The sequence below is a fragment of the Psychrobacter glacincola genome, assembly GCF_965118485.1.
GTDB lineage: Bacteria > Pseudomonadota > Gammaproteobacteria > Pseudomonadales > Moraxellaceae > Psychrobacter > Psychrobacter glacincola_D.
The window spans coordinates 1-84,145 of record NZ_CBCPJH010000013.1; the positions used below are offsets into that span (position 1 = coordinate 1).

Below are 84,145 nucleotides of genomic sequence, written 5' to 3' on the forward strand. Positions count from 1 at the left end.
GTTAAAACTAATTTAGTTTAAGTTAGATGATATGCCGCTCATTTTGTCTAAATAGCGCAATCTCGTATTGGTTATTGATTAATAAGGTGGATGTAATTTAAAGGTAATTCTAAAAAGTCGTTGATGCTATCAACGCTAGATTAGTGCCCTGCTTTATTGTACGATACGCCACCATAAACCTTACGATATAGACAGCTCTTTATGCCAACTAATCCTCAAGATACTAACCATAACGAACCCTCAGAATCTACAGAGAATCCGACAATACAAGTAATAGAAGAAGCTGCGCGGACAGACCGTAGCTTTGATGCAATTGCCGATCATTTTGAAAAAAAGGTTTATGGTGGCTTAAAGGGAGATATTCGACTGGCGGTATTGCGCCGTGATATTTTTAGCTATGTTGATGGGATGAGTCGTACACTTGGGCGACCGTTACGTATCTTAGATGTGGGTGCAGGACTCGCGCAAATTGCCATTGAGCTTGCCGCTCAAGGACACATACTAGTTATCAATGATATCTCAGCCAATATGTTGGAGAAAGCGCAAGTAACCGCTGCACAATGTAGTGAGAATCTAGACATTACGTGGCATATATGTCCATACCAAGAGCTTGCAGAAAAGTTAATGGATAAGACAGAAAAATTCGATTTGATTATGTGTCATGCACTGCTCGAATGGTTGGCAGAGCCTGCTTTAGTGATGGATTTTTTTGATCAGCAATTGACCGATAATGGAGCACTATCACTATGCTTTTATAATCCAGCGAGTTTCGATTATCGTAACTTGATAATGGGTAATTTTAACTTACTCGATAACACGGACTATAAAGCCGACAATAAAAAAAGCTTAACCCCCAATCATCCGGTTGCCAAAGAAGAGGTTAAAGCTTGGCTAAAGGCACATGATTATCAAACTTTGGTTGCCAGCGGTCTGCGGGTATTTCACGATTATTCACCGCTGAAACGTGGTGGTCATAATGATCCTGAGGCAGTCATACGCATGGAGCTACGCTACTCACAATTGGAGCCGTATAAATGGCTTGGACGTTACTTACATCTACTAGCGACGCGTGTCTCTTAAACACATATCGCTTAAAAAATGTAAAACTTAAGTATCTAGCATCCTTTTGATAAAGACAACTTGATAAGCGCTATCAGATGTCTTCAAGTCGCTCAGACCTATCATACTCTGACCATGTAGTGGCATTGATGTCTTTTTCATCAAAAACTACCACATGCTCGAGTATCGGTAAGATACCGATTTGTGTACCGATTTCATGGTTGTGATGGCTGGCGACTAAGGATAAGACCGTTTGACCATCGGCGAGCTGTAAGCGATAGAGATAGTTGGCACCGCGAAACACCCGACCAACGACCAATGCAGTTTGTATGCTTTCATCATCATGAATGATGTCATCGGGACGCACCAATATCTTAATCGGTGTGCCGTTAGGGTAGTCATATTCACAATATTGCGGCTGACCTGACGCATCATAGACTTCCATACGTCGATAAATATCACCAAGCGCCGTTTCGACATGACCTTCTTTAATGATGCCGTCTATCATCGCGCCTTCACCAACAAACTCAGCGACAAACGGGCTGACAGGTTTATGATATAGCTCACTTGGGGTTGCCCATTGTACCAGTTTACCTTTATGCATCACCCCAACTTTATCCGCAAGCGCAAATGCTTCATTTTGATCATGAGTGACCAAAATAGCAGTGGTATTGGTACGTTTGAGAATATCGCGGACATTCATAGCCAATGATTCACGCAATACCACATCTAAGTTCGAAAACGGCTCATCGAGCAGCAATAGCTTAGGCTTTGGCGCTAACGCACGAGCCAATGCCACGCGCTGCTGCTGCCCACCGGATAGTTCATTTGGGCGCTTATCAGCGTGCTCAGATAATTCTACCAACGCTAGCATTTCAGAAACGCGGGCCTTTTTGTCAGCAGCAGACCATTTATTAAGACCAAAAGCGATATTTTTTGCCACGCTTAAATGTCCAAATAACGCATAGTCTTGAAATACCATTCCCATTCCACGCTTGGCAGGCGCAACAGCAAATGAGACACGTGCCGCTTGCTCTGTCAGGCGCTGATCGTTAAGCGTAATTTTGCCGCCACGACTCTCTTCTAATCCTGCAATAGCCCTTAAGGCCGTGGTCTTACCGCAGCCGCTATAGCCCAAAAAGCAGCCGATTTCACCTTGCTGTAAATCTAGCGACAAACCATTGACCACTATCGTATCGTCATAGCCAACTACTAAGTCTTTTACACTAAAATAAGGCTGGGTGGTGGTCTCATGATCCTGAGTGAGCGAGTTATCTAAACTAGCAGTGCCTTGCTGTAATTCTCTATCCGCCAAAGCTTGCGCCATTTGTGCCTTGGTTATAATAGTAATAGGTGGCTTTTTCACATTACTTTGACGTGCTTTACTCTGAGGCTCTAAAGAATTAGAGTCTGCTGAATCTATTGAATTATTCATCAAGTCAGTATACATAAACAGTACCAGTAAGCTATTAGTGAAAAAACCAACATCACAATGTTAAACGTTAAAATTACGGAAAATACCAATGAATATCATTTGATTATTTAAGCACACTATTTTAATTAAAAAACACCTTAACCCTGTTTGTCACTTTGACGCAGCAATATCCAAACAGGAATAAGACCGACCAATACTATCAACAAACTTGGCAATGCGGCGCGCGCCCACATGCCTTCACTGGTCATCTCAAATACCCGTACCGCCAGCGTATCCCAGCCTTGGCGCCGCGTCATCAAGGTAATCGGCATCTCTTTCATCACTTCAACGAAACCCATTAATAAGCCGGTTAAAACACCTGGGCTTAATACTGGCAACATCACTTGTCGCCAGCGCTGAAAAGGACTGTCACTCAGCAATTTAGCAGCCGCTTCTTGATTAGCCGTTAGACGTTGAAGCTGGCGATCTACCGGCTGAAAGCTCACTGTCATAAAACGAGTTGACAAAGCCAATAGCATCACAATCACACTACCGGATAGGAACTGCGTAGGGGTCACACCAAAAGCAATCAGCTGATTATCCAGCCACGCAATCGGAATAAAGATACCAACTGCCAACACTGTACCCGGCACCACATAGCCCAAATTGGCTAAGGTAGTCATAAGCTTGGTCAATTTATCCGGATATTGACGCTTAATCCAAGCAATCATAATCGCTAAGACCGCGATAAACGCGGTGGTCATACTAGCAATCATGAGGCTGTTGGTGACAAAATCAATATAACGCGCATCAAAATCTTGCTGAAAGTTCGCCGCTGTCCAGCAGATAAGCTGCGCAAAAGGGATAAAAAATGCGATTAAAAATACCAGCGTACAAAGCAGCATCATAACAACTTTAGCCGGTTTGCTGGCTTCAAGACGCTTGCTACTGCCTTGGGTAATAATATTACCGCGCTTCGCTTGCCAATACTGCTCAAACAAAACAACAATAAAGATTACGCCGATTAATAGTGCTGCCAGCTGCGCTGCTGTCGTCAAGCTAAAAAAGCCAAACCATGCTTTATAAATAGCAGTGGTAAAGGTATCAACATTAAATACGGACACCGCGCCAAAGTCCGCTAGTGTCTCCATACTTGCCAGTAATAAACCACCAATTATCCAAGGTAATGCTTGTGGTAATGCTAGCCGAAAAAACACCTTGCTACGACTTAAGCCGAGCATCTGACCAGCTTCTATTGCTCGTCTACCTTGAGAGAGAAAGGCTTGGCGCGCCAGTAAATAAACATAAGGATAAAATGCTAATGACAATACTAGCCCTGCGCCCCAAACATTTCGTACTGAGGGAATGGCAGTTGTAATGCCAAAATCTCTTAACGCCGTTTGTAATGGTCCACTAAAGTCAACGATGCCTACTGTAACAAATGCTAAAACATAAGCTGGCATCGCGAGGGGCAGCATTAGTGCCCACGAAAAAAACCGCTGTCCAGGGAAGCGGTACATACTTGTGACCCATGCCAATGCTGTGCCGACCGTGCCAGAAATCACGGTGACCATTAATAGTAAAATAGCGGTGTTTTTGAGAACTTGTGGCAATACGTATTCACGCATGTGCCCCCAAATATCAGAAACTGGCTGCGTCCATGACAATAACACGATTAAAATCGGTACAAGCATAAACAACGAAATCAGTCCTAAGACTGATTTCGAGATGACACGTTTACGGGTAGCATGGTCTTGGCGAATAGCGTTACTCGTATTGCCTTTCTCATTACTTTCATTGACAGTATTGTTCTGACTGGCAGACGCTTCTGGCATTATTGTCATAAGTTGTTACCGTGTCATACGCATCATAACTATATTAAATAACTGACAGATTAAATGACTAGCAGACTTTTATTTATAGCCTGCTTTGTCCATCATTTGAATGGCTTGGGTTTGGCGTTCGCCAAATTTCTGTACGCTGATGCTATCTTGTTTGAATGGACCCCAAGATCTGAGTAGCTCTGATTCATCGACACCTTCTTTTACTGGATATTCTTTATCAGAACTGGCATAGAGACCTTGTGCTTCATCAGAGGATAACCATTCCATCAATTTGAGCGCACCATCAGGATTGTCTGAGTCAGTAATAACGCCAGCGCCAGAGATATTGACATGGGTACCGGTAGTCTCTTGGTTTGCCCAGAATATCTTCACTGGGAAATCAGGCTTTTCATCAAGAATACGACCGTAGTAATAGCTGTTAGCGACACCCACTTCACACTGACCAGCAGCGATAGCTTCTAACATACTGGTATCGTCACTGAATGCGTCAGTGGCTAAATTAGCAACCCAACCACGGATGACGGCTTCTGTTTTTTCTTCGCCTAAATTTTCCATCATACTGGCAACCAATGATTGGTTATAGACCGCTTTTGATGAGCGTAGGCAAAGCTTACCTTTCCATTTTGGATCTGCCAAATCTGCGTAAGTTGATAGTTGGTCAGCACTTACTTTACTTGGGTCATAAAAAATCGTACGAGCGCGCAATGATAAACCTGTCCACATGCCTTTAGGATCACGATATTTAGCCGGTACGTTGGCTTCCAAAACACTAGAAGCAACAGGTTGCAACAAACCTTGCTCTGCTGCTTGCCATAAGTTGCCCGCATCAACGGTCAACAGCATATCAGCTGGGGTGTTTTTACCTTCCGCTTGTAAGCGCGCCATTAATGGACCTGTTTTATCGGTCACCAGCTCAATTTTGACACCCGTTTGCTCAGTATAGCGGTCTAACAAAGGCTTGATTAACTGCTCATTACGTGATGAGTAGATAGTCACTGTCTGTCCATCAGCGGCAGTCGCTTCTTCTTTTACTACCTCTTGCTCAGTGCTTGGTGCAGTCGTTTCAGCGTCAACGCTTTCTTCTGGCGTCGATGATTTACTACAGCCAGCAAGCGCCAACATCATGCCAAATACGGCAACCGGTAAAGTAAGCTTAGTAAAAGATAAATTTGCACTGATCACATTCAATGACATGGCTTTCCCCATAATATCGCGACGGATAGGTAGAATAAAACGACATTAAAAATCATGGATTGATAGGATTAAAAAGACCCTAATGTCTGGAAAGACATATACTAATGGAAATGAGATTAATTATCAATACATTTATCTGGCTCAACTGTTCAGCAAATTATTAGATTATTAATGATTTTTTGAAGTAGTTTTTAGAGCAATTTTGATGCAGCTATCATAAATTTTGCCATACTTTTCAAACAAAACTTATAACAATTATTATCTTATATTAACCATTGACCCAAGATAGCATTAACCGCCGCTTCGGTACGCAGAATCCGTTCACCTATATGCACCGCTTGGCAGCCTTGCTTTGTAAGTAGCTCAATTTCATAATCAATCCAGCCGCCTTCTGCGCCGATAAAAACCATACTCGGTAGTATTGAACTGTGAGATGATTCAGAGTTTTCTAATTGCTTTTGCAGATGTTGTTGCTGCATATATTTCGAAAATAATAATTCACCATAGGGGTGAGCGACAATAGCTCGATTGGTGATTAACTGTGCCAATTCGTCTTCGACAAAAGGTTTAAAGCGTTTTTGCAGACTGATACGCGGCGCGACCGTATCAACGCCTTGTTGCAGCCCTTCTAATACGAACTCTTCAAGGCGACTTAGCATCGGGCTTTGCCAGTAGCTTTTTTGTGTCCGATAGCTGTTAATCAAGATGATATCGCGGACACCGAGCGCGGTCATATCCATAATCAGACGCCGTAATACTTTTGGGCGCGGCAGTGCCAGTACTACCGTCAGATTTAGCTTAGGTGGCGGTGCTGTCGTTAGATTTACATCAATTAGTAAAATATGCTCAGGCGTAATATCAGCAATGATAGCGCTGCCAAGATTACCCTCTAGCTGTCCTATCTTTAAGGTATCGCCAACTTTTGCCCCCAGCACTTGATTAACATGCTCAATTTGTGCCTTTGCATTGATATGTGTAGATTGATTAGAGAAGTTTGCAGCCGGTAATAAGATACAGTTCATAGTGGCTCTTATTTCAGATCTTGGCTAACGTTTTGCATAGCAGACTGCTCGATGACCTTTTCAATCATCGATAACTGACGACTTAATACGGCTTGCTGCTGCTCAATCGTCTGCGCACCCGCTTGCCCTGCTTGCTCAGCCATTGTTAAATGACTCAGCCAATATTTTAGCTGTTGATAAATCAGCGTTTCATTATCGACAGATTGTGGGTTTCTATTCTCTTGCTTATCATGATTACTAGGCTGATATAACGCCTGATAAAAAGAGTTATTAGGCTGATATAACGCTCCGACGCTGGCCAATTTATCTACGACGCTTTGGCAAGATTGCGTATGAATACCCATCAATACCGGTGTCGCCACACTTGCCGGTTCAACCGGATTATGGCCGCCAACTTTGACTAATGAGCCGCCTACCAATGCCACATCTGCAAGGGCATACCAATTCATTAACTCACCCATGCTGTCAGCTAAATAAACTTGAGTAGTGATATCAATGGTTTCTGCTGCACTGCGCCTTGCCATGGTCAAGCCTGAATGCTGAATCAGCGCTGCCACTTCATCGAAACGTTCTGGATGGCGTGGGACGATAATAAGTAGTACTGCTGCCAATGTAGGATTTGACAGTAATTGCTGCTGCCATGACAGCGCTAACTCCTCTTCACCACTATGAGTGCTTGCTGCCACCCAGATTGGGCGATTGACCACGCCCAAATCATTCGCCGTCACACTCGTTTTTTCTACTAGCTCTGGTTGCTCACTATTTTCAATATCTGTATCAATGGCCTTTTCATCGTCTATTTCATGCACATTAGACAATTTAGGCGTATTAATGACCCATTTTAGCGAACCTGCCACACGGATTTGGGCACTATGAGCGCCCAATTGTCGAAAGCGTTTGGCAGAGTCATTATCCTGCGCAATGATTAAGCTCAAATTTTTCATCATGCTGGCACTGACTGCGCCAATCTTCTGATAGCTTTTAAAAGAGGATGCCGACAGTCTTCCATTGACCAAAATACTTGGAATATGATGCTCAGATAATTTGGTTAAGATGTTTGCCCATAGCTCTGTTTCTACAAATAAGGCAGCAACAGGTTTTACATGATTTAAAAACCGCTCAATCACCGCTGGACTATCAACTGGCACATAGCTGTGGCTCAAGCGCCCCTGCGCAATATCTTCTGCAAATCTGCTCGCGCCGCGCGCAAAACCAGTCTGAGTAGTGTTGGTCAGCCATATCCGATAACCACAAGCCAATAACGCATCCAATAATGGCGCAACAGTATTGGTTTCCCCTAAAGAGACTGCATGGCACCAGATGGTTTTGTTTTGATTATTAGCATTAAGGCTGTTATTTACATTCGCGTCTGGTATTTGTGTTTCTATGGCTAAAGGAGGCACAGGATAACGCTTACCAAAACGCTGCTCGACTTCTTGCTGATAATTATCACGCGCGTGCGAGCGTCGCCATACTTGCAGGCGGTATAGTGGCTTTAATAAACCTATGCCCACTTGATAATAAACAGGTGGCTTATATGCCGCTCGGCTTTGCATAGGCAAGGCGTTATAAGAAAGTTTTTTTGAGGTGTCAGAAGATGGCATGCAAAAGCCCAGATAATTAATGGAGCAGATAATAGGAGTCGCGTATAAAAAACGCACCAATTCTACCTGAATTTATTACCAAACAATACGCTTTTAAATTCAGGAATATTAACTATCGTTTTTTAGACCAGAATAATAATAAGTAAGGCTATCACGATAATCACTGCAAACAGTAGCTGATAGCGCTTAAGACTATGCTGCTCTTGCTTTTGGGTGCTGATTAACACTTGCGCTTGTTGCCACTGACCGAGTAAACTTGCCGCTTCTATATGCCCGTTTTCTGCCGCTTGTTCGAGCCAATATCTACCAACCTTAAGGTCTTGTATCACCCCTACGCCTTGGTAGTACATTTTACTTAATAAGCGCTGGGCACGGCTGTCATTTTTGCTCGCCGCTTGCTTAACCCATTCAACCCCCGCTTCTATGCTAACCGCTTTATCCGCGCCTTCGTTTGCTATCAGACCTTCGCCAAGGAGCTCGTACATTGCCAATCGCAACATCGCAGCGCTATTGCCTGTATCTGCAGCGACTTTTAATCCTAGCAGCGCTTGCTGCTTTGCTTGCAGGTGCATCTCTGAAAACACGACTTGATCGCGTGGCTTCTCTTGCTTAGCAATATGGCGCTCAAACTGTTCTAAAACCTTGCAGGCCTGCTCATATTCAGTTTCGCCTGCGCTCTGTGTTACCTCTATTTCATGTAGCTCTGTTAATAATTGGGTAAACATCTCTGGCGTTGGCGGTTCTTTTATTACTACTTTTACGACTGGCTTAGGCTTTGCTACTTCTATGGGTGTTGCTTCGGAATTCGTTATTTTTGTGTTTTCTACATCGGTAGCATAGCCGCTATTTTCAGGACTTATTTTATCGATAGCTATCTTTTCATTGACTATTTCAGTGTTTGGCTTATCTGTTATCTCAGCATTTGCCAGAGCTGCCATGGTGGTATCGACCAAATGAGGCTTATCACTCAACGCCTTTGGCAATCTAGTGCTGACCGCTTGGTATAATCCGCTAGCAACTTGAATACCTTGCGCCGATTTAAACGTGCGATCAATATGACCAAATAAACGCATTCCTATCGGTTCTAAAGCAAAGAAAAGCGGAATATTCCCTTTATCACTGCTATTTTTAGTATTAATATTAGCGCCGTAAAACATCGCCATATGCTGATAAAAATCATCGGGCGTCAGTGTCAATTCAGGATAGCGCGTATCTAGCTCAAACTGACCAAACCATCGTGGCGACTGCTGCCATTGCCGCGCCAATACTCGTCCGGCATAAAATGCCAAAAACACCATAAAATTACGATAGCGCTCATCTTTTAATAACGTGGCTTCATCCCAAATACCTGTTTTTACCATATCACGGCGTATCTGCGACATTAACGTATCTAGACGCTGCAAGCTTGCCAGCGATTCATCCAAGCTACAATGATGCAAATCTACTTCGTAAGCAATGCCGCCTGCGACAGCATGCCTTGCCAAAAAATCTTGCCAATAACCTGCTGCAATATAATCAAGGGGCGTTAAGGGCGATGAAGACATAAGGAGCGCGTATCCTTTAAAAAATTAAATCACTCATAGAGACAATAAATAGAAGCAATAAATAAAGCTAATCGACCGAAGCAATAAACAAATAGTTATCATACAAAGCCTTGCTTACCTTAACCTAAAACAGGCAGCCCTACAATAATGGACTAAATAAACGGACGACATTATCAAACAAGCGCTCAGACTTACGCCGCTGTTGCCATTCATCCAAGCTTAAAAAACGACAGCTTTGTAGATAAGACTCTTGGCAAGCAGCAACTTGCGCAACCATTTCAGGCGTATAAATTGCCAAACTGACTTCCATATTTAGATAAAAACTGCGCATATCGATATTTACGGTGCCAAATAAACAATAATCATCGTCAATAACCACTGTTTTGGCATGTAGCAGACCACCTTTAAACAAAGCAATGACCACGCCCACCTCTAATAACTCTTGATAATAGGCTTGTGAGGCGTGCTGAACCAAGAACGAATCGACCTTCTCAGGGATAATCAGTATGACTTTTACACCGCGCTTGGCTGCCGTTACTAGTGCACCTGATAGAGCTTCGTCAGGTACAAAGTATGGCGTTGTAATACGAATGCAGTGATTGGCGCGATGTAAAACGGTCACTAAAGTATTATAAATAACATGGGCCGTCACTTGCGGCGCTGAAGGAATCAGCTGTGCGATTACACCTTTTACCACTGGCATTTGCGGAATCACGGTCGACATCGCCCCAGTAGAAGGTCCCTCTATATTCTCTATCGCGTCATCCAATACTTTGATGCGGCTATTGAGATCATTAATCGTCGGATTGCGCACATACAACTTACGCGTATAACTATTGACTCGTTGATGTAGCGCATCTAAATTATCGCTATTTTCCGCGCCAATATCAGTCACCACTACTTTTGCCATCGCCGTCGCAATGCTAACGTCATTATCGCTGACACTGCGTATCGCTACATCAATCCATTCACCGACATCTTTATCTTGCTTAAAAAACTTAGGGTCGACCAAATTAAAACTACCGATATAACCGATATATTCATCAATAACGACGATTTTGCGATGATTACGCAAATCTGAGCGCTTAAATAAGGTTTTAAAAAGCCCTACTGGTAGTGATTGATGGACAAAAACACCTGCCTTTTCTAATTTTCGATGGGCTTTACTATTAAAAAAGCTAAAACTTCCTACACTGTCAATCAGAATATGACATTCAACGCCGCGCTGAGCCGCTGCCATTAAAGCCTCTATAACATCGAGCACTTGCCCTTTCGGGTAAATAATATAAAACTCCATCAAAATACTGCGCTGAGCAGCATTAATGTCGTCAATTAAACGTTTAAAGATAATATTGGCGTGCGTCAACAGTTGCATATCATGGTCTGAGAACACTCCAAATCCCGTCCAGCGCGTACCAATTTGGCTAACACCTCGGTAATGAGTCGGTAACACATCTTGCCCTTCATCAAATACCAAACGCTCGCGCTGTGCCATCTCATTCATCAATAGCCGTGCTTGATCCATACGCTGACGATAACGTCGACCAATCATCGGTTCACCGACCAGCACATAAGCAATCAAGCCAAATATGGGCAAAGTAAACAAAATCGCTATCCATGCGATTGCCACCCCAATATTGCGCTGTACTGAGACAATGCGCAACGTCATCACAATCATAAGAATAATATGAAATATCAGACCCAGCCCAGCAAAGTCTGTCCATGACCATGCTGCCACTTGCTGCTCAGTAGTAGATAAAGCTTCTATTGTTTTCGCCTCCAACCGGTAATAGCATAATGCCGTCAAATATAACCCATCAAGTATAGAGTCTTTTATCCACCGTGCAATAGGTAACGACTAGTTAACTGAGTAGTTGATAAAGGTACTTTTACATCACCTAGCCATAGTCCCAAAAGCCCTTCTGACAATCATTTTATAAAAATGTGAAATAGTGTTTGACAGCCATGAGTAAATCTATATAATACACACCCACAGCAGCAGAGCTTAGTGACAAACTTAGAGCTCAGTTGATGTTGAATAAATTGCCTAGCAATTGTTCGAAGGGTGATTAGCTCAGTTGGTAGAGCGTCTGCCTTACACGCAGAATGTCGGCGGTTCGAATCCGTCATCACCCACCACTATTTAGTATAGCGTTACTTATTAAGTAATAAGCTAAGTGGTTAAATAAACTAAGTACGACCTAAGCAGCGGTAGTTCAGTTGGTTAGAATACCGGCCTGTCACGCCGGGGGTCGCGGGTTCGAGTCCCGTCCGCTGCGCCATATTTAAAACTTACTTTTAATACAAAAGTTTCAACCTCAAACATTAGATTGTTTGAGGTTTTTTTGTGTCTGGTTTTTCACCTAAATATTTGGTTTATATAAATTACACCTTCAAACCTCTTTATATCTTTGTCACTAATTAACACTTCATACTCTTTGTCTTTAAGATTGAATAACTTTGATTCTTAGAATCACCATTTCTATACTCAGTGACCAAATGCTGACCATCTTTATCCATTTACATGACATACTCATGATTTGATCAACTTTCATGGAAGACAGTCTTATGCTAAATATCGCTAAAAATAACTTTTATAATGGTCAACAATCGCCTCTATTTACTGTAGAAATTACTAAGCAAGCGCATCAATTTCATCGTCAAATTGATGGCTATCAACCAACGCCTTTGGTCTCGTTACCATTACTAGCAAGTAGACTCGGCGTTAAATCTATTCTGGTGAAAGATGAATCAAAGCGTTTTGGACTTAATGCTTATAAAGCGCTTGGCGGCTCTTATGCATTAGGACGTTTGCTAGCAAAACACCTGAACATAGATATAGCCGATATTGATTTAGCCACGATTGCCTCTAAGATTGATAAGCCTTTGGTATTTGCCACTGCAACGGCAGGCAATCATGGTACTGGCGTGGCATGGGCCGCTCAAAGAATGGGGCAGAAAGCGATTATATATATGCCAAAAGGTTCCTCGCTAGTCAGTGCGGAGCGTATCCGAAAATTAGGCGCAGAATGTATTATCACTGAAGTAAATTATGATGATACCGTACGTTTAGCTAATAAGACGGCAGTAGAAAACGACTGGACGCTGGTACAAGATACCGCTTGGGAAAGCTACGAGGAAATACCGACTTGGATTTCTCAAGGTTATATGACGATGGCAGATGAAGCGATTGAGCAAGCTGCAACTCTGAGTACAGGGCTACCAACCCATGTATTCTTGCAAGCAGGCGTTGGTTCCATGGCTGGTAGCATCTTAGGTTATCTGATAGATAAACTTGGAGCTAGCAACTTTCAAACCATTATTGCCGAGCCTAGCGCAGCTGACTGTCTCTATCAATCGGGTACAAGTGCTCAAGGCAATATAGTCAATGTAACAGGCGAGCTAAATACCATTATGGCAGGTCTTGCTTGCGGTGAGCCAAACCCCGTTACTTGGCCCGTAATAAAAGACTGCAGCCATTATTTTGCGAGTCTTGATGACAACATAGCGGCCGTTGGTATGCGGGTATTAGGCAATCCGCTATTAGGCGATACGGCTATCATCAGCGGTGAGTCAGGTGCAATCACCCTTGGTTTGCTTTATCAGCTTTGTAGTGATGCAGCCAATATTAATATCCGTCAAGACATGGGATTGAATGAAGATTCAGTCATCCTACTGTTTAACACTGAAGGCGACACCAATCCGGCAAGATATCGAGACATTGTTTGGAATTGCCAACATTAATATAAAAGCTTATATTTAAGTGGTCACATTTATCAAAGGTGTTTTAATATGAAACGTGTCAATCAATTACAGCCTTTATCTCGCCAGCATCACTTTGGGCTAAATCTGTCGCGTAATGCCAAAGAGTGCCTCGATGAGCCTAATGAGATTGCCAAACATTGGTGCAATCTCACCTCTTATCTTGACGACATGCAAGAGCATTTTGAAATCGAAGACCAGCTAATCGCTCACTCACTGCAACCTTATCGTGCTACCCATCCTGACGTTGCATTAGCGCTTGATACACTTGATGGACAGCATCAGCAGCTATACCAACTTGTCAATGAATTTGAAAATATACAAGAGGCTGCCAATAAAGAAATAACGGTGTTGCAAGTGAGAGGGTTGGCTATCCTATTATACGATCATATTCGTTTTGAAGAACGTGAGTTATATCCGGTGATTGAAAAATACCTGACCGAAGCAGAGCTGGATGCTGTTTATGCATCAAGTCCCGACAGCATCAAGCACCTTGATGAGCATCGCTAACGCTTTTGCCGCTAATACCCCTAAGTTAACTGGATATGATTGATATCAACTGTCGCTTAAACCAATTAAAAAGCCCTTAAAGAAACGCTTCCTATTTGGAACTTGTTTCATTTGAGGGCTTTTTACGTATTTATTTCTTCGAATAGCTGCTTATCTTTACAGTACTAAACACTGGCTCTAAGGTATCAGTTTAAAGAAATGCTGACGATAGTGCTTAAGCTCACGGATAGAGTCACGGATATCATCTAATGCTAAATGACTACCGCCTTTCTCAAAATTCTTGAGGACATCAGGACGCCAGCGGAAGCACAGCTCTTTGATAGACGACACATCAAGGTTACGATAATGGAAGAATCGCTCAAGTTCTGGCATTTGACGCGCCATGAAGCGGCGATCTTGACAGATTGAGTTGCCACACATCGGCGACTTACCACTATCGACCCATTTATTCAAAAACTTAATGGTTTCAGCTTCCGCCTCAGCCAGTGTCACCTTACTACGGCGTACACGGTCAACCAGTCCTGATTGCCCATGCTGCTTAGTATTCCAATCATCCATACCATTTAACTTTTGATCGGATACTTTAATCGCGAAGACAGGTCCTTCAGCGAGGACGTTCAAATCTTCATCTGTGACAACGGTGGCTATCTCGATAATCTCATCGTTTAAGGTATCAAGTCCGGTCATTTCTAAATCAATCCATACCAGCCCTTTTTTGCCTTGGTTTCTGATTTTAATTTTATTGGGATGGTCGCCGGTGGTCATAAAATATCCTATGGTCAATAAAGTTTGGGACAACTTACAAGCAATGCTTTAATAGCAATATGAATAAAATAAAGCGCCTATCTGACTACTGATTACAAAGAATATTTGTACTAAGACAGCTGTGACTTTCACTTAAAATTTATGAATACTAAAATATTACAAAATCTCTGCTAAGCGTCAGCGCTTTAGGCTGTATGTTAGCAAATTTTCACGCTACACTGAGCAATATTTTATAATAGGTCACAAACCCATGGCATTAATCCGACAACGCAAACTGACGAAACAACAACTTCGACGCATCGATAAGCAGCAGTTGGATAGTCAAGACAGTATCGATGAAAGTTTGATGGATGGTGTGGTCATGGCGCACTATGGCAAGCAGTTAGAAGTGCAAGTGACCAGTTTGCCGGCATTCATACCTGTGCAGCCTGAAATCGCACCTGATGACCCTGAGCCGTTTTGGCAGGAGTTAGCGTTAGGCGATATTTGGCGCTGCCACGTACGTACCAATTTACCGATGCTAGCTGCTGGCGACCAAGTACGCTGGAATGCTGACTCTAATACCGGCTTTGGTCGGATAGAATCAGTCAAACCACGTACGTCAATGGTCTCACGCCCTGACCGTTATCATAAGCTCAAGCCTGTCGCCGCCAATGTCGATATTTTAGCGATTGTATTTGCGCCCTTGCCTGCTGCTGCCCCGACCCTCATTGATCGTTATTTAGTCGTCTGTCATCATGCTGGGGTCAAGCCTTTATTGGTACTGAATAAAGCCGACTTACTGGTACAAGAAAAAAACGTCGATACCAGTGAGTTATTGGCACAATATGCCGCGCTCGGTTATGAGAGCGTACTGACCTCAGTCGATTGTCCTGAAAACGTCGCTGATAGCGATGAGCAAGAAGGACTTGATGAGCTAAAACGTTATATAGATAAAAAGCTGGTTATTTTCGCAGGGCAATCTGGCGTCGGTAAAAGCAGCTTAATCAATGCTTTGTTGCCTGAATCAGCGCAAAGCGTCAATATCATCTCTGATAACTCAAAGCTCGGTCAACATACCACCACTACTAGCCGTTTATTGCCCTTTAACCCAGATGACTTGACTCAAGGTGGTATCGTCGATACCCCTGGTATTCGTGAGTACGGCATTTGGCATTTGACGCCTGATGACATCATCTCAGGCTTTGTCGAGCTAGCACCATTAGCTGGCGACTGTCAGTTCCGCGACTGCCGCCACACTTATAACAGCAAAGGCTGCGCCTTATGGGAAGCAGTTGCTGATGGCAAAGTATTGCAACGCCGCGTTGAAAACCTTGTGACGTTAAGAGAAGAGGCAGATACCAAACCTTATTAAGCCTTATCCATCGTTAATCAAGATGATGACCATCACACGTTTACTATGGATAAGCTAATCGGTATAATAGCGCCTTGTTCAATCCATTAGGCTGTCTTCTCAGCCTAATAGAACACTTATTTTTTTGGAGGTATGGTTTGGATCGTGCGCTGGAATTTGTGGGCAACCACCCGTTTTTATTTGGTATATTAGCCGTACTAGCCGTGCTGTTTTTTGCTATTGAAAACAAACGTAGCGGTAAAAAAATATCGCCCAATACTCTTGGTATGATGGTGAACTCTCAAAATGCGCAGCTTATCGATATCCGTGCCAAAAAGAAGTTTGTCACCGGTTATATCCAAGGCAGTCGCAATATCCCATTTACTGAGCTCAAAGACCGCATGGAAGAAATTCGTGCGATTGAACAGCCAATAATTATCATTTGCGACATGGGCGTACAAGCAGGCGCAGCCGTTCAAATGATTGGCAAAGAAAATGTCTATCGTTTAGAAGGCGGTATCGGCGGCTGGCAAGGCGCTGGGATGCCACTCGTTGGACTAAAAGATGCTAAGCAAAATAGTAAGGTCAAAGCAAAACCAAGCTTGCATAAGTAGTTTGAGCGCGCGCTTTATCAAACTATGACTTGCTATCTATCGATAGTGAGTAAAAAAGACACCTTTATATTAGGTGTCTTTTTTTATGTGACATTTATGATACTGGCAACAGTTTTGTATTTATTTAGCTTGAATTTACAGTGCACATCCCCATTTTATAGTGAGCATAATAAAATATCGGCTTATGATTTACTTGATTGCAGCCTCTATAGGCAAATTTTATAATATTGCTTTATACCCTATAACAATTTTCTACCCTATAACGATTTCTCTATAAACTTATAAATAAGGATGTATCATGACTGTATCTGTTAAAGTTTACACCACCCCTATCTGCCCATACTGCTCAAATGCTAAGCAACTGCTGAAATCTAAAGGCGTTGATTATGAAGAAATTGGCATGCACGACATGAGCCGTGAAGAACGCCAAGAATTAATGAAAAAAACCAATAACTACCGCACTGTACCGCAAATCTTCGTTGGCGAAACCTTTGTTGGTGGCTTTGATGAGCTCAACCAAATGAACCAGCAGGGCAAACTTGACGAGCTATTAGCGGGTTAATTTGCTATCTTGCCTCATGCGCTGTTTTTACTATTGTGAAAATAGACTAAGGCAATAATATAAAGTGCGGCTAAAAACATCGGGCTTTTGTCTCGATTTATATTACAATGCTGTTTTATTAAATCTTATTACGATTTTATTAAAGCGACAGTTTGCCCCATCAATTGATTAACTTTTAGAGGAATTATCATGGCTGAAGAACAAGTACAACCACAATTGGCACTAGAACGTATTTATGTAAAAGACATGTCACTTGAAGTTCCAGGCGCTAGCGTATTCACCAAAGAGTGGAACCCAGAGCTTGATATCAATCTGTCTAGCAATGCTGAAAAACTAGATGACGACCATTATCAAGTAGTCTTAACAGTTAGCGTTACGGCGAAAAACGCGGAAGAAGCGGCATTTATCGCTGAAGTGCATCAAGCAGGTATCTTCTTATTAAAAGATATCCCAGAAGACCAAATCGGTCAAATCTTAGGTGCTTACTGCCCGAACGTTTTGTTCCCATATGCGCGTGAAGTCATCAGCGACATCGTAACCCGTGGTAGCTTCCCACAGTTATTACTTGCTCCGGTCAACTTTGACCAAGCGTACGCGCAAAGCCAACAGCAAGTTGATGCTGAAGGTAATGCATAAGACTTAGCGTGATAAAGCATTAGCTTATTAATATCTGAAAGCCGTTTACTGATCTGAGTAAGCGGCTTTTTTATGGACGTTTTTTAATTATTTAGATATATGCTGATGTTGTTTATTATTCTTTGCCCATGAAAAAACCCTGCTCATTGCTAGTACTAGCGGCAGGGTTTTCAATAACAACAGTTGATTAGTCAGCTCCATTAAAAGCTGAAATACAAATACTAGCCTTTTAAAGCAGACAGTATTTGTTGTTTCACATCATCGATACCTTGAGTACCATCGAATTTATCATACTTAGGCGCATCACCGCCCTCAGCCGCTTTATTTTGATAAAAGCCAACTAAGGTAGAAGTCTGCTCATGATAAGTGGCTAAACGGTCACGAATGGTCGACTCTTTATCGTCTTCACGCTGGATTAGAGGCTCGCCCGTTACATCGTCAATGCCTTCTTGCTTTGGTGGATTGTGATCAACATGATAAACACGACCAGAACCTGCATGCTGACGACGACCTGACAGACGCTTAACGATTTCATCATCAGGTACACTGATTTCAATCACATGATCAATCGTCACATTCGCATCGGCAAGCGCTTGGGCTTGTGGAATGGTACGCGGGAAACCATCTAAGATACAGCCGTTCACACAATCAGGTTTAGCGATGCGTTCTTGCACGAGGTTAATGATCAGATCATCAGAAACCAAACCACCAGCATTCATGATATCTTTGGCCTTTTTGCCAAGCTCGCTGCCTTCTTTGATTGCTGCACGCAGCATATCGCCCGTTGAGATCTGCGGGATGTCATACTCTTTAGAAATGAACTGAGCTTGGGTGCCTTTTCCGGCGCCTGGTGGACCTAGCAAAATAATACGCATCATTACACGACTCTCCTTAATAAATAGGATTTTGGGACAAATAAAACTTAGGGATTGGTGGTTTGCAGAGCTTACCTTACCTTGTGGCTTTCAAAAGCTCAAGTATTTTTAGTATTGATGCAGCAAGATACGATGACTTATCTGTTCATTAGAGAAGGTTGCGCGCCATAAATGGGCAGATGGCGCGCACTTACTATATGCTGATAGCGTGATGCTTATTTATTAAGGAACTTGTTGATTAATATCAACATTCACTTGATTTTGCTCTGGGCTGAATACCACAGGGTTGCCGGATAAATCGCCTGATTCCGCCGTAGCCGTACCACTATGACTGATGCGAGCAATGACCGCTAATTGTACTTTTTCATCGCGAGCAGATTTTAGCGTACGCTCTGGCATCATTGCATCCAAATCACTTAGGCTAATCGTTGCCTCACCTTGCTTAATAATGCTAATCGGTAAACGCTTAGCAGCATACGGCGGACCGCCTTTAACATCGCGTATCGCTACAAACAACACATCATCAGCTTTAACCAGTGGCAACAAGGCAGCATCAATAGAGACGGTGACTTCAATACCTTGCGATGCTTGCTGTTCTTGCGCAGTGACATTGGCGCTCAGCTCGTCAAGACTACCAAGAGCTTGAGTATGGTCACCAGGTTTAGCAGCAATGCTTTCACGTAAACGCTTAATCCAACCTTGCGCTTCCGCAAAGTTACTACCACGTGCCTCACCCATTGCCATTAGCATCTGCGCACCTTCATGCTGTGGATTTTTGGCAAGGACATCTTGTAATACACGGCGGCTACTGGCATCAAGCTGACCTTTATTGGCAAAAAAGCTAATCTGCGCATAAGTGGTCGCAATCTCTTCATTGTCTGGTGACAGGCGGTAAGCGCGTGATAAAGCTTCAATCGCTGAATCGGTCGCTTCCAACGATAAGAACAGCTCTGACAAACGCATCCAGCGATCAGGATCATCAGCATGGCGATAGACGTTGGTCTGCATCGCGCTGATTAATTGCGTGCCATCTTCAATCGCCCAAGCCGGTGGCTGGTCAATCTTGCCGGTTAATAAATCATCGGCTACTTGGGCAACTTTATCTTCTGCTGTCCACAAGTCAAACACAGGTGTACGGTCACCGATTAAGAAGTAAGCCAGTCCTGCAAGTACTGGCACCCATACCATGATAATCAAACGACTTTTGATACCAGGTGCAACCATAGGCGTCACTTCACGCTGAGCATCCAATAGCTGACGCTCAAGCTCCGTTTTTTGATTTTGATAATGGGTGTCATCAATCGTGCCATTGTCTTTATCCGACTGCAACTCTATCAAACGCTCACGAAATACGGCGATATTGATGTCAAGCAGCTGATTGTCGACAGGATTTTCTCGTAAGCGCGACGCTCGTAACCATGGCATGATAACGATGAGTGCTAGTAGCAGCGCAATCAATAAGCTTAGGGCAATAAATAAGCCAAAAGTAGAAAATAGGGTCATTTTTTGTCCTCTATGCTTGTGATGTCATTGTCCATTCTAGTGATACTATCATTAGAATTGGCACGCGATAGCAGATGATCAAGCTCCGCTTTTTCTGCTGCTGATAACGCAGCAGCGCTTTCTACTATCATGCCACTTTGACCGCTAGCAGTCCGTTGCCTGCGCTTACTTTGCCAAAACCAGCCAGCAATTAATGTAATCAATAATAATGGCGGGAAAAACCACAATATCCACGTCGAAGGACGTACGGGTGGCTTATAAGTGATAAAGTCGCCATAGCGCTCTTGCATATAGGCACGAATCTCACCATCACTACGTCTATCTTTTACCATATCGTAGGTTTTTTGCTTTAAGTCTTGAGCAATCGGCGCATCAGAACCTGCCAAATTTTGGTTTTGGCATTTTGGGCAACGCAGCTCTTCGATAAGACCGCGATACTGCGCTTCTTGCTGTACTGAGTCAAAGTCATAGACGTCAATGGCGGCATAAGCATTGATACTTAATACGCTAAACAGGCAAGCGATTATTAAACTTACCAAATTTTTCGTGATAGATGTTAATGGCATCATAATCATTTGCACGCCTCCTTAACTTGCTGAGGGTCAGGGCTAACATCGTTTTTATCGGCTTCATTCAAAACCATCAAACAAGGCGTGATACGGCTTTGCCAATTACCCTCGTTAATTTCACCAACAATGTGCTGGCGAATAATGCCTTCACCATCGACAGTGAAAGTCTCAGGCGCACCCGTCAACCCTAAGTCCAAGGCAAACTGACCGGACAAATCTTGAATAGACATCGAAAACGGATCACCGCCTCGGTTCAAATAACCAAGTGCATTACCAATATCGTCTTTATAGTTAACGCCTACAAGATTGACACCGCGCTCCTCTAACTGCATTAAAAAAGGATGCTCAATGACGCAAGTTGGGCACCAAGAGCCCCAAACATTCATCAAAAACGGCTGATCAGGCAAGTTTTCATTGGTCATAACCCGACTGGTATCGGACAATAACGGTAGCTCAAAAGCTGGTACCGGACGCTCAAGTGCGGTATTGGTCACGATTTCGGTTGGCTGTCCCAAACGAAAATAAAGCATAACCATAACAGCAGCAAAGATGATCAGCGGAATCAAAAACCATATTCTAATTTGGCTTTTTTTCATCGTTTGACTGCCCTTTTGCTCAGGATTTTGTTGGGAAGGTTTATCTGACTGAGTCATCTTATTTCTCCCCTATTATTGCCGTAGCATCTGTCGCGTTTTTCACATCTAAATCAGCAACCGTCGCAAAACCTGACTGACTCGCAGCTGTCTTGGTTGTTTTGAAACGATAGCGTCTATCTAGCATACTCAGCAAACCACCCAATCCCATAATGATAGCGCCAAGCCATATCCAGCGAATTAATGGCTTCACATAAATACGTACTGCCCATTCATTGCTACCCTCAGCGATAGGTTCACCAAGTGCAACATACAGATCACGCATAAGGCTTGCATTAATTGCCGCCTCAGTTGTCGGCATCGTACTGATGATGTAAGTCCGTTTTTCAGGATGAAGTACCGCTACTTTTTTGCTCTTCTTACTTACTGTGACCTCAGCTTGCGTGGCATCAAAGTTACTGCCTCTAGTCTCTCTTAAATCTGTTAATTCAAAATCATAGCCTTGAACATTGACCGTTTCGCCAACACTCAATGCCACATCGCGCTCAATACTTAAGGTACTGGTGAAGGCAACACCGATAACCGCTACAATCACGCCAATATGTGCCGTTTGCTGACCCCAGTAACTTAGACGCAGCTTACTTAAACCTTGTAAGAAGCTTGGTGCATTTTTGGTTTTGTCTTTGAAATCAACCACCATCCAAAACAATACCCAAAAACTTACTGCTAACGTCACACCAATATTGAGCATAGCAGATGGACTAACAAAGTAGGTAATAACCGCGGCTAGTATAAGACTACTTGCCGCAATGACCATACCAACGCCTAACAGCGGACGACTGTCTTTTTTCCAGCGGATATTAGAGCCCATACCCATCGCTAGCATCAGCAGCCAGGTGAGTGGCACAAATAGGGCGTTAAAATAAGGAGCGCCTACGGATACCTGACCTAAGCTAAAGGCGTCAGCAATAATAGGATATAGCGTACCAAGTAATACCACTAACGTTGAAATCAAGATAATGACGTTATTAATCACTAAAAATGACTCGCGGGAAACCAGCTGATACTGACTCTCAATGGTCAAGCGCCAGCCACGCAGCGCAAACATCAGCAAACCACCACCGATGATGACACCAAGAATCCCTAAAATAACCAGACCACGGGTGGGGTCAGCGGCAAAAGAATGTACCGAAGTAATAACCCCAGAGCGTACTAAGAAAGTACCCAATAAGCTTAAAGCAAACGCAAAAATTGCCAGCATAATTGTCCATGCTTTAAAGACACCACGCTTTTCAGTAACCGCAAGCGAATGTAGCAATGCCAAACCAGCTAACCAAGGCATCAGCGAAGCGTTTTCGACCGGATCCCAGAACCACCAACCGCCCCAACCAAGCTCGTAATACGCCCACCACGAACCCAGTGCGATACCAACGGTTAAAAAGCCCCATGCAGCGAGTGCCCAAGGCCGTGACCAACGTGTCCAGACCGCATCTAAGCGCCCTTCCCACAGCGCGGCCATACAAAAGGCAAATGGCACGACCATACCGACATAGCCCATATAAAGCATCGGTGGATGGATAATCAAACCAAAATCTTGTAAGACGGGGTTTAAGTCAGCGCCATCGACAGGCAGATTTGGTAAAGTACGATCAAATGGTGACGAGGTAAAAATAAGCATTGCCAACATCATCATTTGCACGCCAGCCAATATCACTAGGACACGCGCGCGCATCGACAGTGGCAGTCCGCGACTAAAGTACGATACCAAAGCACACCACGTTGCCATGATCGTCATCCATAGCAGTAGCGAGCCTTCATGTCCGCCCCATGTCGCTGATAACTTATAATACCAAGGTAATAAAGTATTAGAGTGCTGCGACACATAGACAAGACTAAAGTCATTAAAATAGAAGCCTGCCATCAATGCGCCAAACGAGGTAATCATGGCCGCAAACTGCGCCCACGCTAAACTCGGTGCTAGACGCTGCCAAGCAACATGGTCGCGCATAACGCCTATCGTTGGTAATACCACCTGCAAAATCGCCAAGATCAAGGCGGAGAGCAAGGCAAAATAACCCAATTCTGTGATTAACATACGGTCTAACCCTGTTTACCTTAATACGGTCATTGTTTATTTTAGAGATTGATATGTCAGGATATTTGAAAGTATCCAATATGCGTTACTACTGATATCTTCTAATAGTATTTTCTGCTGCGACCATTGACTGCTTATCGCCATCAGCCATTATAGCTTGTAACGCTTACAGCATGGTACATTAGCGTTAACTTGTCACATTTGTGTATCCACTCTGTATGCGATGTGTAGAAAGAGTGTGAAAACCATTCTAGCCTTGCATAGAAGGGAAAAATACCAGGACCAAATGTAACCAACCTGCCAAAAATCCCGTTAAGCCGCCAAGCACAATCAGCGTCATCTCGTCCTCACGAAAAGCAGGACGTAATAAGTTTTGGAATTCATCTGGCGTCAGCGCACGAATACGGTCACGAAATAGCCCAAATATTTTACTAGCACGGCTCTCATTGAGCTCAGGGTCGCGTAGCGGCACCATAGTAGCGACAATTGACTTATCAATGATGGTATTTTTTAATTGCCCGAACTCGCGGCGACCTAGCCCCAATCGTAGGGTGGTATTAATCACAGGTGACTCTAGTACTTTATACAGATGCGATTTCATCAACTCACGCGTTTCGATAGCCTTGTCACCATACATCATCTCATTCATGATGTTCTCAAGCGTCACCAAATCTTTGACCACAATCTCAGCGAAAACCTCAGAGACCTCTTCTTGGCGCTTCATAAAGCCACCTTGTAGTCGATATCGAGCGATATGAGGTAATTGCGGTTTAATAAAGGGAAAACGACTCTGCAGCGCAAAGAACTTTAAGTAACGAATATAATGCGGCTCTACAGGATTAAATACCATCCAAATCGCAATCCAATTGGTCAAAAAGCCCCAAATAGCCGCAAAAAACGGCACGGTCCAATGCTGCGGCACGACCAAGAAGATAAACATCTGGATAACACCGAAAAGCAAACCAATCAAAGCACTGATGTGCCAGATAAAATTGATTTCTTTTTGTCCTACTTTTAAGAACATATTGACCATCAAACGACGATCACTTTCCATCTTATTGACAATCATCTTGCGCATATCGACCAAATCTTCGACATGATAGGTCAGGTCAGTGACCAAAGATTGCATGATACTCGGCAGCTCTTGATGCGCTTGGGCATAGACACGGCGCTTGAGCGCATAAGGCAGATTGCCCCACAGTGCTGGCGAATGATCGAGCATAATCTCATCGATCAAAATCTCAAGGTTTTTATCGACCGCCTCAGTGATGAACACCGCCATCTGGTCAGGTTCCATCGCCTGAAAAAACTCATCAAGCGAGCCAAGCTTAGATAACGTCTGATCAACAATTACGCCAGATATCTTGCCCGCCTTTCTTGGCACAATACCTTGCCAGCCAAGACCCGGTAGTCCAAAAAAGGGAAAATTAGGGATGCGAATACCGCGAAATTTAATCGGATAAAACAGCATCTTAAGCGCCATCCACACATGAATCCAAGTCACAAATGCTGTCACTGGTGGAATGGTTAGCATGGCAAGAAACTCAGGGTGCTCAGCGATTGCTTGCCATAATGAAGTTACATCCATGACTGTATATATCCTTGCCTTGATGATGATCGATGTTGACCAAATATCTTTAGCAGATTAGGAACGCTTAGCAATAAGGCGTGCTCTCCCCAATAACCACTACAAAATAAATCGACTGATTTTAGCATACTTGACATCCATTCGCACAGTTAGACCCTAGACAAGTTGTGACTAGAGATGACACGTTTTGGGCGCTGCTTTGGCGCAGAAAACCTTTAAGATAAAGTCGCAGCGCTAGTATCAATAGCCGATTTTACGATACGCCTTTAGCCTTTACTTGGTGATTAGCGACGTTGTTAAAAGCGTTATTAAATACGTTGTTATCTACAGTAACGTGCACCATAATGCCATCTTTCATAACCGCGATAAAATAAATGACTGTCTACTGCGTCATCGCTTTTGATCTGTTATAATTCGTCGTTATCGTTTGCGAGATATTTGTAGATATATAACGGCATTATTTTTGCTATTATATTAGCCCTTTATCTTTCTAAGCTATTGAATTAGCTTATTTTATCCTTTATGCTCCCCTCGCTTTACCTGCATGGCATTTGCTAATAGTCGCCTACAATTTTATCAATATAGCCTTTACTATCTTCTTGCTTTCTTGTCTCACTGACCGTTTAGGTATTAACTTTATATGAACAAACCGATCACTTCTGATACCGAACAGGTCAACCGTATTTTTGCCAGTCGAGTTATCATCCTTGGATTGTTGATGTTTGTAGGTTTGCTCGCATTGATAGCACGTTATGGGTTTTTGCAAGTTTTTGCGCATGATAAATATACGACCCAAGCAGACAACAATCGCATTAAGCTGATTTCTGCACCGCCAAGCCGTGGCTATATTTATGATCGCAATGGCGTCATTCTCGCTGACAATCAGCCAGTTTTCACCGCTATGCTCAGCCCTGATGAAGTGGAAGACCCAGAGCGTACCTTAAAATTACTGGCGCCTATCTTTGATTTGACCGATGAAAATATCACCGATATTTTGGCGCGGGTGAGTAGAAGTAAAAACGATCCGGTAACCATCAAGATTGACTTAACCGATGCACAGTTGGCACAGTTTAGTGAACGCAAACCTTTCTTTCGCGGTGTCAGTATCCAAAGCAAGCTTACACGCTCCTACCCTTATGATGAGTTGTTCGCCCACGTTATTGGCTATGTTGGACGCATTAACGATAAAGAATCCAAGCAGATAAACAAGGATCGTTATGCCGGTACTGACCTGATCGGTAAAATTGGCATTGAGGATTTTTATGAAAATATATTACTCGGACAACCCGGTTATCAATCGGTAGAAACCGATGCACATGGCAATATCCTGCGTCAACTTGATACCAAGGCACCAATCGCTGGTAACGACATTACCTTAAGCTTAGACTATGGCTTACAGGTCGTGGCGCAGCAGCAGCTTGATGGTCGACGCGGCGCTATTGTAGCGATAGACCCTAAAACAGGCGACGTATTAGCATTTGTCAGCAACCCAAGTTATGACCCGAACCCTTTCATCTCCGGCATCTCGTTTAAAGACTATGGCGATTTGCGTGAAGATTTGGATCAGCCGCTTTATAATCGTGCGCTGCAAGGTACTTATCCACCCGGCTCAACCATTAAGCCCTTTGAAGGCTTAGGCGGTATTCATTATGGTCTACGCAATTGGGAAACTACCATCTACGACCCAGGTTATTTTAGCCTGCCTGGTGACTCACACCGTTTTCGCGATTGGAAAAAAGGCGGACATGGTACGGTTGATCTCAAAAAATCTATCGTGATGTCGGTGGATACATATTATTATAAACTGGCTTATGAGATGGGCATTCAGCGCTTTCACGACTGGATGATAAAATTTGGTTTTGGTGAACAAACTGGCATTGACTTGCCTAATGAAAAACCAGGGATTATGCCCTCACCACAATGGAAAAAAGATACTTATGATAAGGGCTGGTTGCCGGGTGAAACCATCTCCGTCAGTATCGGTCAAGGCTATTTCTTAGCAACGCCGTTACAGATTGCCAATGCGACGGCGATGACAGCGAGCAAAGGTTATCATATTACCCCGCATTTACTAAAAAGTAGCGACGGTGCAGCAGCAGTCGATGTCATTACCAAACCGGATGGCAAGATTGATTATAATGGCAAACCATCTGACTGGCTGCGGATGCATGATGCCATGGAGCAAACGGTCAAAGCCGGTACTGGGCGTGGTATCTATACGCCGCGCTATCGTATCGCCGGCAAAACAGGTACCGCGCAGGTAAAATCCATTGCACAGGGTAAAAGCTATAATAAAGCCGCGCTGGATAAGCGCCACTGGGATCATGCGTGGTTTAATGGCTTTGCGCCAGTAGAAGACCCACAAATTGCCCTAGCGGTATTGGTCGAAAACGGCGGTGGTGGTAGTGTGGTCGCTGCGCCTATTGGGCGCGCCTTATTTGATTACTGGGTCTTGCAGCGTGAAACCAATCCTATTTTGCCACCCACTAATGATCAGCTAAAGGTCATTAAACGCCAAAAAGCGTTCGAAAAAGCCATGCGTGATGCCATACGTGATAAAGAAGACAAGGCACTAGAAGCAGCAAAAGAAAAGCGAAAAGCGAAACAAACAGAACCCGCTCAAACCGCGATAACGACAGCAAGCGCTGAGTAAAATATTCAGTATCAATTAGGCAACCAGAAAATGACGAAAAAGCCCTCAAGCGTGCGTAAGCCTAATAAAAAACAACAAGCAAAACCCATTGCCGCCGGTGAAGTACGTATCATTGGTGGTCAGTTCAAACGCCGTATTGTGCGTTTTGTTGAGGCAGAAGGACTACGTCCAACCCCAGATCGGCTACGTGAAACTTTATTTAACTGGCTGATTGCCGATATTCATGACGCTCATGTGCTTGATAGCTGTGCCGGTAGCGGTGTACTAGGCTTTGAAGCCTTATCACGTGGCGCCTCTCATTGCACTTTTATTGAAATGAATGCCCTGCAAAGCCAGATGCTGCGCCGAAGTGCCGAGCAATTACGGATTGATAGCGATAGCCATCAAATTATTCAAGGGTCAGCCGAGCAAGTGTTGCGACAAACCCATTTGACGCCGCGCCCCTTTGATATCGTTTTTATCGATCCCCCTTATGCACAAGATTTATGGCAGCCCATTTTAACGGCGCTCATTACTCAGTCATTAATCACGACAGAAACACTTATTTATCTAGAAGCTGATAAAGATTTAACCGATCAATTAAGCCAATTGGCGGAAAGCCTTAATCAAGACTCTGCCTCTGAAGCAGATACTATGCAAGGGCTGTTAAGTTTCGAGTGCTTAAAACAGACTAAAGTTGGACAAGTTGTCGCTGGACTTTATCAGCTTTCATCGTCATAATTGTCAGGTTAATAAAAGCCATTAACAAGTTTCAGCAATGTTTAAAACCGCTAAAAAACTGGCCAACGCTGCAGTTTAATGTATATAAGGCGAAAATAAACCCCAATGCAGCTTGCAAGCGTAGGCGCTACTGCTTATAATGTGCAGTCTGTTTTTTGAGAGCCCCGTTCCCAGCTAAACTCTCAACGAATTCTAATTTTAAGGTTTTATCATGAAAACACTTAGTGCAAAACCAGCTGAAGTGACCCATGACTGGTATGTCGTAGATGCTGACGGCAAAACCCTTGGTCGCTTAGCTACTCAAATCGCTACACGCTTACGTGGCAAGCATAAGACTTGCTATACTCCACACGTAGATACTGGTGATTTTATTGTTGTCATCAATGCAGAAAAAATCGCGGTAACGGGTAAAAAAGCGCAAGATAAAAAATACTATCGTCACAGTGGTTACCCAGGTGGTATTAAAGAAACCAACTTCACGAAGCTGATTGCACATAAGCCTGAAGATGTTCTACACAAAGCGATTAAGGGTATGCTTCCTAAAGGTCCTCTTGGCTATGCAATGATCAAGAAGCTAAAACTTTATGCGGGTACCGATCATCCACATGAAGCTCAGCAACCTAAAGAACTAGACATCTAAGGATACACTTATGGAACGCAATTACGGAACTGGTCGTCGTAAAACTTCTACCGCTCGTGTCTTTCTAGCGAAAGGTACTGGTGCTATTGTTGTTAACGGCAAACCACTTGATGAGTATTTTAGCCGCGAAACTTCGCGCATGGTTGTTCGTCAGCCTTTAGAATTACTTGACACACCTACTGCTTATGACCTTTACATCACTGTAAAAGGTGGTGGTATTAGTGGTCAAGCTGGCGCAATCCGTCACGGCATTACGCGTGCATTGATTGAGCTTGACGAAACCAACAAACCTGCTCTAAAAGCAGCTGGTTTTGTTACTCGTGACTCACGTCAAGTTGAACGTAAGAAATTGGGCCTACGTAAAGCACGTAAACGTCCACAATTCTCAAAACGTTAATCAAAGCTATCGCTTATATTTTTGCAGCCGTTGTCTTTATCTCAGAGCAACAGTTACAGTATTAAATATAAGAATAGATTTGCAAAACCTTATAAGCTGGTCACAGCTTATAAGGTTTTTTTATGCATGAAAGTTTTTATTCCTAATAGCCTTATAAAGATAATAATTTTTATTAAAACCAATTATTATATCCAACTATCTGAACTGAAAATCTGCCATCACATAGCATAAATTACCTTGCAAAGTCTCACGGACTACCCCATCATAATCATAACTTGTCATCATTAGTAATCATCTTATGAAAGCGCCTGAACAATACGATCCCAGTAAAGCAGCTGCAAAAGACAGCATGCCAAATCCGACGATTCAGCAGCCTGTTAAATCACCAGCCATACCTACTGGTATGCCGACGATTATCCAAAATCATAAGCGCACAGCACCTGTAGAAAAAAAGCCCTTTCAATGGCAGTTTCTAATGCCTAAATATTGGGGTATATGGTTACTCATTGCCATCATTGTGCCGCTGGTTTATCTACCCCTACGTTGGCAATTTTGGCTAGGTCGTAAGCTCGGTATTCTTATTTATACTGTGGTAGGCTCACGCGGCCGTGATACCTTGATTAATCTTAAGCTGGCATTTCCAGAAAAGCCGGAAGTTGAGCGTGAGCTGATGGCAAAGCAAGTGTTTGTCAATCAAGGGATTGGGGTGTTTGAAACGCTGTGTGCTTGGTTCCGTCCCAATGTATTTACCCGTACAGTGTCTATTTCAGGATTACAGCATCTTATTAATGCACAAAATGAGGGTCGCGCGGTCATCTTATTAGGTGCGCATTATACGATGCTCGATCTAGGCGGTATGCTCTGTACCCAGTTCTTCCCGATGGACGGTATGTATCGTCCACAGAATAATGCGTTACTTGATTGGTTTATTTATAATGGTCGTACTAGTATTCTTAGTAAGCAAATAGCCAGTAGAGATATGCGTAGTTTTGTCGAGTCGATTAAAGCTGGACACGTGATTTGGTACTCACCTGACCAAGACTATGGTCTTAAACAAGGCGTCATGGCGCCCTTCTTTGGTGTACCAGCAGCCACTATTACGGCATCACGACGTATGGCTAAATTGGGCGACGAAGCGCATCCCCCAGCACTCATGGCACTACATACCTATCGACAAACGCCAGACAATCTGCCAAGTGGCAAACGCCCACATTATCATTTGACCATTACTCCGGAATTAAAGAACTATCCAAGTAATGACGAAGTAGCTGACGCAACTCGTGTCAATGAAGTGTTAGAAGGATTGATTCGTATTGATCCAACTCAGTGGATGTGGTTTCATCGCCGCTTTAAAAATGGTCCTAATGGCCGTACTGACATCTATAAGTAGGCTTTTATTCCCAAGAAAACTGCCGAAAAAATTTGCTATACTTTGCAGCTTATATTTTGTGCTATTACCAGCATACAAATATCCTACATTGATAATAATTTGATAAACAAAACTTTTATAAATAAATAACGGATTTTTCATGAGTAACAACAACCACCCTGATAGCCAAGTTTCTGATACTTCTACACAAGCGAAACGTATTTTAACCGGTATTAAACCTACCGGTACCCTACATCTGGGTAATTACGTTGGCGCGATTCGTCCAGCCATTCAATCTATTCAAAATAGTGACGATGAAGCGTTTTTCTTTCTAGCTGATTATCATGGCATTATCGGCTGCTATGACCCTACCATTATTCATGAATCTACCAAAGCCATTGCTGCTACTTGGATCGCTTGTGGTCTTGATCCTGAGCGTGTGACTTTTTATCGTCAATCAGATGTACCAGAAATACCAGAGCTTGCTTGGGTTTTAAATTGCTCATGCGCCAAAGGTTTAATGAATCGTGCCCATGCTTATAAAGCGGCAGTCGATATCAATATGAAAAAAGAAGATGTCGATCCTGATCAAGGTATCAATATGGGGTTGTTTGGCTATCCAGTGCTTATGGCAGCAGATATCTTAATGTTTAACGCCACGCATGTGCCTGTTGGTCGCGATCAAATTCAGCATGTCGAGATGGCTCGTGACATTGCTGGCACCTTTAATCATCGCTATAAAACCCTCTTTACCCTACCATCTGCAGTTGTAGATGACGATATTCCATTACTAACGGGTCTTGATGGTCGTAAGATGAGCAAGAGCTATGGCAATACCATTCCGCTATTTGGTGAGCTAAATCCACAAGTTAGCGCTGAAAAACAGATGCATAAAGCAATTATGAAAATTGTCACCAACTCGCAATTACCTGCTGAGCCAAAAGACCCTGATGACTCTGCTATTTTTGAGATTTATAAAGCCTTTGCAACGCCTACTGAAATCGCCGACATGCGTGCGCAGTTTGCCGCTGGTATTGGCTGGGGCGATGCAAAACAAGCATTGTTTGACAAAATCAATGCAGAAGTTGCCCCATTTCGCGCACGTTACGAAGAGCTAATGGCCAATCCAAAAGAGCTAGAGGAAATATTACAGATGGGGGCAGACAAAGCCCGTCGCCACAGTCGTAAGCAACTAGATAAAACTCGCCGCGCTATTGGTATTCGTCCACTTGCCAAACTCAAATAATCATTTTCTGGCTACAAACTAAGACGGATGTTGAACGTGGAAACTGAGCCACAGCATAAACCAGTCGCTGCATCAAAAGCGGCGTTGTTTACAGGCGCTTATCAAGCGTCTGTATTGCTAAATAATAATGACTCTAAAGGTATCAAAGATAACTCAGAGATTAACGACATGTCTCTACGTATTTATCAGACACCAGTGCAGCATTTGCCAGATGATCTGTATGTACCGCCGCAAGCCTTTGCCATTTGGCTTGAGCAATTTGCTGGACCATTAGATTTCTTGTTATATCTGGTCAAAAAAAACAATGTTGATTTAACCCAAATGCCGATATTGCCTATTACAGAGCAATATTTGGCTTATATTAATGAATTAGATACTGAGCATTTTGAATTAGCAGGTGATTATCTACTGATGGCATCAACCTTGATTGCCATCAAAACTGAGCTGCTATTACCTAAGCCAGAAACGCCTACCGATGAGCGTGACCCAAAAGCTGAGCTGATTGAGCGCCTTGAAGAATACGCACAAATCAAAGCTGCCCGTCAGCGCTTAGATAATTTGGTTCGTCTGGAGCGTGATGTATTTTTGGCGATGGTTAGTATGCCAAGCCAAGATATTATGAATGCGCAGTTGCCAAACTACTCACCAAATCTGTTAATTGACAGTTTGTTTAAAATGCAATTGCAGCCCGATTATCAAATGCATACCATCAAAGTCGATGCTGTTCCTCTTTCTGATCGGATTGCCAGTATCAGTCGGCAATTAAGCACTGAGGGTGCTCGCTCCTTTTATGAGCTGCTAGATAAGACACAAGGTAAAATAGGTGTGGTCGTCAGCTTTGTCGCCGTGCTCGAGCTGATGAAGCGGCAACTGATTGGTGTGGTTAATAGCCATGTAGACAGTCATATCGATAATAACAGCCTTAATGACACCTCTACTATTCTATACGATACTCTTGGGCAATTAACCCTAGAATGGCTAGCATAATCCACACTATTTCAATAACTTATCTAATGTAAAACCACCAAAATTAAGAAGATAACACTGTAATGGCATACAAAGGTGATACCACAGAGGACTTGATGTCTCTTAATCAAACAAGCAAACATATCGAAGTGCTACTGCATGCATCAGAGGCACCCTTGACTGCTGCTAGTTTAAAAAAGCATCTATCATTGACAACCAAAACCTTAAATCAAGCGTTGGCATTACTAAAGCAACGCTTAGATTCAGGCGTATTAAGCTTACATGAAACTGCCAGTGGCTATCGTTTGCAAATTGCTGATGATTATAGTGTTTTAATTCAGCAAGTCTTCCCACAACGGCAAGAACGTCTCAGCCAAGCGTTGCTTGAGACGTTAAGCGTTATTGCCTATAAGCAGCCCGTAACACGCAGTGACATCGAGCATGTACGCGGTGTGACGTTATCTAGCAACATATTACGTCAACTGTTTGATAAAGGTTGGATTGAAGAGAAGGGTTATAAAGATACTTTAGGGCGACCAGCATTGTTGCATACTACTTCGCAATTCTTAGATGCTTTTGGCTTGAACCATTTAGATGAGCTACCACCGATGCCAGATATAAATGCCATAAGAGCAGCTTCTTAGAAAAAAATTTATACCATAAAAAAGGACACACCATTTAGGCGTGTCCTTTTTTTGTTTTAATGAATCAGCTTAATCAATAAAACGCTGATCAGTCCTACTGATTAATGATATCAACACCCTTTGGTGGTGTAAATTTAAATTGGCTGCTAGCAATGCTCGGGTTCATCTTAATACCACTGAATTTAATCGTTGTGGTTTGTCCCAAACTGTCATTGAGTACCATCATTACAGGCTTACCACCGCTAAAGCTCATTGATAAGCTCTTAAAGCTAGCACTGTCAGATTTTGGATACAGCACATAGTAGTTTTTATTGGCATATGGCTGAGTGATTTTAAAATTCTTATCAATTTTACTTGGGTCACCTGACAATAGTAGCGCTGGTGTATTGCCTACTTGGCTATCGACGTTCTGTTTGGTGGCTTGCTCCAAATCTTTATCATAAACCCACATCGAGCTACCATTTGCCACAATCAGCTGCTCTGACGGTGATTTGGTTTCCCATCGGAAATTGTTTGGACGTTGCATACTCATAGTACCGCTAAACGTGCCGCTGTTAGCGCCCTTAGTAGTTTGGCTAAAATTAGCCGTCATGCTTTTAGTCTTGGTCAACAGCTTATTTAGATTTTTGGCTGCTGTTAAATTGGTAGCCGGTGCCGCTTGCGCTGATTGAGTTAATGCTATTATAGGTGCTGCAACGCCAAGCGTCGTCATTAAGACACCTGCTAACGCGCCACCCATCATTTTTTGTTTTAAAGTTGTCGTCTGTTTATTCGATTGATTGGTTAATAAAGTCATTATAAATCCTCTCTTAAAATGCAAAATAGCATAAAAAATAAAACGTTCTATCAAATTTTTGTTTTCGGTAAATGTTTATTGCACCTAAAAAATTGATGTAATAAAACAATGAAGACAGTGTGCCAGTTTTTTTATTACGCGCCTAGACATGATTTGCAATCATTGCTACCACGGGCATACGCGCTTGTAACCGAAAATCTTGTACAGTAATAAATAGTATTTATGATATGTGAAATGATACAGATAGACTTTAATCTAATATTTTAGATGATACATCAGTACCTTATAGGCATAGCAAATAAGCTTAAAGACCAAGCATAAAAAGCCCCTACTACCAAACGGTAATAAGGGCTTTTTTAGTCATCGAATCGTTTTAGCTATTAAAACAATTCAGATGGGCAACTAGGCGCTTTCAACCATCACATAACGACGATTAAACTTACCTTTGGTCGCAAACTTTACCACACCGTCATTTAGTGCAAATAAAGTATGGTCACGACCCATGCCAACACCTTCGCCGGCGTGGAATTCTGTACCACGTTGACGAACGATGATGTTACCAGCAACGATGGTTTGACCACCGAAGATTTTTACGCCCAGCATTTTTGGGTTTGAATCACGACCGTTACGGCTTGAACCGGCAGCTTTTTTATGTGCCATGAGAAAATCTCCTTGTTAATGTGACTTATCGCTAATGCGATAACTCTTAAGCTTTTAGTGCGTTATTAGTTATCAGTAAACTGATAATCGTTAATTAAGCATTAATCGCTTTGATTTTTAACAAGGTATACCATTGGCGGTGACCTTGCTCTTTGTGGTAATGCTTACGACGGTTGTGCTTGACGATACGGATTTTTTCGCCGCGACCATGCTCAACTACTTCAACTTCAACACTAGCACCTTCAACGATAGGCTGACCGATTTTGACAGTTTCACCATCAACAATCATCAACACGTCTTCGAATTTGATCGTAGAGCCAGTTTCTGCTTTAAGTAGTTCAACTTTAAGCAACTCATTGACGACTACACGGTGCTGTTTACCACCAGTTTTGATTACTGCGTACATTGTATGACTCCGTTTAACCCGTGTGCCGTGGCTGATATCATACCAACGCTTCGACGACGAACACGACAGGGAAAAATTAAAGGCAAGATTCTACGGCTTTTTGCTCATAAAAGCAAGCCGATACTCTTGTTTTTGGTTGGTGGTAATACCAAAATTCTATGCCCATATCAGGCATAATGTCATTGATTAAGCAGCGTTATGTATAACACAGTTAATATCGACCGCCTAATAACAAGCAAGAATAAGGGTTAAAATCCAACAGCGGCCATTATAACTTATCTAATCAAATACTTACAGTTTTTTGTACATACGCAGTCATTGTTAATAAATTATTGTTGATTTAACCGCTACTTAAATAGATTCTAATGAGTAGGAGTGTAAGTCTTACCTCTTTAAATCGAGCAAGATAGTATTAAATAGCAAGCAAAAGCTACTGTTTTGCTAGATTTAAATCAACAATTTACCTATATAGCTATGCTATTATGCATAAAACGATAGCATGACTATAAACAGCTATTAAAACCTTCTTTATTTTAATTGGTATGATTATTCACTATGACCCGTACTTCTTTATTTAACGCTGCCGTTCCATTATCTACTACGCCATCCATCAACTTATCAACAGCGCCAAGCTATGCTGATATCCAAAGCATTGTTGCTAATGATTTTGAGATTATGGACAAACAGGTTTTTGGTAGTTTAAACTCCAAAGTCCAACTAGTAATGAGCGTGTCACAGCACGTTATCAATGCGGGCGGCAAACGTATGCGCCCATTGATTACGCTATTATGCGCGCGTATGCTTAATGATGAACCGTCAGAGCAAGCGATGCATTTGGCGGCGATTACTGAGATGCTGCATACCGCAACGCTAGTCCATGACGATGTAATTGATGAATCAGGGCAACGCCGTGGTAAGCCAACTGCGAACGCGACTTGGGATAATGCGACAGCTGTCTTGGTCGGTGACTACCTGATTGCCCGCGCCTTTAACTTATTGGTAGGCTTTCAAAGCTTGCCACTATTGCAAGTATTCTCAGATGGTACTTGTGACATTGCAGAAGGTGAAGTGCTACAACTACAGCATCAGCATAACCCTCAAGCAACTGAGCAAGACTATCTAAATATTATCGATGGTAAGACTTCACGGTTATTTATGATGGCAACTCAAGGGGCTGCAATTTTGCAAGGTCAGACGCAGCACTTACAAGCCTTAGCAGATTTTGGTCAGCACTTTGGTAATGCTTTTCAAATTGTCGATGATGTGCTTGATTACAGTGGCGATAGTGAGCTGATGGGTAAGAACCTTGGCGATGATTTGGCAGAAGGTAAACCGACTCTACCAACGATTAAAGCGCTTGAATTATTAAAAGATACAGATAAGGCAGGTTACGAGCAGCTACGTATTGCCGTGCAAACGGGCAAAACACCCAATGCAGAACAGCTTATTAACTTGGTACGTCACTCAGGCTCGCTAGATTATTGCAAACAGCGCGCTTTAGAGGAAACTAGGTTTGCGCAACAAGCGCTGAGTAGCCTACCTGACAATCGCTATCGTCAAGGCTTATATCAATTGACTGAACTTGCAAGCGCACGCTTGTTATAACTTCGCAAAGTAAATATTAGATGAATTATTACTTAGCTTTTAGTCAGACCGTAATAGCATTTATACTTAAGTATTGCTAAAGCACAGTTTTTCTGTACAGCTTCTTCTTCTACTGTATTTGTGTATCATTTTCTTAATGGTGCACCTCAATTTCTTTCAAATAAACAAAATTTAACAATGTTATTACTGGTATCCCACTATAGCATTTATCTTGTATTCTTGCTGTAACGCTTGTTTTTACAACGGTTTCTAAGAATTCATAGGGTCTATAGATGGTTTTTTCTTAGGAAAACCGTTTTTTGTGCCTTGACTGTGGGGTATACCCCATAGTTTATAATCCTTTATTAAATTAAATTTACTTATCCGGTTATTGCGCCTTCACTGGTCAATACACTTTGATTACGGTAAACGCATATTATTTTTTATATTCTTTACGTTAAGATGTATCCACAAACTTTTTATACTGTCACTATTAATTATTATATGATATTTATATTGCCGAGGACATTGATGAAGCACTCTTATCTTGCGCTTGTAATAGCATCTGTACTATCTGGAGCTGTACTGGTTGGCTGTGACAAAAACGAGGACGCAGCAGCTGGTCAAGCCGCACAGCAGCAGATGCCACCCGCCGTCGTCAACGTTCAGACTGTCACCCTTGAGAGCGTACCACAAGTACAGACTTTTGCTGGGCGCACAACAGCTTATCAAACCGCGGACGTCCGCCCACAAGCAAACGGCATTATTGACGAGGTATTGTTCCGTGAGGGCAGTAACGTCAAAAAAGACCAACCTTTATACCGTATCAATACCGATAATTACGTCACCTCTATTACCAGTGGTCAGGCGGCAATAGCGCAAGCTGAAGCCAATTATCAAACGGCTGTGGCCAATAACGCCAACGCCAAAGCAGATTTGGCAAGCCGCCAAGCATCACTAGCACAAGCGCAAAACGACTTGCAACGTTTGCAAGGACTGGTTGCTATTGATGCCATATCAAAGCAGCAATATGAGCAAGCGCAAACTGCCGTACGTACTGCGCAAGCGGCTGTACAAAGTGCCAATGCTGCTATCGGTCAATCGCAAGCGGGTATTGAAAGTGCCAAAGCTGGTATTCAAACTGCTAAAGCTGGCTTACAAGCAAGCACTTTAGATTTGAACCGTACTATTGTACGCGCCCCTATCTCAGGTCGTAGTGATCGCTCTAGCGTCACTGCTGGTACTTTGGTTAGTGCGGGTCAACCTACTCCTTTGGTGACTATCTCACGCCTAGACCCTATCTATGTCGACATCAGTCAATCCTCTTCTGAGCTACTAAAATTGCGTCAGCAAATCTCTGCCGGCAAAGCACAAGCAGGAATGAACTCGGTTGAGTTGGTATTAGAGGATGGCTCAACGTATGCCGTACGCGGTGAGCTTGCCTTATCAGAAGCCAAAGTAGACGAGTCGACAGGTGCTGTGACCTTGCGTGCCGTCTTCCCGAATAATAGTAATATTTTATTACCGGGTATGTATGTCAGCGCCCGTTTAACGCAAAGCGTGATTACCAATGCGGCACTCGTCCCACAAAGTGCAGTCATGCGCTCAACTAAAAGTGAAACGCAAGTTTATATCGTCGATGAAAACAACAAAATCCAAGTTCGTCCGGTTACAGTTAATGGCACATACAAAGGACAATGGGTGGTCACTGACGGTCTGAAAGCTGGCGATAAGGTAGTGATTATCGGTGGCGCAAAAGTGAAGCCTGAACAAGAGGTTGTTGCGAAGCCATTAGAAAATCCAAACCCTGCGCCTGCTGCAAAAGATGCTGCTGCAAAAGATGCTGCTGCAAAAACACCGCAGCAAGCTGCAAAATCAGCCGCCAAATAATTCCATTCAAAGCTAGGAAGACTTAGGGATTTACTATGTCACGTTTTTTTATTGATCGCCCTATTTTTGCATGGGTGATGGCTATTTTAGTCATGCTCATCGGGATAATATCGGTTATCAACTTGCCGATTGAGCAGTATCCGGCTATTGCGCCGCCGACCGTCACCGTTAGTGCCAGCTACCCTGGTGCGAACGCTGAAACCGTTGAAAACTCAGTTGTACAGATTATTGAGCAGCGCATGAAAGGGCTTGATGGCTTGATGTATATGAAGTCATCAAGTTCTTCAAACGGTAGTGCTTCTGTACAGCTGTTCTTTGAAAACGGTACCGATTCTGATACCGCACAGGTTCAGGTACAGAACAAATTACAGGCTGCTATGAGCTCACTGCCTGAGCAAGTACAGCGTCAAGGCGTCAACGTCAACAAAGCCTCTGAAGGGTTCTTAGCCGTATTTGGCTTTGTCTCAGAAGACGGCAGCATGGATCCGGCTGACATCGGCGATTATATCAACTCTAATGTCGTCGATCAGCTCAGCCGTGTCGAAGGTGTTGGTCAAGTCCAAGCGTTCGGTGCCTCTTATGCCATGCGTATTTGGCTTGATCCTGAACGCTTACGTGGTTATAGCTTGGTACCATCTGATGTGGTCAATGCGGTACGAGCGCAAAATGCGCAAGTATCTGCCGGTCAATTAGGTCAGGCACCTGCTGATGTCGACGAACAAGTTATTAACGCGACCGTCACTGTCCAAAGCTATCTAAAAACGCCTGACGAGTTCAAAAATATTCTACTAAAAACCGATACCTCAGGCGCGCAAGTGCGCTTGGGCGATGTTGCAAAGGTTGAAATCGGTAGTGAAAGCTATAGTACGATTGCCTTGTTTAACGGTAAAGAGGCAGCGGGTCTTGCCGTCTCACTAGCAAGTGGTGCGAACGCCCTTGAAACTCGCGAATTGGTCGGTGATCGCGTCGCCGAGCTAGAAGCAAGCTTCCCTGCTGGTCTAAAGTCTGTCATTCCTTATGACACCACTCCATTTGTCCGCTTGTCTATTGAACAAGTCGTCAAAACGCTAATTGAAGCGATTGTACTAGTATTTATCGTCATGTTCTTGTTCCTACAGAACTGGCGCGCGACTATTATCCCAACCCTTGCTGTACCTGTCGTACTATTAGGCACGTTTGCAGTACTGTATATCGCAGGGTTCAGTATCAACGTACTGACTATGTTTGCGATGGTACTCTCCATTGGTCTACTGGTCGATGATGCGATTGTCGTGGTAGAGAACGTCGAGCGGCTATTGGAAGAAGATCAAAATATCTCTATCAAAGACGCTACCATACAGTCGATGAAAGAGATTAGTAAAATCGTTGTTGGTATCGCGCTTATCTTATCAGCGGTATTCGTACCGATGGCGTTCTTCGGTGGCTCAACTGGGGTTATTTATCGTCAGTTTGCTATTACTTTGATTACCAGTATGGTGCTATCAGCGCTAGTCGCGCTTATCTTTACCCCTGCCCTATGTGTGACACTACTAAAACGTAGTAAAAGCCATGAAAAAGGCAATAGTGAAGATCAAAAAGGCTTCTTTGGTTGGTTTAACCGCTCTTTCACCAAAACCAGTCGCTCTTATGAAAACTTCGTCGGTAAAAGCTTCCGCCTTAAATGGGTATACCTGATTATCTATGCGGCGATTATCGGTATTATGGCAGTGGTGTTCTTACGTATTCCGGGTTCATTCTTACCAGAAGAAGATCAGGGTATTATGTTTACCGCTGTACAGCTGCCTGCTGGTTCGACGTTAAATGAAACACAAGCAGTACTCGATAAAGTGAGCGCTTATTATAGTGGTCAAGAGCCAGATAACGTGGCTTCAGCGTTTACCATCGCCGGTTTTAGTTTTGTTGGACAAGGACAAAACGTCGGTATTGCCTTCGTCAAATTAAATGACTGGGCAGATCGTAAAGGTGAAGAAAATACCGCTCGAGCAGTCTCTGATCGTGCACAAGGTTATTTCTTTACTCAAATTAACGAAGCGACCGTATTTAATATCATTCCACCAGCGATTAGTGGTCTTGGTAACTCAAGTGGTTTTGACTTGATGCTGCAAGATTCAGGTAGCGTCGGGCACGAGGGTCTGTTAGAAGCGCGCAATATGCTACTTGGCATGGCCGCTCAAAACGATAAAGTAGCCGGTGTGCGTCCAAACGGACAAGAAGATGCGCCGCAGCTTAAAATTGATATCAACCAAGAACAAGCCGCCGCTTATGGTTTGTCGATGGCAAATATCAATAGCGTAATATCAACCGCATGGGGTTCAAGTTATATCAATGACTTCGTTGACCGTGGTCGTGTTAAGCGCGTATTTGTACAAGGTGAGCCAAGTAGCCGTACCAATCCTGATGATATCGGTAAATGGTATGTGCGTAATGACAGCAACCAGATGATTTCATTTGATGCTTTCTCTAGTAGTAAATGGGAAACTGGTTCACCAGGTCTCACGCGCTATAACAGTCTAGCGTCGATGAATATTCAAGGTAGTGCTGCTCCTGGTCTCAGTACTGGTGAGGCGATGGATGCCATGGAATCGATGGTTGAACAGCTCCCAGAAGGTATCAGTTACGAGTGGACAGGTTTGTCATTAGAAGAGAAAAAGTCAGGTGCTCAAGCGCCAATGCTATATGCTATCTCAATTCTAGTGGTATTCTTATGTCTTGCTGCCTTGTATGAAAGCTGGTCAATTCCATTTTCAGTACTGTTAGTGATTCCGCTCGGTGTACTCGGTGCCGTGATATTTACTTGGCTACGTGGTTTATCCAATGATGTTTACTTGCAAGTTGGTCTACTTACGGTGGTTGGGCTATCCGCCAAAAACGCCATCTTGATTATCGAATTTGCGAGGGACCATCAACAGGAAGGCTATACCCTAAAAGAGGCCGTCATGACCGCCGCACGTCAGCGTTTGCGTCCTATTATTATGACCTCGCTTGCCTTTGGTCTTGGTGTTGTGCCATTATTCATCGCGACAGGTGCCGGTTCTGGTAGTCAGAACGCCATTGGTACCAGTGTGGTTGGTGGTGTTGTCACTGCGACATTACTAGGCATCTTCTTTATCCCGATGTTCTACATCTGGGTACGTAGTATGTTCCCGCACAAGTACGAGAACAACAAGCCAAATGACGGTGGCAATACGCCTAACAGCTCTAACCCTGATAATCCAGACAGTCCTGCTGGACCAACAGAGTATAATGAGCCACCGATCATACACGTTGATGATGATATGCAAAATATGACGCTCTCTAAGAGCGCTCAGCCTGCAAGCTTTGGAGATAATACACAATGAGTTTAAGTTATTCTGTTACCCCCAACTCAGTAACTAAGGCAGTCTCTTTGACTGCCCGCGTTCGCCAAAATAGCGGTCGTTTAATAGGTCTAACAGCCTTAGCGATGAGCATGGCGGCTTGTAATACCATTCCAAAGGCCGATACCCGTCCTGTGCTTGCCGTACCTAACATTCCTATCGAACAAACCTATGGTGCGTTTGATAAAGAAACTATTAGTAGCGCTGAGCAAGCCAGTGTCGCCGCCCAGCGCTGGCAGAATTTCTATAGCGATGAGCGCTTAAAAGGTCTGATTGCTCTAGGTTTAGAGAACAATAAAGACTTTGAAAGTGCGCGCTTAGCGATTGAAAAAGCCCGTGCCCAGTATCAAATTACTGACATCAATGATTTACCACGCATTGACGGTAATGCTGGCTATTCTCGTCAGCGTAGAGCCAGTCAAACAGGCGATAGCTATAGTGTGAACTTGGGTCTTGCCAATTATGAGCTCGACTTTTGGGGTAAAATTAGCAGCTTAAAAGATCAAGCGTTGCAGAACTTTTTAGCGACCACAGCAGCAAAAGATGCGACCCAAATCAGCCTCATTAGTAATATTGCTCAAAGCTATGCCAATCTAAGCTATAGCTTAGCGCAGCTGAAATTGGCAGAGGCAACCGTCGAGAGCCGTGAGAAGTCACTGTTTATCGCTGATAAACGCTTTGAAGCTGGTATTGACCCTAAGCTGCCATCACTACAATCTAGCGCCTCACTTGAAAGTGCTAGATTGGCGGTGTTACGTGCTCAAAGTAGTATCTTGAAATCACGTAATGCGCTGCAGTTTTTGGTTGGTGGACCGATTCCAACCAATCTGATTCCAACACCTGCCATCAGCAATATCACAAGCCAGCAAGTATTTAGTGCCGGTCTACCCAGTGAGTTGCTACGCTATCGCCCTGATGTCCTACAAGCTGAATACAACTTAAAAGCCGCTGGCGCGAATATTGAAGTTGCACGCGCGGCTTACTATCCGTCTATTAGCCTAGCGAGTAGTGTTGGCGTGAGTAGTGGCAGCTTAAATGATTTATTCAAGAGTGGTGCTGTTGGTTGGTCATTTGGTCCAAGCATTAGTGTGCCTATCTTTGATGCTGGTCGCTTAGATGCTAATTATGATGTGGCACAAATCGAGCGTAAACAAACGCTAGCAGGCTATGAGCGCTCTATTCAGACTGCTTTCCGTGAAGTGTCGGATGTACTAGCTACGCGAGCTACCTTAGGCGAGCAGTTAGAAGCGCAATATCGTCTGCAGGATAACTTTGAACAGACTTTCCAAATTGCGGATGCACGTTTTAAAGCGGGTATCTCAAACTATCTAGACGTTCTTGATGCGCAGCGTTCGCTGTTTTCTACTCAGCAAGGCATTTTAGATTTAGAGCTGCAAAAAATTATCAGTCAAGTTGAGCTATATCAAGTATTAGGTGGCGGCGCCAATCTAGATGTACCAACCGTGATCCCTGTACCACAACATAGAAATCTGGTACAAGTGGTCAATGCAGCTACCAATAGTAACAAGGCAAAAGCGGTTCAGGCTATCGATGCGGCAAGTTCTGCGCGTGTGGTCTCTGCTCAAGAAGCCCTCGCCATTAAACAGGCACAGCCAGTAGAAAAATCTACCTTTAAGCCAACGGCTGTCGTCGATATTAATAACGATGGCAAGACTGATGCCGCTATCGGTGTAATCACTGAAGAGACTACGTTTAAAGAGAACAGTGTCGAGCAAGTGCCCGTCACACAGATTATTGAGCCGTAAGCCAGCAAGTATTAAATTTTAAGCATCTATAATCTTGTGAAGTACTTATAATCTCATGAAGCATAGGTACCACGTGGATAGTCGATAAGTACAAAAAGCCCTACCGACTCATTACAGTAAGTCGGTGGGGCTTTTTGCTTTCATAAGCGACTATTGGTTATAGTATTGGCATGATACTAAATGAACTTTTACCACTCATTGTCCTATAAAGCACTAAAGAGTTTAAAACAGCAGATTTAATTAAGCCGTTCAAATAAAAGCTTCCATTAAAACTAAAATAAGGAAACATCATGACTTATACCTTTAACCGCCAATTTCCTGAAACTCGCTTGCGTCGTCTGCGTTATAACGACAATGTACGCGCGATGATTCGTGAAGTTGAGCTACATCCTAAGCATTTTATTGCACCCGTTTTTGTCTTAGAAGGCACTAATGAGCGTCAGCAAATCGCTAGTATGCCGGGCGTTGATCGCTTATCGATTGATTTGCTTATTCAGCATGCCAAAGATTTACTAGCAGAGGGTGTCACGACTATCGACATCTTCCCTGTTATCGATAATTCCCTAAAAACGCCTGATGGTAAAGCCGCTTATGATGCCAATGGCTTAAGTGCCCGCGCTGTAGCTGCGGTAAAAGATGCGCTGCCAGAAATGGTTGTGATGACCGATGTGGCGTTAGATCCTTATACCTCACATGGTCAAGATGGCTTGCTCGATGACTCAGGCTACGTCGTTAACGATGCAACGGTCGAGGTATTGGTCAAGCAAGCGTTGGTACACGCTCGCGCTGGTGCTGACATCATCTCCCCTAGTGATATGATGGATGGTCGTATCAAAGCCATGCGTGATGCTTTTGAAGCCGAAGGGTTTGTGAATACCGCTATCATGGCCTACTCAGCAAAATACGCCTCTGCTTACTATGGTCCTTTCCGTGATGCGGTCGGTAGTGCCGGTAACTTAAAAGGTGGGCACAAAAAACAGTACCAGATGGACTTTGGTAATCGTGCTGAAGCGCTGCATGAAGTCGCCATGGACATTAATGAAGGCGCGGACATGGTGATGATTAAGCCCGGTCAACCGTACTTAGATTTGATTCGTGAAGTCAAAAATACCTTTGGCGTACCAACGTTTGCTTATCAAGTCTCTGGTGAATATGCGATGCATATGGCGGCGATTCAGAACGGCTGGCTAACAGATGCTGTGATTTTAGAATCATTGATTGGCTTCCGCCGTGCAGGTGCCGATGGTATCTTGACCTATTTTGCATTAGAGGCAGCAAGACAGCTAAATAACGCTTAATTTCAGCCTATTTTTGCTTATAAAAAAACCGTACCCTCTGCCTAAAAGCAATGGATACGGTTTTTTATTTTATTATGCTAAAAACTCAGACTGCACTTCATGAAACAGCACTTCATGAAATAGCACTTTATAAAACAGCTTTCTATAAAGATGCACGCCCATGTGGCTTATCAAAGTCGATAACAGGACCAACAGGTATAACGCCAGTAGGATTGATTGTGGCGTGGCTTGTGTAATAATGCGCTTTGATATGCTGCATATTTATCGTCTCTTTAACGCCCTCTACTTGATATAAATCACACAGATAGCCCCAAAGATTCGGATAATCAATGATACGGCGAATATTACATTTAAAATGTCCAACATAAACGGCATCAAAACGTACCAATGTGGTAAATAAACGCCAATCCGCCTCAGTTAACTGGTCACCTATTAAATAGCGTTGCTCTGCCAGTCGCCCCTCTAACGTATCTAACGCATCAAATAAGATAGTGACTGCTTCTTCATAAGCGTCTTGTGTGGTCGCAAAGCCTGCTTTATAGACACCGTTATTGACCGCATCATAGACAAACGCATTAATATCGTCGATTTCTGCGATGGATTGTGACGGTAATAAATCACCTGCCACTGCACCCACTTCATCAAAAGCTGAGTTAAACATGCGAATAATCTCAGAGGATTCATTGCTAACGATAGTATGGGTTTTTTTATCCCATAATATCGGTACTGTGACTCGTCCCGTATAGTCAGGCTTTGCTGCGGTATAAATTTCATATAGATAATTTGCATCGACGATAGGATCAGCGACAACCCCTGCACCCCCTGCAAACGTCCAACCTTTATCACCCATAAACGGATGTACTACAGATATCGAGATTAGGTCTTCTAAACCTTTTAGCTTGCGGAAAATGGTCGTACGGTTCGCCCATGGACACGCCAAAGAGACATATAAGTGATAACGGTTGGCTTCCGCTTTAAAGCCGCCTCGACCCGAGGGACCTGCACTACCATCTACGGTGACCCAGTTTCTAAATCCTGCGTCTTCCCGCTTGAAGCGTCCGCCGCTAGATGCCGTGTCATACCATTTATCTTGCCACTGCCCGTCGACCAATAGACCCATATCACTCTCCTCAATATTCTGTTTTGATATCATTTCACGGAACATGCATACTATGAAATCATCATAATATGCACTCTATTTTGAGAATTATGATAGCAGTTATATATTGCCTAGCATTATCCTTTGTGGTTCTGTTGACAATAAAATATAAACTAATTTTACTGACTATTTAATATAACTACATAAATAAAGATTTACGCCGTTTAATATAAAAGTGTAATAATCAGTATCATGCCAATAAAATAATTTTATTAGAAAAAAAGCTTGCAAAGTGGTAGAAATTTGATAGAATACTCAACCTAAATAGGCGTATAGCTCAGTTGGTTAGAGCGCTACCTTGACATGGTAGAGGTCAGCAGTTCGAGTCTGCTTATGCCTACCAAATATTTAGAAAGCCCCAATCTAACGATTGGGGCTTTTTTTGTATGTAAAATATAGGCTGTAGCGGAAATACAAAGCTGATCTTCATCAAGATTTTCTTGTTTATAGCCGTTGCCAAACTACATCAAAAAATCTGTGTGCCTAAATTGTGCCTAAGTTGTGCCTTCTATCAATTTTAACTATCTTTCAAAATAGCGTTTTTGACCTCTACTCTAGTTTCCCTCAATCTATGAAGTAATTAATTTATTACTTTTCCTCTAGCGACTCATTGGGTACGTAAGTGAACAGATCACCTACTCCAACATCTAATGCTTCACAAATCTTATCCATGGTCTCAAAATCTATTCTTGAAGTTTGTTCATTATAAATTTTGTGCATAGTCGATTTACTGATACCCGTCATTCTTATCAAATCTGCAACTTTCATTCTGCGCTCAGCCAGTAGCACTGGCAAATTACATAAAATCATAATAAAACCCTTTATCGACTAAAAAAGTACTTGCATACAATAACCTTTGCTAGTAAAGTAAGTTTATCAAACAACAAAATAGTTCGATAGAATAATATAATTATTGAATTGACCTATAAGGAACTTATTATGTCACACACCTACCTAACTACCCAAGAGCTTTCTGAGCTTATTAAATATAACCCCCGTACTATCCGTAACGAGCTTAAGGATACTGTACTTATCGAAGGTATTCATTATATACGTCCCTTTGGTGGGCGTAAGATTTTATATGTTTGGGAGGAAATTGAAAAAGATATGCGCACTGGCGTTGCCGGTAGCATCAACGCCATGGCATTACAATAAGGAGAGTTACGATGGCTAGTATAAGAACACGTAAAGGTAGCGACATGCTGTTTGTTGACTTTCATTACATGGGCAAACGCTGTCGGGAGACGACAAACCTGATAGACACCCCAGCAAATCGCAAGAAGCTTGAAAACATCATTTTGAATATGGAAGCAGAAATCAGATTGGGCATTTTCAATTATGCTCAATACTTCCCTAAAAGTGATAAAGCTGCAGAGATGGTTGCATTAAACGATCGTAAGGAATGTATTAATACTAACATTCCTTCTTTTAAGCAGTTCGCAACATTATGGTTTTCTGAAAAAGAAATTGAGTGGCGCGATACCTACAAACGTAAAATACAGGAGATTATTGATATGTATTTACTTCCTGAGTTTGGGACTAGACCCATTCATCTCATAAAAAAGACAGATGTATTAGCCTTCCGTTCATCCCTCGCCAAAGTGACTTACGGAAAAGCTAACAAACATCTGTCAGCAGCACGCATCAATTCGATAATGGTACCTTTAGGTATGATACTAAAAGAAGCCGCTAAACGCTATAAGTTTGATAACCCTTATGATGACATTAAGTCGCTCAAAGAGCCAAAGACTGATATCCAGCCATTTACACTGGAGGAGGTCTGGAAATTCATCAATGGTGTGAGAGCTGACTATCGTAATTATTATCTGGTGCGCTTCTTTACAGGTATGCGTACGAGTGAGATTGATGGATTGATGTGGGAAAACATTGACTTTAATCGTCGTGAGATTGTGATTAAGCAGGCACTCGTTAAAGGCAAGATGGTTCCCCCTAAGACGCAAGAGTCTTATCGAGCAATTCAAATGTCACCATGGGTTTTTGATGCTTTAAAAGATCAGCAAGCCATCACTTATAACCGCTCAGAGTATGTGTTTTGTGCCCATACTGGTTCGCCGCTTGATTATAACAATATCAATAAACAAGTATGGCATCCCACGCTTAGGCTTTTAGGACTCAAGACACGCAACGCTTATCAGACAAGGCATACGGCAGCCACGCTTTGGTTAGCAGCAGGTGAGAGTCCTGAATGGATAGCCAGTCAAATGGGACACTCTACCACTAAGATGCTGTTTAATACCTACAGTCGCTATGTGCCGAACATGACCCGCCAAGATGGCAGCGCATTTGAGGCTCTAGTCAATCGGAGTCAGATTTCTCAAGTACCTACCGACAAGGAGACGTCACAATGAAATTCATTGATTACGATAAACTGCATGCGGCGTTCAAACCTAATGGTTACGTCAGCGAGGATGCCAATGTCATTGCCAATAGTATAATTTGTGAGCTCTATATTCAACCAGGTGATGGTTTGGCACGGTTCTTAAGTGTTAATAGTTGCTTTGATAATCATATGGCATTGCGTGTATGGGTGCAGAAGCGTTTGGACGCGAGTATTGGGTATATGGTTGATGATATGTGTCAGCAGCTTCAGGGTGAGCTTTATGAGCTATTGCCGCAGCATGGCTATGCATACTAAGGAGAATGCTATGAGTGTTAAGCTTCAGCCTAGTATGACTCAAAATGCCCGAGATATAAGAGTTTGTGCAGATTATTGGGCATATTCAAACAATGACGGATATGATGGATATATTGAACATGTAAATGCGCTTTGCTGCCAATATGAGATCAGCTTACACGTTTTGTTTGAAACGATAGGTCAATGTTTTGCTTATTTAGATGATGTGCGATGCGAGTACTGTGGTTACGTTTGCCCTCTAGAAACACCTGCTGACATTCCTTTTATGCGCTCAAAGGAGAGTTGGTGTTGTGAAGTATGTGAACATGCCTTGTGGCGTGAAAATTAAATTAAGCAAATAAATGACTTTATAGAATTTTCGAATAATTACCAGATAACGTAAGTTGTCTGGTTTTTTATTACCTCCAAACTCTTAACGACATCTATTGTCGCAGAGAAAATACTATCCATTGTTTTGCAAACATAATTCCAGTAAGGTAAAACCTTATCTTATATATGGTTTTACCTTACTGGAATTACTATGGCTAAATCGATTAACCCCTATACAGATAATAGTTTTGATTCATCTGACCTAAAAACCATTCTACACTCTAAACGTGCCAATATTTACTACTTATCGCATTGCCGCGTCATGCAAAAAGATGGTCGCGTGCTGTATCTAACCGAAGATGACAAGGCCAATCTGTACTACAACATTCCAATCGCTAATACCACTTCTATTTTGCTAGGCACTGGTACTTCGATCACTCAAGCAGCGATGCGTCTTCTGTCACAAGCTGGGGTATTAGTCGGCTTTAGTGGTGGTGGTGGCTCACCATTATTTATGGCGGCCGAGCGTGAAGTCTATGTCGAGTGGATGACCCCGCAAAGTGAATATCGTCCGACAGAATACATCCAAGGCTGGATGAGCTGGTGGTGGGATGATAACAAACGCCTTGCCGCCGCCAAGCAGTTGCAAATAGCGCGCGTGGCTTATCTGCAAGCGATATGGAGCAAAGATAGCGACCTAAAACGCCACGGCTTTGATAGTAATAATGAGGCAATCCAAAAATTACTCAATGATAATATTGGTCAAATAGATAAACAAACAGAGGTTATGCATTTATTGCAGTTAGAGGCCAGACTGACCAAACAGCTATATAAACTGGCGGCAAAAAATACGGGCTATGATGGCTTTACCCGTGAGCATGAGGGTATCGATAAAGCCAATGGCTTCCTCAATCACGGTAATTATTTGGCGTACGGCCTTGGCGCAACCACCGCGTGGACGCTGGGGATTCCACATGGCTTTGCGGTGATGCATGGTAAGACAAGGCGCGGGGCGTTGGTGTTCGATATTGCCGACCTTATTAAAGATGCGTTGGTACTACCCCTCGCCTTTATCTGTGCTAGCGAAAACATGAGCGAGCAGGAGTTTCGTCAAGAGTGTCTGAATATGTTCACTAAGCATAAAGCGCTGGATTATCAATTTGAAGTGGTTAAGCAGATTGCTATGACTAGCGATTGGAAGGTGTAGAAAATGATTGTCACTTTTGTCTCTCAATGTGAGAAAAAATCACTCAAGCGTACTCGTAGAATCTTAGACGCCTTTGCCAATCGTATTGGTAATAATGTTTGGCAGACGGCTATTACTGAGGATGGGCTTACGACGGTTAAGCAATTGCTAAGAAAATCAGCAACCAAATCAACAGCGGTAAGTTGTCATCGTAATAAAACCCGCCAGCTGACTGAGCTGGTCTGGGTGGTGGGTAATAAGCGTCAGTTTAATGAGGTGGGCATTGTGCCTGTGAACCGCACCAAAAGAAATATCATGCATAGTGAGTGGGAAAACGAATGGAGTTATGCTAGTAGTATTCAAATCATAGCTACACTTGCTGCCCTACTTCACGACATTGGCAAATCAACGATTGGCTTTCAAAAAAAGCTCAAGGAAGGCAGCAAACAAGGTGACTCTTATAGACATGAATGGATATCACTAAAGCTATTCGAGCTGATAATTGAAAACTGTCCTACTGATGAAGCATGGCTTAACCGTTTAATGCAATTGGATAAATGGCTCGATGACAACGATATAGAAAAATTGCTGTTTAAGGCTAATCAAGATGCTGTCAATATAGAGGCAATGCCGCCTTTAGCACAATGGGTCGCTTGGCTAATTGTCACTCACCATCGTCTGCCGCCAGCTGATAAGGTATTTCATTCGCACACTGCCATTCAGCGTATGCAACAACCTAAAGAAACCCTAATTTATAAGCAAAATCTGCAACAATTCTATGTCAAATTGAAGCCTGCTGATTATTGGGTAAGAAATCCAAAATCTTTGCTATCAATTGAAGACGGAGGTATGACGCAAGCTCAATTAAAAAACTTTTGGCAATTTGAGCATTTAGTGATTAATAGTTCAGCATGGCAAAAAAATATCAGACGCTGGGCCAAAAAAGCACTCAATGATCCTGCGTTAATGCAAATTAGTCAACAAGCAATTAATGATAAGAAAGCTATTAGTGATCCGTTTTTACTCCATTTATCGCGGCTATGTTTAATGGTAGGTGATCACAATTATTCCAGTCTAAAAGAAGGTGATAAACGTTGTATAACTGTCAATAGCCAATTCAAGAATCTAGCAGCAAATACTGATCGTACCGCTAGCACGCCAACGGTTAAACAATCGTTAGAGGAGCATTTATTAGGCGTAGGTGCTTTTACCGCTCATTTCTGCCGCGCGCTACCTATCATTGCCAGCGAAATGCCGACACTGCGTAATCATGACCCATTAGCTAAGCCGACTGGCATAGAGCGTTTTAAATGGCAAAACCAAGCTTTTAAGATGACCTATGGCTTGCAAGAAACTACGCGTGAGCATGGGTTTTTTGGGGTAAATATGGCATCAACAGGCGCAGGTAAAACCATCGGTAATGCTCGTATTATGTATGCTTTAGCTGACCCTAAAAAAGGTGCGCGTTTTACCATTGCATTAGGACTGCGGATTTTAACTTTACAGACAGGGCTAAGCTTTCGTAAAAACCTGAAGTTAAAAGGCGACCAATTAGCCATATTAGTTGGGGGCAGCGCGAATAAAAAGCTGTTTGAGCTAGCATACGATGACAAAAGCAAAGAGTTTACAGATATTATCAGCGAATATAAAAAAGACGACGAGCCTGATAATGAATCAGAGACCTTTGGTAGTGAGTCTAGCGAGGATTTATTAGATGAGTTTGTTGATAGCGATATTGATTATCAGGACTATGAGGCGCTAAATCTCGATACTGTCATTGCCAGTCCTAAAGCGCGCGATTTAATATTTGCGCCGATTGTGACTTGTACCGTTGACCATATTATCCAAGCAAGCGAGTGCAAACGTGGCGGTAAATACATTGCACCGATGCTGCGTCTACTGAGTAGCGATTTGATACTTGATGAGCCTGATGATTTTGATGAAGCGGACTTGCCTGCGCTTTCGCGTTTGGTGCATCTTGCTGGACTATTTGGCACGCGGGTGCTGCTGTCGTCTGCCACTCTGACGCCTGACTTAGTAACAGGATTATTCGAAGCTTACATGGAAGGACGCAAGCTGTTTAACCAAAGCCAAAATAAGCCTACTCCCAAAATAGTCTGCGCCTGGTTTGATGAGCAACCTAAAGCAATGATATCTGAGCAATGTGCTGATGTTAGTGACTTTCAAAATAACCATAAACAGTTTTGTGATAAGCGTGCCAGCTATTTAGCCAAGCAACCTGTTAGACGTCAAGCAGAAATATTACCTTTTTCATCTTCTTACACCAAAGATAAGGCTACACAGTTTTATGGCGCTTTGGCACAAACGATAGTCGATGCAGCTATCAATTTGCACGATAAACATCATGAGGTACAGCCCAGTTTTGATAAGAAAAAATCTAGTGATAATACGCAAGTAAGTATTGGACTGGTGCGCGTCGCCAATATCAATAATATTACCAATATCGCCATGCAGTTATTTAAAGTTAACAGTATAACTGTACCAGAGCATACGATGATGCATGTGGTGTGCTATCACGCCAAGCAGCTATTACTATTACGCAATGCTTTAGAAAATAAGCTCGATAGAATACTAGACCGTAGTGATAATAAAGTTAGCATTTTTAATCATTCTGAAATTAAACAAACCATTGCCGATTATCCTGCTAAAAAACATATATTTATGGTACTAGCCACTCCTGTCGCTGAAGTTGGTCGTGACCATGATTATGATTGGGCGATAGTCGAACCCTCATCCATGCGCTCCATTATTCAGTTGGCTGGGCGCGTTTGGCGGCATCGTCCTGAAAAGCTCGCCAATGAGCCGAACATCTTACTACTGCAATACAATATCCGCTACTTTAAACATCCCAATGCTCAGCGACCTATCTTCACGCATCCAGGGTTTGAGACCATGCTATTTAAGCCGCCAAGCTACGATTTAAATGAATTGATGACTCAAGATCAGCTAGCACAAGTCGATTCAAGACCTAGAATTTCAACTTCTCAAAACAAAACCATAGAAACGTTAAGCGACCTTGAACATCGCGTCATGCGCCACTTGTTAAATAACCCTAAGCTTAATTATGTTAATGCTTATTGGGATAGCAACGCCACTGCCAATCGTACCCATACGCATTTGCAGCAGATTAGCCCCTTTCGAGCAGGAATACCGCAAGAGGATTGGTTGTTGATTCCACGAATGGTCAATGATGACGAAAATACCGATGAGCCAACACCAGGCTTTGATGTCTATTATAGCGAGGACGTCTTTGAAAAAGGCTTAGCTAAATCTAGTACGCATAATAAAACCATTCAACCGCTAGCTTTTAGCTTTGAACATGCGCAAATAAAGCCATGGTTGACTGTCTCATTGAATGACATTTTACAAGATTTGCAACTTTCACATTCCGATAAAAGTCTGCGCTCATTAGCCATTACTTACTCATCAGTCTCGCTTGATAGCATCAAGTCTAGTAATAGTAGTGGCTGGATTTTTAATGAGTTTTTTGGTTTTGTTCGTGGATAGATTTTATCTCATTAATTGTCAGCATAAAAAAACACGGCGCTAACCGTGCTTTTGATAGAAGCCACCTGTGCGGTGGTGAAATTTGCTTTTAATTGCATCTATATCATTTTCTAAGTCACCTATGCGGTGACTTAATATTATAACAGCAATATTTTTAATTTTTTTTGTATCTATATCATGGTTGTAAGTTAATTGTAGATATGATTAAATGATTTTAGTTGGTAACAGTTAGCTGTTGTCTTAAATTACTTCAATCTATTTAAAGAGGTTTACAATGCCTAGAAAAACTCATCATGTAGTGCCCAATTCGGAAGGTGGTTGGGACGTTAAGAGAAGTGGTGGAGAGCGCTCCATCAAGCATCACGAGCTTAAAACAGATGCAGTCGGTCATGCACGTGACATCAGTCGTAATCAGCAGTCTGAATTAGTTATTCATAATAAGGATGGCAGAATTAGTAATGCTGATAGCCACGATAATGACCCTTATCCTCCTAAAGATAAGCGGTAAGTTTTTTATTTATTGAATGCAGGTGTAGTGTATAAATACTTTGCATCTATACGCTACGTTTTGCAATATCACTAATCGCTATCTAGGACATAAGCAATGAATAATATTCCTCCAGAACTAACAAGCGATGCGGTCAAAGCATTTCTTATTAGTCAATACGACAAAAAAACGGATACTGAGCAAAAGCAGCTCACTAAAGCAATTGAGAGTAGCGATTACGAAAAATCTACTGAACTAAAAGCAGCTTTAGCAGAAGCCAAAGAGAAATATAGCATTGCAAGTTGGATTGCTGATGCGGCTACTCGTATGGCAAAGCAATTAAACTTCGGTACGCATATATCAAAGGGCGTTCATCCTGATGCTAAGGGCGATAATATTAGCTTTGATACAACAGACAATTTACCGCAAACTATCGTAGGTAGTCATTCAGTAGATAGTAGCTACATCGATGCTAATGGTAATGCCGCAGCCCTGCCCCTTGCCGCTTTCTTTGATTTTAAAATAGATGAGACGACTAAAATTCGTGACCTTATTTTAGCGGATAATGTTGATTTTATTACCTCACTTGCCAGCGATAAAATACTGGCTAATAGCTATCAGCAGACTTTTAAAGAAGCATTGCAAAACCTTATTACAAACCCTGTCACCCATGAACGTAATAAACAAACGCTTTGGGTGACCAACGCCTACGAAGGCGCGGACATAGAAGAGCTTGATTATATTAATATTGTTCCGCTCTACCCCTCTGTACTCACTCACGAAGTCTATCAGCGTATCAATCATCTTAAATTTTCTGAGGACAATAAAGCTGCCCGTGATAATCGTTTTAAAAAAACCGCCGATCAACAGCCTTATATCACCTTGAATGATTTAGCGACCCTTCAGCTTGGCGGTACTAAGCCGCAAAACGTTAGCTTGTTAATGAGTAAACAAGGTGGTCGTAATTATCTTCTCCCTTCACTTCCACCCATTATCAAACAAGAACGCTCGTTTAAATTATCCAAATTTGCCAATAGTATTTTTGGCACAGCTATGGAATATAACGCGCGCGAAGCCATTCAAAGTGTTTTTAAATCTATCAAAGACACTCGCAATATCGTCGATGTCCGAGATGCGCGTAAAAGCGCTATTGATGAAGTTTTATATCAAATATTTGCAGCAGCAGAAGACATTCGTACCGATATGCCCGCGGGATGGTCAAAAGATTATGAGCTTGAGCGACACGAGAAGCTTTGGCTTGATCCAAAACGCGCTGATCTTGAGGGCGAGGAGGAATTCAAAGATGAGCGTGAGCAAGATGATGTTTGGCATAACCAAATTGTTCACAGTTTCGCTCGTTGGCTCAATACTTTGATGCAAACTGAATTTAAAGCCATTGCCAACGACTTTGGCGATGCCGAGCATTTGGACTGGGAGCGTGAGATTGAAGATATGCAAAAACGCTATGAGCGCGCAGGCAAAGGAGTGTTTTTATGAGCCGTATAGATAATGACAACGATATCGGAGTAATTGGCTATTTGCTGTTCAAAAAGGTCGCTATTAACGGGGCAAATACCATCTCAAGCCCACTTACTTATGGCTTTCCAGCTATTACTGGGTTCTTGGGTAGCTTTCATGCGATGTCGCGCAAGATGGCGGATGATGAGCAACTATCTAACGTATCGTTAGGTGGCGTATTACTAGCCTGTCATGACTGTCAGCCGCAGATGTATCGCCCAAACTCTTATAATAATTACACTTTTAATCAAACGCGTAATCCTATCAGAAAAGATGGCAAAACTGCGTCTATCATTGAAGAAGGCAAATGCCATTTAGTCATGAGTTTTGTAGTTGAAGTCTTGGCAGACACTAAACTGACGACTGAGCAGCAAGAGTCCGCTGTCCAAAAGACCAAGCAATGGATTCAACAACAACGTATGGCTGGTGGTAGTGTGCGCGGATTGGCTCGATTTGAGCCAGTACAGTTTTTTGATAGTAGCGATATCAGTGCGGTAATACCGCAGCTACTGCCTGCCTTTGTATTGATGGATGCACAAAATGAATTTGCGCAAATTATTAATGATGTGCAAAAGGATAATTCAGATGCGACGCCTTTAGATGCCTTAATAGACGTTTGCGCGCTACACCATATACCAGAAACTCAAAAAAATGGCGATACCGAATGGCTGACGACTTCGCGTAAGAGTGGTCACGGTTGGCTTGTGCCTATGCCCATAGGGTATCAAGGAATTTCTGATCGTTATGATGCAGGTGTGATGCAAAACGTACGTAATCCTGAATACCCTAGCCAATATGTCGAAGCTATATATAGTCTTGGCAAATGGGTCTATCCACAGCGTTTAAATCGCATCGGCGGTGAGCATGATATTGCCAATGCCTTTTGGCGTTACCACTATGATGCTGATGATTCTCTGTACTTGGCCACCCAGCAGCAAGACTTTTAATCACATTTTAATTTTCTAAATCCTTTAACTTTTACGATACATTCAATTTAACTTTTATTCTTATGGAGAAACTCATGTCAAAATCAGCCTTAAAAACTGCATCCGTCCTCGCCTTTGAACGTAACCTTGACGTATCAGATGCCTACCTCTGGCAAACTAATAGCCAAGCAGCTGATAAAGCAGCTTCGCCATCGTCTGTCGTTATCAAAGAAAAGTCAGTTCGCGGAACGATAAGCAATCGTCTAAAAAACGCTATTACCAATGACCCTGCCAAACTAGATGCAGAGACCGAAAAAGCCAATTTACAAAAGGTAGATTCTGCCTCACTAGATGAGAACAACGATACCTTAGTTGCGCGCTTTAGCATGAAAGTACTGCCTTTCACTGGTAAGCCTAACGTCTGTAACGATCAAGACTATCAACAAGCTTTAGAGCAAGTAGTCGCTGATTATATCGACGCTCAAGGTGTTGATGAATTGGCACGGCGCTATGCTATTAATGTGCTAAATGCGCGTTGGTTATGGCGCAACCGTGTGGGTACTGAAAGCATCAACGTTACTGTTAAGTGTAATGGAAAAACTATTACTATTGACGATGCAAAAGCTTATGGTCTCAAAGATTTTAACAGTGATGACACTAATATCAAACAAGTAGCAGACTGGATCAAAACAGGTTTAAATGGTGCTGAATTTATTATCTTATATATCGAAGCTCATGCCGTCATCGGTTATGGTCAAGAGGTCTATCCGTCACAAGAACTAATCCTTGATACAGGCAGTAAAAAGAGTAAAGTGCTCTACCGTGTCAGTGACCGTAAAGGCTCTGAAAATAATGCAGGTATGCACTCGCAAAAGGTCAGTAATGCTATTCGTACTATCGATGACTGGTATCCTAATGCCGAGTTTCCTATCGCGGTTGAACCATATGGCGCGGTGACCACATTAGGTACAGCGTTTCGTCAGCCTAAAGCTAAAATGGACTTTTATAACCTATTTGATAATTGGGTATTAAAAGGTGAAGCGCCTGATATTAATCAGCAACATTACGTGATGGGTGTACTTATCCGTGGCGGTGTGTTTGGTGCCAGTGGCAAGGAGTAAGCTATGAGTGATTCAACGTCAATCCTTACCCATTTCCAAGAAATTACGATCATCCCCGACCCTGATATTGCGCCCTACTTTATCTGGAGCAAACTCTTTACCCAGCTACACATTGCGCTAGCTGATATTAAAAACAATCATGGCATTGAATCCATTGGGGTTAGCTTCCCTGACTATCATTATGATAATAAAAATGAAAAGTCATCTAAGCTGGGATTAAAGCTTCGTATCTTTGCCCCAAATCAAAAAGATTTAGAAACTCTACATCTTGATAAATGGCTATCGCGGCTTACCGACTATGTACATGTTAAAGGTATTAAAGAAGTTGGCGGTAAGGCGACTGGCTATGTCAGTGTGCATCGCTACCGCTTTAAACCAATAGAGGTGCAAGTAGAATCTCTAGCCAAAAAAATGGAGATTAGCAATGACGAGGCAATGGCGATTGTTACAAAACGCAAAACTGAATTAAAGCTGCCTTTTATCAGAATGTTTAGTGAAAGCAATAAAACCCATTATCCATTACAAATCTTACAGCAACCTAGTGAAGAGGACGTAGCTGGTAGTTTTAATGTATACGGTATGAATGGCATGCGCGATAACGTTACTGTGCCGCAGTGGTAGTAGATAAAATTAAAGGGTAATGACGAATTACCCTTTAATTGGGTATAAAAACCCTTTTTTTAATCTATTTAAAAACTTACAATAAAATCAAACAGTTACGACAAGATGAAAATTGGAGGGTAAATTAGGGTATTTTGCCCTTCGCGCCTTGTTATAACTGTCTTTTTTGAGGTATAGTTCCTCTTCATCACCGCTCAGGTGACTTAGAAATAAATACAGTAGCTGGCGTCGCTTATTCCTTCCTTCATCACCGCTCAGGTGACTTAGAAAACCTCTCGGTCGGAAAGTATCGCAAGGGAGCACTTCATCACCGCTCAGGTGACTTAGAAAATAGCAACAGGCGCATTTCAAGTCGTGTGGACCTTCATCACCGCTCAGGTGACTTAGAAATGCCACATGATTACATTGAATCACTAAGAGAGCTTCATCACCGCTCAGGTGACTTAGAAATGTGTTAAAGGAGGCTTTATGAGTACGTTAGGCTTCATCACCGCTCAGGTGACTTAGAAATTCTTAGGCGCTCAAGCGATGATTGGCGGTTTCTTCATCACCGCTCAGGTGACTTAGAAATAGGGTATTAGACTTTAAAGTCGCATTGGTTGCTTCATCACCGCTCAGGTGACTTAGAAAATTGACCTACAAATCGTAGTACCTCGGTATTGCTTCATCACCGCTCAGGTGACTTAGAAAGTCACGGATAACAAACATCACAGCAGCCATTTCTTCATCACCGCTCAGGTGACTTAGAAACCAATCTTAAAACCAACGATTGACGATGGGTTCTTCATCACCGCTCAGGTGACTTAGAAAAGTGTGCTTTGATTCAGCATTAAACTGATTTTCTTCATCACCGCTCAGGTGACTTAGAAAATGCGTCAGAGTTATTCCTAAACGCTGAGAGTCTTCATCACCGCTCAGGTGACTTAGAAAATGAATAGTAGGACTCGTTAGCGACTGGGCCGCTTCATCACCGCTCAGGTGACTTAGAAATAGGCAGCGTGGAGGGTTTAAAGTCTATCTATCTTCATCACCGCTCAGGTGACTTAGAAAAACGATAGTCTGCACATCATCTTCAACAATCACTTCATCACCGCTCAGGTGACTTAGAAAAAGATTAGCAACATCTTCAATCGGTACGCGATCTTCATCACCGCTCAGGTGACTTAGAAAACAGGCTGAAATATTGTCTCGTGGCAGGGAATCTTCATCACCGCTCAGGTGACTTAGAAATACAATTAAATAAGAGGGCTTAGAATGGCTTGCTTCATCACCGCTCAGGTGACTTAGAAAATGTAAACAACTTGATGATCTGTAAAAACGTTCTTCATCACCGCTCAGGTGACTTAGAAAAGTGCTGCAGCCGATGCCGAATTTCGAGGTGACTTCATCACCGCTCAGGTGACTTAGAAATGTTTTAGGGCTTTTGTTAATCTCATTTTCTACTTCATCACCGCTCAGGTGACTTAGAAATGATGTCGGGCTGATAGTCGGTATGACAATAACTTCATCACCGCTCAGGTGACTTAGAAATTTACAAGATGATTCAGGTACTAATAATTTTACTTCATCACCGCTCAGGTGACTTAGAAAGTTAATACTCATAATCTTATCTGATACCTTACCTTCATCACCGCTCAGGTGACTTAGAAACTTAGAGCAAGACCCTTGATATTCACCACCTCCTTCATCACCGCTCAGGTGACTTAGAAAAAAGTAGTATGATTATCTACTAAAAGGTTCTCCTTCATCACCGCTCAGGTGACTTAGAAACGTATAATTCACCTTTAAAATTAATAGATAGACTTCATCACCGCTCAGGTGACTTAGAAAATGATAATACTGTCTACCTATTAAAGGTGATACTTCATCACCGCTCAGGTGACTTAGAAATTATGGAGAAAGAGAGATAGGAGGATTCATAGCTTCATCACCGCTCAGGTGACTTAGAAATTATATAAGATTGCTGTATAATTAAAACCCTACTTCATCACCGCTCAGGTGACTTAGAAACACAGAATAGACTTACCTAAAGCTTTTACAGGCTTCATCACCGCTCAGGTGACTTAGAAATACTACCTGTGGCACTATATGGATCACTGTAGCTTCATCACCGCTCAGGTGACTTAGAAATGATCCAGTGCCTTCTTTTAGATAAGTCATTTCTTCATCACCGCTCAGGTGACTTAGAAATAGTAATGGTGCTTTATAGTCTTTAGGATCATCTTCATCACCGCTCAGGTGACTTAGAAATTGATATAAAAGTATTGCCGCTATTTGAGCCACTTCATCACCGCTCAGGTGACTTAGAAAATCTACCGCAGCAAACCGCCACTTTTCATCTACTTCATCACCGCTCAGGTGACTTAGAAAATGAAGGGTTGCAGCACATCATTAGTCATGATCTTCATCACCGCTCAGGTGACTTAGAAAATGCTCTAAACAGTGTTGATTCACCGTACTGGCTTCATCACCGCTCAGGTGACTTAGAAACTGAGCAAATAGAGCGCCTTAAAATGCTAAATCTTCATCACCGCTCAGGTGACTTAGAAATTTTACCCTACAGTTAACATCTTTTGAATTTGCTTCATCACCGCTCAGGTGACTTAGAAAAATAAAGACATGCTGCCAACCAATATGGAGTCCTTCATCACCGCTCAGGTGACTTAGAAAAAAAAGCTATCAATGCAAGTTAAGACCGAGAACTTCATCACCGCTCAGGTGACTTAGAAACTTGCGATAGTTTCCCGACCGATGGGCAAACACTTCATCACCGCTCAGGTGACTTAGAAACATAGCTTCTGAAACCTCACTCTAGATGGTCGCTTCATCACCGCTCAGGTGACTTAGAAAGCTATAGGCTCGATAACATGACCGCGCTCAGTCTTCATCACCGCTCAGGTGACTTAGAAATATTGAGGCTGGCACATTATCCGCATTAATCACTTCATCACCGCTCAGGTGACTTAGAAATTGTTGATTACTCATGAGCTTTGCCAACCCTGCTTCATCACCGCTCAGGTGACTTAGAAAGCCAAGATAGGAAAGTCGCAAGGGCTTATGACCTTCATCACCGCTCAGGTGACTTAGAAAATACAATATGAACCTAAGAATAAGAAACGGTACTTCATCACCGCTCAGGTGACTTAGAAAATGACGCGGTGCATTACAAGTTGCTTGATGAACTTCATCACCGCTCAGGTGACTTAGAAACTAGTAAAATTAATCACTAGGGCAAATCGAACCTTCATCACCGCTCAGGTGACTTAGAAATACGTCGGACTCACCGCAGCCTATTAAGCTAGCTTCATCACCGCTCAGGTGACTTAGAAATGATCTCACGGCTGCTCTTAGTAATGGTATGGCTTCATCACCGCTCAGGTGACTTAGAAAGTTACAAACGGCTTAGATGGTTTGTTAGATTTCTTCATCACCGCTCAGGTGACTTAGAAAAACATCGCCCGACACAAATCACTACCCGTCAGCTTCATCACCGCTCAGGTGACTTAGAAATGCTACTACAGTGCAAACGCATTATTCATGACCTTCATCACCGCTCAGGTGACTTAGAAAGTGATAGCGTTATCTTTGTTTAGGTCAAAACTCTTCATCACCGCTCAGGTGACTTAGAAAACTAATCGCGCCGCTCGCTACCGTAGCTGAATCTTCATCACCGCTCAGGTGACTTAGAAAATCAAAACCTATACTGATAACTTCAGATTGTTCTTCATCACCGCTCAGGTGACTTAGAAACACTCAAGATGGTAATTACCACCTCCAATCGCCTTCATCACCGCTCAGGTGACTTAGAAATATAAAAATAATAATCAAGGTATAACAATGCACTTCATCACCGCTCAGGTGACTTAGAAACCACTATCGTTACTGAGTATTTGTCAGAGTGTCTTCATCACCGCTCAGGTGACTTAGAAAGCTAAGATAGATCTAGAAGCTAACAAGGCTGTCTTCATCACCGCTCAGGTGACTTAGAAAGCATAGCTTACTGGGCTATAACGATGACGAGTCTTCATCACCGCTCAGGTGACTTAGAAAATTGACTCCAATCTATCAGCCCAATTCTGGGCCTTCATCACCGCTCAGGTGACTTAGAAAGCTAAGATAGATCTAGAAGCTAACAAGGCTGTCTTCATCACCGCTCAGGTGACTTAGAAAGCAGTCAATGGCACCCATTCGTTACTCACTAACTTCATCACCGCTCAGGTGACTTAGAAAGACCTGACGGGTGGTAATTATCTAGGGCTTGCCTTCATCACCGCTCAGGTGACTTAGAAATTGCTCAGGGCTAATAGAGCAGCTATCGCTAGCTTCATCACCGCTCAGGTGACTTAGAAATTCATATTGAAGTATTCGATTCTAAAGGACGTCTTCATCACCGCTCAGGTGACTTAGAAAACGCAACAAGGTCAGAACGGTGACGTCAAGATCTTCATCACCGCTCAGGTGACTTAGAAAACGCAACAAGGTCAGAACGGTGACGTCAAGATCTTCATCACCGCTCAGGTGACTTAGAAAAGCCACAAGTCGCACTGAGTCCGAGAAAATCACTTCATCACCGCTCAGGTGACTTAGAAATGAGCAACTGCAAACGGTCATTATCCGCGTCACTTCATCACCGCTCAGGTGACTTAGAAAAATAAGCCGCTAGCTTGCGACGAGCTATGGAACTTCATCACCGCTCAGGTGACTTAGAAAAGCTAATACTTAGCGAGTATGTAGGGCAGTGCCTTCATCACCGCTCAGGTGACTTAGAAATTTTTACCAACGCTTTGAGCCTGACTTGGAGCCTTCATCACCGCTCAGGTGACTTAGAAAACCACTCCCGTATGTACCGTCACATGCCCTAGCTTCATCACCGCTCAGGTGACTTAGAAAAGCAAAGAACATTGTTCTGTATTCGCCGTTACCTTCATCACCGCTCAGGTGACTTAGAAATTACATCGGCTTTAATGATAATTACAAGTACGCTTCATCACCGCTCAGGTGACTTAGAAAAGTAGCTAGTCGTCTTAAAGATCAACGACACCCTTCATCACCGCTCAGGTGACTTAGAAATAATACGTTGAGCAGGTCTTCGCCAGTAGCCGCTTCATCACCGCTCAGGTGACTTAGAAACACTGGTTAGCATCTGCGCCCCAAACTTTACCCTTCATCACCGCTCAGGTGACTTAAAAATGAAAATGTTATGGTTTTGCTTTGCTCGCGTTCTTCATCACCGCTCAGGTGACTTAGAAAAAATCGGTACAACTAAAGAGCAGCAAACTATGCTTCATCACCGCTCAGGTAACTTAGAAACTTACAAGCGTCATCTAATGTCGTGTATTTTCTAACTTTCCTATAAACCTAAGCGAAGTAGGTTTTAATTATTAGCCACCCATCGTAAGCTATGAGTAGAGGTCAATAAATGAGGCCTATCGACCACATTAGATCATCATCTTATTGGGGTGTGTATGAAGTCACTTAAATCATTATCGATTGCCAAGTTACAGACAACATCGGTGCTCATATTTCAAGGCGTCCTTGATCTATTCAACATTTATACCTGTTATATCAGACCGTTTATTACTGAAGCATTTAAGCTTGAGCAAAGCGCTGTATGGACTAAAACTACATTGTTCATCAAAGAAGACAAAAAATGGTTTTTAGTCAATAATTTTGAACTTTTTCACCTGATTAAAAGCCATGATGTTAATTTTAGTGTGCTAAGACAGGACGTACCTGTGAGATACATTTCAAAGAATCAGTTTGAATTTGACCTCTGTTTTTATGAGCTAATCGAGCTCATTGCTCAGCATAACAAGAAGCTAGATATCAAGCTCATTTACACACATTTAAAAAATATTTTAGATAGACGGATGAACCAACAGTTATTTGGCAAAAATATCTTTGCCATTACTACATTTTGCCGGCTCATCAATATCACTGAGCAGACCTATCATACAAGGTGTTCTAAGGAAGTATCATCATGACTCAAAATAATGACACCTCTCCCAATCAGAAACAATGGCTGTCTGCTAAGACTATTGATTACTTAAAAAGTGATAAAAGATTTGTTTACCCAGAAGCAGTGGTAGAGGCTATCTCCACCATCGTTATTGCAGTGCATGAAGATTATGAGCGCGCTGATAACTCTATTAAATACTTATTAGAGACGATTGTGCCACTACTACAAAATGAGCCAGTTGCCGATCAGTACATGCAAATCACTCGGAAGGCTTTGGCACAGAAACCGCTAATTTTTCAATTGCTTATTTTAATGCAAGATATTGACAGTCGTCAGCGGCTCGATCACTCATCGCGGCTGTTTTGGCTGGCCATAGCAATGCACACTGCCGCGCTGCTCATTGTGTCCGATAGAAAAACCGATACCAAAAATATACTTATGCAATTTAAGATGGCACAGTTTTCATCGACTTCTAGGCGTGTCTGGCTGTGGGAGGCTCTTTCTGATATCGAACACATTGACATGAGCTTCGAGTATATATTATCGGAATTTAATAGTCTGTTAGAACAGAAAAAAAGCGCATTTGAAGTGGCAGATGAGTTATTAGCTGCTCATATTAAAGAAAAGAAAGCATCAAAAGGTAAGTCTAATGAAAATGATAAACATACAGAGAAAATAAAAAAGGATAAGGCTGATGCAAAAGCAAAACTCAGTCAAATAGAGAAAATAACGACCGCCTATCAAAGTGCACATGTATTACAGAAGCCAAGACCTAAACGTAAGAAGCCACCTAAAAACATTAAAATTAAAGCTATCAACTTAGCAGATAATACGTCTACATCTCCCTTAGACTCTACTGCAACGAATCATAACTGGAATACTAAGCCCAGTAATGATGCATGGGGTAGCACACGTGATGATATAGGACACAGTGCTACCGCCGTAGATCTCGCATTTTTAGATCCTAATACCGAAATCTATGAAGGGTTAACTACCAGCTTTGAAGAGCGTATTGACCACTATGAAGCGCCCTATGTCAGCTATGGCGAATATCCAAACCCGTTAACCAAAAACTCTATACCACTGCAAACTATCGACCTATCGCTACAGCAAAACTATATGTCTCAGCGCGATCTTGCGCTCAACTCTAACACGCGATTACTCTCCCTTGCCGGCTACCAAGCACTATTTGCTGCGCTCAACCAAGATGCAAGCACCTTGCCAGAATCAGAGACTCATAAAACCTGTGCGGGTATTTTACTGTTATCTATGATTACCGGACTGCCAGTTAAGTCCTTACTAATACCCAGCTATATCGGCCATCCTGGTATTTTTAATCTTGATGGTAAAAAATATTACATCAAACACAGCTTAGGTATTACCGAAAGGTCCACCATCCAAACTTTAAAAAAGGAAGATTATGAAAATCATTCCGATACCATCAAAGTTCCACTGCCTTTGTGGTTGATAGATGATTTGCTTGCTTGCGAGTTACCAGTAAAAGAAGATTTTACGGCTTATGTTGCCAACTTGCGTAGCAGCCTTGGATTGCCGTACCTGTCCGTCAATCGTATAGAGACCGCACTACATGTAGTGCTCTCTCGTTATACACCTGACTGTCATCGGCATATTGCCGATATCATCTGTCGCACGCCAGCGCCCCATGCTCCTGCGATGTATTACAGTAGCCATACTAGCGAGATGATCATTGCTCACTATAAATCAGCGCTAAGCGTATTGAGTAGCTTAAGTAGTTTTGACTTAACTTATATCACTCCTTGGCATAAATATACCGTAGGCTCAGGGTTTGCGCTCAAAATTGATAGCGTCAAAAATATCATGAATGATATGAAAGTCTGGGTAGAACAAAGTATAAATGATGAAGATCAATTCAATCGAACCAGTATTTTTGTATGGTTTGTATTCTGCCTCTTAACTGGAGTACGACCGAATAACGGTCTTGGTAAAATGTACAATATCGATCTTGATATGGGTTGGCTGATCATCAACGATAAGCCTGTTAAAAAAGTCAAAAGTGATCGTTTGATACCGCTATGCCCTACGCTTGTACGCCATTTAACAGACTATAGAGCGTATTTGATTGACTATCAGGCTAAGCATCAGTCAAATCATGTCATCAGCGCCACCATTGACAATATTCGCTTAGGTAACGATGAGGCTTTATTGAAACTATTGTCTGAACGTGCTCCTACTCTTAATGCCACTGCTCTCAAGGATATTAAGCGCGGTGATGCTTATCATATGACCAAACACATCATTGATGCCAACCCCTATTGGACACGCCACTTTGTCCGTACTCAGCTTGAAAACCTTGGCGTTTCCTTATCGCTGATTAACACGGTTATTGGGCATGAAAAATCTCGTCAAGAAGTGTTGGGGCGCTTCTCATCGAGTAGTAAAGCAGATATTAATCGTGTAGCGTCTGTGTTTGAGCAGATCGCTGAGCAGCTAGGACTAACCGACATAAAAATCGACTACTATACTAATCCAAACCATTTTGGCATAAGCCCTGCAGAGGTAGATAATGCTAATAGATAAGTTACGCTTACCAAAAATTATTGATGATTTAGCAAAGTTTGATGGTAGAAAAAAGCGCTATGTGCCTTACCCATCCATACTCAAAGACAGTGACGCGGTGAGGAAATGTGAGATAGAGCTACTAGCTGACTTACAGACCGAGTGGGAGTCACTGAAAAGGATTCATTCTGGAAGGATCAGATTCATAAAGTCTTTCGATAAACATTACCGACAAGTGCTTTTGCTCGATGAGCGCATCTTTTCATTTTTACCAAGCTCTAGGGATTATTTTGATTTGTCATGGCTGTCATGGAGCCAAATATTAAGCCAATGTCAGCATGATTTTTATGAACAGCTAAAACCTTTAGCTAGTGAGGGATTTGATGAGTTTCAAGCTATCATTCAAAATAAGATTGCAAAAGCTTATAAATCAACCAAAACATTAAAGCAAGCATGGCGAACCGTTACTAAGTTTATCGATTATCAAAACCAGCATTATATGCTTGCAGAACACTATTATCCTAAGATAATCGCGCCGCAACCTACCAAAACGAATCCACTGATTATAAATACAGCTTGGGTCAAAAACGGTAAGGCACTGGTCAAAATTATTCGCGCAGTGCAGCACCACTGGGAGCAAACAACCGATTACAGCCAAGAGAAAATATTAGGCTGGCTAATCTTCTCAGGGATTGTATATGGCGGCATTAATGAGACGCAGATGCTTCAAGGGTGGCTTACCTCTTTACTTAACAAAGAGTATCAGCCGTTCATTAATGAGAGAATAGTGGTCTCGCCGCGCTTTATCCAAGAGCGATTTGGTAATGAGCGTGAAGGTGAAAAAGGTAGTGAAAAGCTGTATAACACCAAGCAAATCGTTGTGGATATAGTCAGTCAATGCTGGCTGATACGTTACCATCAAGATAGCAGTCAAGAAGAAATCAAATCTACCCTTGCTAATCTTTCTAAAGATAAGCTTGAGCACTATCTACATTGTACTCTAACAGACATAACTGAGCCTTTAGCTATTAAGCCGCCACCCTTATCCCGTTTTTTATATTACGCCAGTTATTATTGGGAGGTGCTAGATGGCGCTGATATTGATCATGCGTCGGTAGGGGTCATGCGAGGCTTACACAATACCACCGGACTCATCGCGCCAGACTTTGAACGTCTTTTAAATAAAGAGTATAAGCATACCAAAACTGCTTACGATTTAGAGCAGATTTTAGCGCTTTCTATTCATAAAAACTCTAGCGCTAAAAAGATTGCATTTGAGGACTCTAAATTCATAAAAGTGCGCAAGTCAGATTTGATAAAGCAGCTGACTCGTGACTTTAAACTGGACGAAGAGCAAAAAAAGAAAAAACTAAGCTATACACCGCCTACACTTATCGAAAGAGTGCAACAGCGCTGTGAGCAATATACCGACATGAGCGAGGCTATTTTATTACAATGGACACTAAGTTTACTATGTAGTGAAAAACCGCCCAAAAACAGCTCTATCTTACAATATGTCAAAACTATAGGCTATGAATGGCTATACTTTAGCGCTGGTCAGTCCATTCACAGGTGGTCAGAAGAGGATTTTGAAACTCACTATGAGGATATCTTGGAGTACAAAACTGTGGTACGTAGCAATACTACGACGGTTTATGCAGCTAATTTACTTCAGCGCATGCATGATTTTGCTGATGTGAAATATGACTTGCCCACCGTGAGAATTGAACAAACTGATAAAGGGCGCCGGGTGCGCTCGGAGCTGATATCACCACAAGCTTATCGAGCTATTATCAAGCAGACATTGGAGTCGGTTGATATATTAGAGCGTGAGATGTTCGCACTATTATTTATACTGCTCTATCGTACTGGCATGCGCAAAAAAGAGCTGCTGGGACTCAAATTTAATGACATTGAAGGGCTTAAGTCTGCACGGCCGTCATTGGTCATCAGACCAAACAGCTTCCGCTCAATCAAGACGCAAAGTAGCGTGCGCCGCGTGCCTATTTTTGCCTTATTAAAACCTGATGAGTTGCACTTTTTTATGAGCTTTGTGCAAAGCAATATCGGTGATAATACAAACAAGTTTATATTTACCTTATCATCTGATCAGCGTCCTATTGACGATCATGTGCCTTTAGATTTCCTCAAACAGGTTTTAAAGGACATATCAATAGATAAAAACGTAGCAACGCATACCATCCATGGCTTTAGGCATACAGCGGTGAGAAATTTATCTTTAGTGCTATTAAATCATCCGGATCTGGTTCAATCATTGACCGATTATGATAATAGCGATGTATTGCGTATTAAACAAGGCTTACTCGGTGAGCATATCGATGCGCAAGATCGCTGGTACGCCTTATCCGGTATCATGGGACATCTGTCACCGCAGCGTAGCTTTGAGTATTACAACCACTTTGCTACCTTGATGGCCACTTATGCTTTAAGTATCACTGATATTAGACTACCTAAGCAAACGTTGTGCAACATTACTAACTTTACCCGTGCTAGGCTGATTAATAACTCTAATATTATGGCTAATGACATGGTCAGCATGCCTAGCATGCGTAAGCTATTATTCAAAAATATCATAGAAGGCAGACGCAAATCACCACGATTTATAGTCGAAAATCCTGATAAGTATTTTTTATTAAACCCGGAGCCATTAGCCACTGATGAGCTGTTTGGTCGTTACGGTTTAAACCGAATACAACTACTATTACAGACCTCTGATGAAAAAACCTCCTTAAATAAAGCTGCACAGCTGGCAAATATTTCTGTGCACGATGCAGAGATTTTAATGAAACGTGCAAGAGAGGTTGTCGCCATCACCACCAAACACGGTAAGCCCCGCTTTGTAAAACCAACAGATTTAGAGACTACTGCTTTAAGTCCGCTAAGTATTCAATACCAAAGTGATCTGAGACTGCTATCACCCCTATTAAGCAACGCTTATCGGCTACGAGAAAAATCAAAGCCTGACTGGACTTGGTTCCTTAATATATGCCGTCAAAAACTGTCTAGCAGCAAAGCATATGTGACATTTCCAGAGAAGCAGAAAAAAGAATTACAGCGGTTTGTTGATATTGCGAAGCGATTACTGCCTGATAAAAACTGGCTTATCACAAGTAGTGAAGCTGTGCTTGAAGAAAGTATGCACACCTCTGGTTATCAAGATATGCAAATGAAAATTAAGAAGAAAAAGAAAGACGAAGGCGAAGAAGAAAATAAAAATCTAATGAAATCCATTCATATAGGAATTGCAAATCGAGATTACAGAATTAAGAGTCTAGAATCTGTAGACGATGAAGCGGATTGCACTAAAAAAGCTAAATGGCAATACTCACCGCTGCTACGATTTTTTGTACACATGATGCTAATTACTGACGAAACCCTGCCCATTATTGATTGATAAGGAGTTTTAGAAAATTTGCTGATTATAATCATCAAGTAAAATAAATTATCTCAGCTTAATTCTGTGCTCGGTTGCAACCCCGTATATTTTAAAATTGCTAAACCGGCTATCAGTAGTTGGATAGTCGGGATTGAGCGCTATCAGCTGAGTATACTCCTGCCCCAACGTTTCATCAAAGCCACAGTCTCGCCATTTGCGTAGCATCACTTTATCGGTATTGTCGGTTGCAATCACATAATCACCTGGCGCGGGAGTCAAGTTGGGATTGATGAGGACCAGATTTTTTGGCTGAAATATGGTTTGCATACTATCGTCTTCTATCACAATCCAATAAGCATTTTCGTCGCTTCTTTTTACTACTGGCTCAAAATCATTAGTTGTAACTTGCTCGCCCTTCAATACTCTTCCTATTTGTTCGTCACGATATATAGGGTACACACATAACTGGTCTATACCTTGCGATATAGCACATTTCTTGCTTTCAGTAACCATCTCTCCTTTGCCTGTAGATAACCATTCGGCATTTACACCTGTACATATCGCCATTTCAACCAACTTGGTTGAGCTATTGTTTCTGCCATTTTCCAAGTCTGAGATGGCTCCTTGTTTTGCATCTATGGCTTTAGCCAGATCCAATTGAGTCATCCCTGCGTATTTCCGCGCTTTTTTTAATCTCTCACCTATCGTGTCTATCATGAACTGTCTCTTTAAGATACTTATAGGTTCATTATGGTAAAAATTAATAACGTTTTAGCGTTGTTAAAATAACGTAATAACGTTATTATGATGATTGTTTAATACTCTTTATTTATTTAACGTCAAACCATGTTGGAGGTCTTATGTATCCATTATCTAAAGAAAAGCTTGAACAGTCACGCAGCATTCAGGCGCAAATACTGCAAAGCGCTGCAAAGTATAAACGAGGTCAACTAGCCCAAGGTATCGGCGTTGATACAACCACCGTCGGGCGCTGGTTAGATAGCAGTCATAAAGACAGCAAACTGATGCAGTTTGCTATTATTTTGGCGATATGTGAATTGAAAGTAGTACCTGCCAATATGAAATGCTATGACATGCAGAAGATTGATATCTTATTTAGACTCGCAAAAAACAGCTTTGATCGCTTAGATGTCGCAGAGGATTTTTTTATGACGCCAACGACTGATCAAGGAGGACATCATGAGTAAATCAGATGATGTGGGTATTTGGCTACCCATTTATATTGGCGAGATGCTGGCAATGACCATACGCTTTAGTACTGAACAGATAGGTGCGCTGTATTTACTTATGATGGATTACTGGAAAAATGGTGAGGTACCACATGATGATAAAATCATTGCCGCGATCACTGGTCTATCTCCTACTAAAACTAAAACATTTATCAAATTGCTTTTGAGTATTCAGCTCTTTGAAAGCAATGGCGAGCTATTATTCAGCTCATATCTTAACGATAAAAAAGAAACTGCAACAAATAACAGAAGAATAAAATCTGAACGGGGTAAAAAAGCTGCTGATGCTCGGTGGGGTAAAAATGAAAACAGTAACAGTCAAAACTATAAGCCTGCCCATGATAAAAGTAATGCACAAGGCGTATCTGAGCCATGCTCAAGCAATGCTAACGCCATACTTGAGCAATGCCCGTCATCATCATCTTTATCTTCATCTAATAACTCTTCTCTCTCTCACTTAAATAATAACCGTTTAGATATTGATCCTATTAAAGACTGGGCAGCACCTAAACTCAATCAGACAAACACTTTACTTAAAAACGCATCATCATCAGCACCAGTATTAGATTCAAAAGCTTATGCCAATCATATTAAGAGTTTCAAAACGTACTACACAGAGCAAGAACTAAAAAACAATCCCATTTTAACGGATGACAGACGACGTGATGTATTCATTACATGGATCAATAATGACCGTCAGTATCCTCCAAAAAATAAAAAAAGCAAAGGAGAGCACTATGAGTCAGCCTCAAAAACCAATCAAAAAAATGCATCTGGCGACGCATTTGACTATGCTACCCACTACGTTGAGCAAGGTTAACAAGACGTTGATGCCTACTTCGACCGCATGGCGTGATGACGATGCTATTGATGATAACCAACAGATGCGACAAATAACCAAAGAGCTGGTGAGGTTGTTTGGTGAATGGCAGCTAAACTTCGGTAATAAAGCAAAAGCTAAGGACTACCCTATACACAAAGCCATATTATGGGCAACGGTCATCATGCATTTACAGCCAACTGCTGATCAGTGGCAAAAAGCTCGGCAGCGCTCTATCCTTGAAGAATGGCCACCAAGCTCAGCGCGTGACTTACTAGCATTAGCAGATACTAGTGAGCAAGATTATCCAGACAGTCGCCAAGCTTATCTTGATGCCGCTCAGAAAAAGTATGTCCATGCTGTGGTTTATGAAACCGCTCGAAGGGTTGGCTTTTCAGACATAAGAAATAAAGCAGAAGCCCTTACCTATCCCTCTTGGCAGCAAATATATCCGAAGGTATGTCAGGAACATAGCAACGGCGCTACATTCACATTACCTCAATCACGACAAATTGCTCATAAACACATACCTATGTCTAATGACAGCCCCATGGCTGCAACCGTCGATACATTTTTAAAAGGGTTTGGACGTCGAAGTATTTAGTGCTATATATGAATAGGTTGTCATAAACTTAACTGGCTTAGTAGTCTGTTATAGATGCTTCCACTAATGCTAGCGGCGTTGTTGCTGCATGACACGGCTAGTATTGGTATGTTGATCAGTATATTAGGAGCAGTCGTTTGCGTGGTAGGTGTGGGAAAGTTTTCGGTATAAGCATCCTTCACTGCTTGGGCATGATACATATGATACATTGGCATCTGATAAAATTAGAATGATTAAATCAAACAAGGATTGCTTCCTATACAGTATTTACATGCTTATATCTGCTCATTATCGTTATAAATTACTAAGTATCACGCATCAAGCCAGTGCTGTTGTCTGGCATAAAGAAGCTGTTTGGGCGTATCGATATCATAGCTGAGTTGATGGTTGATAACAGTACTTAACTGATTTGAGGGTAAGGCTCTAATCAAATGGCGCAGACCTTTATCCCCTAGCAGTAATGGTTGCCACTGTTTGAGACGCTCAGCATTAATGACTATCGGAAGACCAACGATATTACTCTTACTTTTATTAGTAGAAGACGCTTTCTCTATACATTGATAACTACTAGCGACCACTGTCCTTTTGACCGCTAATAATTCTATTATATGATTACTATCTAACAATAATTGATCCACCCCCATGATTAACACCCGATTAATCAACGACATCTTCAAGTTAATCAAAGCTTCAATACCAAGAGACAAGCTATGTGCCATACCAGTTTCAGGTATCAAATTAGCCACGGAATAGATTATGGTATTTTGATGGACTAAGTCATCAATCGCATCAGCAATTGCTGTTTGGTCTTGCGGAATGACAATAATAACGGCAAGAGGCTTTGTGGCTAATGCCATTTTAGTCATATAACAGACAAGAGGTTCGCCATGCTTGCTAAGCAGTTGTTTAGATTGACCAAGACGCTCGCTTAGGCCGCTCGCTAAAACAATAACAGCATGATTTTGTTCATCATCTTCTATGACGCTATACAATGGCGTTTTGGTCGGTAAAATAGAATTATGAGTATCAACATTGCTAGTCATGAGCGTAATCATTTTTATAGTTATCGAGGTCAGATTGCTCTGAGGTTTGAATATTATATTGGCTATTTGGCAGTAATGTTTGCGGCGCGTGTCCATGAATCACCGCGCTCATTTGTGCCATGATACTGAGTGCCAATGCTTCAGGTCCATCCCCACCCAATTTATAGCCGATAGGATAATGCAGTTTACGAATACCCTCCGCTAAAATGTGCGGGTTAGCACTTGTCGCACTAATTTCTTTGATTAAACGCTCAGTACGATAGCGAGGTCCCAGTTGTCCAAGATAACGATATTGAGCAGAATGCTCTAGTAGTACAGCCAGTCGAGCGCGGTCTTGGGCCAGACTATGAGACATCACAGCAACAGCAGCGCCAGCACTGAGATTAAGCAATTTTTCGCTATCATCCAAAGCTACGCACAGTACTGAGTCTGCTTGGCTAAAGCGCAAACGTATTGCATATTGTGGTCGACTGTCTATTACTGTGACGTGCCAATCCTGTAGCTTTGCCATTGTCACCAGCGGTATAACATCATTACCTGCCCCGCAAATAAGCAATCGTGTTTGTGGGCAAATGCGCTGAAATAACCACTCAGTCTCATGCTGCCGATCACCTGTAGCTTGTAATTCTACATCACCCGTTAGCTTAATGTATTCAGTATTTTTTCCATTAAACTTATACTTTGATAGTTTTTTAATCGCATTTAACAACACATCATCTATAAAAGTATTCGAGTCGTCTGCTATATTTTGGTTCAAATATGCATCAGCCAGATTTCCCGTTTTTAGATACTGATTTAAATAAATACGGGTACCAACTTGCATTTTTGCCCCTTTAGTTTTGGGACTATCAGACTTGATAAGAGTGGCAATGGTTACTGGCTGTTGAGTACTACGAACCTGACGGACTAAATCGAGTAATGGTATTGCTGACGATAAACGCTCAAACAATACATGTACTCGTCCATTACAACCCAAGCCAAAATTGAGCTCGCCCTCTAAAATATCGTCTTCAAACATATCTTCATCTTCGACAGTAGTGTCTTCTACAACAGTCGAATCAGAATCGCCATTGTTAAGATATCCAATATCATCCCCTGTTTGGTATATCTGAACGCTTGCGCCATGACGGGTAAGCCAAAATGCACGTTTGATAATGTGCGGTTCAAGACAGCCACCACTAATCATTCCCACCGAACGTCCATCGGCGCAGATAAGCATCATCGCACCTGATTGCCGGTACGCCGAGCCCTCTGTTCGAACTACAGTGGCTAATACGGCATCGATGTTTTGTCGTATCGCCTGCGCAGCAAGGTCAAGGATATCAGCAGTTTGATTCATAACGTTCCTTATAGACTTAGCAATAAGCTAAAAAAACCCGCTGTTTAATCGGGTTTTTTAGCAAAACAGTATTTGATAAGAATCAACCTGGTAGCTGGTCAATAAGCTTATCTAGAGTAATAGGAAAATCTCGAACCCGGATACCGACTGCATTATAGATAGCATTTGCAATCGCTGCTGCAGCGCCTGAGATTGCCGTCTCACCAATCCCTTTGATATGCATCGGATTGGTATAACGATCATCTTCTTCTAGCAAAATGACATCCAATTGCGGTACGTCAGCATTGACAGGAATATGGTATTCAGAGAGGTCATGATTACATAAGCGCCCGTCATGCTTATCATGGATAACCTCTTCCATCAACGCTGAACCTATACCAAAAACCATACCGCCATAGCACTGTGAAGTAGCGGTTTTGTGATTGAGAATACGCCCAGCTGCAAACACTCCCGTCATACGTTTGACTCGAATCTCACCAGTCACTCGGTGCACAGCGACTTCCGCAAAATTGGCACCATAGGAGGCTTGGCGATGGGTTTTTTCATTTTTACCTGGATTAATTGCGCCTTTGGCACTTAAATTTTGGTCATCATATTGCGCAATAATCTCAGCTAGTGAATAACTTTTATGGCCACTAAAATCATATCTGCTTTGTTTAGCCGTCTGTTTCTCTGGTAAGCGTTCCAATATAGATTCAGGGAGAGAGACGTTCGTCTTTTCTGCTAACTTTTCCACAAGCTCGGTGGCAACATCCTTACCAGATTCAATGATAGTCTCTGTTGCTGTCTCTTTATGCTCTCCTATTTTGTTGATCTGCCCTTTATTTAGTTGGATGGTATCGGGATATAGTCCGACTTTGTCTGCTAGTATTTCACGCAATTGCTGACAAGCCAGATAAATACTGCTACCAGAGCTTGCCGCACCCATGCTACCGCCTGAACCAACGGCAGGCGGTAGGCTGGTATCACCAAGTTTCATCTCAATGTGGTCAACTGGCAGACCTAATAGGTCAGCAGCAATTTGGCTAAATACGGTATAAGAGCCTGTACCGATGTCAGTCATATCCGTCTCAATGATGGCTTTAACGCCAAGCTCCTTTGAGCTATCGACTTGTAGGGTTGCTCGTGCTTCAGAAAGCTTTAACTGATTACCGCGGGCAGCGGCAGCCATACCGATACCCATCCACCAATCTCCTTCTAATCGTTTAGCAGGTATCTTATTGCGCTTCTCCCAACCAAATTGCTCAGCCCCTTTCTCCATACAGGCAATCAATTGCCGAGTTGAAAAAGGTATCTCTTGACTAGGATCTTGCTTAGGCTCATTACGGCGGCGTAGCTCTATAGGATCCATATCTAATTGAATCGCCAACTCGTCCATGGCACATTCAACAGCAATTAACCCCACTGCTTCCCCAGGGGCGCGCATAGAACCTGATAGCACTTTATTAATATCAACCATCTGATAGTCAACCTGACGATTTTCACCGCGGTATAGATAGTGAGTAGACAGCGCTGTGGGCTCAAAGAAGCTCTCACCGGGTAAATTGCTAGTGATAGTATTATGAATAAACGTATTAATAACACCTTCTTTATTGCAGCCGATACCGATACGCTGACGCGTATTAGAGCGCCTTATGGTGGTTTCCATCACTTGCGGACGAGTCATCACAATCAATACTGGACGCTTTAGCTCTTTTGCAGAGATTGCTGCAGCAATCGATTCAGGAGCAATACCAAGTTTACTGCCAAAACCGCCGCCAACGTAACGAGCAATCAGTTGCACATTATCTGGATCCAAATTTAGGGCATCCGCCACTTGTTGTTTACAAGAGGACAACATCTGGTTGGAGGTATACATAATTAACTTCTCACCCTCCCAATAAGCCAAGGTGGCATGTGGCTCCATGGGCGAATTACTTTGGCTTGGCGTATGGTAAACCTGATCAAACGAAACCTCAGACTCTTGAAGTCCTTGCTCAGGATTGCCCTGTTTATGATTCTTGTCCGAGCCTTTCTTTTCATCAACCGGATGCGCATTTCCCAATGCTGAGCCAAAATCTATCACGGCATCTTCTGTTTCATCTTTATAAGTTACCTTGATAGCTTTTGCGCCTTCGGTAGCCGCTTCAAAGGTTTCAGCGATTACGGCAGCTATTGGCTGACCATGGTAAAAAATCTCAGCGACTCCTTGAGTGGGTGCTTTTCTCTCTCCACCTTGCTGAGCATTACGTAAAAAATGCTCGGGATCAGTGACCACTTTAATAATACCTGGAATCGCCTCTACTGCATGGCTATCGATGTGCTTCACCTTGCCTTTAGCAATGGTCGCACCAACTAAGACGCCGTAAACCTGTCCTTCAATATAAAATTCTGCGCTATAAGTCGCTTGTCCACTGACTTTCAAGGAACCGTCTACACGGTTGATAGGTTTACCAACCAATTGACTGGCAGTTTTATCAAAAAGAGTATCAACTGGGTTATCCATGGTCAGTTTTTTTGTGGGTTCTGATGGCAGTACTGAGTCCAATAGTGACATAATTATGCTCCCTTACCCGTTAGTGCGCGTTCAATAACTTGTTTTAACAAGCGACGCGTCAGCGGTATCTTAAAGTCGTTTTGACCACTACCTTTGGCATCCTTTAATAACAAATCTGCCGCTTGCGAAATAATGTCAAGGTTACCGTCTGTGCCCGTTAAGAGCGCTTCAACTGCTTCATTACGCCAAGGCTTAGTGCCAATACCACCAAATGCCAAACGTACCGTTTCTAACTCTTTCTGACTATTAACATTAATTACTGCCGCGCATGATACTAAGGCAAAGGCATAAGAGGCGCGATCACGAACTTTGTCATAAGTATGCATCCCTTTCATTGGAGCTGGGAGAACAATATGAGTAATAAGCTCCCCTGTCTCTAAAACGGTTTCAATATTTGGCGTATCTTTTGGCAAGCAATAGAAGTCTTTAATCGGAATCTGGCGCGTGGTGCCATCTGCTTTGAGCGTTTCAATGGTGGCATCGAGTAAGCGCATCGCTACCGCCATATCTGATGGGTGCTGTGCTATACAATCGTCACTCGTTCCTAAGATGGCAAGTGGGCGATTTTCACCATTGATGGCTGGACAGCCAGAACCAGGATTGCGTTTATTACAGGGACTATCCGGCTGATAAAAGTAGTAACAACGGGTGCGTTGTAATAGATTGCCACCTGTAGTCGCTTTATTACGTAATTGTCCTGAAGCCCCTGCTAACATTGCCCGTGCTAGTACGGGGTAGCCTGCTGTAACCGCTGGGTGCGCGGCCAAATCGCTATTCGTTACCAGCGTCCCGATGCGTAGTCCACCATCAGCGGTAGCCTCTATTTGTTGCAGCTCTAAGCGCGTAATATCAACCAGTTTTTGAGGAGTCTCAATCTCAATCTTCATTAGGTCCAATAAATTGGTACCACCGGCTATAAATGAAGCGTCTTTAGGGGTGGCAAACATAACAGCTTGTTGCGGCTCAAGGGCACGGATATATTCAAAGCGTTTCATGAACGGTCTCCTTCGGCATTGGCAACATTGGCAGTTTGCTTTACTACCGACTGATTGCCAATTTGTGTCTCGCTAGGCGGCGGTGACCAAATACCGCTAATAGCTACATCGGCTGCGTTATTATTAGCCGCATTGTCACTCATTGAAGAGGAGTTTGACACTTGCTTTTCAAGCACCTGTGAGATGGCTTTGATAATATTGGGATACGCCGAACAACGACAAATATTGCCACTCATACGCTCAGCAATCTCTTGCACTAGTAGTCCATTAGGATTTTGCAAGTCAGTAGTCACATGACTTGACCACTGTTGTTTGACTTCTTCTATCAATGCGGTTGCTGAACAAATCTGTCCGGGCGTACAATAGCCACATTGAAACGCATCGTGATCTTTAAAAGCCTGTTGCAACTCTGATAGCGACTCAGGCAGTCCGATACCTTCAATGGTGGTAATCTCATCACCATCGTGCATGGATGCTAATGTCAAACAAGAATTGATTCGTCGCCCATTAATAAGCATAGTACAAGCGCCGCACTGCCCATGATCGCAGCCTTTTTTTGGTCCAGTGATATGTAGGTGGTGACGACATACATCTAGCAATGTCGTTCGCGGGTCAAGATTATCAAACTCATAATCCTGCTGATTAATCATTAATGTTAAATTAGTCATGCTGGCTTCTCGCTGGCAAATAGTAATCAAATATTAGATTAGGTCTTGTAACTAGTCTATAGATTAAATGTTAACTGAATTCAGTTATTGCTATCATATTTTTCAGCACCATAAAATTTTGCTAACTTTAGCTAAGAAAGTATGAAAGGCGCAGTTCGGCTAATTGAGCTATGCTGAAGAAACCGTAGAGATAAACTTGGTAAACTAACGACTCGATGAGGAGTTTACCATGACCAAGAAAATCAGAACTTACAGCACAGAATTTAAAGCAGAAGCCGTTAAGAAGATAGCAGACAACAACGGCAATATTTCAGCTACTGCAAAGCAGCTTGGCATCGCGACGCAAACACTATCGAACTGGCATAACAAAGCCAATCAAGGCAAGCTTTTAGCAACTGAGCAATATGATCCTGAGCTTATGGCAGACATTCAGGAAATAAAGCAGCTCAAGCGACAACTCAAAGTGGCTGAAGAGGAACGAGAGCTCCTAAATGAGGAGGGAGAAAGCGAAGCACTGCTTCGCCCCGATGCAAGATGAGAGCTATGCTCGAATGAGGCCACGGCGTACTTTGCAAAGCACAGTTAGTCAGGTACGCCTTTATAAAATCCAATCAGCATCTTTTTAATATTATCCGCATGTGCCGTGTATTAAACGTAAAACCATCAAGCTATTACGACTGGATAAATCGTGAGATTAGTGAACAGCAGATACACCGTAACCACTGTGAGCTATTAGTTAAAGCCGCTCACAGTGGTTACGGTGTGGTTCGACTTTATGCTCACCTAAGCGCGCAAGGCCATGTCATTAGCTTGTACATAGTCAGACGTATCTTTGATGAACATGGCATGGCATTAAATGCCGTCGCCACAAGCGCTTTAAAGTCACTACGGACTCCAATCATAACAAGCTCGTCTATCCAAACGTACTAGATCAAAAGTTTGATGCTAAGCGCCACAATGAGTCTTGGGGCAGTGACATCACTTATATTTGGACTGCTGAGGGTTGGCTATACTTAGCAGGTGTTAAAGACTTAGTATGCCGTACACTCAACATGGTAATTAAGAATAAAGTGCCAAGCCAAGGGCTGATTGTACATTCTGATAGAGGCAGCCAGCATTGCAGTCATACCTATCACAAAATTATCAAGCAGCATCATTTTAAAGGCTCAATGAGTGGTAAAGGTGATTGCATTTGATAATGCGCCAATAGAGAGTTTCTAGGGTGAGGAGCACTGCTCCGCAAGGAAGAATAAGCTTGTATACCATCACGAGTATAAAACAAGGTTTACAGCGACCAACGAGATCACACAATATAGAGAGCTGTACTATAATCAAACTAGGATTCAAAAGGATTTAGGCTATAGATCGCCAAGGCAGGTGTGGTTTGACTTTTATCATCAGGCTGCGTAACTAAAATCTCCCAAGTTTAACTATACAGATTTGACGGCAGGCGTGATTGATGGTGGGGTTTGAAAAGCCAGACAATCTTGAAGATAAACATATAATAGCTATTAATAATAATTGATGGATTGAAAGGAAGTATTATGGAGTGGCAAGCGTGGTTTGCAATTGACTGGCAGCAAATACTTGGTATTACTTTATCGGCGCTAGGATTCTATCTTGTCTTGATGCTCTTTACTCGAGTGATGGGACTGCGAAGTTTCTCTAAGCTTTCAAGCTATGATTTTGCGATGACAGTAGGTATTGGCAGTATTTTAGCATCAACGATATTGTCTGACTCTCCATCTTTGCTGCAAGGATTGCTAGCCGTTGGAGTACTATTTATTATACAAGCATTCATCTCAGTGGTTAGACGAAAATCTAAACCTATAAAAGCGTTAATTGACAATCAACCCATCATCTTAATGGCTCACGGTGAGTATTTTTTGGACAATTTAAAAGATGCAAATCTCAGTACCAGCGATGTTCAAGAGGTACTACGTAAGAATGGTCTGAAATCGAAAAAGGAAGTATTTGCGGTAATTATGGAAACGACAGGTGATATGAGTGTGATTAAGAATAATGAATTCATACCTGACTATTCCTTATTTGATGATATCCGTGATAGTGAACTACTACTTGACCCTATCTATAACACGTCAAGCTCCAATATCAACAATAATCCATAAGTAAAAACGAAATAAAAAAGATAGTTAGCGCTATATATAATATGTTAGCTACCTTTCGCTGTCCTTAAAATTATAAGAAGAGAAGATTGATATGGATTGGTCGAGTATCTTTATTTATGACACAACATGGTCATTTGCTGCCGAAATTGTCATACGTGTGGTTGTGATGTTTACCATGATTATTTTATTTTTACGTTTTACTGGTAAACGCGGCGTTCGGCAACTGTCTATCTTTGAGCTAACAATTATTCTATCATTAGGGTCTATTGCTGGTGATCCAATGTTTACTAAGGATTTACCACTGATTCAAGCGGTACTGATCATGAGTATCGTGATTGCTCTATATCGTTCATGCACATGGCTAATGATGAAATATCAGCCTTTTGAAGATCTCTTAGAAGGTACCTCGCTTTATATTGTAGAGGAGGGTGTACTGATACTTGAGAAGATCGAATTGGGCCAAATGTCACATGATGAATTTTTTTCTGAGATGCGCATGCAGGGCATTGAACACTTGGGTCAAGTGCGGGTTGGGTTGTTGGAGACGAATGGCGATTTTAGTATATTGTTGTATCCCCGTGATGAGGTACGTTATGGTCTGCCCCTCTTTCCCAAACAATATCAGTCAGTCACTCAGATAGATTCTGGAGATTACTATGCTTGTATGTATTGCGGTCATGTCGATAAGCCTTCAGCCCTTAAGGAGCTCTGTAGTCGCTGTCATAACAAATGCATAGGATGGGCCAAAGCCATGAATAATGTGATTATTAGGTGATCGTATTAAGATGGTTTTTCTTTGATACTTTCTTCTGTTAGAAATTTCTTCATAAACAAGGATGCTTGAGTTAATATCACTCTTCTTTTAAACCTTTTCAAAATCTATCTAGATGCTGTGCTAACACTAGGTTCAGTTCTCTAAAATCTGTTAAGATTTTATCAGCGATCTCTTATTAAAGAACCCAGCGCATAGGCTGGGTTCTTTGGGTAATAATTTAGATTAAAAGACTAAGCAAGATCACGCACCTTTGGCTCACGCTCCCACAGACGCGATTTAGCATTATCAATAAAGGCATCTAAATCAGCCAATGGCGTGACAAAGCTGTCTTTTTCAATCGGTAGCTTACTTAAGATAAATTCATCGGTCGCCCCGCAATAAGCAATCGCTTTACAGTGCACATAAGCATCTGTAAACCAATCAAGTGTAGCGCTGTCTTTAGCCAGTTTCTTTGCTTGCTCCGGCATAATGATACTCACCACCGCATCAAACATCACAGACGGACCACCAGCAACGCGCTCATCGGCTTGTATACGAGTATCATCGTCCAAGACAACTTCTTTACTTGGTGCGACAATTTTTACTCGAGCGCCCTCTGCGGTTGCGGCCTCTTCAAACTTCTTAATTTCGCTATGCTTTGAGCCTTCTGCTACCAAGATGCCAATCATACGGCCTTTTAATGTCTTAGGCGTACGACCAATCGTTTGTAATGCATCCGATGTCGCCATCTCTTGTATTGGTGCCGCAGCCTCTGCCGCTTCTGGCAATTGCATACCTAGTGCTGTTGATACCCGCTTAGCCAAGTCTTCATCGATATTACGTAGATGGCTAAGCATACGCGTACGTACATGGGCCGCATCTACTTTACCCAGCTCAAACACATAAGCAGAGGCAATATGTGCTTGTTCAGCTGGCGTTTGACTACGATAGAACATACGCGGCTGGCTATAATGATCGGCAAAGCTTTCAGCACGCACGCGACCTTTGATACCATCATCTAGCTGTTCATGGAACGACTCAAAGCCTTTTTTAACACCCTCGCGCGGTCTTGTTGGGTCTAAGCTTTGTGGCTCATAAAGCACACGAGTTTTTGGCACTTGCATC

65 protein-coding genes, 3 tRNA genes, 1 pseudogene and 1 CRISPR repeat array are annotated in these 84,145 nt (G+C 42.5%); of the genes and pseudogenes, 43 read left to right on the top strand and 26 right to left on the bottom strand.

Annotated elements, in window-relative coordinates; all coding sequences use genetic code 11:
* The first annotated feature begins 201 nt into the window (after window positions 1-201).
* A complete protein-coding gene (locus ACMHKH_RS06585; RefSeq protein WP_413519848.1) occupies window positions 202-1,080 on the top strand; it encodes a methyltransferase domain-containing protein in 879 nt (292 codons plus the stop codon).
* A 73-nt stretch (window positions 1,081-1,153) separates the two neighbouring features.
* Here ACMHKH_RS06585 and ACMHKH_RS06590 read toward each other — a convergent pair whose 3' ends face one another.
* The 7 genes from ACMHKH_RS06590 to ACMHKH_RS06620 all read right to left on the bottom strand — a co-directional run bounded on the left by ACMHKH_RS06590 (window position 1,154) and on the right by ACMHKH_RS06620 (window position 11,464).
* Window positions 1,154-2,509 carry an ABC transporter ATP-binding protein gene (locus ACMHKH_RS06590; protein WP_413519849.1) on the bottom strand — a complete coding sequence of 452 codons (1,356 nt, stop codon included), beginning with the start codon at window positions 2,507-2,509 and terminating at the stop codon, window positions 1,154-1,156.
* 122 nt (window positions 2,510-2,631) lie between these two features.
* A complete protein-coding gene (locus ACMHKH_RS06595; RefSeq protein ID WP_413519850.1) occupies window positions 2,632-4,317 on the bottom strand; it encodes an ABC transporter permease in 1,686 nt (561 codons plus the stop codon).
* 69 nt (window positions 4,318-4,386) lie between these two features.
* Window positions 4,387-5,511 (bottom strand): extracellular solute-binding protein, encoded by a 1,125-nt coding sequence (locus ACMHKH_RS06600; protein WP_413519851.1) that lies wholly within the window; start codon window positions 5,509-5,511, stop codon window positions 4,387-4,389.
* Window positions 5,512-5,774: 263 nt separating this feature from the next.
* The gene (locus ACMHKH_RS06605; RefSeq protein ID WP_413519852.1) at window positions 5,775-6,533 is read right to left on the bottom strand and encodes a 16S rRNA (uracil(1498)-N(3))-methyltransferase; all 759 of its coding nucleotides are present in this window, start codon (window positions 6,531-6,533) and stop codon (window positions 5,775-5,777) included.
* 8 nt (window positions 6,534-6,541) lie between these two features.
* Window positions 6,542-8,137, bottom strand: a complete 1,596-nt coding sequence (locus ACMHKH_RS06610; protein WP_413519853.1) for a 3-deoxy-D-manno-octulosonic acid transferase — start codon at window positions 8,135-8,137, stop codon at window positions 6,542-6,544.
* 122 nt (window positions 8,138-8,259) lie between these two features.
* Window positions 8,260-9,681, bottom strand: coding sequence for a tetratricopeptide repeat protein (locus ACMHKH_RS06615; RefSeq protein WP_413519854.1), 1,422 nt, complete (start codon window positions 9,679-9,681; stop codon window positions 8,260-8,262).
* 139 nt (window positions 9,682-9,820) lie between these two features.
* Window positions 9,821-11,464, bottom strand: a complete 1,644-nt coding sequence (locus tag ACMHKH_RS06620) for a cardiolipin synthase (protein ID WP_413519906.1) — start codon at window positions 11,462-11,464, stop codon at window positions 9,821-9,823.
* 280 nt (window positions 11,465-11,744) lie between these two features.
* On the opposite strand from ACMHKH_RS06620, the gene ACMHKH_RS06625 reads away from it, so the two are divergent.
* The 4 genes from ACMHKH_RS06625 to ACMHKH_RS06640 all read left to right on the top strand — a co-directional run bounded on the left by ACMHKH_RS06625 (window position 11,745) and on the right by ACMHKH_RS06640 (window position 13,953).
* Window positions 11,745-11,820: transfer RNA gene (locus tag ACMHKH_RS06625), tRNA-Val, on the top strand.
* 66 nt (window positions 11,821-11,886) lie between these two features.
* Window positions 11,887-11,963: transfer RNA gene (locus ACMHKH_RS06630), tRNA-Asp, on the top strand.
* A gap of 271 nt (window positions 11,964-12,234) precedes the next feature.
* Window positions 12,235-13,425, top strand: a complete 1,191-nt coding sequence (gene dpaL / locus ACMHKH_RS06635; RefSeq protein ID WP_413519855.1) for a diaminopropionate ammonia-lyase — start codon at window positions 12,235-12,237, stop codon at window positions 13,423-13,425.
* Between the two features lie 48 nt (window positions 13,426-13,473).
* Window positions 13,474-13,953, top strand: a complete 480-nt coding sequence (locus ACMHKH_RS06640; protein WP_413519856.1) for a hemerythrin domain-containing protein — start codon at window positions 13,474-13,476, stop codon at window positions 13,951-13,953.
* A gap of 177 nt (window positions 13,954-14,130) precedes the next feature.
* On the opposite strand, the gene orn is transcribed toward ACMHKH_RS06640, so the two are convergent.
* Window positions 14,131-14,718 carry an oligoribonuclease gene (gene orn, locus ACMHKH_RS06645; protein ID WP_413519857.1) on the bottom strand — a complete coding sequence of 196 codons (588 nt, stop codon included), beginning with the start codon at window positions 14,716-14,718 and terminating at the stop codon, window positions 14,131-14,133.
* 250 nt (window positions 14,719-14,968) lie between these two features.
* On the opposite strand from orn, the gene rsgA reads away from it, so the two are divergent.
* From rsgA to secB, 4 genes are all read left to right on the top strand, one after another.
* Window positions 14,969-16,072 (top strand): ribosome small subunit-dependent GTPase A, encoded by a 1,104-nt coding sequence (gene rsgA, locus ACMHKH_RS06650; RefSeq protein WP_413519858.1) that lies wholly within the window; start codon window positions 14,969-14,971, stop codon window positions 16,070-16,072.
* Window positions 16,073-16,209: 137 nt separating this feature from the next.
* Window positions 16,210-16,665: a rhodanese-like domain-containing protein gene (locus tag ACMHKH_RS06655; RefSeq protein WP_413519859.1), complete on the top strand. Its 456-nt coding sequence runs from the start codon at window positions 16,210-16,212 to the stop codon at window positions 16,663-16,665.
* A gap of 298 nt (window positions 16,666-16,963) precedes the next feature.
* Complete coding sequence (gene grxC, locus ACMHKH_RS06660; protein WP_413519860.1) at window positions 16,964-17,227, top strand: glutaredoxin 3; 264 nt, start codon at window positions 16,964-16,966, stop codon at window positions 17,225-17,227.
* Window positions 17,228-17,413: 186 nt separating this feature from the next.
* Entirely contained in the window at window positions 17,414-17,863 is a 450-nt protein-coding gene (secB, locus tag ACMHKH_RS06665; protein ID WP_413519907.1) for a protein-export chaperone SecB, read from the top strand.
* Window positions 17,864-18,084: 221 nt separating this feature from the next.
* On the opposite strand, the gene adk is transcribed toward secB, so the two are convergent.
* From adk to ACMHKH_RS06695, 6 genes are all read right to left on the bottom strand, one after another.
* A complete protein-coding gene (gene adk, locus ACMHKH_RS06670; RefSeq protein ID WP_413519908.1) occupies window positions 18,085-18,738 on the bottom strand; it encodes an adenylate kinase in 654 nt (217 codons plus the stop codon).
* A gap of 222 nt (window positions 18,739-18,960) precedes the next feature.
* On the bottom strand, window positions 18,961-20,241 hold the full coding sequence (gene ccmI / locus ACMHKH_RS06675; protein ID WP_413519861.1) for a c-type cytochrome biogenesis protein CcmI: 1,281 nt from the start codon (window positions 20,239-20,241) through the stop codon (window positions 18,961-18,963).
* The gene (locus tag ACMHKH_RS06680) at window positions 20,238-20,816 is read right to left on the bottom strand and encodes a cytochrome c-type biogenesis protein (RefSeq protein ID WP_413519862.1); all 579 of its coding nucleotides are present in this window, start codon (window positions 20,814-20,816) and stop codon (window positions 20,238-20,240) included. Before ACMHKH_RS06680 ends, ccmI begins: the two co-directional genes overlap by 4 nt.
* Window positions 20,813-21,463 carry a DsbE family thiol:disulfide interchange protein gene (locus tag ACMHKH_RS06685; protein ID WP_413519863.1) on the bottom strand — a complete coding sequence of 217 codons (651 nt, stop codon included), beginning with the start codon at window positions 21,461-21,463 and terminating at the stop codon, window positions 20,813-20,815. Before ACMHKH_RS06685 ends, ACMHKH_RS06680 begins: the two co-directional genes overlap by 4 nt.
* 1 nt (window position 21,464) lies before the next feature.
* Window positions 21,465-23,498 carry a heme lyase CcmF/NrfE family subunit gene (locus ACMHKH_RS06690; RefSeq protein WP_413519864.1) on the bottom strand — a complete coding sequence of 678 codons (2,034 nt, stop codon included), beginning with the start codon at window positions 23,496-23,498 and terminating at the stop codon, window positions 21,465-21,467.
* A gap of 250 nt (window positions 23,499-23,748) precedes the next feature.
* On the bottom strand, window positions 23,749-25,086 hold the full coding sequence (locus ACMHKH_RS06695) for a hypothetical protein (RefSeq protein ID WP_413519865.1): 1,338 nt from the start codon (window positions 25,084-25,086) through the stop codon (window positions 23,749-23,751).
* Window positions 25,087-25,726: 640 nt separating this feature from the next.
* Between ACMHKH_RS06695 and mrdA the strand changes: the two genes are divergently transcribed.
* The 8 genes from mrdA (at window position 25,727) to scpB (ending at window position 33,721) form a co-directional block, all read left to right on the top strand.
* A complete protein-coding gene (mrdA, locus tag ACMHKH_RS06700) occupies window positions 25,727-27,739 on the top strand; it encodes a penicillin-binding protein 2 (RefSeq protein ID WP_413519866.1) in 2,013 nt (670 codons plus the stop codon).
* A 30-nt stretch (window positions 27,740-27,769) separates the two neighbouring features.
* Window positions 27,770-28,459, top strand: coding sequence for a 16S rRNA (guanine(966)-N(2))-methyltransferase RsmD (gene rsmD / locus ACMHKH_RS06705; protein WP_413519867.1), 690 nt, complete (start codon window positions 27,770-27,772; stop codon window positions 28,457-28,459).
* A 211-nt stretch (window positions 28,460-28,670) separates the two neighbouring features.
* On the top strand, window positions 28,671-29,099 hold the full coding sequence (gene rplM / locus ACMHKH_RS06710) for a 50S ribosomal protein L13 (RefSeq protein WP_413519868.1): 429 nt from the start codon (window positions 28,671-28,673) through the stop codon (window positions 29,097-29,099).
* Window positions 29,100-29,109: 10 nt separating this feature from the next.
* Window positions 29,110-29,496 carry a 30S ribosomal protein S9 gene (gene rpsI / locus ACMHKH_RS06715; RefSeq protein WP_413519869.1) on the top strand — a complete coding sequence of 129 codons (387 nt, stop codon included), beginning with the start codon at window positions 29,110-29,112 and terminating at the stop codon, window positions 29,494-29,496.
* Between the two features lie 298 nt (window positions 29,497-29,794).
* Window positions 29,795-30,886 carry a lipid A biosynthesis acyltransferase gene (locus ACMHKH_RS06720; protein ID WP_413519870.1) on the top strand — a complete coding sequence of 364 codons (1,092 nt, stop codon included), beginning with the start codon at window positions 29,795-29,797 and terminating at the stop codon, window positions 30,884-30,886.
* A 139-nt stretch (window positions 30,887-31,025) separates the two neighbouring features.
* Window positions 31,026-32,111, top strand: coding sequence for a tryptophan--tRNA ligase (trpS, locus tag ACMHKH_RS06725; protein ID WP_413519871.1), 1,086 nt, complete (start codon window positions 31,026-31,028; stop codon window positions 32,109-32,111).
* A gap of 168 nt (window positions 32,112-32,279) precedes the next feature.
* The gene (locus tag ACMHKH_RS06730; RefSeq protein WP_413519909.1) at window positions 32,280-33,098 is read left to right on the top strand and encodes a segregation and condensation protein A; all 819 of its coding nucleotides are present in this window, start codon (window positions 32,280-32,282) and stop codon (window positions 33,096-33,098) included.
* Between the two features lie 62 nt (window positions 33,099-33,160).
* Window positions 33,161-33,721 carry an SMC-Scp complex subunit ScpB gene (gene scpB / locus ACMHKH_RS06735; RefSeq protein ID WP_413519872.1) on the top strand — a complete coding sequence of 187 codons (561 nt, stop codon included), beginning with the start codon at window positions 33,161-33,163 and terminating at the stop codon, window positions 33,719-33,721.
* A gap of 94 nt (window positions 33,722-33,815) precedes the next feature.
* Here the strand turns inward: scpB and lolA are convergent, their stop codons facing one another.
* The 3 genes from lolA to rplU all read right to left on the bottom strand — a co-directional run bounded on the left by lolA (window position 33,816) and on the right by rplU (window position 35,583).
* The gene (lolA, locus tag ACMHKH_RS06740) at window positions 33,816-34,517 is read right to left on the bottom strand and encodes an outer membrane lipoprotein chaperone LolA (protein WP_413519873.1); all 702 of its coding nucleotides are present in this window, start codon (window positions 34,515-34,517) and stop codon (window positions 33,816-33,818) included.
* 402 nt (window positions 34,518-34,919) lie between these two features.
* Complete coding sequence (gene rpmA / locus ACMHKH_RS06745; protein WP_193011160.1) at window positions 34,920-35,177, bottom strand: 50S ribosomal protein L27; 258 nt, start codon at window positions 35,175-35,177, stop codon at window positions 34,920-34,922.
* Between the two features lie 94 nt (window positions 35,178-35,271).
* A complete protein-coding gene (gene rplU, locus ACMHKH_RS06750) occupies window positions 35,272-35,583 on the bottom strand; it encodes a 50S ribosomal protein L21 (protein WP_413519874.1) in 312 nt (103 codons plus the stop codon).
* 675 nt (window positions 35,584-36,258) lie between these two features.
* Here rplU and ACMHKH_RS06755 point away from each other — a divergent pair.
* The 5 genes from ACMHKH_RS06755 (at window position 36,259) to hemB (ending at window position 45,477) form a co-directional block, all read left to right on the top strand.
* A complete protein-coding gene (locus ACMHKH_RS06755) occupies window positions 36,259-37,188 on the top strand; it encodes a polyprenyl synthetase family protein (RefSeq protein WP_413519910.1) in 930 nt (309 codons plus the stop codon).
* A gap of 510 nt (window positions 37,189-37,698) precedes the next feature.
* Window positions 37,699-39,057: an efflux RND transporter periplasmic adaptor subunit gene (locus tag ACMHKH_RS06760; RefSeq protein WP_413519875.1), complete on the top strand. Its 1,359-nt coding sequence runs from the start codon at window positions 37,699-37,701 to the stop codon at window positions 39,055-39,057.
* A 35-nt stretch (window positions 39,058-39,092) separates the two neighbouring features.
* The gene (locus ACMHKH_RS06765; RefSeq protein ID WP_413519876.1) at window positions 39,093-42,395 is read left to right on the top strand and encodes an efflux RND transporter permease subunit; all 3,303 of its coding nucleotides are present in this window, start codon (window positions 39,093-39,095) and stop codon (window positions 42,393-42,395) included.
* The gene (locus tag ACMHKH_RS06770) at window positions 42,392-44,179 is read left to right on the top strand and encodes an efflux transporter outer membrane subunit (RefSeq protein ID WP_413519877.1); all 1,788 of its coding nucleotides are present in this window, start codon (window positions 42,392-42,394) and stop codon (window positions 44,177-44,179) included. The genes ACMHKH_RS06765 and ACMHKH_RS06770 overlap by 4 nt, the downstream gene beginning before the upstream one ends.
* A gap of 290 nt (window positions 44,180-44,469) precedes the next feature.
* Window positions 44,470-45,477: a porphobilinogen synthase gene (hemB, locus tag ACMHKH_RS06775; protein ID WP_413519878.1), complete on the top strand. Its 1,008-nt coding sequence runs from the start codon at window positions 44,470-44,472 to the stop codon at window positions 45,475-45,477.
* 142 nt (window positions 45,478-45,619) lie between these two features.
* On the opposite strand, the gene ACMHKH_RS06780 is transcribed toward hemB, so the two are convergent.
* A complete protein-coding gene (locus ACMHKH_RS06780; RefSeq protein ID WP_413519879.1) occupies window positions 45,620-46,597 on the bottom strand; it encodes a glutathione S-transferase family protein in 978 nt (325 codons plus the stop codon).
* A 305-nt stretch (window positions 46,598-46,902) separates the two neighbouring features.
* Between ACMHKH_RS06780 and ACMHKH_RS06785 the strand changes: the two genes are divergently transcribed.
* Window positions 46,903-46,979 (top strand) — tRNA-Val (locus ACMHKH_RS06785).
* A 245-nt stretch (window positions 46,980-47,224) separates the two neighbouring features.
* Here ACMHKH_RS06785 and ACMHKH_RS06790 read toward each other — a convergent pair.
* Window positions 47,225-47,446 carry a helix-turn-helix domain-containing protein gene (locus ACMHKH_RS06790; protein WP_413519880.1) on the bottom strand — a complete coding sequence of 74 codons (222 nt, stop codon included), beginning with the start codon at window positions 47,444-47,446 and terminating at the stop codon, window positions 47,225-47,227.
* A gap of 129 nt (window positions 47,447-47,575) precedes the next feature.
* Here ACMHKH_RS06790 and ACMHKH_RS06795 point away from each other — a divergent pair, with 129 nt between their 5' ends.
* The 14 genes from ACMHKH_RS06795 to ACMHKH_RS06860 all read left to right on the top strand — a co-directional run bounded on the left by ACMHKH_RS06795 (window position 47,576) and on the right by ACMHKH_RS06860 (window position 70,900).
* Window positions 47,576-47,791, top strand: a complete 216-nt coding sequence (locus ACMHKH_RS06795) for a hypothetical protein (protein ID WP_058025596.1) — start codon at window positions 47,576-47,578, stop codon at window positions 47,789-47,791.
* Window positions 47,792-47,802: 11 nt separating this feature from the next.
* A complete protein-coding gene (locus tag ACMHKH_RS06800) occupies window positions 47,803-49,005 on the top strand; it encodes an Arm DNA-binding domain-containing protein (RefSeq protein ID WP_413519881.1) in 1,203 nt (400 codons plus the stop codon).
* Window positions 49,002-49,292, top strand: coding sequence for a hypothetical protein (locus tag ACMHKH_RS06805; RefSeq protein ID WP_413519882.1), 291 nt, complete (start codon window positions 49,002-49,004; stop codon window positions 49,290-49,292). The genes ACMHKH_RS06800 and ACMHKH_RS06805 overlap by 4 nt, the downstream gene beginning before the upstream one ends.
* A 10-nt stretch (window positions 49,293-49,302) precedes the next feature.
* Complete coding sequence (locus tag ACMHKH_RS06810; RefSeq protein WP_413519883.1) at window positions 49,303-49,620, top strand: hypothetical protein; 318 nt, start codon at window positions 49,303-49,305, stop codon at window positions 49,618-49,620.
* A 192-nt stretch (window positions 49,621-49,812) separates the two neighbouring features.
* Window positions 49,813-50,808 (top strand): type I-F CRISPR-associated endonuclease Cas1f, encoded by a 996-nt coding sequence (gene cas1f, locus ACMHKH_RS06815; protein WP_413519884.1) that lies wholly within the window; start codon window positions 49,813-49,815, stop codon window positions 50,806-50,808.
* Window positions 50,809-50,811: 3 nt separating this feature from the next.
* Window positions 50,812-54,315 carry a type I-F CRISPR-associated helicase Cas3f gene (cas3f, locus tag ACMHKH_RS06820; protein WP_413519885.1) on the top strand — a complete coding sequence of 1,168 codons (3,504 nt, stop codon included), beginning with the start codon at window positions 50,812-50,814 and terminating at the stop codon, window positions 54,313-54,315.
* A 274-nt stretch (window positions 54,316-54,589) separates the two neighbouring features.
* Entirely contained in the window at window positions 54,590-54,823 is a 234-nt protein-coding gene (locus ACMHKH_RS06825; protein ID WP_413519886.1) for a DUF2188 domain-containing protein, read from the top strand.
* Window positions 54,824-54,919: 96 nt separating this feature from the next.
* Window positions 54,920-56,299, top strand: coding sequence for a type I-F CRISPR-associated protein Csy1 (gene csy1, locus ACMHKH_RS06830; RefSeq protein ID WP_413519887.1), 1,380 nt, complete (start codon window positions 54,920-54,922; stop codon window positions 56,297-56,299).
* Window positions 56,296-57,267, top strand: a complete 972-nt coding sequence (gene csy2 / locus ACMHKH_RS06835) for a type I-F CRISPR-associated protein Csy2 (protein WP_413519888.1) — start codon at window positions 56,296-56,298, stop codon at window positions 57,265-57,267. Before csy1 ends, csy2 begins: the two co-directional genes overlap by 4 nt.
* A 74-nt stretch (window positions 57,268-57,341) precedes the next feature.
* Complete coding sequence (gene csy3, locus ACMHKH_RS06840; RefSeq protein ID WP_413519889.1) at window positions 57,342-58,367, top strand: type I-F CRISPR-associated protein Csy3; 1,026 nt, start codon at window positions 57,342-57,344, stop codon at window positions 58,365-58,367.
* Window positions 58,368-58,370: 3 nt separating this feature from the next.
* Window positions 58,371-58,988, top strand: a complete 618-nt coding sequence (gene cas6f, locus ACMHKH_RS06845) for a type I-F CRISPR-associated endoribonuclease Cas6/Csy4 (RefSeq protein ID WP_413519890.1) — start codon at window positions 58,371-58,373, stop codon at window positions 58,986-58,988.
* Between the two features lie 182 nt (window positions 58,989-59,170).
* Window positions 59,171-64,298: direct repeats of the CRISPR family, unit length 28 nt; unit sequence CTTCATCACCGCTCAGGTGACTTAGAAA.
* A 155-nt stretch (window positions 64,299-64,453) separates the two neighbouring features.
* On the top strand, window positions 64,454-64,972 hold the full coding sequence (locus ACMHKH_RS06850) for a hypothetical protein (protein WP_413519891.1): 519 nt from the start codon (window positions 64,454-64,456) through the stop codon (window positions 64,970-64,972).
* Window positions 64,969-67,506, top strand: a complete 2,538-nt coding sequence (locus ACMHKH_RS06855; RefSeq protein WP_413519892.1) for a hypothetical protein — start codon at window positions 64,969-64,971, stop codon at window positions 67,504-67,506. The genes ACMHKH_RS06850 and ACMHKH_RS06855 overlap by 4 nt, the downstream gene beginning before the upstream one ends.
* Complete coding sequence (locus ACMHKH_RS06860; protein ID WP_413519893.1) at window positions 67,493-70,900, top strand: tyrosine-type recombinase/integrase; 3,408 nt, start codon at window positions 67,493-67,495, stop codon at window positions 70,898-70,900. Before ACMHKH_RS06855 ends, ACMHKH_RS06860 begins: the two co-directional genes overlap by 14 nt.
* A gap of 48 nt (window positions 70,901-70,948) precedes the next feature.
* Here ACMHKH_RS06860 and ACMHKH_RS06865 read toward each other — a convergent pair whose 3' ends face one another.
* Window positions 70,949-71,599, bottom strand: a complete 651-nt coding sequence (locus ACMHKH_RS06865; RefSeq protein ID WP_413519894.1) for a S24 family peptidase — start codon at window positions 71,597-71,599, stop codon at window positions 70,949-70,951.
* Window positions 71,600-71,742: 143 nt separating this feature from the next.
* On the opposite strand from ACMHKH_RS06865, the gene ACMHKH_RS06870 reads away from it, so the two are divergent.
* The 3 genes from ACMHKH_RS06870 to ACMHKH_RS06880 are packed head-to-tail and all read left to right on the top strand — an operon-like array spanning window position 71,743 to window position 73,556.
* Entirely contained in the window at window positions 71,743-72,090 is a 348-nt protein-coding gene (locus ACMHKH_RS06870; RefSeq protein WP_413519895.1) for a hypothetical protein, read from the top strand.
* A complete protein-coding gene (locus tag ACMHKH_RS06875) occupies window positions 72,083-72,952 on the top strand; it encodes a hypothetical protein (protein WP_413519896.1) in 870 nt (289 codons plus the stop codon). The genes ACMHKH_RS06870 and ACMHKH_RS06875 overlap by 8 nt, the downstream gene beginning before the upstream one ends.
* A complete protein-coding gene (locus ACMHKH_RS06880) occupies window positions 72,870-73,556 on the top strand; it encodes a hypothetical protein (protein WP_413519897.1) in 687 nt (228 codons plus the stop codon). The genes ACMHKH_RS06875 and ACMHKH_RS06880 overlap by 83 nt, the downstream gene beginning before the upstream one ends.
* A 311-nt stretch (window positions 73,557-73,867) precedes the next feature.
* Here ACMHKH_RS06880 and ACMHKH_RS06885 read toward each other — a convergent pair whose 3' ends face one another.
* From ACMHKH_RS06885 to ACMHKH_RS06905, 5 genes are all read right to left on the bottom strand, one after another.
* On the bottom strand, window positions 73,868-74,599 hold the full coding sequence (locus ACMHKH_RS06885) for a nucleotidyltransferase family protein (RefSeq protein WP_413519898.1): 732 nt from the start codon (window positions 74,597-74,599) through the stop codon (window positions 73,868-73,870).
* Window positions 74,592-75,938 (bottom strand): XdhC family protein, encoded by a 1,347-nt coding sequence (locus ACMHKH_RS06890; RefSeq protein ID WP_413519899.1) that lies wholly within the window; start codon window positions 75,936-75,938, stop codon window positions 74,592-74,594. Before ACMHKH_RS06890 ends, ACMHKH_RS06885 begins: the two co-directional genes overlap by 8 nt.
* 82 nt (window positions 75,939-76,020) lie before the next feature.
* Window positions 76,021-78,474 (bottom strand): molybdopterin cofactor-binding domain-containing protein, encoded by a 2,454-nt coding sequence (locus ACMHKH_RS06895; protein ID WP_413519900.1) that lies wholly within the window; start codon window positions 78,472-78,474, stop codon window positions 76,021-76,023.
* 2 nt (window positions 78,475-78,476) lie between these two features.
* Window positions 78,477-79,469, bottom strand: coding sequence for an FAD binding domain-containing protein (locus tag ACMHKH_RS06900; protein ID WP_413519901.1), 993 nt, complete (start codon window positions 79,467-79,469; stop codon window positions 78,477-78,479).
* Entirely contained in the window at window positions 79,466-80,137 is a 672-nt protein-coding gene (locus ACMHKH_RS06905) for a 2Fe-2S iron-sulfur cluster-binding protein (protein WP_413519902.1), read from the bottom strand. The genes ACMHKH_RS06900 and ACMHKH_RS06905 overlap by 4 nt, the downstream gene beginning before the upstream one ends.
* 229 nt (window positions 80,138-80,366) lie before the next feature.
* Between ACMHKH_RS06905 and ACMHKH_RS06910 the strand changes: the two are divergent.
* The 3 genes and pseudogenes from ACMHKH_RS06910 (at window position 80,367) to ACMHKH_RS06920 (ending at window position 83,041) form a co-directional block, all read left to right on the top strand.
* A pseudogene (locus tag ACMHKH_RS06910) lies at window positions 80,367-81,547 on the top strand (IS3 family transposase).
* Between the two features lie 134 nt (window positions 81,548-81,681).
* The gene (locus ACMHKH_RS06915; protein WP_413519903.1) at window positions 81,682-82,266 is read left to right on the top strand and encodes a DUF421 domain-containing protein; all 585 of its coding nucleotides are present in this window, start codon (window positions 81,682-81,684) and stop codon (window positions 82,264-82,266) included.
* A gap of 91 nt (window positions 82,267-82,357) precedes the next feature.
* Entirely contained in the window at window positions 82,358-83,041 is a 684-nt protein-coding gene (locus tag ACMHKH_RS06920) for a DUF421 domain-containing protein (protein WP_413519904.1), read from the top strand.
* A gap of 230 nt (window positions 83,042-83,271) precedes the next feature.
* On the opposite strand, the gene ACMHKH_RS06925 is transcribed toward ACMHKH_RS06920, so the two are convergent.
* On the bottom strand, window positions 83,272-84,145 hold an 874-nt coding region (locus ACMHKH_RS06925), incomplete at its 5' end, for a catalase-related domain-containing protein (RefSeq protein ID WP_413519905.1).

Coding starts and splice junctions, on each gene's coding strand:
- ACMHKH_RS06585 (WP_413519848.1), top strand. CDS start 202: ATGCCAACTAATCCTCAAGATACTAACCATAACGAACCCTCAGAATCT.
- ACMHKH_RS06590 (WP_413519849.1), bottom strand. CDS start 2,509: ATGTATACTGACTTGATGAATAATTCAATAGATTCAGCAGACTCTAAT.
- ACMHKH_RS06595 (WP_413519850.1), bottom strand. CDS start 4,317: ATGACAATAATGCCAGAAGCGTCTGCCAGTCAGAACAATACTGTCAAT.
- ACMHKH_RS06600 (WP_413519851.1), bottom strand. CDS start 5,511: ATGTCATTGAATGTGATCAGTGCAAATTTATCTTTTACTAAGCTTACT.
- ACMHKH_RS06605 (WP_413519852.1), bottom strand. CDS start 6,533: ATGAACTGTATCTTATTACCGGCTGCAAACTTCTCTAATCAATCTACA.
- ACMHKH_RS06610 (WP_413519853.1), bottom strand. CDS start 8,137: ATGCCATCTTCTGACACCTCAAAAAAACTTTCTTATAACGCCTTGCCT.
- ACMHKH_RS06615 (WP_413519854.1), bottom strand. CDS start 9,681: ATGTCTTCATCGCCCTTAACGCCCCTTGATTATATTGCAGCAGGTTAT.
- dpaL (WP_413519855.1), top strand. CDS start 12,235: ATGGAAGACAGTCTTATGCTAAATATCGCTAAAAATAACTTTTATAAT.
- ACMHKH_RS06640 (WP_413519856.1), top strand. CDS start 13,474: ATGAAACGTGTCAATCAATTACAGCCTTTATCTCGCCAGCATCACTTT.
- orn (WP_413519857.1), bottom strand. CDS start 14,718: ATGACCACCGGCGACCATCCCAATAAAATTAAAATCAGAAACCAAGGC.
- rsgA (WP_413519858.1), top strand. CDS start 14,969: ATGGCATTAATCCGACAACGCAAACTGACGAAACAACAACTTCGACGC.
- grxC (WP_413519860.1), top strand. CDS start 16,964: ATGACTGTATCTGTTAAAGTTTACACCACCCCTATCTGCCCATACTGC.
- adk (WP_413519908.1), bottom strand. CDS start 18,738: ATGCGTATTATTTTGCTAGGTCCACCAGGCGCCGGAAAAGGCACCCAA.
- ccmI (WP_413519861.1), bottom strand. CDS start 20,241: ATGACCCTATTTTCTACTTTTGGCTTATTTATTGCCCTAAGCTTATTG.
- ACMHKH_RS06680 (WP_413519862.1), bottom strand. CDS start 20,816: ATGATTATGATGCCATTAACATCTATCACGAAAAATTTGGTAAGTTTA.
- ACMHKH_RS06685 (WP_413519863.1), bottom strand. CDS start 21,463: ATGACTCAGTCAGATAAACCTTCCCAACAAAATCCTGAGCAAAAGGGC.
- ACMHKH_RS06690 (WP_413519864.1), bottom strand. CDS start 23,498: ATGTTAATCACAGAATTGGGTTATTTTGCCTTGCTCTCCGCCTTGATC.
- ACMHKH_RS06695 (WP_413519865.1), bottom strand. CDS start 25,086: ATGGATGTAACTTCATTATGGCAAGCAATCGCTGAGCACCCTGAGTTT.
- mrdA (WP_413519866.1), top strand. CDS start 25,727: ATGAACAAACCGATCACTTCTGATACCGAACAGGTCAACCGTATTTTT.
- rsmD (WP_413519867.1), top strand. CDS start 27,770: ATGACGAAAAAGCCCTCAAGCGTGCGTAAGCCTAATAAAAAACAACAA.
- rplM (WP_413519868.1), top strand. CDS start 28,671: ATGAAAACACTTAGTGCAAAACCAGCTGAAGTGACCCATGACTGGTAT.
- rpsI (WP_413519869.1), top strand. CDS start 29,110: ATGGAACGCAATTACGGAACTGGTCGTCGTAAAACTTCTACCGCTCGT.
- ACMHKH_RS06720 (WP_413519870.1), top strand. CDS start 29,795: ATGAAAGCGCCTGAACAATACGATCCCAGTAAAGCAGCTGCAAAAGAC.
- trpS (WP_413519871.1), top strand. CDS start 31,026: ATGAGTAACAACAACCACCCTGATAGCCAAGTTTCTGATACTTCTACA.
- ACMHKH_RS06730 (WP_413519909.1), top strand. CDS start 32,280: ATGTCTCTACGTATTTATCAGACACCAGTGCAGCATTTGCCAGATGAT.
- scpB (WP_413519872.1), top strand. CDS start 33,161: ATGGCATACAAAGGTGATACCACAGAGGACTTGATGTCTCTTAATCAA.
- lolA (WP_413519873.1), bottom strand. CDS start 34,517: ATGACTTTATTAACCAATCAATCGAATAAACAGACGACAACTTTAAAA.
- rpmA (WP_193011160.1), bottom strand. CDS start 35,177: ATGGCACATAAAAAAGCTGCCGGTTCAAGCCGTAACGGTCGTGATTCA.
- rplU (WP_413519874.1), bottom strand. CDS start 35,583: ATGTACGCAGTAATCAAAACTGGTGGTAAACAGCACCGTGTAGTCGTC.
- ACMHKH_RS06755 (WP_413519910.1), top strand. CDS start 36,259: ATGGACAAACAGGTTTTTGGTAGTTTAAACTCCAAAGTCCAACTAGTA.
- ACMHKH_RS06760 (WP_413519875.1), top strand. CDS start 37,699: ATGAAGCACTCTTATCTTGCGCTTGTAATAGCATCTGTACTATCTGGA.
- ACMHKH_RS06765 (WP_413519876.1), top strand. CDS start 39,093: ATGTCACGTTTTTTTATTGATCGCCCTATTTTTGCATGGGTGATGGCT.
- ACMHKH_RS06770 (WP_413519877.1), top strand. CDS start 42,392: ATGAGTTTAAGTTATTCTGTTACCCCCAACTCAGTAACTAAGGCAGTC.
- hemB (WP_413519878.1), top strand. CDS start 44,470: ATGACTTATACCTTTAACCGCCAATTTCCTGAAACTCGCTTGCGTCGT.
- ACMHKH_RS06780 (WP_413519879.1), bottom strand. CDS start 46,597: ATGGGTCTATTGGTCGACGGGCAGTGGCAAGATAAATGGTATGACACG.
- ACMHKH_RS06790 (WP_413519880.1), bottom strand. CDS start 47,446: ATGATTTTATGTAATTTGCCAGTGCTACTGGCTGAGCGCAGAATGAAA.
- ACMHKH_RS06795 (WP_058025596.1), top strand. CDS start 47,576: ATGTCACACACCTACCTAACTACCCAAGAGCTTTCTGAGCTTATTAAA.
- ACMHKH_RS06800 (WP_413519881.1), top strand. CDS start 47,803: ATGGCTAGTATAAGAACACGTAAAGGTAGCGACATGCTGTTTGTTGAC.
- ACMHKH_RS06805 (WP_413519882.1), top strand. CDS start 49,002: ATGAAATTCATTGATTACGATAAACTGCATGCGGCGTTCAAACCTAAT.
- ACMHKH_RS06810 (WP_413519883.1), top strand. CDS start 49,303: ATGAGTGTTAAGCTTCAGCCTAGTATGACTCAAAATGCCCGAGATATA.
- cas1f (WP_413519884.1), top strand. CDS start 49,813: ATGGCTAAATCGATTAACCCCTATACAGATAATAGTTTTGATTCATCT.
- cas3f (WP_413519885.1), top strand. CDS start 50,812: ATGATTGTCACTTTTGTCTCTCAATGTGAGAAAAAATCACTCAAGCGT.
- ACMHKH_RS06825 (WP_413519886.1), top strand. CDS start 54,590: ATGCCTAGAAAAACTCATCATGTAGTGCCCAATTCGGAAGGTGGTTGG.
- csy1 (WP_413519887.1), top strand. CDS start 54,920: ATGAATAATATTCCTCCAGAACTAACAAGCGATGCGGTCAAAGCATTT.
- csy2 (WP_413519888.1), top strand. CDS start 56,296: ATGAGCCGTATAGATAATGACAACGATATCGGAGTAATTGGCTATTTG.
- csy3 (WP_413519889.1), top strand. CDS start 57,342: ATGTCAAAATCAGCCTTAAAAACTGCATCCGTCCTCGCCTTTGAACGT.
- cas6f (WP_413519890.1), top strand. CDS start 58,371: ATGAGTGATTCAACGTCAATCCTTACCCATTTCCAAGAAATTACGATC.
- ACMHKH_RS06850 (WP_413519891.1), top strand. CDS start 64,454: ATGAAGTCACTTAAATCATTATCGATTGCCAAGTTACAGACAACATCG.
- ACMHKH_RS06855 (WP_413519892.1), top strand. CDS start 64,969: ATGACTCAAAATAATGACACCTCTCCCAATCAGAAACAATGGCTGTCT.
- ACMHKH_RS06860 (WP_413519893.1), top strand. CDS start 67,493: ATGCTAATAGATAAGTTACGCTTACCAAAAATTATTGATGATTTAGCA.
- ACMHKH_RS06865 (WP_413519894.1), bottom strand. CDS start 71,599: ATGATAGACACGATAGGTGAGAGATTAAAAAAAGCGCGGAAATACGCA.
- ACMHKH_RS06870 (WP_413519895.1), top strand. CDS start 71,743: ATGTATCCATTATCTAAAGAAAAGCTTGAACAGTCACGCAGCATTCAG.
- ACMHKH_RS06875 (WP_413519896.1), top strand. CDS start 72,083: ATGAGTAAATCAGATGATGTGGGTATTTGGCTACCCATTTATATTGGC.
- ACMHKH_RS06880 (WP_413519897.1), top strand. CDS start 72,870: ATGAGTCAGCCTCAAAAACCAATCAAAAAAATGCATCTGGCGACGCAT.
- ACMHKH_RS06885 (WP_413519898.1), bottom strand. CDS start 74,599: ATGACTAGCAATGTTGATACTCATAATTCTATTTTACCGACCAAAACG.
- ACMHKH_RS06890 (WP_413519899.1), bottom strand. CDS start 75,938: ATGAATCAAACTGCTGATATCCTTGACCTTGCTGCGCAGGCGATACGA.
- ACMHKH_RS06895 (WP_413519900.1), bottom strand. CDS start 78,474: ATGTCACTATTGGACTCAGTACTGCCATCAGAACCCACAAAAAAACTG.
- ACMHKH_RS06900 (WP_413519901.1), bottom strand. CDS start 79,469: ATGAAACGCTTTGAATATATCCGTGCCCTTGAGCCGCAACAAGCTGTT.
- ACMHKH_RS06905 (WP_413519902.1), bottom strand. CDS start 80,137: ATGACTAATTTAACATTAATGATTAATCAGCAGGATTATGAGTTTGAT.
- ACMHKH_RS06915 (WP_413519903.1), top strand. CDS start 81,682: ATGGAGTGGCAAGCGTGGTTTGCAATTGACTGGCAGCAAATACTTGGT.
- ACMHKH_RS06920 (WP_413519904.1), top strand. CDS start 82,358: ATGGATTGGTCGAGTATCTTTATTTATGACACAACATGGTCATTTGCT.